Source organism: Streptomyces sp. CB02980 (genome assembly GCF_014451325.2).
Classification (GTDB): Bacteria; Actinomycetota; Actinomycetes; order Streptomycetales; family Streptomycetaceae; genus Streptomyces.
The window spans coordinates 1-113,192 of record NZ_JACSCH020000003.1 but is presented as its reverse complement, the minus strand read 5'-3'; the positions used below and the strand labels follow the sequence as shown (position 1 = coordinate 113,192).

General features: G+C 72.6%; 107 protein-coding genes and 1 tRNA gene (1 of these 108 running past the window's edge). 66 read left to right on the top strand and 42 right to left on the bottom strand.

The genetic code is table 11. The features are described 5' to 3' along the window. On the bottom strand, positions 1-594 hold the start of the coding sequence (locus E0F75_RS07410; RefSeq protein WP_187621716.1) for a sensor histidine kinase. Its footprint begins 666 nt before the window's first position; the window shows 594 of its 1,260 coding nt (coding positions 1-594); it begins with the start codon at positions 592-594; the stop codon falls past the left edge of the window. 166 nt (positions 595-760) lie between these two features. On the opposite strand from E0F75_RS07410, the gene E0F75_RS07405 reads away from it, so the two are divergent. From E0F75_RS07405 to E0F75_RS07385, 5 genes are all read left to right on the top strand, one after another. Beyond that, positions 761-934: a hypothetical protein gene (locus tag E0F75_RS07405; RefSeq protein ID WP_187621715.1), complete on the top strand. Its 174-nt coding sequence runs from the start codon at positions 761-763 to the stop codon at positions 932-934. Between the two features lie 71 nt (positions 935-1,005). Next, complete coding sequence (locus tag E0F75_RS07400; protein ID WP_187621714.1) at positions 1,006-2,208, top strand: DNA polymerase III subunit delta'; 1,203 nt, start codon at positions 1,006-1,008, stop codon at positions 2,206-2,208. A gap of 95 nt (positions 2,209-2,303) precedes the next feature. Next, positions 2,304-3,866 carry an alpha/beta hydrolase gene (locus E0F75_RS07395; protein WP_187621713.1) on the top strand — a complete coding sequence of 521 codons (1,563 nt, stop codon included), beginning with the start codon at positions 2,304-2,306 and terminating at the stop codon, positions 3,864-3,866. 85 nt (positions 3,867-3,951) lie between these two features. Then, positions 3,952-4,025: transfer RNA gene (locus E0F75_RS07390), tRNA-Thr, on the top strand. 193 nt (positions 4,026-4,218) lie between these two features. Further along, on the top strand, positions 4,219-4,914 hold the full coding sequence (locus E0F75_RS07385; protein ID WP_187621712.1) for a pyridoxamine 5'-phosphate oxidase family protein: 696 nt from the start codon (positions 4,219-4,221) through the stop codon (positions 4,912-4,914). A gap of 49 nt (positions 4,915-4,963) precedes the next feature. Here the strand turns inward: E0F75_RS07385 and E0F75_RS07380 are convergent, their stop codons facing one another. Then, positions 4,964-5,833, bottom strand: coding sequence for a sigma factor-like helix-turn-helix DNA-binding protein (locus tag E0F75_RS07380; protein ID WP_187621711.1), 870 nt, complete (start codon positions 5,831-5,833; stop codon positions 4,964-4,966). Positions 5,834-5,863: 30 nt separating this feature from the next. Next, complete coding sequence (locus tag E0F75_RS07375) at positions 5,864-6,244, bottom strand: DUF6479 family protein (RefSeq protein ID WP_187621710.1); 381 nt, start codon at positions 6,242-6,244, stop codon at positions 5,864-5,866. A gap of 151 nt (positions 6,245-6,395) precedes the next feature. Here E0F75_RS07375 and E0F75_RS07370 point away from each other — a divergent pair, with 151 nt between their 5' ends. Next, entirely contained in the window at positions 6,396-6,905 is a 510-nt protein-coding gene (locus E0F75_RS07370; protein WP_187621709.1) for a SigE family RNA polymerase sigma factor, read from the top strand. A gap of 128 nt (positions 6,906-7,033) precedes the next feature. After that, a complete protein-coding gene (locus E0F75_RS07365; RefSeq protein ID WP_187621708.1) occupies positions 7,034-8,320 on the top strand; it encodes a hypothetical protein in 1,287 nt (428 codons plus the stop codon). Between the two features lie 64 nt (positions 8,321-8,384). On the opposite strand, the gene E0F75_RS07360 is transcribed toward E0F75_RS07365, so the two are convergent. Further along, complete coding sequence (locus E0F75_RS07360) at positions 8,385-10,076, bottom strand: bifunctional 3'-5' exonuclease/DNA polymerase (protein WP_187621707.1); 1,692 nt, start codon at positions 10,074-10,076, stop codon at positions 8,385-8,387. A gap of 534 nt (positions 10,077-10,610) precedes the next feature. After that, positions 10,611-11,855: a response regulator transcription factor family protein gene (locus E0F75_RS07355; RefSeq protein ID WP_187621706.1), complete on the bottom strand. Its 1,245-nt coding sequence runs from the start codon at positions 11,853-11,855 to the stop codon at positions 10,611-10,613. Positions 11,856-11,996: 141 nt separating this feature from the next. Between E0F75_RS07355 and E0F75_RS07350 the strand changes: the two genes are divergently transcribed. Together E0F75_RS07350 and E0F75_RS07345 are read left to right on the top strand one after the other, a co-directional pair. Further along, the gene (locus E0F75_RS07350) at positions 11,997-12,938 is read left to right on the top strand and encodes an NADP-dependent oxidoreductase (RefSeq protein WP_187621705.1); all 942 of its coding nucleotides are present in this window, start codon (positions 11,997-11,999) and stop codon (positions 12,936-12,938) included. Between the two features lie 182 nt (positions 12,939-13,120). Then, a complete protein-coding gene (locus tag E0F75_RS07345; RefSeq protein WP_187621704.1) occupies positions 13,121-13,711 on the top strand; it encodes a GNAT family N-acetyltransferase in 591 nt (196 codons plus the stop codon). A gap of 122 nt (positions 13,712-13,833) precedes the next feature. Here the strand turns inward: E0F75_RS07345 and E0F75_RS07340 are convergent, their stop codons facing one another. From E0F75_RS07340 to E0F75_RS07325, 4 genes are all read right to left on the bottom strand, one after another. Continuing rightward, positions 13,834-14,133, bottom strand: coding sequence for a hypothetical protein (locus tag E0F75_RS07340; protein WP_187621703.1), 300 nt, complete (start codon positions 14,131-14,133; stop codon positions 13,834-13,836). Positions 14,134-14,322: 189 nt separating this feature from the next. After that, the gene (locus E0F75_RS07335) at positions 14,323-16,437 is read right to left on the bottom strand and encodes an ABC transporter permease (protein ID WP_187621702.1); all 2,115 of its coding nucleotides are present in this window, start codon (positions 16,435-16,437) and stop codon (positions 14,323-14,325) included. Continuing rightward, positions 16,431-17,312: an ABC transporter ATP-binding protein gene (locus E0F75_RS07330; protein WP_229312574.1), complete on the bottom strand. Its 882-nt coding sequence runs from the start codon at positions 17,310-17,312 to the stop codon at positions 16,431-16,433. The genes E0F75_RS07335 and E0F75_RS07330 overlap by 7 nt, the downstream gene beginning before the upstream one ends. A gap of 174 nt (positions 17,313-17,486) precedes the next feature. Beyond that, on the bottom strand, positions 17,487-18,305 hold the full coding sequence (locus tag E0F75_RS07325) for an NAD(P)H-binding protein (RefSeq protein ID WP_187621701.1): 819 nt from the start codon (positions 18,303-18,305) through the stop codon (positions 17,487-17,489). A gap of 91 nt (positions 18,306-18,396) precedes the next feature. Here E0F75_RS07325 and E0F75_RS07320 point away from each other — a divergent pair, with 91 nt between their 5' ends. From E0F75_RS07320 to E0F75_RS07290, 7 genes are all read left to right on the top strand, one after another. After that, a complete protein-coding gene (locus E0F75_RS07320) occupies positions 18,397-18,786 on the top strand; it encodes a helix-turn-helix domain-containing protein (protein WP_187621700.1) in 390 nt (129 codons plus the stop codon). Then, the gene (locus E0F75_RS07315; RefSeq protein WP_187621699.1) at positions 18,765-19,949 is read left to right on the top strand and encodes a DUF2786 domain-containing protein; all 1,185 of its coding nucleotides are present in this window, start codon (positions 18,765-18,767) and stop codon (positions 19,947-19,949) included. Before E0F75_RS07320 ends, E0F75_RS07315 begins: the two co-directional genes overlap by 22 nt. A gap of 527 nt (positions 19,950-20,476) precedes the next feature. Continuing rightward, a complete protein-coding gene (locus E0F75_RS07310; protein WP_187621698.1) occupies positions 20,477-22,546 on the top strand; it encodes an FUSC family protein in 2,070 nt (689 codons plus the stop codon). 144 nt (positions 22,547-22,690) lie between these two features. Beyond that, a complete protein-coding gene (locus E0F75_RS07305) occupies positions 22,691-23,314 on the top strand; it encodes a hypothetical protein (RefSeq protein WP_187621697.1) in 624 nt (207 codons plus the stop codon). Positions 23,315-23,658: 344 nt separating this feature from the next. Further along, the gene (locus E0F75_RS07300; RefSeq protein ID WP_187622140.1) at positions 23,659-24,225 is read left to right on the top strand and encodes a SigE family RNA polymerase sigma factor; all 567 of its coding nucleotides are present in this window, start codon (positions 23,659-23,661) and stop codon (positions 24,223-24,225) included. 170 nt (positions 24,226-24,395) lie between these two features. Continuing rightward, positions 24,396-25,091: a hypothetical protein gene (locus E0F75_RS07295; RefSeq protein ID WP_187621696.1), complete on the top strand. Its 696-nt coding sequence runs from the start codon at positions 24,396-24,398 to the stop codon at positions 25,089-25,091. Between the two features lie 240 nt (positions 25,092-25,331). After that, entirely contained in the window at positions 25,332-25,544 is a 213-nt protein-coding gene (locus E0F75_RS07290) for a DUF397 domain-containing protein (RefSeq protein WP_173861569.1), read from the top strand. 122 nt (positions 25,545-25,666) lie between these two features. On the opposite strand, the gene E0F75_RS07285 is transcribed toward E0F75_RS07290, so the two are convergent. Then, positions 25,667-26,164: an ATP-binding protein gene (locus tag E0F75_RS07285; protein ID WP_030324106.1), complete on the bottom strand. Its 498-nt coding sequence runs from the start codon at positions 26,162-26,164 to the stop codon at positions 25,667-25,669. A 306-nt stretch (positions 26,165-26,470) separates the two neighbouring features. Here E0F75_RS07285 and E0F75_RS07280 point away from each other — a divergent pair, with 306 nt between their 5' ends. The 7 genes from E0F75_RS07280 (at position 26,471) to E0F75_RS07250 (ending at position 33,516) form a co-directional block, all read left to right on the top strand. Further along, positions 26,471-27,343 carry a helix-turn-helix transcriptional regulator gene (locus tag E0F75_RS07280; RefSeq protein ID WP_187621695.1) on the top strand — a complete coding sequence of 291 codons (873 nt, stop codon included), beginning with the start codon at positions 26,471-26,473 and terminating at the stop codon, positions 27,341-27,343. Between the two features lie 101 nt (positions 27,344-27,444). Then, positions 27,445-28,902, top strand: a complete 1,458-nt coding sequence (locus tag E0F75_RS07275; protein ID WP_187621694.1) for an aldehyde dehydrogenase family protein — start codon at positions 27,445-27,447, stop codon at positions 28,900-28,902. 134 nt (positions 28,903-29,036) lie between these two features. Then, entirely contained in the window at positions 29,037-29,576 is a 540-nt protein-coding gene (locus E0F75_RS07270) for a DinB family protein (protein ID WP_187621693.1), read from the top strand. Between the two features lie 47 nt (positions 29,577-29,623). Beyond that, entirely contained in the window at positions 29,624-30,238 is a 615-nt protein-coding gene (locus E0F75_RS07265) for a PadR family transcriptional regulator (protein ID WP_187621692.1), read from the top strand. A gap of 119 nt (positions 30,239-30,357) precedes the next feature. Further along, the gene (locus tag E0F75_RS07260; protein ID WP_187621691.1) at positions 30,358-31,356 is read left to right on the top strand and encodes an ATP-binding cassette domain-containing protein; all 999 of its coding nucleotides are present in this window, start codon (positions 30,358-30,360) and stop codon (positions 31,354-31,356) included. Then, the gene (locus tag E0F75_RS07255) at positions 31,353-32,117 is read left to right on the top strand and encodes an ABC transporter permease (RefSeq protein ID WP_187621690.1); all 765 of its coding nucleotides are present in this window, start codon (positions 31,353-31,355) and stop codon (positions 32,115-32,117) included. Before E0F75_RS07260 ends, E0F75_RS07255 begins: the two co-directional genes overlap by 4 nt. Positions 32,118-32,409: 292 nt before the next feature. Next, positions 32,410-33,516 carry a sialidase family protein gene (locus E0F75_RS07250; RefSeq protein ID WP_229312572.1) on the top strand — a complete coding sequence of 369 codons (1,107 nt, stop codon included), beginning with the start codon at positions 32,410-32,412 and terminating at the stop codon, positions 33,514-33,516. Positions 33,517-33,612: 96 nt separating this feature from the next. Here the strand turns inward: E0F75_RS07250 and E0F75_RS07245 are convergent, their stop codons facing one another. Beyond that, positions 33,613-35,034, bottom strand: a complete 1,422-nt coding sequence (locus E0F75_RS07245) for a glutamate decarboxylase (RefSeq protein WP_187621689.1) — start codon at positions 35,032-35,034, stop codon at positions 33,613-33,615. Positions 35,035-35,081: 47 nt separating this feature from the next. After that, entirely contained in the window at positions 35,082-36,365 is a 1,284-nt protein-coding gene (locus E0F75_RS07240) for an ion channel protein (protein WP_187621688.1), read from the bottom strand. Between the two features lie 125 nt (positions 36,366-36,490). Here E0F75_RS07240 and E0F75_RS07235 point away from each other — a divergent pair, with 125 nt between their 5' ends. Further along, entirely contained in the window at positions 36,491-37,264 is a 774-nt protein-coding gene (locus E0F75_RS07235) for a MerR family transcriptional regulator (protein ID WP_187621687.1), read from the top strand. A 129-nt stretch (positions 37,265-37,393) separates the two neighbouring features. Here the strand turns inward: E0F75_RS07235 and E0F75_RS07230 are convergent, their stop codons facing one another. After that, a complete protein-coding gene (locus tag E0F75_RS07230; protein WP_187621686.1) occupies positions 37,394-37,762 on the bottom strand; it encodes a YbjQ family protein in 369 nt (122 codons plus the stop codon). Positions 37,763-37,911: 149 nt separating this feature from the next. On the opposite strand from E0F75_RS07230, the gene E0F75_RS07225 reads away from it, so the two are divergent. Further along, the gene (locus tag E0F75_RS07225) at positions 37,912-38,625 is read left to right on the top strand and encodes a DedA family protein (protein ID WP_187621685.1); all 714 of its coding nucleotides are present in this window, start codon (positions 37,912-37,914) and stop codon (positions 38,623-38,625) included. A gap of 138 nt (positions 38,626-38,763) precedes the next feature. On the opposite strand, the gene E0F75_RS07220 is transcribed toward E0F75_RS07225, so the two are convergent. Together E0F75_RS07220 and E0F75_RS07215 are read right to left on the bottom strand one after the other, a co-directional pair. Beyond that, positions 38,764-40,353 (bottom strand): threonine/serine exporter ThrE family protein, encoded by a 1,590-nt coding sequence (locus E0F75_RS07220; protein ID WP_229312571.1) that lies wholly within the window; start codon positions 40,351-40,353, stop codon positions 38,764-38,766. A 298-nt stretch (positions 40,354-40,651) separates the two neighbouring features. Continuing rightward, a complete protein-coding gene (locus E0F75_RS07215) occupies positions 40,652-41,143 on the bottom strand; it encodes an inorganic diphosphatase (RefSeq protein ID WP_024758444.1) in 492 nt (163 codons plus the stop codon). A gap of 102 nt (positions 41,144-41,245) precedes the next feature. On the opposite strand from E0F75_RS07215, the gene dacB reads away from it, so the two are divergent. The 6 genes from dacB (at position 41,246) to folE (ending at position 48,587) form a co-directional block, all read left to right on the top strand. After that, on the top strand, positions 41,246-42,649 hold the full coding sequence (gene dacB, locus E0F75_RS07210) for a D-alanyl-D-alanine carboxypeptidase/D-alanyl-D-alanine-endopeptidase (RefSeq protein ID WP_187621684.1): 1,404 nt from the start codon (positions 41,246-41,248) through the stop codon (positions 42,647-42,649). A 93-nt stretch (positions 42,650-42,742) separates the two neighbouring features. Further along, positions 42,743-43,882, top strand: coding sequence for a zinc-dependent metalloprotease (locus E0F75_RS07205; protein WP_187621683.1), 1,140 nt, complete (start codon positions 42,743-42,745; stop codon positions 43,880-43,882). Positions 43,883-44,090: 208 nt separating this feature from the next. Further along, on the top strand, positions 44,091-45,110 hold the full coding sequence (gene tilS, locus E0F75_RS07200) for a tRNA lysidine(34) synthetase TilS (RefSeq protein WP_187621682.1): 1,020 nt from the start codon (positions 44,091-44,093) through the stop codon (positions 45,108-45,110). A gap of 41 nt (positions 45,111-45,151) precedes the next feature. Next, a complete protein-coding gene (hpt, locus tag E0F75_RS07195) occupies positions 45,152-45,691 on the top strand; it encodes a hypoxanthine phosphoribosyltransferase (RefSeq protein WP_030219931.1) in 540 nt (179 codons plus the stop codon). 172 nt (positions 45,692-45,863) lie between these two features. Then, complete coding sequence (gene ftsH / locus E0F75_RS07190; protein WP_187621681.1) at positions 45,864-47,882, top strand: ATP-dependent zinc metalloprotease FtsH; 2,019 nt, start codon at positions 45,864-45,866, stop codon at positions 47,880-47,882. A 99-nt stretch (positions 47,883-47,981) separates the two neighbouring features. Then, positions 47,982-48,587, top strand: coding sequence for a GTP cyclohydrolase I FolE (folE, locus tag E0F75_RS07185; RefSeq protein ID WP_187621680.1), 606 nt, complete (start codon positions 47,982-47,984; stop codon positions 48,585-48,587). Between the two features lie 21 nt (positions 48,588-48,608). Here the strand turns inward: folE and E0F75_RS07180 are convergent, their stop codons facing one another. The 6 genes from E0F75_RS07180 to E0F75_RS07155 form a co-directional block, all read right to left on the bottom strand. Then, on the bottom strand, positions 48,609-49,091 hold the full coding sequence (locus tag E0F75_RS07180; RefSeq protein WP_187621679.1) for a DUF3180 domain-containing protein: 483 nt from the start codon (positions 49,089-49,091) through the stop codon (positions 48,609-48,611). Positions 49,092-49,154: 63 nt separating this feature from the next. Further along, a complete protein-coding gene (gene folK / locus E0F75_RS07175; RefSeq protein WP_229312570.1) occupies positions 49,155-49,754 on the bottom strand; it encodes a 2-amino-4-hydroxy-6-hydroxymethyldihydropteridine diphosphokinase in 600 nt (199 codons plus the stop codon). Further along, complete coding sequence (gene folB / locus E0F75_RS07170; RefSeq protein WP_056569486.1) at positions 49,751-50,110, bottom strand: dihydroneopterin aldolase; 360 nt, start codon at positions 50,108-50,110, stop codon at positions 49,751-49,753. The genes folK and folB overlap by 4 nt, the downstream gene beginning before the upstream one ends. Positions 50,111-50,254: 144 nt before the next feature. Next, positions 50,255-50,722: a nuclear transport factor 2 family protein gene (locus tag E0F75_RS07165; RefSeq protein ID WP_187621677.1), complete on the bottom strand. Its 468-nt coding sequence runs from the start codon at positions 50,720-50,722 to the stop codon at positions 50,255-50,257. After that, positions 50,719-51,579 (bottom strand): dihydropteroate synthase, encoded by an 861-nt coding sequence (gene folP / locus E0F75_RS07160; protein ID WP_187621676.1) that lies wholly within the window; start codon positions 51,577-51,579, stop codon positions 50,719-50,721. Before folP ends, E0F75_RS07165 begins: the two co-directional genes overlap by 4 nt. A gap of 28 nt (positions 51,580-51,607) precedes the next feature. Next, on the bottom strand, positions 51,608-53,452 hold the full coding sequence (locus E0F75_RS07155) for a phosphatidylglycerol lysyltransferase domain-containing protein (RefSeq protein ID WP_187621675.1): 1,845 nt from the start codon (positions 53,450-53,452) through the stop codon (positions 51,608-51,610). A 165-nt stretch (positions 53,453-53,617) separates the two neighbouring features. On the opposite strand from E0F75_RS07155, the gene E0F75_RS07150 reads away from it, so the two are divergent. Continuing rightward, positions 53,618-54,730: an esterase family protein gene (locus E0F75_RS07150; RefSeq protein ID WP_187621674.1), complete on the top strand. Its 1,113-nt coding sequence runs from the start codon at positions 53,618-53,620 to the stop codon at positions 54,728-54,730. A gap of 7 nt (positions 54,731-54,737) precedes the next feature. Here the strand turns inward: E0F75_RS07150 and E0F75_RS07145 are convergent, their stop codons facing one another. Then, the gene (locus E0F75_RS07145; protein WP_187621673.1) at positions 54,738-55,739 is read right to left on the bottom strand and encodes an ABC transporter ATP-binding protein; all 1,002 of its coding nucleotides are present in this window, start codon (positions 55,737-55,739) and stop codon (positions 54,738-54,740) included. A gap of 143 nt (positions 55,740-55,882) precedes the next feature. Between E0F75_RS07145 and E0F75_RS07140 the strand changes: the two genes are divergently transcribed. The 5 genes from E0F75_RS07140 to E0F75_RS07120 all read left to right on the top strand — a co-directional run bounded on the left by E0F75_RS07140 (position 55,883) and on the right by E0F75_RS07120 (position 59,996). Next, positions 55,883-56,569 carry an ABC transporter permease gene (locus tag E0F75_RS07140; RefSeq protein ID WP_187621672.1) on the top strand — a complete coding sequence of 229 codons (687 nt, stop codon included), beginning with the start codon at positions 55,883-55,885 and terminating at the stop codon, positions 56,567-56,569. A 1-nt stretch (position 56,570) separates the two neighbouring features. Continuing rightward, positions 56,571-57,272: an ABC transporter permease gene (locus E0F75_RS07135; RefSeq protein ID WP_187621671.1), complete on the top strand. Its 702-nt coding sequence runs from the start codon at positions 56,571-56,573 to the stop codon at positions 57,270-57,272. A 6-nt stretch (positions 57,273-57,278) separates the two neighbouring features. Next, positions 57,279-58,286 carry an ABC transporter substrate-binding protein gene (locus tag E0F75_RS07130; protein WP_187621670.1) on the top strand — a complete coding sequence of 336 codons (1,008 nt, stop codon included), beginning with the start codon at positions 57,279-57,281 and terminating at the stop codon, positions 58,284-58,286. Between the two features lie 130 nt (positions 58,287-58,416). Then, positions 58,417-59,511: a hypothetical protein gene (locus E0F75_RS07125; protein WP_187621669.1), complete on the top strand. Its 1,095-nt coding sequence runs from the start codon at positions 58,417-58,419 to the stop codon at positions 59,509-59,511. Then, positions 59,508-59,996, top strand: coding sequence for a GNAT family N-acetyltransferase (locus E0F75_RS07120; RefSeq protein ID WP_187621668.1), 489 nt, complete (start codon positions 59,508-59,510; stop codon positions 59,994-59,996). The genes E0F75_RS07125 and E0F75_RS07120 overlap by 4 nt, the downstream gene beginning before the upstream one ends. A 107-nt stretch (positions 59,997-60,103) precedes the next feature. Here the strand turns inward: E0F75_RS07120 and E0F75_RS07115 are convergent, their stop codons facing one another. Together E0F75_RS07115 and E0F75_RS07110 are read right to left on the bottom strand one after the other, a co-directional pair. After that, on the bottom strand, positions 60,104-61,246 hold the full coding sequence (locus tag E0F75_RS07115) for an NADH-quinone oxidoreductase subunit D (protein ID WP_187621667.1): 1,143 nt from the start codon (positions 61,244-61,246) through the stop codon (positions 60,104-60,106). A 4-nt stretch (positions 61,247-61,250) separates the two neighbouring features. After that, positions 61,251-62,363 (bottom strand): SAM-dependent methyltransferase, encoded by a 1,113-nt coding sequence (locus E0F75_RS07110; protein ID WP_187621666.1) that lies wholly within the window; start codon positions 62,361-62,363, stop codon positions 61,251-61,253. Between the two features lie 97 nt (positions 62,364-62,460). Here E0F75_RS07110 and E0F75_RS07105 point away from each other — a divergent pair, with 97 nt between their 5' ends. Genes E0F75_RS07105 through E0F75_RS07095 form a run of 3 tightly spaced genes read left to right on the top strand, consistent with a single transcriptional unit; the run spans position 62,461 to position 64,994 of the window. Next, positions 62,461-63,669 carry a sensor histidine kinase gene (locus E0F75_RS07105; protein WP_187621665.1) on the top strand — a complete coding sequence of 403 codons (1,209 nt, stop codon included), beginning with the start codon at positions 62,461-62,463 and terminating at the stop codon, positions 63,667-63,669. An 18-nt stretch (positions 63,670-63,687) separates the two neighbouring features. Continuing rightward, positions 63,688-64,365, top strand: a complete 678-nt coding sequence (locus tag E0F75_RS07100; RefSeq protein ID WP_187621664.1) for a response regulator transcription factor — start codon at positions 63,688-63,690, stop codon at positions 64,363-64,365. A 17-nt stretch (positions 64,366-64,382) separates the two neighbouring features. Continuing rightward, complete coding sequence (locus E0F75_RS07095; protein WP_187621663.1) at positions 64,383-64,994, top strand: AAA family ATPase; 612 nt, start codon at positions 64,383-64,385, stop codon at positions 64,992-64,994. A gap of 55 nt (positions 64,995-65,049) precedes the next feature. Here E0F75_RS07095 and E0F75_RS07090 read toward each other — a convergent pair whose 3' ends face one another. Continuing rightward, entirely contained in the window at positions 65,050-66,138 is a 1,089-nt protein-coding gene (locus E0F75_RS07090) for a DUF5937 family protein (protein ID WP_187621662.1), read from the bottom strand. A gap of 146 nt (positions 66,139-66,284) precedes the next feature. Between E0F75_RS07090 and E0F75_RS07085 the strand changes: the two genes are divergently transcribed. Continuing rightward, positions 66,285-66,491 (top strand): hypothetical protein, encoded by a 207-nt coding sequence (locus E0F75_RS07085; protein ID WP_187621661.1) that lies wholly within the window; start codon positions 66,285-66,287, stop codon positions 66,489-66,491. Positions 66,492-66,656: 165 nt separating this feature from the next. Here E0F75_RS07085 and E0F75_RS07080 read toward each other — a convergent pair whose 3' ends face one another. Beyond that, a complete protein-coding gene (locus E0F75_RS07080; protein ID WP_187621660.1) occupies positions 66,657-67,814 on the bottom strand; it encodes a low specificity L-threonine aldolase in 1,158 nt (385 codons plus the stop codon). A 125-nt stretch (positions 67,815-67,939) separates the two neighbouring features. Here E0F75_RS07080 and E0F75_RS07075 point away from each other — a divergent pair, with 125 nt between their 5' ends. From E0F75_RS07075 to E0F75_RS07030, 10 genes are all read left to right on the top strand, one after another. Further along, positions 67,940-68,914, top strand: a complete 975-nt coding sequence (locus tag E0F75_RS07075; RefSeq protein ID WP_187621659.1) for a Rossmann-like and DUF2520 domain-containing protein — start codon at positions 67,940-67,942, stop codon at positions 68,912-68,914. After that, on the top strand, positions 68,911-69,990 hold the full coding sequence (gene panC, locus E0F75_RS07070) for a pantoate--beta-alanine ligase (RefSeq protein ID WP_187621658.1): 1,080 nt from the start codon (positions 68,911-68,913) through the stop codon (positions 69,988-69,990). The genes E0F75_RS07075 and panC overlap by 4 nt, the downstream gene beginning before the upstream one ends. Beyond that, the gene (locus E0F75_RS07065; RefSeq protein WP_187621657.1) at positions 69,987-71,681 is read left to right on the top strand and encodes an L-aspartate oxidase; all 1,695 of its coding nucleotides are present in this window, start codon (positions 69,987-69,989) and stop codon (positions 71,679-71,681) included. The genes panC and E0F75_RS07065 overlap by 4 nt, the downstream gene beginning before the upstream one ends. After that, positions 71,682-72,704: a carboxylating nicotinate-nucleotide diphosphorylase gene (gene nadC / locus E0F75_RS07060; protein WP_187621656.1), complete on the top strand. Its 1,023-nt coding sequence runs from the start codon at positions 71,682-71,684 to the stop codon at positions 72,702-72,704. Next, positions 72,704-73,510 carry a type III pantothenate kinase gene (locus tag E0F75_RS07055; protein WP_187621655.1) on the top strand — a complete coding sequence of 269 codons (807 nt, stop codon included), beginning with the start codon at positions 72,704-72,706 and terminating at the stop codon, positions 73,508-73,510. The genes nadC and E0F75_RS07055 overlap by 1 nt, the downstream gene beginning before the upstream one ends. Before the next feature lie 463 nt (positions 73,511-73,973). Next, positions 73,974-74,552, top strand: coding sequence for a hypothetical protein (locus E0F75_RS07050; protein WP_187622137.1), 579 nt, complete (start codon positions 73,974-73,976; stop codon positions 74,550-74,552). Positions 74,553-74,566: 14 nt separating this feature from the next. Next, positions 74,567-74,749: a hypothetical protein gene (locus tag E0F75_RS07045; protein ID WP_187621654.1), complete on the top strand. Its 183-nt coding sequence runs from the start codon at positions 74,567-74,569 to the stop codon at positions 74,747-74,749. A gap of 138 nt (positions 74,750-74,887) precedes the next feature. Next, positions 74,888-75,337 carry a BlaI/MecI/CopY family transcriptional regulator gene (locus E0F75_RS07040; RefSeq protein ID WP_229312569.1) on the top strand — a complete coding sequence of 150 codons (450 nt, stop codon included), beginning with the start codon at positions 74,888-74,890 and terminating at the stop codon, positions 75,335-75,337. A 30-nt stretch (positions 75,338-75,367) separates the two neighbouring features. Beyond that, on the top strand, positions 75,368-75,913 hold the full coding sequence (locus E0F75_RS07035; protein ID WP_187621653.1) for an amino-acid N-acetyltransferase: 546 nt from the start codon (positions 75,368-75,370) through the stop codon (positions 75,911-75,913). A 187-nt stretch (positions 75,914-76,100) separates the two neighbouring features. Beyond that, positions 76,101-76,436: an Lsr2 family protein gene (locus E0F75_RS07030; RefSeq protein ID WP_030324199.1), complete on the top strand. Its 336-nt coding sequence runs from the start codon at positions 76,101-76,103 to the stop codon at positions 76,434-76,436. Here E0F75_RS07030 and E0F75_RS07025 read toward each other — a convergent pair. Then, positions 76,415-77,005 (bottom strand): SCO3374 family protein, encoded by a 591-nt coding sequence (locus tag E0F75_RS07025; RefSeq protein WP_187621652.1) that lies wholly within the window; start codon positions 77,003-77,005, stop codon positions 76,415-76,417. The two genes, E0F75_RS07030 and E0F75_RS07025, sit on opposite strands and share 22 nt — an antisense overlap. A 494-nt stretch (positions 77,006-77,499) precedes the next feature. On the opposite strand from E0F75_RS07025, the gene E0F75_RS07020 reads away from it, so the two are divergent. After that, entirely contained in the window at positions 77,500-80,022 is a 2,523-nt protein-coding gene (locus E0F75_RS07020) for an ATP-dependent Clp protease ATP-binding subunit (protein ID WP_187621651.1), read from the top strand. A gap of 70 nt (positions 80,023-80,092) precedes the next feature. On the opposite strand, the gene E0F75_RS07015 is transcribed toward E0F75_RS07020, so the two are convergent. Further along, a complete protein-coding gene (locus E0F75_RS07015; protein WP_187622136.1) occupies positions 80,093-82,948 on the bottom strand; it encodes an NACHT domain-containing protein in 2,856 nt (951 codons plus the stop codon). Positions 82,949-82,950: 2 nt separating this feature from the next. After that, entirely contained in the window at positions 82,951-83,316 is a 366-nt protein-coding gene (locus E0F75_RS07010) for a trypco2 family protein (protein ID WP_187621650.1), read from the bottom strand. A 661-nt stretch (positions 83,317-83,977) separates the two neighbouring features. Between E0F75_RS07010 and E0F75_RS07005 the strand changes: the two genes are divergently transcribed. Then, the gene (locus E0F75_RS07005; protein ID WP_187621649.1) at positions 83,978-84,685 is read left to right on the top strand and encodes a M23 family metallopeptidase; all 708 of its coding nucleotides are present in this window, start codon (positions 83,978-83,980) and stop codon (positions 84,683-84,685) included. A gap of 16 nt (positions 84,686-84,701) precedes the next feature. Here the strand turns inward: E0F75_RS07005 and E0F75_RS07000 are convergent, their stop codons facing one another. Further along, a complete protein-coding gene (locus E0F75_RS07000; RefSeq protein ID WP_187621648.1) occupies positions 84,702-85,259 on the bottom strand; it encodes a TetR/AcrR family transcriptional regulator in 558 nt (185 codons plus the stop codon). 101 nt (positions 85,260-85,360) lie between these two features. Between E0F75_RS07000 and E0F75_RS06995 the strand changes: the two genes are divergently transcribed. Beyond that, positions 85,361-86,944 carry an MDR family MFS transporter gene (locus E0F75_RS06995; protein WP_187621647.1) on the top strand — a complete coding sequence of 528 codons (1,584 nt, stop codon included), beginning with the start codon at positions 85,361-85,363 and terminating at the stop codon, positions 86,942-86,944. An 83-nt stretch (positions 86,945-87,027) separates the two neighbouring features. Here E0F75_RS06995 and cseC read toward each other — a convergent pair whose 3' ends face one another. The 6 genes from cseC to E0F75_RS06965 form a co-directional block, all read right to left on the bottom strand. After that, the gene (cseC, locus tag E0F75_RS06990; RefSeq protein WP_187621646.1) at positions 87,028-88,344 is read right to left on the bottom strand and encodes a two-component system sensor histidine kinase CseC; all 1,317 of its coding nucleotides are present in this window, start codon (positions 88,342-88,344) and stop codon (positions 87,028-87,030) included. Between the two features lie 44 nt (positions 88,345-88,388). Further along, positions 88,389-89,093, bottom strand: a complete 705-nt coding sequence (gene cseB, locus E0F75_RS06985) for a two-component system response regulator CseB (RefSeq protein WP_187621645.1) — start codon at positions 89,091-89,093, stop codon at positions 88,389-88,391. Between the two features lie 43 nt (positions 89,094-89,136). After that, complete coding sequence (locus tag E0F75_RS06980; protein WP_187621644.1) at positions 89,137-89,895, bottom strand: hypothetical protein; 759 nt, start codon at positions 89,893-89,895, stop codon at positions 89,137-89,139. Further along, a complete protein-coding gene (locus E0F75_RS06975) occupies positions 89,883-90,455 on the bottom strand; it encodes a SigE family RNA polymerase sigma factor (protein ID WP_055599255.1) in 573 nt (190 codons plus the stop codon). The genes E0F75_RS06980 and E0F75_RS06975 overlap by 13 nt, the downstream gene beginning before the upstream one ends. A 157-nt stretch (positions 90,456-90,612) precedes the next feature. Then, complete coding sequence (locus tag E0F75_RS06970; protein ID WP_229312568.1) at positions 90,613-91,611, bottom strand: A/G-specific adenine glycosylase; 999 nt, start codon at positions 91,609-91,611, stop codon at positions 90,613-90,615. Positions 91,612-91,644: 33 nt separating this feature from the next. Then, on the bottom strand, positions 91,645-92,316 hold the full coding sequence (locus E0F75_RS06965) for a phosphatase PAP2 family protein (RefSeq protein WP_187621643.1): 672 nt from the start codon (positions 92,314-92,316) through the stop codon (positions 91,645-91,647). A 247-nt stretch (positions 92,317-92,563) separates the two neighbouring features. Between E0F75_RS06965 and E0F75_RS06960 the strand changes: the two genes are divergently transcribed. After that, entirely contained in the window at positions 92,564-93,424 is an 861-nt protein-coding gene (locus E0F75_RS06960) for a hypothetical protein (RefSeq protein WP_187621642.1), read from the top strand. Positions 93,425-93,498: 74 nt separating this feature from the next. On the opposite strand, the gene disA is transcribed toward E0F75_RS06960, so the two are convergent. Then, the gene (gene disA / locus E0F75_RS06955; RefSeq protein ID WP_056569600.1) at positions 93,499-94,623 is read right to left on the bottom strand and encodes a DNA integrity scanning diadenylate cyclase DisA; all 1,125 of its coding nucleotides are present in this window, start codon (positions 94,621-94,623) and stop codon (positions 93,499-93,501) included. Between the two features lie 539 nt (positions 94,624-95,162). Continuing rightward, complete coding sequence (radA, locus tag E0F75_RS06950; protein ID WP_187621641.1) at positions 95,163-96,575, bottom strand: DNA repair protein RadA; 1,413 nt, start codon at positions 96,573-96,575, stop codon at positions 95,163-95,165. 160 nt (positions 96,576-96,735) lie between these two features. Here radA and E0F75_RS06945 point away from each other — a divergent pair, with 160 nt between their 5' ends. Next, the gene (locus E0F75_RS06945; RefSeq protein ID WP_187621640.1) at positions 96,736-98,538 is read left to right on the top strand and encodes a hypothetical protein; all 1,803 of its coding nucleotides are present in this window, start codon (positions 96,736-96,738) and stop codon (positions 98,536-98,538) included. A gap of 135 nt (positions 98,539-98,673) precedes the next feature. Here E0F75_RS06945 and E0F75_RS06940 read toward each other — a convergent pair whose 3' ends face one another. Then, the gene (locus E0F75_RS06940; protein ID WP_187621639.1) at positions 98,674-99,501 is read right to left on the bottom strand and encodes a hypothetical protein; all 828 of its coding nucleotides are present in this window, start codon (positions 99,499-99,501) and stop codon (positions 98,674-98,676) included. Between the two features lie 41 nt (positions 99,502-99,542). On the opposite strand from E0F75_RS06940, the gene E0F75_RS06935 reads away from it, so the two are divergent. The 4 genes from E0F75_RS06935 (at position 99,543) to ilvD (ending at position 104,065) form a co-directional block, all read left to right on the top strand. After that, positions 99,543-100,475, top strand: coding sequence for a Ppx/GppA phosphatase family protein (locus E0F75_RS06935; RefSeq protein WP_187621637.1), 933 nt, complete (start codon positions 99,543-99,545; stop codon positions 100,473-100,475). Between the two features lie 166 nt (positions 100,476-100,641). Beyond that, entirely contained in the window at positions 100,642-101,478 is an 837-nt protein-coding gene (locus tag E0F75_RS06930) for a sugar phosphate isomerase/epimerase (RefSeq protein ID WP_187621636.1), read from the top strand. Then, entirely contained in the window at positions 101,475-102,086 is a 612-nt protein-coding gene (locus E0F75_RS06925; protein WP_187621634.1) for a TetR family transcriptional regulator, read from the top strand. The genes E0F75_RS06930 and E0F75_RS06925 overlap by 4 nt, the downstream gene beginning before the upstream one ends. Positions 102,087-102,211: 125 nt before the next feature. Continuing rightward, positions 102,212-104,065 carry a dihydroxy-acid dehydratase gene (gene ilvD / locus E0F75_RS06920; RefSeq protein ID WP_187621632.1) on the top strand — a complete coding sequence of 618 codons (1,854 nt, stop codon included), beginning with the start codon at positions 102,212-102,214 and terminating at the stop codon, positions 104,063-104,065. 77 nt (positions 104,066-104,142) lie between these two features. On the opposite strand, the gene E0F75_RS06915 is transcribed toward ilvD, so the two are convergent. Then, positions 104,143-106,329 carry a PQQ-binding-like beta-propeller repeat protein gene (locus E0F75_RS06915; protein WP_187621630.1) on the bottom strand — a complete coding sequence of 729 codons (2,187 nt, stop codon included), beginning with the start codon at positions 106,327-106,329 and terminating at the stop codon, positions 104,143-104,145. A gap of 157 nt (positions 106,330-106,486) precedes the next feature. On the opposite strand from E0F75_RS06915, the gene E0F75_RS06910 reads away from it, so the two are divergent. From E0F75_RS06910 to proC, 5 genes are all read left to right on the top strand, one after another. Beyond that, a complete protein-coding gene (locus E0F75_RS06910) occupies positions 106,487-106,777 on the top strand; it encodes an SH3 domain-containing protein (protein ID WP_187621628.1) in 291 nt (96 codons plus the stop codon). 35 nt (positions 106,778-106,812) lie between these two features. Next, positions 106,813-107,352, top strand: coding sequence for a hypothetical protein (locus tag E0F75_RS06905; RefSeq protein WP_187621627.1), 540 nt, complete (start codon positions 106,813-106,815; stop codon positions 107,350-107,352). Between the two features lie 133 nt (positions 107,353-107,485). Further along, a complete protein-coding gene (locus tag E0F75_RS06900) occupies positions 107,486-108,343 on the top strand; it encodes an ABC transporter ATP-binding protein (RefSeq protein WP_187621625.1) in 858 nt (285 codons plus the stop codon). Further along, positions 108,340-109,077: an ABC transporter permease gene (locus E0F75_RS06895; RefSeq protein ID WP_187621623.1), complete on the top strand. Its 738-nt coding sequence runs from the start codon at positions 108,340-108,342 to the stop codon at positions 109,075-109,077. Before E0F75_RS06900 ends, E0F75_RS06895 begins: the two co-directional genes overlap by 4 nt. Positions 109,078-109,162: 85 nt before the next feature. Next, positions 109,163-109,972, top strand: coding sequence for a pyrroline-5-carboxylate reductase (gene proC, locus E0F75_RS06890; RefSeq protein ID WP_187621621.1), 810 nt, complete (start codon positions 109,163-109,165; stop codon positions 109,970-109,972). A 9-nt stretch (positions 109,973-109,981) separates the two neighbouring features. On the opposite strand, the gene E0F75_RS06885 is transcribed toward proC, so the two are convergent. Further along, a complete protein-coding gene (locus tag E0F75_RS06885; protein ID WP_187621620.1) occupies positions 109,982-110,578 on the bottom strand; it encodes a cysteine hydrolase family protein in 597 nt (198 codons plus the stop codon). An 84-nt stretch (positions 110,579-110,662) separates the two neighbouring features. Here E0F75_RS06885 and E0F75_RS06880 point away from each other — a divergent pair, with 84 nt between their 5' ends. Beyond that, positions 110,663-111,676, top strand: coding sequence for a GlxA family transcriptional regulator (locus tag E0F75_RS06880; protein ID WP_187622134.1), 1,014 nt, complete (start codon positions 110,663-110,665; stop codon positions 111,674-111,676). Here E0F75_RS06880 and trpS read toward each other — a convergent pair. Beyond that, a complete protein-coding gene (trpS, locus tag E0F75_RS06875) occupies positions 111,643-112,641 on the bottom strand; it encodes a tryptophan--tRNA ligase (protein WP_187621618.1) in 999 nt (332 codons plus the stop codon). The genes E0F75_RS06880 and trpS overlap by 34 nt on opposite strands. Between the last annotated feature and the right edge of the window lie 551 nt (positions 112,642-113,192).

Sequence of the window (113,192 nt, the reverse complement as noted above, 5' to 3'; positions counted from 1 at the left end):
CCGGCGCAGCTCGGCCCCGTGCGCGGCGATCGCGCCCGCGCGGGTGGCCGTGAGCTCCTCGACCCGGGCGGCGAGCGCGGCGGCCCGCGCGGCCGCGGGGGTCGGCGTGAGCAGCGCGCGCGACCACTCGGCCCCCAGGTCGGCGAGCCGTCCGATCAGCGGCAGGACCACCGGCCGCCGCCCCGCGAGCCCGGTCACCACGCCGTCGACCAGCAGCGCGGGCGGCCACAGCACCAGGGAGGCGAACCAGACCCCCATGCCGTACAGCAGCTGCGCGGCCGCCCAGATCAGGTCCCGCCCCGTGCCCGGATCGGTGACGGCGGTCCGCACGCGCGCGGGGAGGGGGCCTTCGAGCGGCAGATACGCCTCCGGGACGGGCGTTCCGGTCCGGGCGGCGGTCCGGCGCCGCTCCCAGCCGGCCAGCCGGCGCAGCAGCAGCACGCTCTCGGGGAGCACGCCCGCGCCGATGACGGTGACGGTCAGGAAGGCCGTGAAGAGGGCGACGCCGACCATCAGGTAGCAGAGGATCGCGATCGCGGCCCCGCTCAGGAGGTGGAGCGACGCCCGGCCGGATTCCTTGATCGCGTCGCGCATACCCGCCAGGTTATGCGGGCGGACCCGAGGAGCGCGGTGGAGCAGGCACCACCATCGGTCCGGGGGCGGGCACCGCTGTGCCGGGGCACCGGGACGGCGAAGATCGAATGCGTAGGGACCCCACCCTTTCGAGCCCCTTCGCCTCCCCCGAACCACGGAGATCCCGATGCGTGTCCTGTTCTGGCTGCTGCTCACGGCGAGCGTCCTCGGCAACGCCTATGTCAACACCGTCGCCGACCTGACCGGCGCCGCCCACGTGACGGCGAGCGTCGCCACCGGCACGGTCCTGCTCGGATCCGCCGTCGGCCTGTGGCTGACCCGCCGCGACAAGGAGGCCTGACCACCCGTCGTGCGGCGGGGGATGTCAGAGGACTGCCCCACAATGGAGGGCGTACCTGAGGAGGGGCAGACATGGCCGTATGGGACGACCTGGTCGGACAGGCGAAGGTCGAGGAGCAGCTCGCCGCGGCCGCGCGGGACGCCGACGCGCTCGTGACCGCCCATGCCGCCGGAGAGCCCGACCCCGAGGCCTCGAAGATGACCCACGCCTGGCTCTTCACCGGCCCGCCGGGGTCCGGACGGGCGACGGCGGCGCGGGCGTTCGCCGCCGCGCTGCAGTGCGTGAGCCCCGACCGCGCCCTGGGCGGGGCGCCGGGCTGCGGCTTCTGCGACGGCTGCCACACGACCCTCGTCGGCACCCACGCGGACGTGGAGATCGTCCGCACGGACCTGCTCTCCATCGGTGTGAAGGAGACCCGCGCCCTGGTCCGACGCGCCCAGCTCTCGCCGGCGGGCGGCCGCTGGCAGGTCATCGTCCTGGAGGACGCCGACCGGCTCACCGAGGGCGCGGGCAACGTCCTCCTGAAGGCCGTCGAGGAACCCGCCCCGCGCACGGTCTGGCTGCTCTGCGCGCCCTCCCTGGAGGACGTGCTGCCCACGATCCGTTCCCGCTGCCGGCACCTGACCCTGCGCACCCCGCCCGTGGAGGCCGTCGCCGACGTGCTCGTACGGCGGGACGGCATCGAGCCGGAGGTGGCGCACGCCGCCGCCCGTGCCACCCAGGGGCACATCGACCGGGCCCGGCGGCTCGCCACCGACGAGCGGGCCCGCGCGCGCCGGTCCGTCGTCCTCAAACTGCCGCTGCGGGTCGAGGACATCGGCGGCTGCCTCAAGGCCGCCCAGGAGCTGGTGGACGCGGCGGCCGAGGACGCGAAGCAGGTCGCCGAGGAGGTCGACGTCAAGGAGACCGAGGACCTGAAGGCGGCGCTCGGCGCGGCCCAGGGCGGGCGGATGCCGCGCGGCACGGCCGGGGCGATGAAGGAGCTGGAGGAGCGGCAGAAGCGGCGCAGAACGCGTACGCAGCGCGACAGCCTGGACCTCGCGCTCACCGACCTGACCGGCTTCTACCGCGACGTCCTGGCGCTCCAGCTGCGCTCCCGCACGGCCCTCGCCAACACGGACGTGCGGGACACGATCGAGCGAATCGCCCGTGACACCACGCCGGAGCGCACCCTGCGCCGCATCGAGGCGGTCCTGGCCTGCCGCCAGGCCCTCGACCGGAACGTGGCTCCGCTGCTCGCCGTGGAGGCGATGACGATGGCACTGCGGGACTAGGGATGCTTCGGCGGCGCGGGGCCGGAGGTCGTCGACAAGGCGGGGGCCGGAGTCCGATTGGACACGGTGCGTACCGCTCCGGATACGCTCCGGGAATGGACTCCAGGCGCTTGCTCCGTACGTCCGCCACGGCCCTCGCGGCCGCCGGACTGATCCTCTCCGGCTGCTCGGGCGGAAGCGACGCGGCGGCGTCCCGCACGACGGCCGCCGCCCGGCAGGCCTCGCCGTCCTCCTCGCCCTCCCCCTCGCCCGAGGCGCTGAAGAGGTTCTACGGGCAGAAGCCGACCTGGCGCGACTGCGGTGTCACGGGCTTCCAGTGCGCGACCCTGCGGGCCCCGCTGGACTACGCGAAGCCGGACGGGGAGCAGATCGACCTGGCGATCTCGCGGGTCCGGGCGACCGGCCCCGGCAAGCGGCTCGGTTCGCTCCTGGTCAACCCGGGCGGCCCCGGCGGCTCCGCCGTCGGCTACCTCCAGGGATACGCGGGCGTCGGCTACCCCGCACCCGTCCGCGCCCGCTACGACATGGTGGCCGTCGACCCGCGCGGAGTCGCGCGCAGTGAGCCGGTCGAGTGTCTGACGGGCCCCCAGATGGACACGTTCACGCAGGTCGACCAGACCCCCGACGACACCGCGGAGGTCAACGTGCTGAGCGCCGCCTTCAAGGACTTCTCGGCGGGCTGCGCGAAGAAGTCGCGGGCGATCCTGCCGCACGTCTCCACGGTCGAGACGGCCCGCGACATGGACATCCTGCGGGCGGTGCTCGGCGACGAGAAGCTCAGCTATGTGGGGGCCTCGTACGGCACGTTCCTCGGCGCCACGTACGCCGAGCTGTTCCCGGACCGGGTCGGCCGCCTCGTCCTCGACGGGGCGATGGACCCGTCGCTGCCGGCGATCGACCTCAACCGCGACCAGACCGCCGGCTTCGAGACCTCGTTCCGGGCCTTCGCCGCGGACTGCGTGACCAAGCCGGACTGTCCGCTGGGGACGGAGTCGGTCGAGGCGGCCGGCGAGGCGCTGAAGAAGTTCTTCCGCGACGTGGACGCCGAGCCGGTGCCCACCGGCGAGAGCCGGGCGCTCGGCGAGTCCCTCGCCACCACCGGGGTGATCGCGGCGATGTACGACGAGGGCGCCTGGCCCCAGCTGCGGGAGGCCCTCACGCAGGCGATCGGCGGCGAGGGCTCGGGCCTCCTGGCGCTGGCCGACAGCTACTACGAGCGGGAGGGGGACGGCACGTACGCCAACCTGATGTTCGCCAACGCGGCCGTGAACTGCCTCGACCTGCCGGCCGCCTACGGGGGCCCCGCCGACGTCTCGAAGGCCGTTCCGTCCTTCGAGAAGGCCTCCCCGATCTTCGGCAGGGGCCTCGCCTGGGCGGCCCTCAACTGCACCTCCTGGCCGACCCCGCCCACCGGCGGCCCCCACCGGATCACCGCCGAGGGCGCCGCCCCGATCCTGGTCGTCGGCACCACCCGAGACCCGGCCACCCCGTACAAGTGGGCCCAGTCCCTGGCCGGTCAGCTCTCCTCCGGCACCCTCCTCACCTACGAGGGCGACGGCCACACCGCGTACGGCCGGGGCAGCGACTGCATCGACACGGCGATCAACACGTACCTCCTCGACGGCACCCCTCCCGCCGAAGGAAAGCGCTGCTCATAGGCCCTCTCCGGGGGTGGTCGGAGCACCTCGGGAAACTGTGTAGACTTGGCGTCGCTGCTGCACCCACCATGGGTTCGGACGGCGTGCCGCCTTAGCTCAGTTGGCCAGAGCAACGCACTCGTAATGCGTAGGTCTCGGGTTCGAATCCCGAAGGCGGCTCGGAATTACCCCAGGACTCACTCGCCGTGACCTGGGGTTTTTTCATGCCCGGGGACGGGGATCGCCGTCCGCGGAAACCCTGCCACCGCCGAGGACTTCCGTTCCGACAGGTGGGCGGTGGTGGCGGGCCGGGGGTCGGAGGCCGTACAACTCCGGAAGATCTTCTGCGTCGGTCGAGGTACTTGGGGGAAGCATGAGCGGCGGCACGGACGCGGTCGGCGGGGACGAGGCGTCGGTCGTCACCGAGCGGACCCGGTTGCGGCGGATGCGGGAGCAGGGCAGTCATCGGCGGGCCGATCTGGACGCCGTGCTCGACGCCGGGTTCCTCTGTCATCTCGGCGTCCCCGTCGACGGGACGACGATGGTGGTGCCCACCGCGTACGGCGTCGAGGGCGACCGGCTGTACCTGCACGGGTCCGTCGCCAGCCGCAGTCTCGTCCAGGCGCCCGACACCACCGTCTGTGTCACCGTCACCCACGTCGACGGGCTGGTCCTGGCCCGTTCCGTCTTCGAGCACGGGGTGAACTACCGCTGCGCGATGATCTACGGCGTCCCGCGCGTCGTGACCGACCCGGACGAGAAGCTGCGTGGCCTGCGGGCGCTCACCGAACAGAGCTCCCCGGGGCAGTGGGACTACGTACGGCAGCCCAGCCGCAAGGAACTGGCCGCGACCGCCGTGCTCGCGCTCGACCTGACCGAGGCCTCGGTGAAGACCCGCAGCGGGCCGCCGGACGACGGTGATTCCGAGGACGCGGCGCTGGGACTGTGGGCCGGGGTGCTGCCCGTGGTGACCACCTTCGGGGAGCCGGTCACCGATCCCGTGCTGCCCGCCGACGTCGTGCCGCCCGCCCATGTGGCATCCCGTGCGGGGCGCGTTCTCGGGGAGTGAGCCCGGGAGCGGACCGGGGTCCGGGTGGTGACCGGGGCGCGGAGGGGGCTCAGAGCTGGAGCTTCAGGCGGCCCAGGTGGTCCGCGTCCGACAGGGCGTCGATCGCGGTGATCCGGTCCTCCAGGACGGTGAAGACGAACACGAGCCGTGGGTCGCCCTCCGCCGGCCAGGCCAGCCCCGCCGCCCCGTCCACCAGGGCCTTTCTGGCCGTGCTCACCTGGCGGGCGATCGCCTCGGCGACCGCCCCGGGGCCGTGCACGTTCGTTGCCCCGGACCGTTCGGCCGTGGCGTCGGCCCGCAGCACCACGTCGGGGTCGAGGAGGTCGTGCAGGGCGGCGGCGTCGCCGCTCCGCGCGGCCGCCAGGAAGGCCGCGACGACGTCCCGCTGGCGGGGCAGGTCCGGCTCCGGCATCTCCTCGGCCTCCCGCAGCCGGTAGCGGGCCCGGCCGGCGAGCTGGCGGGTGGCGGCCGGGGTGCGTTCCACGATCGCGGCGATCCGCTCGTACGGGACGGAGAACTCGTCGTGCAGGACGAACGCGAGCCGTTCCGGTGGTGTCAGTCCGTCGAGGGCCGTCGGCGGGGGCGGTTCCCCGGGGTCGCTCTGGTCGTTCGGCATCCCCGAGGCCCAGGGGTCCCACGGGTCCCAGGGGTGCTCGCGGTGGGTCTCGCGGGACCGGAGCCGGTCCAGGCAGGCACGGGCGACGGCCTCGGTGAGGTCGTACGGGGCCGGGACCGGGCCCGGGGCGATCGGGGGGCGCCGGGCCGGCCGGCTCCTCCGTACGTCCTCCACCGCCTCGTCCGCCTCCTCGAAGGTGCCGAGGAGGCGGTACGCGACGGCCCGCAGGTGCGGTCGGTGCTCCTCGAAGGGAGCGGTGGGGAGGGCTCCCTGGAGCGTTGCGGGGACAGCGTTCTCATCCACGGGGCGTGGCCTCCGTCGGGCAGGAAGGGTTCAGTCGCCGTGACCCGTGCCTCCACTGCCGAAGCCTCCGCTGGAGATCCCGCCCCACTTGCGCTTCTCCTCGGTCGGCGGGTCGGGTGACGCCTCCGAGCCGTCCTTGAGCTGGTACGGCATGAGCCGGTGCTCGCCGTCCGTCTGCGGCATCTCGGTCGGCCTGCGGTACCCGGACGTCTCGCCCGGCAGGCTGCCGTCGTCCGGCCGATGGGGCTGCTCGTCCGGCTTGGGCGGATTGGATTCGCGGTCGCGGACCCGGAAGCCCAGCCAGACCGCCGCGATCAGTACGGCGACGATGACAAGCCCGCCGAGCACCTGTCCGAGGCCTGACTGCCAGACTCCCGCGGCCAGGGTCTGGGCTGCGCTGAGAGTGTTCATACTCCAGGATTACCCCTTTTCCGCCCTTTTGGACGCACTCGGCGAAGACGCCTGCAGATTCCCTCGAAGACGCTGAAACATTTGCCCCTCCCCATCGCGTCAATGAGGTGTACGGCGACCACACCACGTGACCGCGAGGGAAAGGAGGGGCATGAGAAAGTCCCGCGCGGACGAGTTCCTGGAGTTCGCCGCCGCACGCACGGGCCCGCTGTTCCGCTCGGCATGCCTGCTGACCAGTGGGGACACCCACCTTGCCGAGGACCTCACCCAGGAGACGCTCGGCAGGATGTACGCCCTGTGGGGACGCATGGCCCGGATCGGGAACCCCGCCGCGTACGCCCAGACCGTGCTCGTCCGCACGTTCCTCAGCCACCAGCGGCGCCGGTCGGCCACCGAGCGGCCGCTCGGCGAGCTCCCCGACCGCGCCCCCGACAACGGCGAGGACCCGGCGCTGCGGATCGCGCTGCTCGACGCGCTGGCCGGGCTCGCCCCCAAGGACCGGGCGGTCGTGGTGCTGCGGTACTGGGAGGACCGCAGCATCGAGGAGACCGCCGACGCCCTGCACGTCAGCTCCGCCGCGGTACGCACCCGCTCCGTACGCGCCCTCGCGAAGCTGCGCGAACGACTCGGCGGCAGCATCGCCGAGTTCGCCGCGCGCTGACCGCCGCCGGCCGCGCCCGCCCCACCCCCGCCGGCCGCCCCCGCCCCCGCCCCCGCGGGGCTCTCTCCTCCACGCTTCTCCTCCACCCCAGGCTTCCTCATCCCCCGACCGGAGACGGTGAATTCGACATGCCTCAGAACGAAGGCCCCCAGCACGAAGGGTTCGAGGACCAGCTCGGCGCGATCCTGCGCCGCACCGGCGACGGCTTCGCGGCCGACGACCGGCGCGAGCTGGTCGAGGGCGGGCTGCAGCGCGGCAAGCGGCGCCTCGTCCGCCGTCGCCTCGCGATGACCGGCGGCGTCCTCGCGCTCGCCGCCGTCGGCATCGGCGGTGTGTACGGCGGCTCGCTGCTGTCGCCCGCCGCGGACGCGACGAGCACCTCCGTGGCGGCGCCGCCCAAGCCCACCGCCACCACCGACCCCGTCCCCGGGAAGCAGCTGCCGGGCGAGGCGAACATCCCCGTCAAGAACTTGGCCGCGGTCCTCACGAGCAACACCCCGGCGGGGACCTGGCAGATCGACGGCCTCGACGGCGTCGGCCAGTCGGTCACCGGCGTCTTCGACGACGGGAAGGGCAAGGCCGGCGTCAGCGTCGGCCTCTTCCGCACGGGCACCGGCGAGGCGGGCGAGGACCAGGTGGCCTGCCCGGACAAGGTCGCCGTCCCCTACGACGACTGCACCGAGGAGAAGCTGACGGGCGGCTCCCGGCTCATGATCCTCCAGGGGTACGAGTACCCCGACAAGCGTGAGGAGACCAAGCAGTGGCGTGCGGTCCTGCTCACCAAGGACGGCTTCCTGGTCGACGTGAGCGAGTACAACGCCGCCGCCGAGAAGGGCGCTCCGGTCAGCCGGGAGAACCCGCCCTTCACCCCCGCCCAGCTCAAGACCCTCGTCACGGCCCCCGCCTGGGGCCGCCTGGCCGCGCAGCTGCCCGAGAACGTGGACATGTCCGGCGGCCAGGGCGCGGCCCAGCCTCCGGCCGAGCCCAGCGCCACCGACGTGATGAACACCCTGAGCGCGCTCGTGCCCAAGGACCTCACGGTCGTCAACAAGGGCGGGCAGTCGGGGTACGGCTATGTGGTCGTCAACGACGGCAAGGGCAAGAGCCTCGTCCAGATCAACGTCCAGCCGAACATGTCGGACGTGGCCGGCGAGCTCTTCGGCAGCGGGGACGTCACCACGCTCCCCGACGGCCGCAGGGTCAAGCTCACCCAGCAGCCGGGTGAGAAGGGCGGCGAGGGCGTCGTCTGGTGGACCGTCGACACCATCACCCCGGAGGGCTTCCGGGTCGTCGTGTCCGCCTTCAACGCCGGCACCCAGCACGAGGCGGCCACCCGCGCCGAGCCCGCGCTGACGATGCAGCAGCTGAGGTCGATCGCGCTGAGCATGAGGTGGCAGAAGCTGCCGCTGAAGTAGGCGGCCGGACACGTGAGGGCCCCGCACGCGCATGTGTGCGGGGCCATCCGTCTTTCCCCCATGGCTACTTCGCGTCCGCGTACCGCTCCACCGTGGCCACCGTGAACGGGAACCGCACCGGCGTTTCCCCGAACGCGATCCGGCCCGCCTCGTCCCCCGCCGCCCGGATCGCCACCGTGACCGCCTCCGCCTCCTCCGCGGGGCAGTGCACGATCACCTCGTCGTGCTGGAAGAACACCAGCTCCGCCCGCATCCCGGAGAGCGCGCGCCGCAGAGCCGCCAGCATCAGCAGCGCCCAGTCGGCAGCGCTGCCCTGCACCACGAAGTTACGGGTGAACCGGCCCCGCGCCCGCGCGTTCCCGGAGGCGTAGCCGGGGGTGAACTCCCCCTCCTCCGCAGCCGGTTCGCCGCCCTCCTGTGGCAGGCCCGCCTCCTCGTCCTCGCCCGAGCCCACCGCCCGCGGGCTGGTCCGGCCCAGCCAGGTCCGTACGAGCCGGCCCTCCTCGCCCGCCTTCGCCGCCTCGTCGACATAGGCCACCGCGCGCGGGAAGCGGCGCCGCAGCGCCGCCAGGTTCTTCAGGCCGTCGCCGCTGGTCTGCCCGTAGATCGCGCCCAGGAGCGCGATCTTCGCGTGGTCGCGGTCGCCGGAGAAGGCCCGGTCCGAGAGCCGGGTGTAGAGGTCGTCGGGGTGCCCCGCGACCTCCATCAGACCCGGGTCCCGGGAGATCGCGGCGAGCACGCGCGGCTCCATCTGGTCGGCGTCGGCCACGACGAGACGCCAGCCCTCGTCCGCGACCACCGCGCGCCGGATCACCTTCGGGATCTGCAGGGCCCCGCCGCCGTTGGTCGTCCAGCGTCCGCTGACCGTGCCCCCGGGCAGGTACTCCGGCCGGAAACGGCCGTCCCGCACCCAGTCCTGGAGCCACGACCAGCCGTGCGCCGTCCAGATCCGGTACAGCTTCTTGTACGCGATCAGCGGCTTCACCGCCGGGTGGTCGAGCTCCTCCAGCTCCCAGCGGCGGGTCGATTTCAGCCGCACCCCGGCCTGCGCGAAGGCCTTCACCACATCGGCGGGCAGATCCGGCCGGACCCGGCGACCGAAGGCCGCCGACACCTCGTCCGCGAGCTCCGCGAGGCGGCGGGGCTCGCCCCCGCCCGGGTACCGCTCGCCGAGCAGCTCGTGCAGCAGGTCCCGGTGCACGTCCGCCCGCCAGGGCAGGCCCGCCCGGTGCATCTCGGCGGCCACCAGCATCCCCGCCGACTCGGCGGCCGTGAGCAGCCGCATCCTGCCCGGGTGCTCCGCCCGGTCGTGGCGGCGCAGCTGCTCCGCGTAGACCGCGAGGAACCCGTCGAAGGGGACGGAGACGACGGGGCGCGGCTCGAAGAGCGAGTCCTGCGAACCGGGCTCGGCGCCGCGCTGCGGGGGATCTGGCGGCACCGGCGCGTTCCGCAGGCGCGCCCACGCCGCCGCCGCGGAGCGGGGCTCGCCGAGCCGCCCCTCGTGGCCCAGGAGCAGCTGCTCGGCGTCCTCCACGTCGTAGCACCGCTCGACCCGTACGCCGCCGGCCAGCAGGCGGGGGTACACCTCGGCCGTCGACCGCCACACCCAGCGGGCGACCTCGGGCCTGGCCCGTACGGCCGCGACCAGGTCCGGCTCGCGCCGCACGTCTCCGGCGGGCAGGCCGTCGGGGCCGAGGGGGACGAGCAGCGCGCCGTCTCCCTCGGCTTCGGCTGCGAGTGCCCACCGCTCGGTCATGGGTGCGAGTCTGACACCCGCCACTGACACCGCCCCGGAACCGGCGCGCCGCCCTCCCCAGGACCTCGGCCTCCACCACGGCATTCGCCCCGCCCTCCGCGTCGCGGGCGCGCGCCGCCCCGCCCCCACCCCGTTGTGGGCATTCGTTCCGCTGGGGCGGAACGGGTGGGCACAACGGAACGGCGCCCTTTGCCGGGCCCAGGCTCCCTGCACCTACGGCGCCCACGAGGCCGGGGTCCTGTCCAGGGCGCCCACCTGGTGGACCGGGCCCAGGGGCGGCTGAGCGCCGTGGTCGGGTTGTGCCCACCCGTTCCGCCCTTGCGGAACAGTTGCCCACAACCGAGGGAGCGGGGGCGGGGGCACGCGCCCGCGTGGAGGCGGCGGGTCGGCGGGGCATCGTGCCGCACGCGCCTGCGTGGAGGCGACAACGGGTAGGCGCGCCCCGCGCCGCACGGCCACCTGCGCCGCACGCGCCTGCGTGGAGGCGGTGGGTCGGCGCGGCACCGCGCCGCACGGCCACCCCCGCCGCAGGCCCTACGCCGCCGCGTGGAACAGGGCCGCCGCCTCGCCCCGGGAGTCGACGCCCAGCTTGTTCAGGATGTTGGCGACATGGAACTTCACCGTCGACTCGCTGATGTGCAGCTCCTCCGCGATGCGCCGGTTGCGGTGACCGAGGGCCAGGTGGCGCAGGACCTCCACCTCCCGCTCGCCGAGGCCGGTCAGCGGGTGCGCCGCCTCGACCGGCGCGGCCGGCGCCGCCAGCGGGATCACCGCCGTGATCGTCGTGCCCCAGCCCGGCACCGCGTCCATGTCGAGCCGGCCGCCGAGCACGTCGAGCCGGTCCTTGATCGTGCCCGCGCCCAGGTCGCAGGGGGCCAGCGCGCCCGCCCCGTCGTCCCGTACCGAGACCCGCAGCTCGTGTTCGGTCAGCTGCCAGCCGACGTGGATGCGGCGCACCGAGTCCTGTTCGAGCACGATCAGGAGCAGCGACCGGACGATCGCCCGCGCGCTGTGCGCCACGTCCGCCGCGAGCGAGCGGTCCGAGTCGGGCGCGCCCAGGTCGAGCCTGACCTGGCTGTGCCGCAGCATCGGCCGGAGTTCGGCGGCGAGCCGCTCGAAGGCGTCCTGGGCCGGTTCCTCCGCGAGCGCCCGGTCCCGCCGCTGCGCCGCCCGCATCTCGATCAGCGCCGACGCGGCCAGGTCGGTCGCCGTCGCCCGGGCCGTCGTGTCGTCCAGGGCCCGGCTGCGCAGCACCCCGAGGACCCCGGAGAGGGCCGCGGAGTGCGTGGCGGTCAGCTCGGCGATCACCCGCGCCCGGGTGTCGGCCGCCGCCCGCGACCGGGCCAGGGCCCCCGGCAGGGCCTCCGTCGCGAAGCGGTCGAAGTGGCCGGCCACCAGGTCCCACAGGGCCTGTGCCACGGCGAGTTCGGCCTCGCCCGCCGGGACGGCGCCGTCCTCCCGTACGAGCACGAGCACCGCCCCGCGCCGGGTCGCGTGGCTGGTGACGGCGACGACCTCGCGCTCCCGGCCGCCGATCGTCGCCACGCCCTGCCAGGGGCTCCCGGGCACGCCGGCCGTGAGCAGCGGGGCCAGTTCGGAGGCGGTGAGCAGCTCCGTACCGCCGAGGGCCTTGAAGGGGGAGTGGGCGCAGTGCGTGGAGAGTTCGGCCGCGTCCACGTGCGGGACGAGCGGGGCGAGGGCGGCGGAGACCTTGGGGAGGATCTCCCCGAGGGGCTGCCGGATGATCTCGTACGCGGTGCTCAGCGTGTGCGCGTCCATGCGAGGGAGCGTACGCGGGGAGGGGTGGGGAGCGGCCGGTCTTTCGGCCAGGTCGGACTGGCCGTTGGGAGGGCGGGGCGGGGGTGGCCGTGGCAGCAGGCTGGGACCCGTCGAAGTGAACGGGCGGCTGTGGAGGCTGAGATGGAAGCGATCGTGTACGAGGAGTTCGGCGGTCCCGAGGTGCTGCGTCACGCGGCGGGTGTCGCCGTACCGGAGCCCGGTCCCGGCGAGGTCCGCGTCAAGGTGGCGGCCGTCGGGGTCAACCCGGTGGACTGGAAGCGCCGTTACGGCTGGGTCGAGGAGTTCTACCCGACGACCTTCCCCGCCGTCCCCGGCCTGGAGTTCGCCGGCACCGTCGACGGGCTCGGCGAGGGCGTCACCGGCCTGACGGTCGGCGACGAGGTCCTCGGCTGGACGAAGACCGGCGCCTACGCCGAGTACGCGATCGCCGGCATCGTCGCGCCGAAGCCGGCCGGGCTGTCCTGGGAGGCCGCCGCGAGCCTTCCGGTGGCCGGCGAGACGGCGCAGCGGGTCCTCGACCTGCTCGGCGTACGGGCGGGCGAGACGCTCTTCCTGCACGGTGCGGCGGGGGTCGTCGGCTCGGTGGGCGTCCAGCTCGCCGTGGCCGCCGGGGTCACCGTGATCGGCAGCGCGTCCGAGTCCAACCACGCCTACCTGCGTGAACTCGGCGCGATCCCGGTGGCGTACGGGGAGGGCCTGGCCGACCGGGTGCGGGCCGCCGCCCCGGACGGCGTCGACGCGGTCTTCGACGCGGCCGGGCACGGGGTGCTGCCGGTCGCGATCGAGCTCCTCGGCGGGGGCGAGCCCGGCGGGGAGGAGGCCGCGAAGGAGCGGATCGTGACGATCGCGGACGTGGAGGCGGAGAAGTACGGGATCGTGTTCTCCGGCGTCCTGGGTGACCCCGACGCCGTACGGGCCGGACTCATCGCCCACGCGCGCGGGGCGGCGGCCGGGACCCTCGCGGTCCGGCTCGCCGACACGCTCCCCCTGAAGGAGGCGGCGCGCGCCCAGGAGCTGAGCGAATCGGGGCACGTGCGCGGGAAGTTGATCCTGCTCCCGTAGCCCGTAGCCCGTAGCCCGTAGCCCGTAGCCCGTAGCTCCCGTAGCCCCGTAGCCCCGCAGCTCCGCTGACTCCCGTAACTCTGCTGACTCCCGTGACTCCCGTGACTCCTGGCGCGCGGGTGCGGGAGAGTGAGCCGATCCCTCCGCCGTGAGTGGCGGTCCCGGCCCGGAAGGCGACGAAGATGTACGCGATACCCCTGGGAGGCGACGGCGCGGAGCTGCGCCCGCTCGAACCGTGGCAGGCGGAGGAGTTCCTGGCGCACATGGACCGGGGACGCGAGTTCATCGGCGCGCGCAACGGCCTTCCCGACGTCGTCACCGACCTGGCGTCCAGCCGGGCCTTCCTCCGGCTCTATGCGGAGAAGGTGGCCGCCGACTCGGGCCGCATCCACGGCATCTGGTCCGACGGCACCCTCGTCGGCGCGGTGATCCTCCGGCAGCTGGACACGGAGAACGGCAGGGCCGAGGCGGGCTGCTGGCTGGAGCCGGCGGGCGTCGGCAAGGGCCTGGTGACCCGGGCGGCCCGGACGCTCATCGACTGGGCGATCGAGGTGCGCGGGATCCACCGGGTGGAGTGGGTGGTGTCCTCCGACAACGAGCCGAGCATCGCGGTGGCCCGCCGCCTCGGCATGAGCAAGGACGCCGTCCTGAGGGGCAGTTACCCCTACCGGGGCCGGCGCCACGACGAGGAGGTCTGGTCGGTGCTCGCCCCGGAGTGGAGGGCGGCGAAGTCCGCGTCCGCGGGGGCGGGGGCAGAGGAGAGCGGGGCCTGAGTCGGGCCCGGGTCGGGGGCCGGGGCGGCACGGGGGTGCGCCCCGGTCCGCCCCGGTCGGTCCCGGTCCCGTCCCGGTCCGCCCCGGTCCCGTCCAGGTCTGTCCAGGGCCTGCCCTCCGGATCATCCGGAGGAGGGCTTGGCGCGGCAGGGGGGCTCCTCCGGGGCCGGATGAGGGACGAAGACGCTCAGTCGGTACGTCGTCGGGTGCGTCGATCGTCCGCAGAGCATGTCCAGCCGGACCGCGTCCGGGTCGAGGCCGGGCTCCTCGGTCCGTAGCCTCCGGATTTCCGCCTGCCACTCCGACTCGTCGTTCGTCGCGTAGCGGAGCTCCCAGCGCCCGGCGTCCGGGCCGAAACGGTCCGCCTCTCGCGAGAGGTCCGCGAGCTCCCGCTGTCTCCTCCGCTTCCGCTGCCCCGGCACAGGAGCGATGATCGCCGTCCCCCGGAGCGCGCCGCAAGGCGCTTCGCACGGGTGGACGGGCGCTGGACGGGCGTGGACGTGCGAGCGCGGGCATGGACGGGCGGAGGTGGACGGGGCCGGACGTGCGTGGACGGGGCGGTGACCCGGCTCCGACCCCGGTCACCGCCCCGTCCGTCCCACCATCGCCGCTCAGCGCGTCAGGCGCCACGCGGGGAGGGCCGACGCGGTGATCGCGACCGCCGCGCACACGCCCGCCGCCGCGCCGACCGTGGTCCACGGGAGGGCCAGGGCCACCGGGGCCGAGAGGGCGGCGAGGCCCGCTCCCAGGGCGCCGAGGACCAGCGCGGTCACCGCGAGGCCGAGCAGGGTGCCGATCGCCACGGCGAGGGTCGCCTCGCCCGTCACCACCCGCAGGATCTGGGACCGGGTGGCCCCGGCGAGCCGGAGGGAGGCCAGTTCTCCGCCGCGTACGGAGGTCGCCATGAGCAGGGTGTTGGCGAGGCCGATCACCGTGTAGACGAGGGCGATGCCGAGGACCAGGACCATGCCGAGCCGGGCCTGCGGGCTGCCGCTCGGCGCGTGCTCGGCGTCGGCCCACGCGTCGGCCGTCCTGACGGTGCCGCCGCTCGTCTCCAGGGCCCGCACCGTGGCCGTACCGCCACCGCGTGCGTCGATCCGGTCGGGGACGGAGCCGGGGGCGTTCGCCCGGGTGACGTACGGGCCGTTGTCGCCGGTCCCGAGGGCGAGGACGGCCGCGACCCGGAGCCGTACCGGACCGGTCCCGTCCGCCCGCCAGACCTCGACGGTCTCGCCCACCCGGCGCCGCTCGAACTCCTCGTTGACGACGATCGACCGGTCGTCGAGGTCCCGAGGATCGCCGGCCACCACGGGCAGCCGGGCGAGCTCGGCGAAGGCCGTCGGATCGGTGACCGCCCGCGCCCCGTACTTCACGACGGCCGCGTCCCCGTCCCGTACGAAGACCGAGGTCGGCCCCGTGGGGGAGACGACGGCCCCGGCGGGCGCCGTCACCGGCCGCAGGGCCGGGCCTGTCACGACGTACTCCGCGACCGTCTGCTCGCGCCCCTCGGCGCCCTTCGCGCGCGTGACGCTCGTCGCCGAGCCGAAGAGTGTCCCGGCGAGCGCCACGGTCACGAGGACGGGGGCGGCGACGGCGGCCGTACGGCGGACCGAGGCGGCGCTGTTCTCCCGTACCAGCGTCCCCACGGCCCCCCGCAGCCTCAGGAGCCGGGCCACCGGCCGGACCAGGAGCGGAGAGAGCAGGGCGATGCCGGTGATCAGCAGCATCGGGAGGGTCGTGTACGTCTTCCGCTTGAGCAGCGCGGACGGGTCCGTGGCGTACGTCCAGACGAGGAGCCCCAGGCCGGCCAGGAGCAGTCCCGTACCGAGCAGGGCCCGGCCGAGAGGCAGGGCGTCGGCGTCGACGTCCGCCTCGCGGAGCGCGGCCGTCGGACCGACCTTCCCGGCCCGCCGGGACGCGGCGACCGCCCCGGCCAGGGCGACCGTCACACCCGTCCAGAACGCGGCGTGGAAGGGCCAGGCCGGGCCGCCGACCGTGAACCACGCGGGCGCGAGGCCGCCGTCGACGAGGGTCCGGGCGAGCAGCGGCGCGCCGGCCGCGCCGAGCGCGCACCCGGCGGCGGAGGCCAGGACGCCGAGGGCCGCGGCCTCGGCGAGGAGGAGCCGGCGGATCTGTCCGGGGGTGGCTCCGGCGGTCCTGAGCAGCCCGAACTCGCGGCGGCGCAGGGCGACGGCGAAGGCGAAGGTGGAGGCGACGACGAAGACGGAGACGAAGGCGGTGACGCCGCCGGAGGTGCCGAGGAGGGCGTTGACGCCGACGAGCGCCTCGGCGTCACGGTCGTGGTCGGGGTCGGCGCGCCGCCGTTCGTCGCCGGTGAGGACCTGGGCACGATCGCCGACGAGGGCGCGGACCTCGGCGGCGGGGGCGTCGACGCCGACGGCGTCGGGGCCGCCGGAGGGGGTGACGGTCCAGCGGGCCTTCAGCTCGCGGAGCAATTTGTTGTCCACAGGCTGTGGACGGTCGAGCCGCTGCGCCACGGACACGGTCTCGGGTCCGCGCCGTACGTCCAGTGTCAGCCGGTCCTGACCCTGCACCACGACGGGCGAGGAGGCGAACCGCTGCGGAGAACGCTCGGGCGCGTGAAGGGTCACGGACAGCCCGAGGCCCATGGTGGCGAGCAGTCCCACGCCGAGCGCGAGGGCGACGAACCCGCCGAGGAAGGAGGCCCAGCGGGCCCGGAGTCCGGAGAGGACGACGGTCAGCACGAGGCGCTCCCGGTGGGGGAGGCGGTGGTGCGGGCCGGACCCGGCTCCGCGACCGGCGCGACGGTCTCCCGCGCGGTCATCCGCGGTGCCACCGTCTCCAGCGCGGTCATCCGCGCCGCGACCGCCTCCACCGTCGGGGCCGGAAGCTCGCCCGCCACCCGCCCGTCGACCAGGAAGACCACCCGGTCCGCGCGGGCCGCCGCCACCGGGTCGTGGGTGACCATGACGATCGTCTGACCGTCCCGGTCGACCAGCTCCCGCAGCATGTCGAGCACCTCGCGGCTCGTCGTCGAGTCGAGCGCGCCGGTCGGCTCGTCGCCGAAGAGAACGGCCGGGCGCGTGATCAACGCCCGCGCGATCGCCACCCGTTGCTGCTGTCCACCCGACAACTCGCCCGGCCTGCGCCGTTCCCGCCCCGCGAGCCCGACGCGGGCCAGCGCGTCCCGGACCTCGGTACGGGACGGGCGGCGGCCGGCGAGCCGGAGGGGCAGGGCGACGTTCTGCGCGGCCGTGAGGGCGGGCAGCAGGTTGAAGGACTGGAAGACGAAACCGATCCGGTCCCGCCGCAGCAGGGTCAGCCGCCGCTCGCTCAGCCCTTCGAGGGCGACCCCGCCGACCTCCACCTGCCCGGAGGTCGGCCGGTCGAGCCCGGCCGCGCACTGGAGCAGCGTGGACTTGCCGGAGCCCGAGGGGCCCATGACGGCGGTGAAGGTCCCGGCGCGGAAGTCGAGGTCGACGCCGTCGAGGGCGCGGACGTCCCGGTGGTGACGGGTGAGCCGGCGGAGCCGTACGGCGGCGGTGGAAGCCGTGGTGGAGGTCGTGGTGGAAGCCGTGGTGGAGGTGGCCGCGGGGGTGTGCGAGAGCGTCGGGGTCATGACTCAAGCGAACCGTTCTCGCGGCCGCCGATCACGACCACTGGCGGGCGTTCAGGGGGTATGCCTGGCCCTACCTCCGAGCCGGGGGCCGGCCCTGCCGTACGCATGCCGGTCCGGCGTCCGAGCCGCGTCTAGCCCTCCCGTGCGCATGCAGGTCCCGCGTCCGAGCCGCGTCTAGCCCTGCCGTACGGCCTTCACGAACACGTCGAGCGCGTCGAGCGGTTCGCGGCCGCCCAGCAGCGTGCGCAGGTCGCTCTCCACCCCCGTACCGTCCATGAAGCCGTGGGCGATCGCCGAGTACGTGCTCGCCAGCATCGGCACCTGGAACGGCACCGCCCCGGACGCGGCGATCGCAGCGCGGGCGTCGGCGAGCGTGCCGGGGGCGTACGTGGCGCCGAGGGCCTCCGCGAGGTCGGCGCCGCCGAGGGCGCGCTCGCCGACGAGCTCGTACACCCGGTTCCGGTGGGCGGCCGGGTCCGTCGCGACCGAGACGGCGATGTCGGCGAGGTCCGCGCGGGCGACGGCGGCGAGGCGGCCCTCGCCCAGCGGGCCCGTGATCCGGTTCTCGGCGTCGGGCGTGGCGATCCAGGTCAGGAACTCGGCGTAGAGGCCGTTGCGGAGGATCGTCCAGTCGAGGCCGGCGGAGCTCCGCAGCCGCCGCTCGGTCCAGCGGTGGGCGAGCGCGTACGTGAGGTGGTCGCCGTCGCCGGAGAGGCTGGTGTAGACGACGTGGCGGACGCCCGCCGCCTCCGCGGCCGATATCGCGGCCTCGTGCCGGGCCACGACCGTGTCGTCCTCCCCGTAACCGGCGGAGACGAGCAGCAGCGTCTCCACCCCGGCGAAGGCCTCCGGCAGTGTCTCGGGCGCGTCGAAGTCGAGGCGACGGGTGCCGGGCAGCCCCGCGCGCGTACCGAGGACGACGTCCTCGCGACCGGCGAGCCGTTCGGCGACGAGCGAGCCGAGAGCGCCGGAGACACCGGTGACGAGCAGCATGTTTCCCCCTGGGGCCCTGGGGCCGCGGTGACGATGTGATGGCTGAGACCATCGTGGGGGGACGGAGAAGATCGCGGAAGGAGGCACATCGATGTCCGAGGGGCACACGGAGGTAACCACCGAACCCTTGGTGAGCTGCGCGGAGGAGTGCGGAGTACGGGACGTCCAGGACCGGCTCGGCGACAAGTGGACCGTGCACGTGGTCGTCGAACTCGCGGCGGGACCGCGACGGTTCAGGGAACTCCAGCGGCTCGTCACCGGGATCTCGCAGCGGATGCTGACCCTGACGCTGCGCCGCCTCGAACGCGACGGGCTCGTCTCGCGGACGGTGTACCCGACGACGCCGCCGCAGGTCGAGTACGCGCTGACGGAGACGGGGCACAGCATGACCCACCTGATCAAGCAGCTCATCGACTGGTCGCTCGACCACCGCTCGGTGATCGCCCGGTCGCGCGAGGCATGGGACACGAGGACGGCGTGAGCACCAGCGACACCGGCAGCACCAGCGGCACCGGCAGTACCGGCAGCACGGTCGACAGGGCCTTCGAGGCGCTGTACGCGCGTGACGACGGGTCCCTCGACACGGCGGCGTCGCTGCTGGCCGCCGACCGGGGCGCCGACACGGAACTGAGCCGGCGCGGCGAGGAGTTCGTGCGGACCCTGTGGGGGCGGGGCTGGCAGCCCGCGGACCTCGTACGCATCGCGCGCCGCGACCTCTCCGACGCGCACCTCCGGGTCCTGACCGGCCTGGTCCTGACCGAGACGGCCCGCTACGAGGCGCTGCCGCACCGCTGGCGTGGCCAGCTCGACGAGCTGGACGCGTCGCCCGGCCGGCCGACGGACCGCTTCTCGTACGCGACGACGGTCCTGGAGCTGTACCGGCTCCTGGTGCGGCTGCCGAGGCTCGACGCGGTCGGCCCGGTGCCGGGGGAGGCGCTGCCGCCGGCGACGGCCGGGGAGCCGCGGATGCTGACCCGGATCCGGGCGCTGCTCGCGAAGGCGGAGGCGACGGGGTATCCGGAGGAGGCGGAGGCGCTCACGGCCAAGGCGCAGGAGCTGATGGCGCGGCACAGCCTGGACGAGGCGACGCTCGCGGCGGGGGCGCCGTCGCCGGAGACGCCGGGAGCGATCCGGATCGGGGTGGAGCCGCCGTACGAACAGGCGAAGGCGATCCTGCTCGACGCGGTCGCGACGGCGAACCACTGCCGGGCGGTGTGGAACGAGACGTACGGCTTCTCGACGGTGGTCGGCTTCGAGGCGGATCTCGACCCGGTGGAGCTGCTGTACACATCGCTGCTCGTGCAGGGGACGGCGGCGATGACGCGGGCGGAGGCGGAGCAGCGGGCGGGTGGCCGCAAGCGCACGAAGTCGTTCCGGCAGTCGTTCCTGCTGGCGTACGCGAACCGGCTCGGCGCGCGTCTCGCGGCGACGTCCCGCCGCGTGGCGTCCGAGGCCCCGACCCTCCTCCCGGCCCTCGCCTCCCGGGACCTGGCGGTCACCACCCGCACGGACGAACTCTTCCCGGAAACCCGCGCCACGCGCGTGCGTGCGGCCTGGGACGAGGAGGGCTGGACGCACGGTGCCTCGGCGGCGGACCGGGCGGGCCTCGGGGCGGGGCGCCGGGGGGTCGAGGGCCGGGGCTGAGCGGACGGTGCCGCGCGGCCCGACTGCGCCGCCGGGGCCGCGCGCGGCTGCGCCGACGGGGCCGCGGGGCGGGGCTGCGGGGCCGCGGCTGCGGGGCGAGTGGCCCTGGGCCGCGCCGCACCGGCCGGGCCGCGCGCTGGTGCGCGGCCCGGGGTGGCGCCGCGCCCCACCCACCTCACTCGGCTCGCGTCGGTGGGGCAGCCTGGGGTTGGCCTGGGGTTGGCCACACCCCCACTCGGCGCGCGAGGGTGCGCGTGGCCCGGAGTCGCGCCGCGCCCCACCCACCCCACTCGGGGCGCACCGACGCGCACCGGTGCGGGCGGCCTGGAGTCGCGCCGCTCCGGCTCGGCGCGCGCCGGTGCGGGCGGCCCGGGACGGCGCCGCACGCCCACCTACCCCGCTCGGCATGCGCCGGTGCGCGTGGCCCGGGGTCGGCCGGACCCCCCACCCGCCCCCGGCAGGGTTTCGGGAAGGGGCGGGGTGGGGGAAAAGTCCTGTTCTGGGGTGATCGCGGATACGCTCGGGGCATGAGCTGGCTCCGGGCGTTGAAGGAGACCGCCCGCTCCGGGCTCACCGTCGAGCGGCGGCGGCTCGACCCCGTCATCGCCGCCCGCGCCGCCCTCGGCCTCGCCCTTGTCGTGGGCTTCTCGCTCGCCGTCTTCGGCCCCGCCGTCGCCGCCTCCTCCGCCTTCGGCGCCTTCCAGGCGGCCATCGCCACCTTCCAGCGTTCCTGGCGCCCCCGCCCCACCCTCGCCCTCGCGTCCGGCGCCAGCCTCGCCGTCTCGACCTTCCTCGGCTATCTCACGGTCTCCCACGAGGCGCTCTTCCTCGCCCTGCTGCTCCTCTGGACGTTCCTCTCGGGGCTCGCCTGGGCCGCCGGCCCCACCGCCGGCATCATCGCGTCCTCCAACGTGGCGATCATGCTGGTGACCGTCACCCTCCCCACCTCCATCGCCACCGCCGCCGGCCACGCCGCCATGATCTTCGCGGGCGGTGTCGTCCAGGCCGGCCTGGTCGTCCTGCTCCCGGTCCGCCCCTGGGGCGCCCAGCGCGACGCCCTCGCGGACGCGCTCGCCGCGGAGGCGGACTACGCCCGCCGCCTGCGCCACGACCCGGTCGCACCGTTCGACCCCCTGCCCCTCATGACCGCCCGCAGCGCGGCCGCCGTGACACCCGGCCAGGCCCGCCGCCGCCCGGCGGAGCTCCACGGCGCCCGCGGCCTCGCCGAGCGCATCCGCCCGGTCCTCGCCTCCCTCGCCGACCCGGCCGTCGGCGTCCCGGAGGAAGGCCCCGCACGCGCGCGCGTGCGGGAGATGCTCGGGGCGGCGGGCTCCGTTCTGGACGCCGCCGCGCACGCGATCCGGCACGGCGAACCGGTCGCCCTCCCCGCTCCCGCCGTCGCCGCCCTCCACGCCCCCGAGACGCTCTCGCTCCTGCACGGCCCGCCGCGCCGCGCCGCCATCCGTCTCGTGGCGCTGCTCGGCGACGTCGTCGAGACGGCCGAGCCGAGGACGGAGACCTCGGGCCACGGCGCCACGCCCCGAGAGCGCCCCACCCTCGTCCGCCTCACCCCGATCGTCGTCGCGAAGGCGCGTGCCGAGCTGCGCCGGGACTCGCCGATCCTGCGTCACGCGGTCCGCGTCTCGGCGGTCACGGCCGCCGGCTACCTGCTGGGCACGGTGCTCCCGCTCGGCCACGGCTACTGGGCGCCGATGGCCTCGGTGATGGTGATGCGTCCGGACTTCTCGCAGACGTACGCGCGCTCGGTGGCCCGCTTCGGCGGCACCCTCGTCGGAGTGGCCCTCGCGACGGCGGTCGTCCAGTGGGCCCACCCGGGCGTGTATCTGTCGGCGGGCCTTGCCGTGGTGTGCGCCTTCGCGAATTACCTGCTGATGCGCACGGGGTACGCGGCCGGCCAGGTCTTCGTCGCCGCGTACGTCGTGTTCCTGCTCGGCATGGAGGGCGCGGGGGTCACCCAGACCGTGCGGGACCGGGTGACGCTGACCCTGGTCGGCGGGCTGCTCGCGATGCTCGGGTACGCCGTCTACCCGGCCTGGGAGACGCCCCGGCTGCGCGGCCGGCTCGCGGACTGGCTCGCGTCGGTCGGCCGGTACGCGGCGGTCGTCACCGCGCGGTACGCCGATCCGCGTGGGCCCGGCAGCCCCGACGTACGGGAGGCGCTTCTGGACACCCGCGCGGCCCGCGTCGCCTGGCAGGAGGCCGTGGAGCGGGCGACGCACGAGCCCGTGCGGCACCGGGGCCTCTCGCACGCGGCGGCCGAACAGGCCGACCACGCGCTCGCGGAGTTCGGTCGGGTGGCGATGCTCATGGAGGCGCACCTGCCGGAACCCGGCGCCCCGCCCGTGGCGGCCGCCGCGACCCTCGCGGAGTCGCTGCGGCGCGCGACGGAACGGGGCGCCAAGCACGTTCGGGAGCGCAAGGTGCCGCAGTGGGACGAGCTGCGCGAGACGGTCGACGCCTGGTCCGACGACCCACCGGACCACTTCCTGCTGCACAAGGGCGCGGTCCTCCTCCTGGAGGCCCTGGACGAGGTCACGACGGCCCTGACGGACTCCACGCGGGCGCGTGCGGGGTAGGCGCCGTCACTGCTCGGCAGGGACGCCGTCCCGTACGAATTTCGCGAGCGTGTCATCCGGCACGGGGCCGGGCGGAGTTGGTAGGGGGAGAGGGGCGCGGACGCACGCGGTCCTCCACCGACATCCCATCCCAGGAGCACCCGCATGAAGAAGTACTGGCTGGCGGCGGCCGGCGTCGTGGCCGCCGTGGCGATCGCGGCACCGTCGGCCGTAGGAGCGCCCACCGAGACCTCCACCACCTCAACGACCTCCACCTCCATCGCGACCGGAACCGCAGTCCGGGCCGAGCCCGCGAAGGTCACCCCGGCCAAGGCCGCCGTGCCCGCCCCGAAGCCGGTCCGAACCGTCCGCCCCGGCCAGCGCGTGGACGTCGGCGGGGGCTTCACCGTGTGGCTGACCCGCGACGGCAAGCACTGGGCGGGCCCGGACGGTTACGAGAACTTCCGCAGCGTCGTCGACGGCAACATCGACCGCTCCGAGCCCGGTGTGAGCCACCAGAGCGAGGGCGACGCGACGGGCGTCTTCCACTCCGGCCTCTACTACGGGACCCGCAAGGCGGGCCGCGTCGAACTGAGCGACGACGAGGGCCACAAGACCGTCGCCACCCTCATCGCCCTGCCCGGCCGCCCCGACTGGGGTGTCTGGTACGCCCACACCGTGCCCACGGACGGGAACGGCGGCAGCAGCCTCGGCGTCACTCTCTACGACCGCGCGGGCAAGCTCCTGGTCGAGCTCCCGGGCTTCGACTTCCCGGCCGGCCGCGGCTGACCGTGGCAGAAACGTGGCGGGGCCCGGCACGGGGCGGGCCCCGCCGCCTCACCCACTCTGCTCCAGGGCTCCATCGACCCACCGTCCACCGACCGATCGCGAGGTCCGACACCGTGCCGCACGAGTCCGTCACCGAGGTCGCCGAGGTCGCCGAGCTCCCCCAGGTCGCCGAGGTCAAGGCGGGCGCCGGGGCCACCGTGTCGACCAGGACCACCAGGGCCACCGTGTCGACCAGGACCACCAGGGCTGCCGGGACGACCAGGACCGCCGGGACCGACGGGACGACCAGGACCACCGGGGCCACCGGGACGACCAGGACCGCCGACACCACCGGGATGACTGGGATGACCGGGGTGACCGCGACCAGAACGACCGCGGCCTCCGAGGACGACGGCTTCACCGAGTTCGCCGTCGCCGCCTGGCCGCGTCTGGTGCGTACGGCCCAGCTCCTGACCGGGGACTTCCACGAGGCCGAGGACCTGGTGCAGACGACGCTCACCAAGGTGTACGCGCGGTGGCGGCGGGTTCCGCGCGGGGAGATCGACCTCTATGTGCGCCGGGCGCTGATCAACAACAACCTCAGCCGGGTCCGCCGGAAGCGGGTCGTCCATCTCCTGACGCCGGTCCTGCCGGAGTCGCTGCGTCACACCTCCGCGGGTCATGCGGAGGCGGTAGAGCAACGCACCGCGCTCCTGGCCGCGTTAGCGGATCTGACCGTCCGCCAGCGCGCGGTCATGGTGCTCCGCTACTGGGAGGATCTGACCGAGCTGGAGATCGCGAGCGTGCTCAACTGCTCGATCGGCACGGTCAAGACCCACGCCCGGCGCGGTCTGGCCGCGCTGCGTGCCCACCCGGGGCTCGTCACCGTCCCCGCCGCGCCTCTCCCCGCCCCCACCGGAGCCCGACGATGACCCCCGCAAGCCCGACGACACCCCCCGATCCCCGGCCCGATCCAGATCCCCGGCCCGATCTCGATCCCCAACCCGACCCGCAACCCGATCCCGATCCCCGCCCTCGGCCGCACCGCGGTTCCGGGCCCCGTCCCGAATCCGAGCCCCGTCCCGAATCCGACCTGCGCGCGGTGTTCGCACGGGCCGCCTCCGACGTCACCCCGGGTCCGCTCCCGCTGGAGGCCGTCCGGCGTGCGGGCCGGGCGCGCCGGCGGCGCCGTACGACCGCGCTGTCGGCCCTCTCGGTGCTCGCGGTCGCGACGTCCGTGGTGGCCGTCGTCGTCGTCCTGACTCCCGTACGCCCGTCCCCTTCGGCCCCGGGACCGGCCCCCGTCGCCGTCCCGCCGACCGTCGTACCGACCTCGGCGCCGCCCGTCCGCACGAGCGAGGCGCCGCCGGACCCGACCCCGATCAGGGTCGTGGCATCCGGCGAGCGGGTGAACGCCGGGAAGGGCTGGAAGGTCTGGCTGACGGCGGAGGGCAAGCACTGGGTCGGGCCGGACGGCATGGAGAACGCCCGCAGCGTCACCGACGGCAACATCGACGTGATGGCGCCGGGCGTGAGCCATCAGAGCGAGGGGAACCCGAAGGGTGCCTTCCACTCGGGGCTCTACTACGGGACCCGCTCGGCGGGCCGTGTCGAGCTGAAGAACGCCGAGGGCCGCAAGGTCGTCGCCACTCTGCTCGAACTGCCGGGCAGGCCGGGCTGGGGCGTCTGGTACGCGCACACCGGGCCGGGGATGGGCGAGGTCGGCACGGCGCTGTACGACCGGGCGGGCGAACTTCTCTCCGAGCTGCCTCTGATCCCCAGGAGCGAGCCCTCCTGAGCGGGGGCGGCGCCTTCCTGGCCGTCCGGTCGAAGATCGGGACCCGTAGGGTGAGGGGTGGACGCGGCGCCGTACTCGCTGGTAGCACGCTCTGTCGCGTAGCCGCTACGCCACCCCCCGTGCACGTGCATCTGCTCATGCATTGGCATATGAACACAGCTATGATCCGAGGAAGTTGACACCTGCACCAAGCAACTCGGGGAGCTACCAGTGCATCATGCGCATCGCGCGTACAACGGCATGGCGGCCACGGAGCTGCGGGGCGTCGTGTGGCAGAAGAGCAGGCACAGCAACTCCCAGGGATCCTGCGTGGAGTTCGCCAAACTGCCGGGGGGAAACGTTGCCGTACGGAACTCGCGTCACCCCGAAGGCCCCGCCCTCGTCTACACGCCCGCGGAGATAGAGGCGCTCCTCCTCGGCGTCAAGGACGGCGAGTTCGACCATCTGGTGTGAGCGCGAGCGGGTGCGTGCACCGCGGGCCGCTGACCACGGGCCACGGACATGTCGAAGAAGGGCCCCGGCCGACACGGCCGGGGCCCTTCCTTCGTCATCCGTACGTACGGTGTGCGGCGCGGCTACTCCGGACCGATCCGGAACAGCGCCCACACCACCTTGCCCCGCAGCGTGCCGGCGAGCGGATGCCACCCCCAGCTGTCGCTGAACGAGTCCACCAGGAACAGTCCGCGTCCCGACTCGGCGGCGAAGTCCTCCTCGCCGCCGCGTGCCTCCGGGCTCTCCCGGCTGGGGTCGCGCACAGCGCACACCAGGCGCGAGGACCAGCGCATCAAATGCAGGCGAACCGGTGGGTTCTGGCCTTCTTCCTGGGGCGCGTCGGCGGGCACCGCATGGCGCAGCGCGTTGGTGACGAGCTCGGAGACGACCAGGGCCACGTCGTCGAAGCGCTCGGTCAGCTCCCAGCGGTCGAGCGTCGCGCTGGTGAACTTCCGGGCCCCGCGCACGGCTTCGTACCGCGCGGGCAGCGCGCACGAGGCGGAGGTGGAGACGGCGCCGGGATCGATCGGCGGAAGGCCCTGCCGTAACGGCTCGAGCACGGTCGATCCATTCGTCCCCATGCGAGGCACTCCCGGGAATCGCGACTGTGGTGCGACAACACGACAACACGAACGAGTACGCGGCTGCGCGGGGTCCATGGTTCCGAATGCGACCACTGGATGCAAGGGCAGATGCACGTGCACGCGCCGGACCTGTCCGTCCCCGTGCCTAATCTGTGCATAAGTCGTCCGCCGCAGGAGGGGAACTTTCCGCGACTGCCCGGAACTCGCCGTCCTTCCGTAATCGAATGTGTACGCGCTGAAGCGTTTGGTGGCAGAATCCGGGGCTCGACGGGGGCTCGACACCGTAAGGGGAGGCTGGGAGCCGTGACCGCAGGCGAATCGGGCGGAGCGAGCGGGAGTGTGGTGCGGCGCATCCTGCTGGGCTCACAGCTGAGGCGGTTGCGCGAGTCGCGCGGGATCACCCGCGAGGCGGCCGGCTACTCGATCCGCGCGTCCGAATCCAAGATCAGCCGTATGGAGTTGGGACGGGTGAGCTTCAAGGCCAGGGACGTCGAGGATCTGCTCACGCTGTACGGGGTCGGGGACGAGGCCGAGCGCGGCTCACTCCTCGGGCTCGCCCGCGAGGCCAACGTCGCCGGCTGGTGGCACAGCTTCGGCGACGTCCTGCCGGGCTGGTTCCAGACGTACATCGGCCTGGAGGGCGCCGCCTCCCTCATCCGCGTCTACGAAGTGCAGTTCGTCCACGGACTGTTGCAGACCGAGGCGTACGCCCAGGCCGTCGTCACCCGGGGCATGCCCGGCGCCCCCGCCGCCGAGATCGACCGCCGCGTCGCGCTCCGCCTCGAACGGCAGAAGGTCCTCGTCTCCGAGCGCGCCCCGCAGTTCCACGCCGTCCTCGACGAGGCCGCGCTGCGCCGCCCCTACGGCGACCGGTCCGTCATGCGGGGCCAGTTGAGGCATCTGATCGAGATCTCCGAGCACCCGGGCGTCACGCTCCAGATCATGCCCTTCAGCTTCGGCGGGCACGCCGGCGAGAGCGGCGCCTTCACGATGCTGAGCTTCCCCGAGTCCGACCTCTCCGACATCGTCTACCTGGAACAACTCACCAGCGCCCTCTACCTCGACAAGCGCGAGGAGGTCGCCCAGTACCAGCGCGTGATGGAGCGACTGCAGAAGGAAGGACCGGATCCGGCCGAAAGCCGGGACCTTCTTCGAGGACTCCTCCAACTCACCTGACACATCAGTACGATGACGTGACATCAGTTCCGACGTTTCGGCGTTTCGACGTCACTTCTGTCATCCGTGCGGAAGTAGAGCGGGTAGAGGGGTCTCGATCCATGTCGCACTTCACCGACCTGGCCCACCAGTACATCGACGGCGAGTGGAAGCCCGGCAGCGGCTCGTGGGACATCATCGACTTCAACCCGTACACGGGGGAGAAGCTCGCGTCGATCACGGTCGCCACCGCCGGTGAGGTCGACCGCGCGTACCGCGCCGCGGAGCGCGCCCAGGCCGAGTGGGCCGAGACCAACCCGTACACCCGCCGGCTCGTCTTCGAGCGTGCGCTGCGGATCGTCGAGGACCGCGAGGAGGAGATCGCCGAGACGATCGTCGCCGAGCTCGGCGGCACCCGTCTCAAGGCGGCCTTCGAGCTGCACCTCGCCAAGGAGTTCCTGCGCGAGGCGGTGCAGCTGGCGCTGCGCCCCGAGGGGCGCATCCTGCCGTCCCCGGTCGACGGCAAGGAGAACCGCGTCTACCGCGTCCCGGTCGGCGTCGTCGGTGTCATCTCCCCCTTCAACTTCCCCTTCCTCCTGTCGATCAAGTCGGTCGCGCCCGCGCTGGCCCTCGGCAACGCCGTCGTCCTCAAGCCGCACCAGAACACCCCGATCTGCGGTGGCACCCTCGTCGCCAAGGTCCTGGAGGAGGCCGGTCTGCCGGCCGGTCTGCTGAACGTCGTCGTCACCGACATCGCCGAGATCGGCGACGCGCTCCTGACCCACCCCGTGCCGAAGGTCATCTCCTTCACCGGCTCCGACAAGGTCGGCCGCCACGTCGCCACGGTCTGCGCACAGAACTTCAAGCACGCCATCCTCGAACTCGGCGGCAACAGCGCCCTGATCGTGCTCGACGACGCCGACGTGGACTACGCGGTCGACGCGGCCGTCTTCAGCCGCTTCGTACACCAGGGCCAGGTCTGCATGGCCGCCAACCGGATCCTGGTGGACCGGACGGTGGAGGAGGAGTTCACCGAGAAGTTCGTGGCGAAGGTGAAGACCCTGCGCGTCGGCGACCCCGCCGACCCCGCCACCCACATCGGTCCGCTCATCAACTCCCAGCAGGCGGAGGCCGTCTCCTCGCTCGTCGACCAGACGGTCGAGGCCGGGGCCACGGCGCTCCTGCACGGCACGGTCGACGGCAACCTCGTCTCCCCGTCCGTCCTCACCGGCTTCGCCCCGGACGCCCCGATCCTGGGGCAGGAGATCTTCGGCCCGGTCGCCCTGATCGTCCCGTTCGACGGCGAGGAGGAGGCCGTACGGATCGCCAACGACACCCCGTACGGACTCAGCGGCGCCGTCCACACGGGGAACATCGAGCGGGGTGTACGGGTCGCCAAGCGCATCCACACCGGCATGATCCACATCAATGACGGCACCGTGCACGACGAGCCGATCGTGCCCTTCGGCGGTGAGAAGCACTCGGGCGTCGGGCGGCTGAACGGCGAGGCGATGGTCGAGAGCTTCACCACCCAGAAGTGGATCTCGATCCAGCACGGCCGGAGCCGTTTCCCCTTCTGAATCCCCTTCCGGGTCTGCTGATTTCCCCTTGCGGACAGTACCTGTCCGCAAGGGTCCGTAACGTGATGGGTGTCGGGAAGGGGCGCAAAGCCTCCCCGGCACCCATCTGCGTAGGCATACGGAAGGCGGACATCATGGTGGCTCTGGTTCCCACGGAGGCTCACGGCGACGAGCGCGGCGCCCTCCTCAACTTCGTCGAGGCCCAGCGCGCCGCGATCCGCCGCTCGGTCCTCGGTCTCACCGAGGAGCAGGCGGCGAGTCGCCCCAGCGCCAGCGAGCTCAGCCTCTCCGGGCTGCTCAAGCACGTCGCCGAGGTCGAGCTGAACTGGCTCCGGCTTGCCCAGCAACAGCCGAACGAGCGGCAGCGCTCCCAGGAGACCTGGGGCGAGGGCTTCCGGCTCGTGGACGAGGAGACGATCCCCGAGATCGTGGAGTTCTGGGCGGGCGTGGCGAAGGAGACCGAGGAGTACATCCGCTCGGTGCCGAGCCTGGACGACACCTTCCCGCTGCCCAAGGCGCCCTGGTTCCCCGAGGACGGGCGGGTCTCGGTCCGCTGGATGCTGCTCCACCTGGTGCAGGAGGCCGGCCGGCACGCCGGGCACGCGGACGTCATCCGCGAGTCCCTGGACGGCAAGGGCTCCTTCGACCTGATCGCGGCGGAGCAGGGGCGGTGACCCCACGCGCGCGTACCCTGGTCAAGATTGACTAGGAGGTACGCGGGATGTCGGCGATCCGTCTTCTCGTCCTGGGCGCGGTGAAGCAGCACGGCCGCGCCCACGGCTATCAGGTCCGCAACGACCTGGAGTTCTGGGGCGCGCACGAGTGGTCCCACGCCAAGCCCGGCTCGATCTATCACGCGCTGAAGCAGATGGCGAAGCAGGGGCTGCTGCACGCGCACGAGGTGGCACCGAGCGCGGTGGGCGGGCCGCCGCGCGTCGAGTACGAGCTGACGGAGCGCGGCCTCGAGGAGTACTACGCCCTGCTGCGTGAGGCGCTGACCACGTACGACCAGAAGATGGACGTCCTGTCGGCGGGCATCGGCTTCATCGTGGACCTGCCCCGGGCGGAGGCCGCGGAGCTGCTGCGGCAGCGGGTGCGGGCGCTCGACGAGTGGCGGTCCGCGGTCACGAAGTACTACACGCCGGAAGGCGGGCCCGGTCAGCTCGGGCACATCGGCGAGATCATGCACATGTGGGTCCACTCGGCGGACGCCGGCAAGGAGTGGACGCTCGGCCTGATCGAGCGGATCGAGGCCGGGGCGTATGTGTTCGCGGGTGAGGGCGAGCCCTTCGTGGGCGTGCTCGCGGAGGGTGAGGAGAACCCCTTTGCGACCTGATCGGGCACTGCTGAAGCGAACACACTAATCAAGTTTGACTAAGCCTTCGGAAGGGCATACCTTGCTCCGTCGGTGGTGACTGGTCAAATTTGACTACGACGATTTCTGGAGGAATCGACATGGCAGCGACTGGGGACGCGATCCTCGTGGAGGGCGCGCGCAAGCGGTACGGCGAGAAGGACGCCCTGGCCGGCCTCGACCTCACGGTCCGGCGCGGCACGGTCCACGGCCTGCTCGGGCCCAACGGCGCGGGCAAGACGACGACCGTACGGATCCTGGCCACCCTGCTCCGCCACGACGAGGGCCTGGTGCGAGTGGCGGGGCACGACGTACGGACCGAGGCCCGGGAGGTACGGCGGCGGATCGGGCTGCTCGGGCAGCACGCGGCCCTCGACGAGGAGCTGGGCGGCCGGCAGAACCTGGAGATGTTCGGCCGGCTCCACCACCTGGGCGCACGGCGCGCTGGCGCGCGGGCCGACGAGCTCCTGGAGCGCTTCGGCCTCACCGACACCGGCCGCAAGCCGGTCAAGCAGTTCAGCGGCGGGATGCGGCGGCGGCTCGACCTGGCGGCCTCGCTGATCACGGAGCCCGAGGTGCTCTTCCTCGACGAGCCGACGACGGGACTCGACCCACGCGGGCGTGGCGAGGTCTGGGAGTCGGTGCGCTCGCTCGTCGGCGGAGGCACCACGGTGCTGCTGACCACGCAGTACCTGGAGGAGGCCGACCAGCTCGCCGACCGGATCTCGGTCGTGGACGGGGGGCGGGTCGTGGCCGACGGCACGGCCGACGAGCTCAAGGCACGGGTCGGCGTGGACCGCATCGACGTGGTCGTACGGGACGGGGCGCGGCTCGACGAGGCGGCCGGTCTGCTGCCCGTGCCGCGGGCCGAGGTGAGCGTGGACGCCGACCGGCGGCTGCTCAGCGCGCCGGTGGCGGACCGGATGGCCTCGCTCGCCGAGACCGTGCGGGTGCTGGCGGCGGCCGGGATCGAGGCGGAGGACATCGCCCTGCGGCGGCCGACGCTGGACGAGGTCTTCCTGCATCTGACGGATGCGTCGGGCACATCGGGTGCGTCGGACGCGTCGGGTGCGCGTCAGGAGAGCGAGGTGGCGGCATGAGTGCGGCGTACGTGGTGAGCGACTGCTGGACGATGACCCGCCGGGAGCTGGCGCACTGGGCGCGACAGCCGGTGCAGGTCCTGGTCGGGCTCGTGTTCCCGGTGATGATGCTGCTGATGTTCGGCTACCTGGTCGGCGGCGGGCGGAGCGTCGACGGCGACTACGTCGACTTCCTGGTGCCCGGGATGCTCACGCTGACCATGGTGTTCGGGCTCGAAGGCACCATGACGGCGGTGACGCAGGACCTGAACAAGGGCGTGATCGACCGGTTCCGGGCGATGCCGATGACCGACGGCGCGGTGCTCGTGGGGCGGGCGGCCGCCGACATGCTCCAGTCGGCGGTGGGGCTGTTCGTGATGGTCGGCGTCGGGTACGCGATCGGCTGGCGGGCCGACGGCGGACTGGGGAGCACCCTGGGGGCACTGGGGCTGCTGCTCCTGCTGCGGTTCGCGATGCTGTGGATCGGGATCTTCCTCGCGCTGGTCGCGGGGCGGGCCGAGCTGGTGCAGGCGGTGCAGATCCTGGTCTGGCCCGTCGGCTTCCTCTCCAACGCCTTCGCCTCGCCGGACTCGATGCCGGGCTGGCTCGGCACGTTCGTGGAGTGGAACCCGATGTCGGCGACCGCGACGGCGGTCCGTGACCTCTTCGGGAATCCGGGCGGCGAGCCGGGGCACGTCTGGGCGGCGGTGGTGTGGCCGCTGGTGCTGCTCGCGGTGTTCTTCCCGCTGGCGGTAAGGAAGTTCGGGAGGCTCGGGAAGTAGCCGGGAATCGGCGGCGCGAAGGTGGGAACCCGAGGGCGGTGAGCGGTGTATTGAAAGCAGCGGTTCACCGCGGACCGCCCGAGGGAGGACAGGGGGACGTGCGATGCGCAGGCCCGTGGGAGGAGTGGCCGGCGCCGTCGTGGCGCTGGTGCTGGTGGTGTTGAGCGGGTGTACGGGGTCGAAGTCGGCTGTGGAGGCGGGGGGTTCGGGGAGTCCAGGGCGTCCGGGGGACTCGGGTGGCCCGAGTGCTTCGGGAGGTCCGGGTGCTTCGGGAGGGGGCGGCAAGGGGCCGGTGGCGCGTCCGGATCCGGGGCTGTTCGGGGCGCCGCCCCGGATCCCTTCGGGGCCGGGGCTGCCCGGCTGGGCGCACAGTCTGGGCTTCGCGCGGGACGGCAGCGGGTTCGCCCTGCTCGCCTCGTGTGTGAGCGACCCGGCGGCCCCGGCGAACGGCTTCTGCCGGCAGTACGTGGCCGTGAGGGACGCCGGGGCGAAGGAATGGGTGCTGCGCCGGTCCCCGCTGCCGCGGGTGACGGGGACGGACGGCATATCGGCGAACCTGGTTCCCCTCGGCCCCGGCAGGGCGCTCGTCGAGGAGGGCGGCGCCGAGCCGGGCGCGCGGACCTGGTTCACCAAGGACGGCGGGCGCAACTGGCGGGAGGGCGACCGGCGTACGGTCGGGACGACCCCGGAGATACCCGAGGGGGCGGTGCTCGGCACCGACTGCGCCGCGCCCTCCGCGGCCCTGCCGGACGACTGCGATCGGCAGCGTCTCGTGGTGATCTCGCCGCAGGACGGTCGGCGCCGGGCGCTGGCCCGGGTGCCCCTCCTGGGGGCGCATCCCCGGCCCCAGGAGCAGCCGGAGCCCGACGGGTCCTGGTGGGTCTCGGGCACGGACCCGCTGTCGGGGCGGGCGGCGGTCGCCGTCTCCCGGGACGGGGGGCGTGGCTGGACGGTCAGCCGGCTGCCGAGCCCCGTCGCGACCCCCGGGTGGCACACGGCGGTGGCGGTGGGCAGGGACGCGGTGTACGCGGCGGAGATGGGGGAGCTGGTGGGCGGTGAGCCCGTCAAGAACCCGATGCGGGCGCTGCACCGTTCGGTGGACGGCGGGAGGACCTGGCAGCGGATGTGGACGACGGGGCCGAGCGAACAGCCCCGCACCCTGCTCGGCCTGCCGGTCCCGGGACCCGGTGGCCGGGTGGGGATCGGCGCGGAGCTCTCGGGGTACGAGAGCGTGGACGGCGGTCGTACGTTCGTCCGGCGCGACGACGGGACGCACTACACCCGCCGCACCCCGCTGGGCCTGCTGCGTGAGGGGTCGCGCTGCGCGTACGCGCTGACCGTGGACGGGGTGCGCTGGTCGGAGTTCCGGCTGGCCTGCGACGACCCGGTCGGCGACTGACCGGGCGGGGCGCCGCAGGCGCCTTGGGGCCGTCTGCGGCAGATCACGGGCGGACGGGCGCTAGGGCCGGTCCGACCCTGATCCGCCGGACACCCCCTAGTGGTGGAAGGAGGTCGCCGCGCTCGTGTCCCGGGTGAACGGCTGGGACTGGCTCCGCAGTTCGGGCAGCAGCCGGATGAGATCCTCGATGAGGAGTCCGGCGAGGTCGGCGGAGAAGCCGTTGCGGCAGACCACGCGCAGCACGGACAGGTCCTCGCGGTTGGCGGGGAAGGTGTAGGCGGGGACCAGCCAGCCCTGTTCGCGCAGCCGCCGGGAGACGTCGAAGACGTTGAAGGAGGTGACGTCGGGGGCGGTGGTGAAGGCGAAGACGGGCAGTTCGTTGCCGTGGGTGAGGAGCTGGAAGTCGCCCATGGCCTCGATCCGTTCGGCCAGGCCGCGGGCGATGTCCCGGGAGGTCTGCTGCACCGCCCGGTAGCCCTCCCGGCCGAGCCTGAGGAAGGTGTAGTACTGCGCGACGACCTGGGCGCCCGGCCTGGAGAAGTTGAGGGCGAAGGTGGGCATGTCGCCGCCCAGGTAGTTGACGCGGAAGACGAGCTCCTCGGGGAGTTCGGCGGGGGAGCGCCACAGGGCCCAGCCGACGCCCGGGTAGACCAGGCCGTACTTGTGACCGGAGGTGTTGATGGAGGAGACACGGGGAAGCCGGAAGTCCCAGATCAGGTCCTCGTCGACGAAGGGGGCGACCATGGCGCCGGATGCGCCGTCGACGTGGACGGGGATGTCGAGACCGGTGCGTTCCTGGAGGGCGTCCAGGGCGGCGCAGATCTCGGCGACGGGTTCGTAGGAGCCGTCGAAGGTCGAGCCGAGGACGGCGACGACGCCGATGGTGTTCTCGTCGCAGAGCGCGGCGGCGGTCTCGGCGTCGAGGTGGAAGCGGTCGCCCTCCATGGGGACGAGCCGGGCCTCGACCTCCCAGAAGTTGCAGAACTTCTCCCAGCAGACCTGGACGTTGACGCCCATGACCAGGTTGGGGCGGGCGGTGCCGGGGTAGCGGTCGGCGTTCCGCTTGGTCCAGCGGCGCTTGAGGGCCATGCCGGCGAGCATGCAGGCCTCGCTGGACCCGGTGGTGGAGCAGCCGACGGCGGTGGCCGGGTCCGGGGCGTGCCACAGCTGGGCGAGCATGGCGACGCAGCGGCGCTCCAGTTCGGCGGTGCGCGGGTACTCGTCCTTGTCGATCATGTTCTTGTCGCGGCACTCGGCCATCAGGACGCCCGCCTGGGGCTCCATCCAGGTGGTGACGAAGGTGGCGAGGTTGAGCCGGGAGTTGCCGTCGAGCATCAGCTCGTCGTGGACGAGCTGATAGGCGCTCGCCGGGGGAAGCGGTCCCTCGGGCAGCCGGTGGTGCGGCGGGGCCTCGGTCATGCCGCCGACCGGGTTGGCGGCCTCCCCGAAGAACGGATTGAGGGCGAGCCGGCGGGTGGGCTCGGCGGGGGAGGCGGCGGGACCGTGGTGGAGCGGCATGGGGACTCCTTCTGTCCGGTGGGGAGGTTCTCCCGAGGGGGCGGGGATCAGTGCAGGGACTTGCCCTGGGCGTCGAGTTCGAGCTGGGGGCGGCCGGTGACGATCAGCCAGGCGGGGAGGGAGGCCAGGCAGAGCAGGGCGAGCATCGAGGGCGAGGCGGCGAGGACGGCGCCGACGAACAGGCTGATCCAGCCCTGCCGGGTGGTGGCGAGCAGGACGCCGAGGACGGCGGAGGAGACGGCGACCGCCGGGTGGACCTCGGGGACGAGGGCCTGGGCGAGCAGTCCGAACGCGGCGCCGATGAAGACGGCGGGGAAGATCCGGCCGCCCCGGAAGCCGCAGGAGGCGGCGACGAGGAGGGCGAGGACTTTGATCACGGCCAGCTTGGCCAGTTCGCCGGAGGACCAGCTGCCGATCGAGGAGGCTAGCTCCTTGACCTCGTCCAGGCCTTTGAAGAGGGTCAGCTGCCCTCCGACGGCGCCCAGGAGGCCGAGGACGAGGCCGCCGACGGGCAGCATCACCATGGGGTGGCGCAGGCGCTGGAAGGCGGAGTGGACGTAGGGGAAGAGATAGCACGCGGCGAGGCCGAAGACGGCCGCGGCGGAGGCGATCATCAGGGCGGCGAGCAGGTCGCCCCAGCCGGGGTCGGTGAGGGGCGGGAGACCCATGTCGAAGGTGGGCTCGGCCAGCAGCTGGGTGGTCATGGACCCGGCGCCGGCGGCGACGAGCGGGGCGAAGAGCCGGTCCCAGAGCGAGCCGCGACCCGGTTGGCCGACGAGGGCCTCGGAGATGACGAGGGCGGCGGCCACCGGGGTGCCGAAGAGGGCGCCGATGGTGGCGGCCGAGGCGAGGGCGACCCAGAAGGCACCTGGAACGGTGGGGGCGGCCTTGCGGCCCAGCCAGTAGGCGAGGGCGATGTTGGCCTCGATGATCGGGTTCTCGGGGCCGAGGCTGACCCCGCCGGCGAGCGTGAGCGTGCTCGCGAGCAGCAGGCTCGGTACGACCCCGGGGGCGAGCGGCGCGCCGCCGAGGCCCAGGGCGGCCGGATCGGGCCCGGCGTGTCCGGGGACCTTCCAGATGACGAGGCCCACGGCGATGCCTGCCGCCGTGAGCATGCTGATGATCCAGAGGGAGGAGTAGTCGCCGATGCCGAGGGCGTCCGGCAGGTCGTTCCAGAGGACGTCCTGGAGTTCCTCCGAGAGGGCCTCGATCCCGAGGAACAGCAGGCTCGCCGCGACGCCGACCACGAGCGCGGGCAGCACCTGGGGGAGCAGGACCCGTAGCGGGCTCGTGTCGGCGGGGGGAGGAGGCGGAGCATGATCGGTGGCCACCGACCCACCATAAGTGAGCAAATGCCGCACAACATCCCGAAATTCGGGTCGAACGGACTTGCACCTCACGTCGCGTCAGGCCGGAGGCTGACACGCGTACCGACAGAGAAGGGGGCGGACGGCCGATGGGCTACTCCGTAGGACAGGTATCCGGCTTCGCCGGGGTCACGGTGCGCACCCTGCACCACTACGACGCGATCGGGCTGCTCTCCCCGAGCGGCCGCAGCACGGCGGGACACCGCCGCTACGACGACGCGGACCTCGACCGGCTCCAGCGGATCCTGTTCTACCGGGAGCTCGGCTTCCCCCTCGAAGAGGTCGCCGTCCTCCTCGACGACCCGCACGCCGACCCGCGGGAGCACCTGCGGCGGCAGCACGCGCTGCTGACCGGGCGGATCGGCGAGCTCCAGAGGATGGCGGCGGCCGTCGAGCACGCCATGGAGGCGAAGCGGATGGGCATCAACCTCACTCCCGAGGAGAAGTTCGAGGTCTTCGGGGACAAGGACCCCGAGCGGTACGCGGAGGAGACCGCGCGCCGCTGGGGCGGCACTCACTCCCACGATCTGGCCCAGGCCCGGGCCGCCTCGTACACGAAGGAGGACTGGCAGCGGATGAAGGGCGAGGTGGACGCCTGGGGCGCCGCCTACGCCGACCTCATGGAGCGGGGCCTGGCCCCCGGGTCCGAGGAGGCGATGGACCTCGCCGAGGCCCACCGCCGCCACATCACCACCTGGTTCTTCGAGTGCCACCCGAAGACCCATGAGGGGCTCGCCGGGATGTACCTCGCCGACGAGAACTTCCACGCCTTCTACGACTCGATCCACGCGGGCCTGCCCGAGCACCTCCACGCCGCCGTCCGGGCGAACGCGCGACGCCTGGGCACTGACCCGGGGGCCTGACGCAGGGGGCCAGGGGGCCCGGGGGCCGACCCCGGGCCGGCCGGTCCGGGGGCCCGACCCCGACGCCCGGGCCCCCAGGGGCCCGACCCCGACGCCGGGGCCGGCCGGCCCCAGGACCCCGCCGCGGGATCAGGCGAGTGGTGCGATCACCACCGCCGTGCCGTACGCGCACACCTCCGTGCCCACGTCCGCCGCGTCCGTCACGTCGAAGCGGAACATCAGCACGGCGTTCGCGCCGCGCGCCCGAGCCTGCTCCACCAGGCGTTCCATCGCCTGGTTCCGGGTCTGCACGAGGGTCTTCGTCAGACCCTTCAGCTCCCCGCCGACCATCGACTTGAGGCCCGCGCCGATCTGGCTGCCCAGATGGCGGGAGCGGACGGTGAGTCCGAAGACCTCACCGATCACCTGCCGGATCTCGAAGCCCGGCACGTCGTTCGTCGTCACGACCAGTACGTCGGGGTGCGACCCCTGGCCGCCTCCGTACTCCTCGATGCCCATCGGCATCACCTCCTGGCCCACAGCCTCGGGGGAACGGGCCCTCTTCGCATCCCGTGGGCCCCGGGTGGAACCGGTCGGGTTCGGCTCACGTTGATAGCTTGGGGCCAGCCGTCCCCCATGCCCCCACCGACCGCAGGAGCCCGGAACCCGTGAACACGCTTGCCCTCGGACCGAGCTGGCTGGACCCGGACCATTTGATTCAGACCTTTGGTCCGATCGGTGTCCTGGTCATCGTCTTCGCCGAGTCCGGACTCCTCATCGGGTTCTTCCTGCCCGGCGACTCACTGCTCTTCACCACAGGCCTGCTGATCACGACCGGCAAGCTGGACATGCCGCTGTGGCTGATGTGCACGCTGATCGTGGCCGCGGCGGTCCTCGGCGACCAGGTCGGATACCTCTTCGGCCGCAAGGTCGGCCCGTCTCTCTTCAAGCGCCCCGACTCGAAGCTCTTCAAGCAGGAGAACGTCGAGAAGGCGCACGAGTTCTTCGAGAAGCACGGCCCGAAGTCGCTGATCCTGGCCCGCTTCGTCCCCATCGTGCGGACGTTCACGCCGATCATCGCCGGCGTCAGCCGCATGAACTACCGCCTGTTCATCACGTTCAACATCATCGGCGGCGTCCTGTGGGGCGCGGGTGTGACCATCCTCGGCGCCCTTCTCGGCAAGATCGATTTCGTGCACCAGCACATCGAGATGATCCTCGTCGGGATCGTCCTGATCTCCGTCGTGCCGATCGTGATCGAGGTTCTGAGGTCGCGCTCCCAGTCGAAGAAGGAGCAGGCCAGGGGTGACCACGGCACCCCCGGTGACCACGACGCCCCCGGCACCCCCAACCCGCCCCGCGGCCGGCACGCGAAGCGCTGACCCCGGACCCGCCTGAAGCGTCGGAAGGGCCCCGCACACCGTGCGGGGCCCTTTCCGTGTCCCGGCCCGGTCCGACGCGGAACCGGCGCGGTCCGAACGCGGAACCGGCTCGGTCCGAACGGCAGGCCCTGGAACCCCCTAGAAGCCCCTGGTCCGCTTGGCCGCACGACGGGCCGCGGCGGCACCGGGCGCCTGCATGAAGAGGCGGGCCAGCTCGCCTCCCAGGTTCACCCCGATCGCGATCGCCAGGGCCAGGGCCGCCGCCTTCGCCAGCGAGGCGAAGCCCTGGTCCAGGTTGTTCTGGGCGATCGCGAGCACCCCGAAGTACGTCGCCGAACCGGGCAGCAGCGGGCCGATCGCCGCCGTCACGTACGGCAGCGACGAGGTGTGCTCGTAACGGGCGATCAGCTGCCCGAAGAGGCCCACGAGACCCGCCGCCACCGCCGTCGCCATGACCGTCGACCCCTCCGCGGTCACCGCTATCGACGCGTAGATCACCCACGCCACCCCGCCGTTCAGCGTCGCGAAGAGCACCGTCGCCCGCGACTGCTGCAACAGGATCGCGAAGGTCGCGCACAGCACCATCGACGCCAGGATCTGCGTCACCGGCCGCTCCACCGCCCGCAGCGCCCCCTCCGGGTTCAGCTGCGCGTCGAACTGCACGGCGATGTACAGCACCGACAGCACGCCCACCACGATCGCGACGAAGAAGTACGCGACCTCCAGGAGTCGGGCCGAGGCCGTGATGTAGAAGCCGGTCAGACCGTCCTGCACCGCCGCCACGAGCGCCCGCCCCGGGATCAGCGCGAACAGACCACCGGTGATCACCGCCGAAGGCCGCAGATCCGCGTGCAGCATCGTCAGGAGCACCCCCATCGCCGCCGGCGGCATCGCCGCCACCAGGAACTGGTAGAACTCCGGCATCCCGCGCCCGGCGAACAGCCACGCCAGCCGGTCGCCGAGCACCGCGCCCAGCGCCGCCACGAAGAACACCGTCGGACCGCCGCCCAGAAGCACCGAGGCCGCGCCGGCGAGCACACCCGCCGCCGCCGTCAGGACCCAGCCGGGATACGGGTGCCGGTTGCGCCGTATCTCCGCGAGCCGCCCGTACGCCTCCTCGGGCGTCACCTCGTGCGCCCGCGCGTTGATGTCGGCGAGCAGCGTGTACACCGCCGCGAGCCGCGTGTAGTCCGTGCCCCGGCGCCGTACCGTCCGGTTCGCCGTGATCGGATCGTCCACCAGCGACGGCTGGTACGTGACGGACAACAGGGTGAACGTCACCGTCGGCTCGACCCGGTCCAGACCGTACGAGCGGGAGATCGCGAACATCGCCGCCTCGACGTCCTCCGCGCCCTCCCCGCCCGCGAGCAGCAGCTCGCCGATACGCAGGGTCAGGTCGAGCACGCGCGGCACCGAGGGACCGCTCTCGTCCTCCTTGCGCGGCGCCTCGGGCACCGGCCGCTCACCCACCGGCAGCCGCAGCATGGTCCGCATCCGGTCCTGCCACGGCGCGTTCTGCGGGAGCCGTACCAGGGGCACCCCGTACGCCGGGGTGAAGGCGGGTGGCGAGTGCTGCGCCGAGGCCGCCGAATACGCGGCGGGCGGCACGAACGCCGAACCCTCCTGCTCGGCCGGCGGCTCCGCCGTCAGCCCCGGAGGAAGGGCGAACTCGGAGGTCGGGTGCTCCTCCTCCGGCGGCGCGGGCTGCTCCACCCCGACCGGCGGCACGAAAGCGCTCCGCGCCTCGTCCGACAGCGGCTTCCGATCCTCCGGAGTGCCCTCCGGGGAGTCTTCCGGAGTGTCCTCCGGAGAGTTGTCGGGGTCCGTCGGAGAGCCCTCGGGGACTCCTGTCGGACCGTGCTCCCGACCGCCCTCCGGATCGTCCTTCGAGCCGTCCGGCTCCGCCACCACTCTGTCCGCCTCACTCCCCGGGAACCGTGAGTTCCAGTATGAGCGTGCGACGGATGTGCGAAAGGCGGTGCACCCAACGGGTGCACCGCCTTCACACGCTCAGAACAGAACCGGCTCAGTGGCCGCCCTGCTCCTTGGCGCGCGCGTACGACTTCTCGATCTCTTCCTCGGCCTCGGCGCGACCGACCCAGTCGGCGCCCTCGACCGACTTGCCCGGCTCCAGGTCCTTGTAGACCTCGAAGAAGTGCTGGATCTCCAGGCGGTCGAACTCCGCGACGTGGTGGATGTCCCGCAGGTGCTCCATGCGCGGGTCCGTGGCCGGGACGCACAGCAGCTTGTCGTCGCCGCCCGCCTCGTCCGTCATGCGGAACATGCCGATCGCGCGGCACTTGATCAGGCAGCCCGGGAAGGTGGGCTCGTCGAGGATGACGAGCGCGTCCAGCGGGTCGCCGTCCTCACCGAGGGTGTTCTCGACGTACCCGTAGTCGGTCGGGTAGGCCGTCGACGTGAACAGACGACGGTCCAGGCGGATGCGACCCGTCTCGTGGTCGACCTCGTACTTGTTACGCGATCCCTTCGGGATCTCGATGAGAACGTCGAACTCCACGGGTGGCTCCTCCTGAATCAACACAAGTGAATGCTCGCGACGACGCGCGGTGATTAAGTGTCCCTCACGCACGTGTGTGATCGCGAAAGGGGCTGGTCAGCAATGCCCGAGCCGAGGATGTGGCAGCTCACGGCGGGCTCCGCCGCCCTCGGACTGGCCCTGGCCGCCGTGGCGGTGACCGCGGCCGGTCCGTGGGACTCGGGTCAGCGTACGGCGGAGCGGGCCCGCGCCGCCGCCCCGGCGGCGGGTGGCGCGCGTCACGCCCCGCCCCCCGCGCCCGCCCCGCCGAAGCGCCCCGCGCCCGCCCCGAGCGCCCCCGGCGTCCTCACCGCCCTGCACGCCCCGGCCCCCGCCGGCCGCCCCGCGGACCTCGCGGCCCTCCTCGTACCGCTCCTCGCCGACCCCGGGCTCGGCCCGCTGCGCACGGCCTCCGTCGTCGACACCGCCACCGGCAGGCAGCTGTACGGAGAGGGCGCCGGTACCCCCATGACCCCCGCGTCCACCGTCAAGATCGCCACCGCGGCGGCCGCGCTCTCCGCCCTCGGCCCCGACCACCGCATCGCCACCACCGTCACCGCCGCCCCCGACGGCCGGACCGTCACCCTCACCGGCGGCGGCGACCCCACGCTCGACCCGGCCCGCCTCAAGGCCCTCGCGACCGACACCGCCCGCGCCCTCACCGCGCGCGGCCACACCTCCGTACGCCTCACGTACGACACGAACCTCTACCGGGGCCCCTCGATCCACCCCATCGGGCCCAACGAGAACCTCGCCCCCGTCGTCGCCCTCATGACCGACGAAGGACGACTCGACGACAGCGAGAGCGGCCCCGCACCCCGCACCGGCGACCCCGCGGGCGACACCGCAGCCGCCTTCGCCGGCCACCTCGCCGCAGCCGGCGTCAAGGTCACCGGCGACCCGGCCCCCGGCCGCACCCCGAAGGCCGCCCCCCTCGCCCGTACGTACTCCGCCCCCCTCGCCGACCTCGTCGAGCGCACCCTCACCCACAGCGACAACGACCTCGCCGAAGCCCTCGCCCGGCAGACCGCCCTCGCCCGCAAGAAGCCCGCGAGCTTCGACGGCGCCGCCAAGGCCGTCCGCGAGGAACTCGCCCGCCTCGGCCTCCCCGTCGCCGGTGCCCGCTTCGCCGACGGCAGCGGACTCGACCGCCGCGACCGCGTCTCCGCCGCCCTCCTCACCGGACTCCTCACCCGAGCGGCCGACCCCGCCCGCCCCGCCCTGCGCCCGCTCCTCACCGGGCTGCCCGTCGGCGGCTTCACCGGCACCCTCGCCGGCCGCTTCGACACCGCGCCCGCCACCGAGGGCGCCGGACTCGTCCGCGCCAAGACCGGCACCCTGACGGGCGTCAACACCCTCGCCGGGACCGTCGTCACCGCCGACGGACGCCTCCTCGCCTTCGCGTTCCTCGCCGGCAGCACCCTCTCCCCGTACGAGGCACAGCCCGCCCTCGACCGTCTCTCCGCCGCCCTCGCCACACAGGACTGACCACCGCCCACCCCGGCACGGACACCGCCCCGACCCGCACGGAAGCCGTCCCGAACCCACCCCGAACAGCCTTCGAGACCGTACGGTTGACGCATGACGAGCATCGGTGGCGCAGGCACATCCGGGATGGTCGACTGGAACCTCGCGGTCGCGACCGCGACCCGCCTCGTGCGGCCCGGACCCGAAGTCAGCCGCGACGAGGCCCGCGAGGTCGTCGCCGAACTCCGCAAGCACGCCAAAGCCTCGGAGGAACACGTCCGGGCCTACACCCGGATGATCCCCGAGGGCACGGAGCCTCACGACACGCCCGTCCTCGTCGTCGACCGGGCCGGCTGGATCAAGGCCAACGTCGCCGGCTTCCGCGAGCTCCTCACCCCGCTCCTCGGCAAGATGCAGGACCGCCGCTCCACCACCCCCGGCAACGCCGTCCTCGGCGCCGTCGGCGGCAAGGTCACCGGCGTCGAACTCGGCATGCTGCTGTCGTTCCTCTCCTCCCGCATCCTCGGCCAGTACGAGACCTTCGCCCCCGCCACCCGCGACTTCCCCGCCGGCGCCAACGGCGGCGGACGCCTCCTCCTCGTCGCGCCCAACATCGTCCACGTCGAACGCGAACTCGAAGTCTCCCCCCACGACTTCCGGCTCTGGGTCTGCCTCCACGAGGAGACCCACCGCACCCAGTTCACCGCCGTCCCCTGGCTCCGCGACCACCTCCAGGGCGAAATCCAGTCGTTCCTCGCCGCCACCGACGTCGACCCCGGCACCGTCGTCGAACGCCTCCGCGAAGCCGCCCAGACCCTCGTCGGCGGCCGCCCCGAAGGCGAGGAGGGCGAACCCGCCCCCTCCTTCGTCGAACTCGTCCAGACCCCCGAACAGCGCGAGATCCTCGGCCGCCTCACCGCCGTCATGTCCCTCCTCGAAGGCCACGCCGACTACGTCATGGACGGCGTCGGACCCCAGGTCGTGCCCTCCGTCGCCGAGATCCGCGAGAAGTTCCAGCAGCGCCGTGCCCGCGGGGCCTCCCGCCTCGACCTCGCCCTGCGCAAGCTCCTCGGCCTCGACGCCAAGCTCCGCCAGTACCGCGACGGCGAGCGCTTCGTCCGCGCCGTCGTCGACCAGGTCGGCATGGACGGTTTCAACCGCGTCTGGACCTCGCCCAACACGCTCCCCACCAAGGCCGAGATCGCCGCCCCCGCCGACTGGATCGCGAGGGTGCACCGTAAGGCAGACTCCTGAGACAGGTGCGGCACACGGCACAGGAACACGTCGGAACACCCCACCAATCACCCATCCGAGGGACCCTGGGCATGGGGTGAGGCGTGCAATGCTCGGGTAACGGCCGGGTTTCTGTCACCATCGACGCACTCTGAGTGACCGAAACCCCCTTTCCGACCGTTAAGACTCCGACCGAGGCACCCCACCCCATTCACGAAGGGCACCGGACATGGGTCCCCATCCTGCGGTCGCGGCGATACGCCTGGCGGTCCGCCGCGTACTCCACGACGTTCTCACCGAGCACCAGACCGACCCCGCCCCCGCACGCGACGCACACACCCCCCTCGTGCTCGTCGCCTGCTCCGGAGGCGCCGACTCCATGGCGCTCGCCTCCGCCCTCGCCTTCGAGGCCCGCAAGCTTCCCGTGCGCGCCGGCGGCATCACCGTCGACCACGGGCTCCAGGACGGCTCCGACACCCGCGCGGGCGAGGTCGTCGCACGCATGACCGCCCTCGGCCTCACCCCCTCCGAGGCCGTCACCGTCACCGTCGGCCGCGAAGGAGGACCCGAGGCCGCCGCACGCGACGCGCGGTACGCGGCCCTCGACGCCACCGCCCAACGCCACGGAGCCGCCGCGATCCTCCTCGGCCACACCCGCGACGACCAAGCGGAAACCGTCCTGCTCGGGCTCGCCCGCGGCTCCGGCATCCGCTCGCTCTCCGGCATGGCCGCGATCTCCGGCGCCTCCGGCCGCTACCGGCGCCCCTTCCTCCAGCTCGACCGCCAGACCGTCCGCAAGGCCTGCGTCGCACAGGAACTCGCCGTCTGGGACGACCCCCACAACAGCGACCCCGCCTACACCCGCTCCAGGCTCCGCCACGAGGGCCTCCCCGCCCTCGAGAAGGCCCTCGGCAAGGGCGTCATCGAAGCCCTCGCCCGAACGGCCCAGCTCTCCCGCGACGACGCCGACGCCCTCGACACCTGGGCCGCCGACGCCGAGACCCGCGTACGCGACGAGGCGGGCGCCCTGGAGTGCGCCAAGCTCCACGGCCTGCCCCCCGCCGTACGCCGCCGCGTACTGCGCCGCGCCGTCATCGCCGAGGGCGCACCCGCCGGCTCCCTCTTCGCCCGCCACATCGAAGAAGTCGACCGGCTCATCACCGGCTGGCGCGGCCAAGGGGCCATCAACCTGCCCGGCCGCGTCGAAGCCCGCCGCCAGGGTGGCAGACTGGTCATCCGGCAAGGCTGACGCACGCTGCAACGAAAGTGACCCGGGTGAACGAGAAGGACATGGGCACCGACCTCCAGTCGGTGCTCATCACCAAGGAAGAGATCGACGCCAAGCTGGCAGAGCTGGCCGCGAAGATCGACGCGGAATACGCGGGCAAGGACCTGCTCATCGTCGGCGTCCTCAAGGGCGCGGTGATGGTGATGGCGGATCTGGCTCGCGCCCTTTCCACCCCCGTCACCATGGACTGGATGGCCGTGTCCTCCTACGGCGCCGGCACCCAGTCCTCGGGCGTCGTCAGAATCCTCAAGGACCTCGACACCGACATCAAGGGCAAGCACGTCCTGATCGTCGAGGACATCATCGACTCGGGCCTGACCCTGTCCTGGCTCCTGTCGAACCTCGGCTCGCGCGAGCCCGCCTCCCTGGAGGTCTGCACGCTGCTGCGCAAGCCCGAGGCCGCGAAGGTCGCGATCGACGTCAAGTGGATCGGTTTCGACATCCCCAACGAGTTCGTCGTGGGCTACGGCCTCGACTACGCCGAGAAGTACCGGAACCTTCCGTTCGTCGGCACGCTCGCCCCGCACGTCTACGGCGGCTGAACACCCGCGCCGTACGGGGAACCCGCACCGCCCTCCCTCCGTTGAACCACGGGAAGGCGGTCGCGGGCGACGATGCTGAGGTACCGTCCGAAGAACAGCTTTTTCACACAGCAGCTCTCACAGCAGCATTTTCCTACGGGCAGGAGGGACGGGGCGTTCTCGCTCCGTATGGATGGACGTGAAGCGATACTTCCGTGGGCCGGTCATGTGGATCGTGCTGGCCGTCCTCGCCGTGGTCGTGCTGATGCAGGTCGTCGGCTCGTCCGAGGGCTACAAGACGGTGGACACCGGCAAGGTCGTCCAGGCGATCGACAAGAACCAGGTCAAGCAGGCAAAGATCACCACCGGTGACGAGCAGATCGTCAAGATCGAGCTCGTCGACGGCCAGAAGATCGACAACAGCAGCAAGGTCCAGGCCAGCTACATCGGCACCCAGGGCGCCGACCTGGCCGACAAGCTGCAGGAGAAGTTCGAGGCCGGGCAGATCGAGAAGGGCTACACCGTCTCCCCGACGAAGCAGTCGCCCTTCGTCTCGATCCTGCTCTCCCTCCTCCCCTTCGTCCTCATCGTGGTCGTCTTCCTCTTCCTGATGAACCAGATGCAGGGCGGCGGCTCCCGCGTCATGCAGTTCGGCAAGTCCAAGGCGAAGCTCATCACCAAGGACACGCCGAAGACCACCTTCGCCGACGTCGCGGGCTCGGACGAGGCCGTCGAGGAACTCCACGAGATCAAGGAGTTCCTCCAGGAGCCGGCCAAGTTCCAGGCCGTCGGCGCCAAGATCCCCAAGGGCGTCCTGCTCTACGGCCCGCCCGGAACCGGCAAGACGCTCCTCGCGCGCGCCGTCGCCGGCGAGGCCGGGGTGCCGTTCTACTCGATCTCCGGCTCCGACTTCGTCGAGATGTTCGTCGGTGTCGGTGCCTCCCGGGTCCGTGACCTCTTCGAGCAGGCCAAGGCCAACGCGCCCGCCATCGTCTTCGTCGACGAGATCGACGCCGTCGGACGCCACCGCGGCGCCGGCCTCGGCGGCGGTCACGACGAGCGCGAGCAGACGCTCAACCAGCTCCTCGTCGAGATGGACGGCTTCGACGTGAAGGGCGGCGTCATCCTGATCGCCGCCACGAACCGGCCCGACATCCTCGACCCCGCCCTCCTGCGCCCCGGACGCTTCGACCGGCAGATCGCCGTCGACCGCCCGGACATGCTGGGCCGTCTGGAGATCCTCAAGGTCCACCAGAAGGGCAAGCCGGTCGCACCGGACGTCGACCTCGGCGCCGTCGCCCGACGCACCCCCGGCTTCACCGGCGCGGACCTCTCCAACGTCCTCAACGAGGCGGCGCTCCTCACCGCTCGTGGCGATCAGAAGCTGATCGACAACGCGGCGCTGGACGAGGCGATCGACCGAGTGGTCGCGGGCCCGCAGAAGCGGACCCGGATCATGTCGGACAAGGAGAAGAAGATCACCGCGTACCACGAGGGCGGCCACGCCCTCGTCGCGGCGGCCCTGCCGAACTCCGACCCCGTCCACAAGATCACCATCCTGTCCCGCGGCCGCGCCCTGGGCTACACGATGGTCCTGCCGGAAGAGGACAAGTACTCCACCACCCGTAACGAGATGCTCGACCAGCTGGGATACATGCTGGGCGGGCGCGCGGCCGAGGAGCTCGTCTTCCACGACCCGACCACGGGCGCGGCGAACGACATCGAGAAGGCCACGGCCACGGCTCGCGCCATGGTCACGCAGTACGGCATGACCGAGCGTCTGGGCGCGATCAAGTTCGGTGGCGACAACACCGAGCCGTTCCTCGGGCGCGAGATGTCGCACCCGCGGGACTACTCGGAAGAGGTCGCGGCGCTGGTCGACGAAGAGGTCAAGAAGCTCATCGAGACCGCGCACAACGAGGCCTGGGAGATCCTCGTCGAGAACCGCGACGTCCTCGACAACCTGGTCCTCGCCCTCCTGGAGAAGGAGACGCTGGGCAAGGAGGAGATCGCCGAGATCTTCACCCCCATCGTCAAGCGCCCGGCCCGCCCGGCCTGGACCGGCTCCTCCCGCCGTACCCCGTCCACGCGTCCGCCGGTGCTCTCCCCCAAGGAGCTGGCCCTGACGAACAGCGCGAACGGCTCGGCGGCCCCCGCGGTCGACACCACGAAGGGCATCGAGATCGCCCCGGTGGACACCCCGGAGGACTGACCGTCCGGCACCCCGGAATGGCTGCCGCGCCCCCACAGGTTTTAGCCTGTGGGGGCGCGGCATTTCGCGCACATCAGTCAGACGGAACGAGGCACAGAGATGACCGACCCGGTGACGCTGGACGGCGAGGGCACGATCGGCGATTTCGACGAGAAGCGCGCCGAGGCGGCCGTACGCGAGCTCCTCATCGCGGTCGGCGAGGACCCGGACCGCGAGGGACTGCGGGAGACGCCGGGGCGGGTGGCGCGGGCGTACAAGGAGATCTTCGCGGGCCTGTGGCAGACGCCCGAGGAGGTCCTGACGACCACGTTCGACCTCGGTCACGACGAGATGGTGCTGGTCAAGGACATTGAGGTGTACTCGACATGTGAGCATCACCTCGTACCGTTCCGCGGCGTGGCGCACGTCGGGTACATCCCGTCGACGACGGGGAAGATAACCGGCCTGTCGAAGCTGGCCCGGCTCGTCGACGTCTACGCCCGCCGCCCTCAGGTGCAGGAACGGCTCACCACGCAGGTGGCGGACTCGCTGATGGACATCCTGGAGCCGCGCGGCGTCATCGTGGTCTTCGAGTGCGAGCACATGTGCATGTCGATGCGCGGCATCCGCAAGCCGGGCGCCAAGACGATCACCTCGGCCGTGCGCGGCCAGCTGCGTGACCCCGCGACCCGCGCCGAGGCGATGAGCCTCATCATGGCGCGCTGAGGCGCCACGACGGGACCGGTCTCAGACCCGGGCCTTGCCCGGGCCCTCGTCGTTGTCCTCCGGGAGCTTGCAGACGCGCTCCAGGAAGAGGGCGGCCGCGATGACGGCGATGCCCGCCGCTACCGAGAAGGCCGCGTAGAGGGCCTGGTCGCGGCGGGCCGGGACGTCGAGGGAGCCGAGGAGGAAGACGCCCGTGCCGCCGTACATGCCGGCGACGAGGGCGGCCACCAGGGCGCTCGCCTGGCCGAAGACCACCGCGCGGGCCGCCATCAGGGGTTCGACGCCCTTGGCGCCGGGGCGGCGCTCGCGCTGGGCCTTGAGGCGGGCGCGGATGGAGAGGGCGGTCGCGGTGAGGACGGCCGCGATCACGGCGAGGACGATGGGCGCGGCGATCGGCACGCTGGGCAGGGTGCCGACCGCGTCCCAGAGCCGTGCGGCGCCCCAGGAGATGATGCCGGCCGCGAGGAACAGTCCGGCGAGCACCTTCAGCCGCAGTTGTTTCACCGGGTGTCCTTCTCCTGGTCGTCGGTCGTGCTCCGCTGTGCGGTCTGCCACGAAGCGTAACGACTACTCGGGCAGACGGAGTTCCAGGTCGGCGCGGCGGGCGATGCCTTCGTCGCCGAGGGTGGCGAGGAGCGCGGCGACGGCGCCGTGGCCGGGGAGCTGGGCCTCGGGGTCCACGTCGTGCCAGGGGGCGAGGACGAAGGCGCGCTGGTGGGCGCGGGGGTGCGGGAGGGTGAGGACGGGGTCCTCGGAGACGACGTCCGCGTAGGCGACGATGTCGACGTCGATGGTGCGGGCGCCCCAGCGCTCCTCGCGGACGCGGTGGAAGGCCTCCTCGACGGCGTGGGCCCGCTCCAGGAGGGAGGAGGGCGGCAGCGTCGTCTTCACGAGCGCGACGGCGTTGAAGTAGGAGGGCTGGGTGTCGGGCTCGACGCCCCAGGGCTCCGTCTCGTACACGGGGGAGACGGCCTTGACCCGGAGGCCCGGGGTGTCCGCGAGGGCGTCGACGGCCCCCTGGAGGGTCTCCAGGCGGTTGCCGAGGTTGGCGCCGAGGGCCACGACGGCCCAGCGGGGGTTGGACAGCGTGGTGTCGGCGGCGTCGACGGTCGCGACGACGGAGGCCGGTACGGGCTGGACGGTGGGGTCGCTCTGCGTCGGCTTCATCGTCGGCTCCGGGTGATCGTGATGGTCACGTCGTCGAACGGCACGGTGATGGGCGCGTCCGGTTTGTGGACGACGACCTCCACCTCTTGTACCCCGGCGTGGCTGAGGCATTGCTGGGCGATGCGCTCGGCGAGCGTTTCGATGAGGTCGACGGGTTCTCCCTGGACGACGTCGACGACCTCTTCGGCGACGATCCCGTAGTGCACGGTCTTCGTCAGGTCGTCGTCGGCGGCCGCCGGGCGGGTGTCCAGGCCGAGGACCAGGTCCACGATGAAGGTCTGGCCCTCCTCGCGCTCCTTGGGGAAGACGCCGTGGTGGCCCCGGGCCTTGAGGCCGCGCAGCGCGACACGATCCACGCGAATCACTCCTGCTGTCGTAGTTCGGTGGCCACGCAGCCGGGTGCGGACGGCCGGGTGTCCAGCATCGAATCTACCTGCGGGGACCGACAGAGCTTGCCCGTGGGGGCCGTCGGCGGGTCCGCGGGGCGGGTGGCGGAGGTGTTACGGGGTGTCGCCGCCGGGCTCCTCGTCCGCTGTTTCCTCGGTGTCCGTGAGGACCGGGGAGGCGTGGTGGGACCAGATCCTCCAGCCGTCGGGTGTGTGGCGGAACACATTGGTGGCGACGACGAGCTGTCCGACGAGGGGTCCCAGTTCGGCGCCGTCCTCGGCGGGGCCGCCGCTGAGGATGTTCTCGGTGCAGGTGACGACGGCGGTCCGGCCGGCGAGGGAGATCTTGAGGTCGGTGAGGAAGAACTGGATGTACTCGGTGTTCGCCATGATCAGCGCGTACGAGCGGAGCACCTCACCGCGTCCGGTGAGGACGGGCCAGCCGGGGTGGACGCAGGTGATGGGGGTGGCTCCGTCGTCGAGCCAGAGCGCCGAGACGCCTTCGAAGTCGCCGGTCTCCATCGCCTCGTAGAAGGCGGTGTTGGCGGCTTCGACGGCCGCCTCGTCGGCGCTGCGGCTCACGCGGCTCCCTCGACGGCGCGGGCGACCCGTACGGCGTCGGCGGTGGCCCGGACCTCGTGGACGCGGACGGCCCACGCGCCCGCGTGGGCGGCGAGGGCGGAGACGGCGGCGGTGGCGGCGTCGCGTTCGCGCGCGGGCGGCGGCGAGGCGCCCTCGCGGGCGAGGACGTGGCCGAGGAATCGCTTGCGGGAGGCGGCGACGAGGAGGGGGCGGCCGAGGGCGCGGAGTTCGGGGAGGTGGGCGACGAGGGCGAGGTCGTGGGGGGCGAGCTTGGCGAAGCCGAGGCCCGGGTCGACGACGATGCGCTCGGGGTCGATGCCGCCGTCGATGACGGCTTCGAGGCGGGTGCGGAGTTCGCCGACGACCTCGGTGACGACGTCGTCGTACACGGCGAGGCTGTTCATGTCCTGGCTGAATCCGCGCCAGTGCATGACGACGAAGGGGACCTCGGCGGCGGCGACGGCGGGGACCATGCCGGGGTCGGCGAGGCCGCCGCTCACGTCGTTGACGAGGAGGGCGCCGGCTTCGACGGCGCGGGCGGCGACGCGGGCGCGCATGGTGTCGACGGAGACGGTGACGCCTTCGGCGGCGAGGCCGCGGACGACGGGGACGACGCGGCGGAGTTCCTCCTCCTCGTCGACGCGGCTGGCGCCGGGCCGGGTGGACTCGCCGCCGACGTCGACGAGGTCGGCGCCCTCGGCGACGAGGTCGAGGCCGTGTTTGACGGCGGCCGTGGTGTCGAACCAGCGGCCGCCGTCGGAGAAGGAGTCGGGGGTCACGTTGACCACGCCCATGACCGCGCAGCGGTCCCACTCCGGCAGGCCCCGGGCCGTACCCCGGTCGATCGTCGTACTCATGCGTCCAGCGTAGGGCCCAGGGGTGGCATCAGGCCGCCCGGACCTCGCGCTCGGCGGGGGCGGGGACGATGTGGGCGCAGGGGCGCGGGGCCGGGGCGGGACGCCTGCGGGTGAAGGGGCGGGGCAGCGCGAGGTTCACGAAGCCTTCGGCCTGCATGGCGGCGAAGCCGATGCGGGGGAGGTCGCGGCTCTTGCGGTAGACGACGAAGCGGGGTTCCCAGCGGGGCCGGAACTTGGCGTTGAACTTGTACAGCGACTCGATCTGGAACCAGCGGGAGAGGAAGACGAGGAGTCCGCGCCAGACGCGCAGGACGGGTCCGGCGCCGATCTTCTCGCCGCGGGCGAGGGCCGAGCGGAACATGGCGAAGTTGAGGGACACGCGCGCGATGCCGAGGCCGGGGGAGGCCTGGAGGGCGGCGACGATGAGGAGCTCGTTCATGCCGGGGTCGGCGGAGCGGTCGCGGCGCATGAGTTCCAGGGACATGCCGTCCGGGCCCCAGGGGACGAAGTGGATGATCGCCTTGAGGTCGCCGTAGACGGAGTCGGGGTCGTCGCCCGCGTCGGTCTTGTGGGCGGTCGCTATCACGGCGTCGCCGTCGCCGGGGGTGCCGATGCGGCCGAGGGCCATGGAGAAGCCGCGTTCGGTGTCGGTGCCGCGCCAGTCGGCGGCGGCGCGGCGGACCTGTTCGAGTTCGGCGTCGTCGAGGTCACGGACGCGGCGGACCCGGGTGGTGTAGCCGTTGCGCTCGATGCGCTTGACCATCTGGCGGACGTTGCGCATGGCCCGTCCGGAGAGGGAGAAATCCGCGACGTCGACGACCGCCTCGTCGCCGAGTTCGAGGGCGTCGAGGCCGGTCTCGCGGGTCCAGACCTGGCCGCCGGTCTCGGAGCAGCCCATGACGGCGGGGGTCCAGGAGTGGGCCTTGGCCTCGTCCATGAAGCGTTCGATGGCGCCGGGCCAGGCCTCGACGTCGCCGATGGGGTCGCCGCTGGCGAGCATGACGCCGGAGACGACGCGGTAGCAGACGGCGGCCTTTCCGCTGGGGGAGAAGACGACGCCCTTGTCGCGGCGGAGCGCGAAGTGTCCGAGGGAGTCGCGGCCGCCGTGCTGGTCGAGGAGGGCGCGGAGCCGGACCTCGTCCTCGTCGGTGAGGCGGGCGGCGGGGTGCTCGGGGCGGAAGGCGAGGTAGATGGTGGTGAGGGCGGTGAGCATGCCGAGGGCGCCGAGGGAGTAGCCGACGGTCCAGTCGACGCCGTTGCTGTAGCCGACGGGGCCTTCGACGCCGAAGAGTCCGTACAGGACGTGTTCGAGGCGGTCGGCGAGGCTGGGGCTGCCGATGACGCGGCGCGGGTGGGCGCTGACGATGACGAGGCCGAGGGCGATGGATCCGGCGCCCATGACGACGAAGTTGGCGAGTGCGCGCCAGCGGCTGCGCGGGTCGGGCAGGGAGGCGAACTCGCCGCGGTGGCGCAGGAGGAGCGTGAGGAGTACGAGGGAGAGGAGGGCGCCGAGGACGGAGTGGCGCCAGACGAACTGGGCTGCGGCGCCGAGGGGGAGCAGGACGACGGCGGCGCGCCAGGCGCGGCGCTTGTGCCGCTTGAGGCCGTGGGCGAGGAGCAGCAGGAGGACGCCGGCGCTCAGGGAGAGAGCGGCGGAGAGGGGGCCGAGGGTGCCGGGGAGGACCTCCGCCACGGCGTGCATCCGGCTTGCGCGGAAGCGGGGGAAGACGCCGGCGGCGATGTCGATGAGGCCGATCAGGGTGCAGGCGGTGCCGACGAGCGCGGGGACCTTCTCGGGGCGGGGGCCGCGGAGAATCCGGCGTACTCGAACCGGAACCAATCCTGATTTGTCCCCATCTACTGTGACAGACATGGCTTCCCGTGCTTCCCGTGGTCCTGCGAAGGGTCCTTGACTCCGGTCGGGCCCTGCGGCGCGTTCGGCGGGCCGTTCCGGCTGGTGCGCCTTCTAGGACGGAGCCGTGCGGAATCGGGTTCATCGGTCCACAGGAAATTCTCAGAAAGAAGGCTCGGTCGCCCCATGGGTCTCACCAGCAACAAAGTCCTCGTGGTGGCGGTCGTGCTGGCCGTGGCGCTGTTCCTCGCCACGGTCTGGCTCTGGCCGCGGCTCGCGCGTCGCGGCTGGCGGGCGGTGGTGGGGCGGATCGGGCTGCTGCTGATGACGCAATTGGCGCTGTTCGCCGCGGTGGGCCTGGGGGCGAACCGTTCCTTCCTCTTCTACGGCTCGTGGGCCGACCTGCTCGGGCAGGAGCAGGACATGGGTGTGGTCGTCGACCACGCGGCCGGTTCGAAGGACATCAAGGTGGTGGGGAGACAGGGGCTCGACGTGCCGGGCGGCGGCCGTCCGACGACCGCCGGCCAGATACAGAAGGTCGTCGTGGCGGGGGAGCGGTCCGGGATCGTCTCGCCGGCCTATGTGTACCTGCCGCCGGAGTACTTCCAGGCGAAGTACGCCAAGCGCACCTTCCCGGCCACGGTGGTGCTGACGGGGTATCCCGGCACGGCGGAGAACCTGATCAAAGGGCTGAGGTACCCGAAGACTGCCTACCTCCAGGCGAAGGAGGGCAGGATGCAGCCGATGATCCTCGTGATGCTCCGCCCGACGGTGGCGCCGCCGCGGGACACCGAGTGCGTGGACATTCCGGGTGGCCCGCAGACGGAGACCTTCTTCGCCGAGGACCTGCCGAAGGCGGTCTCGGAGACGTACCGGGTGGGCACGAAGCCCCGTAACTGGGGCTTCATGGGGATCTCCACCGGCGGGTACTGCGCGTTGAAGATCGCCCTGCACCACCCCGACCGGTTCGCCGCCGGGGCGGGACTGTCCGCGTACTACCGGGCGGCGGAGGACGTGACGACCGGCGACCTCTTCCACGGGGACGACAGCCTGCGCAAGCGGGGCGACCTGCTGTGGAGCCTGGACCACCGGCCGCAGGGCCCGTCGTCGTTCCTGGTGTCGACGTCGAAGCGGGGTGAGGGCAACCGGCGGGCGACGCTCGACTTCATCAAGAAGGTGAAGAGCCCGGCGAAGGTCTCGTCGATCACGCTGAAGAGCGGCGGCCACAACTTCAACACGTGGAACCGCGAGATCCCGCCGGGGCTGGTCTGGATGAGCGGCAAGCTCAGCGCGACCTGAGCCCCGCTCAGGAAGTCTGGGCCGAGACCGACGCCCGGCGCAGGGCGCGGTGGACGCCCTCCGGGGTGAGGACGCCGAGCGGCCGGCCGTCGTCGCCGGTGACCGTGAGCCGGCCCGTGTCGTGCTGGAGGAGCACGGCGAGGGCGTCCTTGAGCGAGGTCCCGAGCGGGACGGGGTCGGGGGCGCCGTCCCGGCTCCCGGTCTTGTCCGTCACCACGGGACCTCGCGCCGGTACGGGGTCGAGGTCGGCCTCCGTGACGGGCGTGACCGCGAGCCGCTTCAGGCCGCGGTCGCTGCCGACGAAGTCCGCGACGTACGGGGTGGCGGGGGCGCCGAGGACGGTCGCGGGCGCGTCGAACTGCTCGATGCGGCCCTGTCCGTAGACCGCCATGCGGTCGCCCATGCGGACGGCCTCCTCGATGTCGTGGGTGACGAGGAGGACGGTCTTGCGGACGGTGGCCTGGAGGGCGAGGAACTCGTTCTGGAGGCGTTCGCGGACCACCGGGTCGACGGCGCCGAACGGTTCGTCCATGAGGAGGACCGGCGGGTCCGCGGCGAGGGCGCGGGCCACGCCGACGCGCTGGCGCTGACCGCCGGAGAGCTGCGCGGGGTACCGGGAGCCGTAGACGGCGGGGTCGAGGCCGACGAGGTCGAGGAGTTCGGCCGCACGCGCGCGTGCCGCCGCCTTCTTCCAGCCGAGGAGGGCGGGGACGGTCGCGGTGTTGTCGAGGACCGTGCGGTGGGGGAAGAGCCCGACCTGCTGGATGACGTAGCCGATCTTGCGGCGCAGGGCGACGGGGTCGACGCCGGCGATGTCCTCACCGTCGACGAGGACATGGCCGGAGGTCGGCTCGACCAGCCGGTTCACCATCATCATCGTGGTCGTCTTGCCGCAGCCGGACGGCCCGACCAGGGTGACGAGTTCGCCCTCCGCCACCTCGAACGAGAGGTCGTCGACGGCGGTGGTGCCGTCCGGGTACCGCTTGGTCACGTGCTCGAACCGGATCATGGGTCCCCATTCTGGCCCCTGGACGCCGGGGGTGTGTGAAGGGCGTGTTGCCGCATTGTGGCGGGTCTCGGGGATTGTCGGTGGCGGGGGTTAGGGTCGTCAGACATGCGTTCGGAAGATCGACGAGCCGGGGGGAGGGACGGATGAGCGCACCGAACTGTCTGGTCACGAACGACTGGATCTGCGGTGAGTATCTGCGCACCCGCTCCCAGGAGTTGACCGACGCCACGCTCCAGCATGTGGGAATCACGGTCGTGTCCGTGCTGATCGCGCTCGCCGTCGCGGTGCCGCTCGCCCTGCTCGTCCGGGCCAGGCCCCGCTTCGCGGGCCCCGTCCTCGGACTGACCACCCTGCTCTACACGGTGCCGTCGCTCGCCATGTTCTCCCTGCTGCTGCCCCTCTTCGGGCTCTCGTCGGCGCTCGTGGTCACCGGCCTCGTGCTGTACGCGCTGACGATCCTCGTACGGAACACGCTGGCGGGACTCGCCGCCGTGCCCGCCGAGACCAGGGAGGCCGCCCGGGGCATGGGGTACGGCTCGATGCGCCTCCTGTGGCAGGTCGAGCTGCCGCTGGCGCTCCCGGTTCTGATGGCGGGGATACGGATGGCGACCGTCTCCACGATCGCGCTGACGACGGTCGGTTCGGTCGTCGGCCGCGGCGGTCTCGGCAATCTCATCGAGGACGCGCTGCCCACCTTCTTCAAGGCGCAGATGCTCGCCGCCTCGGTGCTGTGCGTGCTGCTCGCCGTCGCCGCCGACCTGTTGCTCCTGGGACTCCAGCGGCTGCTCACGCCGTGGACCCGGATACGGACCGCGCCGGGAGGTGGGTGAGATGGGCATAGTGACGGATGCCTGGGGCTGGCTCACCACCGGCGCGCACTGGACGGGCGAGGAGGGCATCGGACAGCGGCTCGCCGAGCACGTGTACGTGAGCGGGGCGGCGCTGCTGATCGCCGCGGCGCTCGCGCTGCCGCTGGGCCTCTGGCTCGGCCACCTCGGCCGGGGCGGGGCCCTCGCGGTGAACGTGTCGAACGTGGGGCGGGCGATCCCCGTCTTCGCGGTCCTCGCCCTGTTCATGGTGTCCCCCCTGCGGAACGCCGGATATGTGCCGACCGTCGTGGCCCTCGTGCTGTTCGCGATACCCCCGCTCCTCACCAACGCGTACGTGGGGATGCGGGAGGTGGACCAGGCCGCGGTACGGGCCGCGCGGGGCATGGGGATGACCGGCGGGCAGCTGTTCCGGCAGGTCGAACTGCCGCTGGCCCGCCCGGTGGTGATGACCGGGGTGCGCTCGGCGGCGGTCCAGGTGGTGGCCACGGCGACGGTCGCGGCGATGGTCGGCCAGGGTGGCCTGGGCCGGATCATCACGGCCGGCTTCGCCACGTACGACACGGCGCAGGTCGTCGCGGGCGCGGTCCTGGTGGCCCTGCTCGCCCTCCTGGTGGAGGGCGTCCTGGTGGGCGCGGACCGGCTGCTCTTTCCACGCTTCGAGCAACGGCTCGACCAACGATTCGATCAACTGAGCAAACGCTGACTGGGGATGGGTGATCTCGTGAACAGGGTCTCGCGTATCGCGGGCGCGGTGCTGGGGACGGCGGCGCTGACCGTCGCGCTGGCCGCGTGCGGCGGTGACAGCCTGGAGGAGGGCAAGAAGAAGGGCTCGGGAAGCTCCGGGGACGCCGGGAACTCCGGCGGCGCGAAGAAGGGCTCGCTGGTCGTCGGCGCGGCGGCCTTCACCGAGGCCAAGGTGCTCGCCGAGCTGTACGCCCAGGCGCTGCGGGACGCCGGATACTCCGTATCCATCACCACCGTGAAGAATCGCGAGCTGTACGAGCCCTCGCTGGAGAAGGGCGAGATCGACGTCGTCCCCGAATACGCGGCGACCATCGCGGAATTCCTCAACGCGAAGGTGAACGGTCCGAAGGCGCCCGAGGACAAGCCGGTCGCCTCCGGTGACGCGACGGCCACGGTCGAGGCGCTGCGGAAGCTCGCCGAACCGCGCGGCCTGAAGGTTCTCGCGGTCGGTGAGGCGGTCGATCAGAACGCGTTCGCGGTGACGAAGGAATTCGCCGAGAAGAACAAGCTGAAGACGCTTTCCGATCTCGGCGGTTCGAAGCTGAAGGTGAAGATCGCCGCCGGCGACGAATGCGCGGTGCGGCCGTTCTGCGCGCCCGGCCTGAAGAAGACGTACGGGATCGACGTGACCGGGATCGACCCCAAGGGCGTCGGCACCCCGCAGGCCAAGCAGGCGGTGAAGGACGGGGTGGACCAGCTGGTCCTGACGACCACCACGGACGCCACCGTCGACAGCTACGGCCTGGTCTTCCTCGAGGACGACAAGAAGCTGCAGAACGCCGACAACGTGCTGCCCGTGGTGAACGCCGAGGACGCCGGTTCCCCCGAGATAGCCGCCGCCCTGGACAAGATCACCAAGGTGCTGACCACAGCGGATCTCGCCGAACTCAACCGCAAGGTCGACGCCGAGCGCGCGAAGCCGGAGGACGTCGCCAAGGCGTATCTGGAGACGAAGGGGCTGCTCAACAAGTAGGCGTCGAGTGAGGGGCGTCGGCCCGAAACGGAACCGGAACGGTGGATATCCACTTCTGGTGACGAGAAGTGGCCAAGAGATTGCCGGGCCGACACCCCACACGGCGCCTACGCACGGTAAATTTCAGGCCATGCCACGTGGACGCCACCGCCATTCCCCGCCTCTGCACAAGCTGCTGCCGCCCTCCGCGGTCGCCGGCGCCGCGGTCGTGTGTGCCGCGGCCGCCTGGCTGCCCGGTGACCTGATCGTCGTACGGCTGCTCGCGGCCGCCGCGGCGGCCGCCGCCGTCACCGGTGCCGTCCTCATGCGCAGTTGGGACCGGGGCGCAGGACTGCGGGTCGCCGAGCTCGACCGGGCCCGCACCGCCGACCAGTGGAAGGCCGAGGAGCGGGTCGCCGAGCTGGAGTCCGACGTCGAAGAGGCCCGCGCGCTTCGCTCGCGGCTCGACGCGAAGCTCCGAGCCAAGCGGGTGGAGCTGGCCGGGCTCCGTGGCGAGCACGCCGATCTGCTCCGCCGGTACGCCACGGCCGAGACCGAGCGGGCCAGTGCGCTGGAAGGCGCCCGTGTCCTGGCGCTGGAGTCGGCGACCGGTACGGCCGGCGACGCCAAGGCGCTGCCTGCCGGGGGCTCCACGCCCACGCCCGAGGCATACCGTCGCGCGGCCCAGGCGCTGCGCGACCTCCCGCGCAACGCCGCGGCCCAGCAGGCCCGCCGCACCACCGAGGCCGCCCGCGCGCGCGACCTCGCCGAGCGGGCCCGTGAGACGGAGGAGCCGCAGGGGAAGCACGCGGCGGCCGCCGGAACCGAGCACAGCCGACCGGCCGCCCCCGCCCTCGCACTTCCGCCCGCGTCCACGAAGGTCCCTGCGGTCCCGACGGCGTCCGCGATCGTCCCGTACGCGGCCCGCAGGCCCGTCCTGCGCCCCGAGGGCAACTTCGACTTCTTCGGTACGCAGAAGGCGGCGGCCGCGATCGAGGCGGTGCAGCACACGGACCTCGCCGACGTCGTGGGCGAAGAGGTCCTGGAGGAGGTCATGGCGACGCAGGCGGCGCTCGGCGCCCCGCTGCTCACCCCTGTCAGCCCCACGGGGACGCCGGGGAACCCGCTGGCGCCGGCGCAGACGAAGGCGCAGGTGCAGGCGGTGGGCCAGGTCATCGACCTGACGGCGCACGACGAGACCGAGCAGCTCGATGTGGCCGAACTGCGCGGTGCGGTGAACTCGTGACGTACCGCCTCACCGACTTCCCGGCCGGTGAGGTCGCCGGGCACCGTGACGAACTGCTCGCCCTGAGTGCCCAGGCCTTCTGCGGTGCTCCCTGGCACGAGCCGCCGCTCGGTGCCGTGCGCACCGTGGACCGGCTGCTCGACTCGGCCGCGCGGCGGGACGACTTCACCGCGGTGGTCGCGCTCGACGCCGACGGGGCCCTGCTCGGGTTCGCGGCCGGCTGGACCGACACCGTCCTGACCGGCGGTGAGACCGCCTTCGAACTCGCCGAGCTCGTTGTCGTCCCCGGTCACCAGGGACGTGGCATCGGCCGCGGTCTCCACGACGCCCTGCTCGCGGCCGGGACGCCCCGGCCGGCCCTGCTCATGACCCTCGACGTACCGGAACTGACGGACCGGTACGCGCGCTGGGGCTGGGCGGTGGTGGACCGGCGCCGCCCCGGCAAGGAGGAGCGGGAGTACGTCGTCATGCGCCGGGAGCGCTGACACCGGCCGGGCCCCGGTTGAGGGGCACAGCCCCGGCCCCGGGCCAGGGACAACCGCCCCAAGCCCCAAGCCCCAAGCCCCGGGTCAGGGGCGCAGTCAGGTCCTCGCTACTTGTCGATGTCGCCGACGACGAAGAACAGCGAGCCCAGGATCGCCACCATGTCCGCGACAAGCGTCCCCGGCAGCAGTTCCACCAGCGCCTGGATGTTGTTGAACGACGCCGAGCGCAGCTTCAGCCGGTACGGGGTCTTCTCGCCCTTGGACACCAGGTAGTAGCCGTTCACACCGAGCGGATTCTCGGTCCACGCGTACGTGTGTCCCTCCGGCGCCTTGAGCACCTTCGGCAGCCGCTGGTTGATCGGCCCCGGCGCCAGCTCCGCCATCCGGTCCAGGCACGCGTCCGCGAGGTCCAGGGAGTTGTGCGTCTGCTCCAGCAGGCACTCGAACCGGGCCAGGCAGTCGCCCTCCTCGCGGACCACGACCCGCAGGGTGTCCTGGAGCTCCCCGTAGGCCAGGTACGGCTCGTCGCGGCGCAGGTCGAAGTCGACGCCCGAGGCGCGGGCGATGGGCCCCGACACCCCGTACGCGTGGACCGCCGCCGGGGACAGCACGCCGACCCCCCGCGTACGGCCCCGGAAGATCTCGTTGCCGAGGACGAGCCGGTCGTACACGTCCATCCGCGAGCGGACGTCGGCGACCGCCTGGCGGGCCCGGCCCAGCCAGCCGGCGGGCAGGTCCTCCTTGAGGCCCCCGACCCGGTTGAACATGTAGTGCATCCGGCCGCCGGAGACCTCCTCCATCACGGCCTGGAGCTCCTCCCGCTCCCGGAAGGCGTGGAAGACCGGGGTGATACCGCCCAGTTCGAGGGGGTACGAGCCGAGGAACATCAAATGGTTGAGGACCCGGTTCAGCTCGGCGAGGAGCGTGCGGGTCCACACCGCGCGCTCGGGGACCTCCATGCCCAGCATCCGCTCGACGGCCATGACCACGCCGAGCTCGTTCGAGAAGGCGGAGAGCCAGTCGTGTCGGTTGGCCAGCATGATGATCTGCCGGTAGTCCCGCGCCTCGAAGAGCTTCTCGGCGCCGCGGTGCATATAGCCGATCACCGGCTCGGCCTGCCGCACGACCTCGCCGTCGAGTACGAGCCGCAGCCGGAGCACACCGTGGGTCGAGGGATGCTGCGGCCCGATGTTCAGCACCATGTCGGTGCTCTCCGCCGCGCCGCCGATGCCGACCGTCGTCTCCGTCATGCGGTCAGTATCCCCCCTCCCCCGGAGGCCTCGTAGCCCCGCCCGGGACCCGCCGGGTCAGCCAGAGGAAGTCGCCGAGACCGCCGCGGGCGGTGAGCTCGGCGGCCTCCCCGGCGGAGGAGAGGGCACGGACGTACGCGACGGGGTCGGTCGAGGCGAGGGCGAGCGGCGGTCGCCCGCCGGACACCCCGAGCCGCCCGAGCGCCTCCCGTTGTGTGACCAGCTCGGCCACGCGCGGCCCGTCCTCGCCGCTGCCGCCGGCATCGCCACCGCCACCGTCGCCGACCGCCGCCGCGCACGCGTCCAGCGCCACATGCGCCGTCAGGTCGCAGCTGCCGTCCGGCACCGGCGGGACCTCGCGGCCCGCCCGGAAGCCGGTCAGCGAGCCGAAGGGCGGTCGGGCGTCCCGTACGTGCGCGTAGTCCACGGCCACCGCGCGGCCCGCCGACAGCGAGGCCACCGCCGACGCCCAGGCCTCGTCGCGCGGCCGGCCGATCTCGGCCCGCGCGCCCGGCTCCCGCAGCGGCCACCAGCGGGCCAGCCACTCCGCGTCCGCGCCGGAGACGGGATCGCCGAGCCGTTCCGTGCCGTCCGGGCGGACCTCGACGTACCGGGCCGTGCCCTCGGCGTCCGCCTCGGCGACGTCCACCGGCACGTTGTCGAGCCACTCGTTCGCGAAGACGAGCCCCCGCACGCCCCGGGGCAGCCGGTCGGTCCACTCGATCCGGGGATCGAGCCCGGCGGGCCGGTCCGCGCGCTCGACGGCGTACGCCCGGACCGTCAGGCCACCCGGGATGTCGCTTGTGACGTCGCCCGTGGCGTCACCCGTGATGCGGCCCGTGGCGCCGTCGCCGCTCCCGATCGCGGTGAGTACTCCCGTGAGCAGCTCCCCCCGCCCCGCGCCCACGTCGACGAGGTCGACCTCGGACGTTCCCAGCTCCTGCGCGACCTCGGCGAGCAGCCGGGCCACCGCCGCCGCGAAGAGCGGGGAGGCGTGCACCGAGGTGCGGAAGTGTCCCGCCGGCCCCTCGGGTCGCAGATAGAAGCCCCCCGGGCCGTACAGCGCCCGTTCCGTGGCCTGCCGCCACCCCTGCCACTGACACGTCTCATCCGTCACGCGCCCCAGTCTCCACCTCGGGGAGTACGGGTCCCGCGCCAAGGATCGACCCCACGGTTGATCCCTGCACCTATCTCCCTTCCCTACTCTGGGTGACGTGCAGCGCCTTTACGACTTCATCCGCAGACACCCGACGGGCGTCGACACCTTCTGGGCGGTCGTCCTCCTGGGGTTCTCCATGCTGTGGGTGGTGTCGGCCGGCCAGGGCACGGTGGAGGGCCATCCCGTTGGGTACGCCCTCGTCGCCGTGCTCTTCTCCCTGGTCGTGGCCCTGAGGCGCCGCGCCCCGGAGAAGATGCTGGTCCTCTCGGTCGGCCTCGGGCTGGGGCAGCTCGCCTTCGGCCTGACGCCGTTCATGGCCGACTTCGCCATGCTCGTGATCATCTACACCGTCGCCGCGCACGACGGACCCCGCTGGGCGTCCCGGCTCGCGCTGGCCGGCGGACTCTGCGCCGCCACGCTCTCCCAGCTGAGATGGCCCATGGAAGGGACCGAGTCCGCTGCGGCCAAGGTCTTTTTCACGGTCATCATGACCGTCCCGTTCGCACTCGCCTGGGTCCTCGGCGACTCGCTCCGCACCCGCCGCGCCTACTTCGCGCAGCTTGAGGAGCGGGCCTCCCGCCTGGAGCGGGAGCGCGAGGCGCAGGCCAAGGTCGCGGTCGCCGCCGAGCGGGCCCGGATCGCCCGCGAGCTGCACGACGTCGTCGCGCACAACGTGTCGGTGATGGTGGTGCAGGCCGACGGCGCCGCGTACGTCATGGACTCCTCCCCGGAGACCGCCAAGCAGGCCCTGGACACCATCTCCACCACCGGCCGGCAGGCGCTCGCCGAGATGCGCAGGCTGCTCGGCATCCTGCGGACCGGTGAGCACCAGGAGGCCGGGGAGTACGTGCCGCAGCCCGACGTGAAGCAGATCGAGGACCTGGTCGAGCAGGTGCGGGGGGCCGGTCTGACCGTGGACTTCGCGATCGAGGGGAGCCCGCGCCCGCTGCCCAGCGGCGTCGAGCTCACCGCGTACCGGATCGTGCAGGAGGCCCTCACCAACTCGCGCAAGCACGGCGGTCCTGACGTCGGGGCCAGCGTCCGGCTGGTGTACTTCGACGACGGCCTCGGACTGCTCGTCGAGGACGACGGCCGGGGAGCGCCGCAGGAGATGTACGAGGACGGGGGTGCCGACGGCCGGGGCCACGGTCTGATCGGCATGCGGGAGCGGGTCGGCATGGTCGGCGGCACGCTGGACGCGGGCCCGCGTCCCGGTGGAGGCTTCCGGATCAGCGCCCTGCTCCCTCTCAAGTCCGCTCACTGACGACCCCGAAGGAATCTGATGTCCATCCGCGTGATGCTTGTCGACGACCAGGTGCTGCTGCGCACCGGTTTCCGTATGGTGCTGGCCGCCCAGCCGGACATGGAGGTCGTGGCGGAGGCGGGCGACGGGGTCGAGGCGCTTGAGGTGCTGCGTTCGACGGCGGTCGACGTCGTGCTGATGGATGTGCGCATGCCCAAGCTCGACGGGGTGGAGACGACCCGGCGGATCTGCTCCCAGCCGGACGCGCCGAAGGTGCTGATCCTGACCACCTTCGACCTCGACGAGTACGCGTTCTCGGGGCTGAAGGCGGGCGCGAGCGGCTTCATGCTGAAGGACGTGCCGCCGGCGGAGCTGCTCGGCGCGATCCGCTCGGTCCACAGCGGTGACGCGGTGGTGGCGCCCTCGACCACCCGGCGGCTCCTCGACCGTTTCTCGCCGATGCTGCCGTCGTCGGGCAAGGAGCCCGAGCGCAAGGAGCTGGGACGGCTCACCGACCGGGAGCGCGAGGTGATGATGCTGGTCGCGCAGGGCCTGTCGAACGGCGAGATCGCCGCCCGGCTCGTCCTCTCCGAGGCGACGGTGAAGACCCATGTGGGCCGCATCCTGACCAAGCTGGGTCTGCGCGACCGGGTCCAGGTCGTCGTCCTCGCGTACGAGACGGGCCTGGTCCGGGCGGGCGGCGGCGCGGCGAACTGAGCGAGGAGGGCGCCTCGATGCTGCTGTGGATCAACGGTCCCTTCGGCGGGGGCAAGACGCAGACCGCGTACGAGCTCCGGCGCCGGCTGCCGGGCGGCGTGGTGTGCGACCCGGAGCACATCGGCTTCGGGCTGCACCGGACGCTGCCGCCCGCGCTCAGAGGTGACTTCCAGGACCTGCGGGCCTGGCGGCAGGGCGTGCACGAGGTGCTGGACCTGGCGCTGCGGGAGTACGGGCACGGGCCCGTGATCGTGCCGATGACGCTCACCGACCCGGCGTACTTCGCCGAGATCGTCGGCAGGCTGCGCGCGGACCACGGCGCGGACCGGGTGTGTCACGTCGCGCTGCTCGCCGAGCGGGAGACGGTCCTGGGGCGGCTGGTGGAGCGGGGCCTCGGGCGGGGACTGAAGCGGGAGAGCTTCGCCGTGGCCAAGCTGGACGAGTGCCTGGAGCGCTTGGCGGCCCCCGAGTTCGCCCACCACCTCCGTACGGACCGGCTGACGGTCCCGGAGGCGGCCGACCGGGTCGCGGAGCTGGCCGGACTGCGGCCCGAGCCGAACACGGACGGGTCGTTGCGGCACCGGCTGCGGCGGCTCCGGGTGGGCCTCTCCCACATCCGCTTCGACTGAGGCCTGCCGGGCCCCGGTCGACGGCCCGGCAGGCACATCGGGCCGGGACCGGGTCCTACCGCAGCACGCTCTCCAGGAAGTCGCTGCCGAGGCGGGCGACGACGGAGAAGTCGAGCTGGTGCAGCACGTACCGGCCGCGGCGCTGTGTGGTGAGCAGGCCCGCCTTCTTCAGGACGGTGAGGTGGCGGGAGACCTCGGGCGCGGTGATGCCGTACGCGTCGGCCAGCTCGCTCGTGGAGTACGAGCCGCGCGCCAGGTTGCGGCACAGCCGCATCCGCATCGGGTGGGCGATGGCCTCCAGGCGCAGCTTGACCGTCTCGACGGGCTCGGCGCCGCCGACGTCACGGGTGGCGGCCGGGTACTGGATCACCGGCTGCCAGCCGGGGGCGCTCGTGGCGAAGAGGTGAGGCCAGCCGAACGCCGTCGGCACCAGCGTCACGGCGGCGCCCTGCGCCTCCGTCCGGCCGTGCACCAGCTTGTCGACGACGATCCGGGTGCCGTGCGGTCCGTCCTCCAGGGCGAGCGCGGGCGAGGCGGCCGTCAGGGCCTCGGCCAGGCCCTTGCGGCGCAGCAGCTCGGTCTTGTGGCGGGCGTCGGCGGCGAGCTGGACGCGGACCCGGCGCCAGGTGTCGGCGAAGAACGCGTCGTCGCAGTCCTCCAGGAGCCGGCGGATCCACGCGCGCGTGGCGGTCGGCTCGGCCAGCATCCGCTCCACGAAGGCCGCCTGGCGCGGCCCGCGCGCGGAGGCCAGGTCGAGGGCGCGGCGGCGGGACTGCTCGTCGACCAGCGGGGACGGGATGCCCTCGGAGTAGCGGCTGCTGCAGGAGATCTCCAGGGCCGCGCCGACGTACTTCTCGTCGTCCAGGCGGTCGAGGTCGTCCAGCTCCTCGGCGAGGGTCTCGCGCGGCCTCGCGGGCAGCAGGAAGTCGGAGCGGGTGGACCGCCACATGAAGTCGGCCTCGTGCAGCCGGTCCGCGAGCTCGGGCTTCATGGCGGCGGAGGTGGCGGTCGTCCAGGCGTGCAGCCGGGCGTGATGGGCGGGCTCGGCGAGGGCGTGCAGGGCGTTGCCGAGCTCCGCCAGCGGCGAGGGGCAGAAGGTGATCCGCTCGTGCGGAAGTCCGGTGATGTCGATGGTCACGCTCACCCCCCTATGGTGCGGGGTCGGGCGGCGGCGCTGTCGCGTCGTTTGACGAGGGCCGTCAATCGACGCCCTGTGCGGTTCCGGGCGCCATTTGACGACCCTCGTCAAACGACGGGCCGACGCTCCGGGGCGCGGCGCACGGTGAGGACATGAACGTGACGCATCAGTACCTCTTCGACACGTACCGCGCCGCCCGGCTCGGTGAGCCGATGCCGCCGGCGCCCGGCACCCATGACGTCGCCGTCCTGCGGTCGGTCCGCGACCGGCGTCGCTTCGAGCGGGTCCTGGCGGGACGCCCGGCGCGGGGCGGTCTCGGGGCCGCCCTGCGCCGCCGGCTGCGCCCGCGCACGCCCTGAGCTCGGGGCACGCCCTGAACCCCGCGCCCCTCCTCAAGCCCGCGCACGCCCTGATCCCCGGGCACCCCTGAAGCCCGGCGAACTCCTGAGGCCCGCGTACCCCTGAGGCCCGCGTACCCCCGTGCCCGCGTGCCCCCGTGCCCCCGTGCCCCGTGCCCCCGTGCCTCAGCCCAGCCGGGACAAGAACTCCCGTACCGCCGCCTTCACGTCCTCCGGCGTCCACTCCAGGCCCGGTCCCGCCACCGTCAGCTCCGTCACGGCGACCCCGGGCGGGCCGCCCGCGCCCGGGGTGAACCAGCGGCGGAAGAGGACCGTGCCGGTGGCCTCGGTCTGGGCGAGGGCCGCCGCCGTCAGCCTCTCGGCGTCGTACGGCAGCCAGACCTGGAACTGGTGGGTGTGCGGGGTCTCGGGGCGGACCCGGAACCACCCGGTGTCCGCCTCCGTGAGCGCCTCCCGGACCGCGTCGGCCACCACGCGCGCGTGGGCCACGTACGAGGGCAGCCGGGGCAGCTCCTCGTCCAGGCCGCGGAGCGCGGAGAGGGCCGCCGGGTACTGCTGGAAGACCTGGCCCCCGTACCGGTGCCGCCACACCCTCGCCTCGGCCATGACGTCCTCGGGTCCGGCGAGCACGGCGCCGGAATGCCCGCCGAGCGACTTGTAGAACGAGAGATAGACGCTGTCGGCGAGCCCCGCGATCTCCGCGAGCGGACGGCCGAAATGCGTCGTGCACTCCCAGAGCCGCGCCCCGTCGAAATGGACCACGGCGTCGCGCTCGCGGGCCGCCTCCACCACCGCGGTCAGCTCCTCCCAGGACGGCAGCACGAAGCCGGCGTCCCGCAGCGGCAGCTCCAGCATCAGCGTCCCGAAGGGCTCCGGATGGTCCCGTACCTCCTCGGCCGTCGGCAGCCGGGGCGCGTCGGTCGGATGGACGGTACGGAGCCCGGAGACGGCCCCGAACGCGCCGCTCTCGTGGACCTCGGGGTGGGCGAGCGGGTGGAGGGCGACGACGGGGCTGCCGGTCCGCCCGGCCCAGCAGCGCAGGGCCACCTGCTGCGCCATCGTGCCGGTGGGGAAGAAGACGGCGGCGGGGAGGCCGAGCTCCTCGGCGACGCGCCGTTCCAGGTCCTCGACGAGCCCGTCCCCGTAGATGTCGAGCGGCCCCTCGCCGTGGCCGGAGGACTCGGCCCAGTCGGCGAGTTCACGCAGCCGCGTGCCCACCGTGCCGTCCACCTGGGGGCGCCACAGCGTGCGGTCGGCGCCGCCCCAGACCTTCGCCCGGTAGAGCCGGGCCGCTTCCTCGTCCACAGGGTCCACAGGATTCATGCACCGATCATCACACCACCGCCCACACCCTGTGGACAGCCACGGAGCACCACGAAACGCTGGCGTAGCATGACCAGAAATCGTCCGGTACCCGCCGAGGACTGGAACGGAAGGCCGTCCCCACCGTGAACGCATCAGCAGCGCCAGAGCCCCGAGCCGAGGACCGACCCGCCCGGCTCACCGTAGGAGTCGTCGGCGCCGGCCGCGTGGGCCCCGCCCTCGCCGCCGCCCTCCGGCTCGCCGGACACCGCCCCGTCGCCGTCTCGGCGGTCTCCGACGCCTCCCGGCGCCGCGCCGCGGATTTCCTGCCCGACGTCCCCGTCGTGGAGCCCGCGCGCGTCCTCGCCCTGGCCGACCTGGTCCTGCTGACCGTGCCCGACGACGCGCTGCCCGGTCTGGTCGAGGGCCTCGCCGACACCGGAGCCGTACGGCCGGGACAGCTGATCGTGCACACCTCCGGGCGGTACGGGGCCCGGGTCCTGGACCCCGTACGGCGCGCGGGCGCCCTGCCGCTCGCGCTGCACCCCGCGATGACCTTCACCGGCACCCCCGTCGACGTCCAGCGGCTGGCCGGCTGCTCCTTCGGGGTCACCGCGCCGGAGGAGCTGCGGCTGGCGGCCGAGGCCCTGGTGATCGAGATGGGCGGCGAGCCCGAGTGGATCGCCGAGGACGCCCGCCCGCTCTACCACGCGGCCCTGGCACTCGGCGCGAACCACCTGGTCACCCTGGTGGCCCAGTCGATGGAGCTGCTGCACAAGGCCGGGGTCGCCGCCCCTGACCGGATGCTGGGCCCGCTCCTCGGCGCCGCCCTGGACAACGCGCTGCGGTCCGGTGACGCGGCCCTCACCGGCCCCGTCGCGCGCGGTGACGCCGGCACGGTCGCCGCCCACGTCGCCGAGCTGCGCAAGCACGCGCCCGGCACCGTCGCCGGCTACCTGGCGATGGCCCGCACGACCGCCGACCGCGCGCTCGCGCACGGCCTGCTCAAGCCCGAGCTGGCCGAGGACCTGCTGGGCGTGCTCGCCGACCCCCCGGCGGGCGCGACCGGCACCACCGGAGCCGCCGGAGCGGCCGACGGGCCGCAAGGAGACGACCGATGAGCCTGTTCGCCCGTGACCGCGCCGCGAGCGGCCGGCCAGTCACCCACCAGCCGGCCGAGCTCCTGCGCACGGCCGAGGACCTCCACGACGCCGTGGCCCATTTCGGGGCCCCCGGCGGGAACGCCGTGGTCATGACCATGGGCGCCCTCCACGAAGGCCATGCCTCCCTGGTCAGGGCCGCGCGCGAGCGCGTCGGCGACAAGGGCTTCGTCGTCGTCACGGTCTTCGTCAACCCGCTCCAGTTCGGCGCCGGCGAGGACCTCGACCGCTACCCCCGCACCCTCGACGCCGACCTGGAGGTGGCCTTCGAGGCGGGCGCGAGCGCCGTCTTCGCGCCCTCCGTCGACGAGGTGTATCCGGGCGGAGAGCCCCAGGTCCGGATCACCGCGGGCCCCATGGGCGAGCTCCTCGAAGGCGCCTCCCGGCCCGGCCACTTCGACGGGATGCTGACCGTCGTCGCCAAGCTGCTCCATCTCACCGCCCCCGACCTGGCCTTCTTCGGCCAGAAGGACGCCCAGCAGCTGGCCCTGATCCGCCGGATGGTCCGCGACCTGAACTTCCCGGTCGAGATCGTCGGCGTGCCGACGGTCCGCGAGACGGACGGCCTCGCCCTCTCCAGCCGCAACCGCTACCTGTCGGCCGACGAGCGCCGCACCGCCCTCGCGCTGTCCGGCGCGCTGTTCGCCGCCCGTGACCGGCTCGCCGCCCAGGAGGCGCTGCGCGCGCGTGCCGCGGCGCTGCCCGGCACCCAGGACCGCGCCGAGGCCCTCTCCAGGCTCGGCGAGGCACGGGCCGCCGCCGACGCCCACGCGGTCGCGCAGGCCGCCGAGGGCTGCGCCGAGGCCGTACGCGCCGCGGCCCGCACGGTGCTCGACGACGCGTCGAGGGCCGAGCCGCCGCTCGTCCTCGACTACCTGGCCCTCGTCGACCCGGCCGACTTCACCGAGGTCGCCCACGACCACGACGGGGAGGCGATCCTCGCCGTCGCCGCGCGCGTGGGCGCCACGCGGCTGATCGACAACGTCCCCCTCCTTCTCGGAGCCACCATGTCCACCATGTTCGGAGCCACCCAGTGACCGGAATACGGCTGCACGCCCCCGCCCCCGGCTGGGACATCGACGCCGACGTCGTAGTGGTCGGCTCCGGCGTCGCCGGCCTCACCGCCGCCCTGCGCTGCACCGCCGCCGGGCTCCGTACGGTCGTCGTCACCAAGGCACGCCTCGACGACGGCTCCACGCGCTGGGCCCAGGGCGGCATCGCCGCCGCCCTCGGCGAGGGCGACACCCCCGAGCAGCACCTCGACGACACCCTGGTCGCCGGCGCCGGGCTCTGCGACGAGCGGGCCGTCCACGCCCTCGTCACCGAGGGCCCCGACGCCGTCCGCCGGCTGATCGCGACCGGCGCCGACTTCGACAAGACCGCCGACGGCGAGATCGCGCTGACCCGCGAGGGCGGCCACCACCGCCGCCGCATCGCGCACGCGGGCGGGGACGCGACCGGCGCCGAGATCTCCCGCGCGCTGGTCGAGGCGATACGGGACCGGGGCGTGCGCACCATCGAGCACGCCCTCGTCCTGGACCTCCTGACCGACGCCGAGGGCCGTACGGCGGGCGTGACCCTGCACGTGATGGGCGAGGGCCAGCACGACGGCGTCGGCGCCGTCCACGCGCCCGCGGTGGTCCTCGCCACCGGAGGCATGGGCCAGGTCTTCTCCGCCACCACCAACCCGGCGGTCTCCACCGGCGACGGCGTCGCGCTCGCGCTCCGTGCCGGGGCCGAGGTCTCCGACCTGGAGTTCGTCCAGTTCCACCCCACGGTGCTCTTCCTCGGCGCGGGCTCCGAGGGCCAGCAGCCGCTGGTCTCCGAGGCGGTACGGGGCGAGGGCGCCCACCTGGTCGACGCCGACGGGGTCCGCTTCATGCTCGGGCAGCACGAGCTGGCCGAGCTGGCGCCCCGGGACATCGTCGCCAAGGCGATCACGCGCCGCATGCAGGAGCACGGCACCGAGAACATGTACCTCGACGCCCGCCACTTCGGCGCCGCGATGTGGGAGGAGCGCTTCCCCACGATCCTCGCGGCCTGCCGCTCGCACGGCATCGACCCGATCACGGAGCCCATCCCGGTCGCCCCGGCCGCCCACTACGCCTCCGGCGGCGTCCGCACCGACCTGCGGGGCCGGACGACCGTCCCGGGCCTGTACGCGTGCGGTGAGGTGGCCTGCACGGGCGTCCACGGCGCCAACCGGCTCGCCTCGAACTCGCTCCTCGAAGGCCTGGTCTTCGCCGAGCGGATCGCCGACGACATCATCGCCGCCGCCCCGCGCACGCCGGGCGTCCCGGTGCCGCACGCGACCCCGGTGACCCTGCCGCTGCCCGTGGCCGGCGCCCGGACCCGTATCCAGCGGATCATGACGGCCGGCGCCGGCGTGCTGCGCTCCGAGGCCAGCCTGCGGGAGGCCGCCGAGGCCCTCGACGCGCTGCACAGCGACGCCCTCGCGGGCGGCACCGACGACACCAAGGCAGGCGAGCCGGGCGTGGACTCCTGGGAGACCACCAACCTGCTCTGCGTCTCCCGGGTCCTGGTCGCCGCCGCCCGCCGCCGCGAGGAGACCCGCGGCTGCCACTGGCGCGAGGACCACCCGGACCGCGACGACACGGACTGGCGCCGGCACCTCGTCGTACGCCTCACCCCGGAGCGGACCCTCGACGTCCGGACGACCGGCACGCATGACTTTCCCCCCACCTCCGAAGCCCCAAGGGAGCCGTAAGTGACCACGCCCGAGGAAGCCCGTCCGAAGCCCGTGGACGTCCCTCTCATCCAGATCAACTCGGTCTCCTCCGACGAGGAGGCCGGTGGCTGCGGCGACGGCTGTGGCTGCGGCGGCGGCGAGGAGTTCGAGTGCGGGCTCGACCCCGCGCTCGCCGAGCTCCTCGCGGACGCCGGCCTCGACCCCGTACAGGTCGAGGACATCGCCCACCTCGCGATCGCCGAGGACCTCGACGGCGGCGTCGACGTGACGACCGTGGCGACCGTCCCCGAGGACGCCGTCGCCACCGCCGACTTCACCGCCCGCGAGGCCGGTGTCGTGGCCGGTCTGCGCGTGGCCGAGGCCGTGCTCTCGATCGTCTGCGACGACGAGTTCGAGGTCGAGCGGCACGTCGAGGACGGCGAGCGCGTCGAGGCCGGGCAGGTGCTCCTCAGCGTCACCGCGCGCACCCGCGACCTGCTCACCGGCGAGCGCAGCGCGCTCAACATCCTGTGCCGTCTCTCCGGCATCGCCACCGCCACGCGCGCGTGGGCGGACGCCCTGGAGGGCACGAAGGCCAAGGTCCGCGACACCCGCAAGACGACGCCGGGGCTGCGCGCCCTGGAGAAGTACGCGGTCCGCTGCGGCGGCGGCGTCAACCACCGCATGTCGCTCTCCGACGCGGCCCTGGTGAAGGACAACCACGTGGTGGCGGCCGGCGGCGTGGCCGAGGCCTTCAAGGCCGTGCGCGAGCTGTTCCCCGAGCTGCCCATCGAGGTCGAGGTCGACACGATGCACCAGGTCCGCGAGGTCCTGGACGCGGGCGCCGACCTGATCCTGCTCGACAACTTCACCCCGGCGGAGACCGAGGAGGCCGTCGCCCTCGTCGCGGGCCGCGCCGTCCTGGAGTCCTCGGGCCGGCTGACCCTGGAGAACGCGGCCGCGTACGCCGCGACCGGCGTGGACTACCTGGCGGTCGGCGGCCTCACCCACTCCTCCCCGATCCTCGACATCGGCCTCGACCTGCGCGAGGTGCGGGCCTGATGCTGCTCACCATCGACGTCGGCAACACGCACACGGTCCTCGGTCTCTTCGACGGTGACGAGATCGTCGAGCACTGGCGGATCTCCACCGATCCGAGCCGCACCGCCGACGAGATGGCGGTCCTGCTCCAGGGCCTCATGGGCATGCACCCGCTGCTCGGCGTCGAGCTGAGCGACGGCATCGAGGGGATCGCCATCTGCGCGACGGTCCCCTCGGTGCTGCACGAGCTGCGCGAGGTCACGCGGCGGTACTACGGGGACGTTCCGGCGGTCCTGGTGGAGCCCGGCGTCAAGACGGGCGTCCCGGTCCTCACGGACAACCCCAAGGAGGTCGGCGCGGACCGCGTGATCAACGCGGTCGCCGCCGTCGAGCTCTACGGCGGCCCGGCGATCGTCGTCGACTTCGGTACGGCGACGACGTACGACGCGATCACCGCGCGCGGGGAGTACGCGGGCGGGGCGATCGCGCCGGGCATCGAGATCTCGGTCGAGGCGCTCGGGGTCAAGGGGGCCATGCTCCGCAAGATCGAGCTGGCCCGGCCGCGCAGCGTCATCGGCAAGAACACGGTCGAGGCGATGCAGTCCGGCATCGTCTACGGCTACGCGGGCCAGGTCGACGGCGTCGTCGCCCGCATGAAGCGGGAGCTCGTCGGCCCCGGCGGCGACCCGTCGGACGTGACGGTGATCGCGACCGGCGGCCTGGCGCCGATGGTCCTCGCCGACTCCAAGGAGATCGACGAGCACGAGCCCTGGCTGACCCTGATCGGCCTGCGCCTGGTGTACGAGCGGAACGTCTCCCGCATGTGAGAGCCGGGGGCGGCCCCGCCGACCCCGGTCTCCGGCCCCGCCGGCCCCTGCTCCCGGTCTCCGGCCCCGCCGGCCCCTGCTCCCGGTCTCCGGCCCCGCCGGCCCCTGCTCCCGGTCTCCGGCCCTGCCGGCCCCTGCTCCCGGTCTCCGGCCCTGCCGGCGCCTGTTCCCGGTCTCCGGCCCCGCCGGCGCCCGCTCCCGCTCCCGTGCCCTGGCCCGCTGGCATTCCGGCCCCGGTCCCGACTCCCGTGCCGTTGGCCCGTTGGCCCGTTGGCCCGTTGGCCGCTGGCCCGCTGGCCCGCTGCCCCCGGCCCCAGCTCCCGTGCCCTGGCCCGCCCGCTGGCCCCCGGCCCCGGCTCCCGCTCCGGCCGCCATCGGCGCGCCGGGATGATCGCTAAGAGAAAATTGTCCGATTAGCGCGTATCGTCGGCCCATGCCCACGCCATACGGATCCCGCGGCGGCATGGCGTTCAGCGCGGACGAGCTGCGTGTGCTCCGCCGTGCCCTCGCCGTCGCCCTCCACCCCGCCCCCCTCCAGGACGAGGACGTCCAGGACGCGCTGCTCCTGGCCGAATCCGTGGACGAGGCCGTGCGCGAGGCCGGCCGACTGCGCGCCTTCCTCCTCGACGACCTGACCCGCTACCGCGAGGCGCTGCCCGGGTCGCTCGGCGGCTATCTGGAGCTCCTCCAGGACGCCCTCGCCGCCGGGTACGACCCCGCGGCCGACGACCTCGCCGCGCTGCGCGCGCTGCGCCGCAATCCCGCGGCCGCCGCACTGCTCGCCCGCTGCCAGACCCTCGCCGAGCGCTCGGTACGGGCGCGCCTGGCCCGGGTCTCCCAGGCCACCACCACCCCCGCGGCCGCCACCTCGGCCCCCAGGGCCCGGCTGCTCGCCCTCCCCGGCGGGCGCGCGGCGGCCGGCGAGCCCAAGCCGACGCCGCCGCCTCCGGCCGAGCGTCCGGTGCCCAAGCCGTCCGAGGTCTTCCCGCCACGCCGGAGGCCCGTACCCCCGCCCCCGCCCGAGGAGCGGGTCGCCGGATAGCTAGTCTGGGCGCCATGGACTACGTATCCGCGCTCGTGCCGCCCATCGTGATGGCCGTCTTCTTCTTCGCTGTCGTCGCCATCATCATCAAGAGCCAGGGCGGGCCGAACAAGGCCAAGGAAGACGCGATCGTGGACGCCGCGATCGCCCGCGCCGAGGCTGTGCGTCAGTCGGCGGACAACGGCAGCAGGGACTGAGGTCCGACACGGACCACGGACCACAACGGACCACCGCGGTACCCGGGACGTACGACCCTTCGAGGTCGTACGTCCTTTTTGTTGCGTTTCCTTCCCTCAATGGCCCGTTATTGACTCTTTGCGCACTAAAGTGACGTTGTGCCCCGTCCATTGGGAGAGCTCGAAGACGCCGTCATGACGCGCGTCTGGCAATGGAACCGTCCGGTGACCGTCCGGGAAGTTCTCGAGGACCTTCAGCAGGAACGGTCCATCGCCTACACCACCGTCATGACGGTCATGGACAATCTCCATCAGAAGGGCTGGGTCCGCAGAGAAGTCGAAGGCCGTGCCTATCGATATACGGCCGTCTCCACCCGCGCCGCATACGCGGCCGCGCTGATGAACGAGGGATGGGCCCAGAGCGACAACCCCGCCGCCGCCCTCGTCGCCTTCTTCGGGATGATGTCGCAGGACCAGCGCGAGGCCCTGAACGACGCCATCCGTATCGTCCAGCGCGACAACCCGCTTCCCGACCCCGCCCCCGCCGCGCCCGAAGAGGGAACCGGGAGGGCCGGAGGAACCGGGGGAACCGGGGCCCAGGAGCGATAACCGCGCCCCGGGGGCGATAGCGTCCCCCCCATGTCGCCGTCCGCTTCCCCGGCCGCCTCCGCGGCCTCCGCCAAAGCCGTCACCGTACGCAGGGCGCGTACCGGAGATGTCGCCGCGGTCCGCCGTCTCGTCGATCCCTTCGTCCAGCGCGGGATCCTGCTCGACAAGGCGACCGTCACCCTTTACGAGGCCATCCAGGAGTTCTGGGTGGCGGAACGCGACGAGGACGCCACCGTCGTCGGCTGCGGCGCTCTCCATGTGATGTGGGAAGACCTCGCGGAAGTCCGTACTCTCGCCGTCGATCCCGACTTCAAGGGCGCCGGCGTAGGACATCAGGTGCTGGACAAGTTGTTGCACACGGCCCGATGGCTCGGGGTGCGGCGGGTATTCTGCCTGACCTTCGAAGTCGACTTCTTCGCGAAGCACGGCTTCGTCGAGATCGGCGAGACCCCGGTCGACGGAGATGTCTACAGCGAGCTCCTCCGTTCCTATGACGAGGGAGTCGCCGAGTTCCTCGGTCTCGAACGAGTGAAGCCGAACACCTTGGGCAACAGCCGGATGCTTCTGCACCTGTGACACGGAACGCCGGGGAACCCCGTGGAACGCCGGACGGAAGCCCGCGGGGAACCCCGACGGAACCCTATGTCCGAATCGCGCACGTTTCCCGCGTTGCCAGGGTTCTGAACCTCTGCCAGGGGTTTGTGTTTTTCCGGGAAAAGCGGTTTCCTTTCCGCGTACTGCATTTTCGATGAAAGGAAATCCGGTGGCACAGAAGGTTCAGGTCCTTCTTGTCGACGACCTCGACGGCGTCGAGGCGGACGAGACCGTGACGTTCGCGCTGGACGGCAAGACCTACGAGATCGACCTCACCACCGCCAACGCGGAAAAGCTCCGTGGCCTGCTCGAGCCGTACACCACGAGTGGCCGTCGTACCGGTGGTCGCACCACCGGTGGACGCGGCAAGGGCCGCGCCGTGGCGACGGGTAGCCAGGACACCGCGAAGATCCGCGCGTGGGCCAAGGAGAACGGCATGAACGTGAACGACCGCGGTCGCGTTCCCGCCGACATCAAGGCTGCCTACGAGGACGCGAACCGCTGAGGCGACAGCTGCTGAGCCACCGGCCCCCGGGCCCGGGCACTCAGCAGCCGCACCCGGTGGCACTCCGCGGCGGCGGCGGCCACGAGGCGCACCAGGCACGGGGCGGTCCCATCGCCCCACGGCGCGGACCGCAGCGCCGGCAGCGAGGACTCGACCTCGCGGCCCGGTGCCGGGGCCCGCAGCCACACGGCGGCGCCCGGCGCGCCGGATCCGCCCCGCCCCGGGGGAAGGGGCGCGGTCATCCGGCCGTCGGTGCCCAGCGCGGCGAGATCCAGCGAGATCCCGCCCCACTCGAGCCAGTCGAGCAGTCCCGGCAGCTCCTCCGCGCTCCCCGCGGCCACGAGCAACCGCATCCGGCGCCCCAGCAGAGCCACCGGACCCGTCGCCGGACCCATCCTGCGCAGTACACCGCGGCCGGCGGCGGCGGGCAGCTCCAGGACGTCGAAGCGCAGCCCCGTGACCAGCTGCACCGGCGGGCCGACCACCGTCGCCCAGCCGAGCTCGTGCTCGTACCACCGTGCGAGACCGCCGTCGATCGGCGTACGGGGAAGCGGGACGGTGAAGGGCATGCCCGGGGAACTCCCGGAGAGGTGCGTTGGTTACGCCCGAGAGGGCGCGACGGCCGCCCGGCTCCCCGTTCCCGGTGACGCACGGTCCCCCTCCGAACGCACAAGGTGTCCGTGATGGGGCGTACGAGTGCATTCGGCAGCGCAAGGGTGTTCGCTGGTAGCGGAGGGAACCGGGGTGCGCCGCATGGAGTGTCCGTCCTTACGGGTAAGACATTCCTAGTGGAGAGGGGCGACTCGCGGGCTTCGGCGTCTCACGTTCGCCATCGGCGTACTGATGGCGCGGGTAACTACTTGGCCTGCGGGAACATCGTCTCGCACCATCGGGTTGGAGCATTTGTCGGCTGTTCGGCAGCAGGTCTCCCCGCGGAAGGTGGGGTGATCCGGACGGATGTCGGCAGTTGGAATGAGCGGTCCCCGCTTGCGGGACTAAGCTGCGGAAGGACAGGGAGGGGATCGACCCCTAACTGACTGACCGCTCTGAGGAGCGATTAACGATGTTCGAGAGGTTCACCGACCGCGCGCGGCGGGTTGTCGTCCTGGCTCAGGAAGAAGCCCGGATGCTCAACCACAACTACATCGGCACCGAGCACATCCTTCTGGGCCTTATCCACGAGGGTGAGGGTGTCGCCGCTAAGGCCCTGGAGAGCCTCGGGATTTCGCTCGAGGCGGTCCGCCAGCAGGTGGAGGAGATCATCGGGCAGGGGCAGCAGGCCCCGTCCGGGCACATCCCCTTCACCCCTCGCGCCAAGAAGGTCCTGGAGCTCTCGCTCCGTGAGGCCCTCCAGCTCGGCCACAACTACATCGGCACCGAGCACATCCTGCTCGGCCTGATCCGCGAGGGCGAGGGCGTCGCCGCCCAGGTCCTCGTGAAGCTGGGCGCCGACCTCAACCGGGTGCGGCAGCAGGTCATCCAGCTGCTCTCCGGCTACCAGGGCAAGGAAGCCGCCACGGCCGGCGGTCCTGCCGAGGGCACCCCCTCGACGTCCCTGGTCCTCGACCAGTTCGGGCGCAACCTCACCCAGGCGGCCCGCGAATCCAAGCTCGACCCGGTCATCGGGCGCGAGAAGGAGATCGAGCGGGTCATGCAGGTGCTGTCCCGCCGCACCAAGAACAACCCGGTCCTCATCGGCGAGCCCGGCGTCGGCAAGACCGCCGTCGTCGAGGGCCTGGCGCAGGCCATCGTCAAGGGCGAGGTGCCCGAGACCCTCAAGGACAAGCACCTCTACACCCTCGACCTCGGCGCGCTGGTCGCCGGCTCCCGCTACCGCGGTGACTTCGAGGAGCGCCTGAAGAAGGTCCTCAAGGAGATCCGCACCCGCGGCGACATCATCCTGTTCATCGACGAGCTCCACACCCTCGTGGGTGCGGGTGCCGCCGAGGGCGCGATCGACGCCGCCAGCATCCTCAAGCCGATGCTGGCCCGCGGTGAGCTCCAGACCATCGGTGCGACCACGCTGGACGAGTACCGGAAGTACCTGGAGAAGGACGCGGCCCTCGAGCGCCGCTTCCAGCCCATCCAGGTCGCCGAGCCGTCGCTGCCGCACACCATCGAGATCCTCAAGGGTCTGCGCGACCGGTACGAGGCCCACCACCGGGTCTCCATCACCGACGAGGCCCTCGTCCAGGCCGCGACCCTGGCCGACCGGTACATCTCGGACCGCTTCCTCCCGGACAAGGCGATCGACCTGATCGACGAGGCCGGCTCCCGGATGCGCATCCGCCGGATGACCGCGCCGCCGGACCTCCGCGAGTTCGACGAGAAGATCGCCGGCGTCCGCCGCGACAAGGAGTCCGCGATCGACTCGCAGGACTTCGAGAAGGCCGCCTCGCTCCGTGACAAGGAGAAGCAGCTCCTCGCCGCGAAGGCCAAGCGCGAGAAGGAGTGGAAGGCCGGCGACATGGACGTCGTGGCCGAGGTCGACGGCGATCTGATCGCCGAGGTCCTCGCGACCGCCACGGGCATCCCGGTCTTCAAGCTGACCGAGGAGGAGTCCAGCCGCCTGCTCCGCATGGAGGACGAGCTCCACAAGCGCGTCATCGGGCAGAAGGACGCCGTCATCGGCCTCTCGCGGGCCATCCGCCGTACGCGTGCCGGTCTGAAGGACCCGAAGCGCCCCGGTGGCTCGTTCATCTTCGCCGGTCCGTCCGGTGTCGGTAAGACCGAGCTTTCGAAGGCGCTCGCCGAATTCCTCTTCGGCGACGAGGACGCGATGATCTCCCTCGACATGTCGGAGTTCAGCGAGAAGCACACGGTTTCGCGTCTCTTCGGTTCGCCGCCCGGATACGTCGGCTACGAAGAGGGCGGCCAGCTCACCGAGAAGGTGCGCCGCAAGCCGTTCTCCGTCGTCCTCTTCGACGAGGTCGAGAAGGCCCACCCCGATATCTTCAATTCCCTTCTCCAGATCCTGGAGGACGGTCGCCTGACCGACTCCCAGGGCCGGGTCGTGGACTTCAAGAACACGGTCATCATCATGACCACCAACCTCGGGACCAGGGACATCTCGAAGGGCTTCAACCTGGGCTTCGCCGCCCAGGGCGACACGAAGTCCAACTACGAGCGGATGAAGGCCAAGGTCAGCGACGAGCTGAAGCAGCACTTCCGCCCGGAGTTCCTCAACCGTGTGGACGACATCATCGTCTTCCCGCAGCTGACGCAGGACGACATCCTCCAGATCGTCGACCTGATGATCGGCCGCGTCGACGAGCGCCTCAAGGACCGGGACATGGGCATCGAGCTCTCCCAGTCCGCGAAGGAGCTGCTCGCCAAGAAGGGCTACGACCCCGTGATGGGCGCCCGGCCGCTGCGCCGGACGATCCAGCGCGAGATCGAGGACTCGCTCTCGGAGAAGATCCTCTTCGGCGAGCTGCGCCCCGGTCACATCGTGGTCGTGGACACGGAGGGCGAGGGCGACGAGCGCACCTTCACCTTCCGCGGCGAGGAGAAGACGGCTCTGCCGGACGCCCCGCCGATCGAGGCGACGGGCGGCACGGGCCCGAACCTGTCCAAGGACGCGTAAGGCTCACCGCCTGAGCACAAGGGGCGGCCCCGGAACCTACTGGTTCCGGGGCCGCCCCTTTGCGCGTTCCTCAGAGGGTCCGGAGGTCGAGGTCGGGCCGCGAGGCCCGCAGGGTCGCCAGGTCGAGCGCGCCAGGCCGGCCGGTCGGGACGGCCGGGAGGCTGAGGATCCGCAGCCCCGGCATGGCGACGAGGGCGCGCACGTCGTTGGGCCGCAGGGCAAGTTCCTGGAGCTGGATGACCTCGAGGCCCTCCAGCTCGGTGAGCGGGAGCAGACTGGTCACGCCGGGGCAGTCCTTGACGGTGAGGCTCCGGGGCCTCACCGAGCAGTCCCGGAGCCATTCCACGCCGTCCAGAACCGTGCTGCTGAAGATCTCGACCCGGTCGGGACGCACACAGTCGATGGCCCGGGCGAGATCCTCGCCGGTGAAGTCGCCGAAGAAGCCCACGTGTGCGACGCGGCCGAGCAGGTCCAGGTGGGCGAGTTCCGCCCGGGTCGAGACGGGCAGAGGGGTCGTGGCGAAGTCGAGGTGGGCCAGGACCTCGCGTGCGTAGTCCGCGAGGGGGAAGGAACGCCAGTGGAAGGCCAGCCGGTAGTCAAACTGCGAAGGGACGAAACCGCGGGCGTACGGGACGGCCTCCGCGCCTCCGACCGCGCAGATCACCTCGATCACGTTCTCGTCGAACCGGCCGTCCGGGTGGGGGCCGGGCAGCAGCGGCAGCACGTACGGGCCGAGCCGGGCCAGCTCGGACACCTGCTCCGGACTCCGTGGCGGCAGCACCGACGCCACCCCGTCCCGTACGCGGTCGCGAACGGGTTCGGACAGCCACGCCGCGTGCTGGGCGCACAGCGCCGCCAGCACGTACAGCGTGGTTCTCAGGTCCCGGTCCGAGGTGGTCGAGCCCGCCGCCGCGAGCAGACCCTCGACGAGGACGGGCAGCTCACGGCGCGAGCAGTGGCCGGCCGCGAGCAGGAGGACGTCGTGCCACTGCTCCTCCCACGCGTGGCGCAGGAGCTCCGCCACGAGGTCGTCCTCCACGCACTCCTTCGCCGCGAGGAAGTCCTGGAACGTGCGGTGTGCGAACTGGAAGACGTCGTCCGTCCGCTCCTGGAGCAGGCCGCTGCGGTTGAGCAGGTGGGTGAGGATCTCTTCGGGTGTCCCCTGTGCGGCGACCTGCGGCATCCCTGGCAGTGCGCGGTTCAGCCGGTGCAGCGCCTGTTCCCGGGTGAACTCCGTCTGGCCGGTCCGGACCAGCCAGGCCGCCAGCCGCTGGAGGAGCTGCCGGTGCTCCTCCACCGACATCCGGATGCCGTCGGGGGCGTCGATCCGGCGCCGGTCGTCGCGGGCGCCGAGGAGCATCTGCAGGGCGGAGTCGTACAGCGCCCAGCGGGTCTCCGGCAGGAAGCCGTCCCGTAACCGGTGGAGCGCGCAGATGACCGCGCAGAGGAGCGGGGTGCGGGCCAGGTCGGAGAGCGTCGGGTTGTGCCGGAACTGCTGGAGCAGATCCTGTTCGAGGCCGGTCAGCGCCTCAGGGTCCTCGCCGTCGAGGCGGGCGGCATCGTGCCAGGCGGTGACGAAGGCCTGGATGTCCTGGTCGCGCATGGGCAGGAGGGTCAGCTCCTCGAAGCCTTCGCCGGCCAGCCACTCGGGCCCCACGGCGAGCGGCCGCACGGTCGCCACGCAGCGGGTCAGGGGGAAGCGGGCGAGGAGCCCCGAGAGCCAGGCGTGTGCCGCCTCCCGGTCCTCCGGGGACACCTCGTCGAGGCCGTCGACCAGCAGCAGTGCCCGTCCGCCGGACAGGACCCGACCGGCCCAGCCGTCGGGCGGGGAGTCGACCATCAGGCCGGCCGTTCCGGGGAGCTCGGCCGGCGAGGGGAACCTGGAGCCGCGACCCCGGAGTGTCCGGAGCGGGACGACCAGGGGGACGAGGCCGTTCAGCTCGGCGAGTTGCGGGCCGAGGGTCCCGGCGGCCGCGTGGGCGGCGAGCCACCAGACCAGGGTGGTCTTGCCGGCGCCCGCGTCACCGCGGAGGAGGACACGGGGGCGGGAGGCGAGGAGTTCGTCGACACGGCGGGGGCGGGGGACGGGCGTCGTGTCATGGTCCTTCGACGCGGCCTCCAGGGACAGATATGCGGTGTCCAGGTCCCACTCGGCCGCGCGTCTGCCGAGCTCGTCGAGGCCGAAGACTCGCGTGCGGCGGTAGGCGGCGCCGATGGCCTCCCCGTACTCCTGCTCGTACGGGGAGTCGGCCGAGCTGTGCCGGGTGAGGGCGGTGAGCGAGGGGAAGCCCCGACCGGTGGCCTGCGTGAAGGCCACGAGGAAGTGGGCGTCGGCGGCGATGGCGCGCAGGGGAACGCACTCGACCCGCCGGTGGCCGCGACCGCGCGGGATCTCCCGGACGATGCCGAGCAGCCCGTCGCCCGCGACGACGGGCCCGCCCGAGAGACCGGCGAGGGGCGAGCTCCCGTCGGCGGGTTCGGTGGCCGGGGGCGCGTCGAGCTCGACGACCATCGTGCGCCGGACGAGTCCGGCGACGGGGAGGAGCGTGCCCCGGTACTGATCGCTCTCGACGTGCCCGTTGCCGTACCGCTGCACCCGCGGGTAGCCGAGGATCTCGCAGTCGGGCACGGGCCGGTCGGTGGCGAGCAGGCTGATTCTGGCCCGGTACTGGTCGCCGCGGGGCAGGACCAGGCTCTCCGGCGCCTCGAGCAGTGCGGCGTCGAGCCGCTGGTCCGACCAGATCACCTGGCAGAGGACGCGCTCGGCACGGCCGGGCACGGCCACCCAGGCCGTGTAGGCGTTCCCCAGTACATGCGCGCAGGTGAGGACGGTGTCGGCGGTGAGCAGGACACCGCTGCCCTGCTGTCCGTGCTGCTCGGAGTGGACGACGACGGGGAGGCGTACGGAGGGGCTCGGCAGGGGCATCGTCAACGCGCGGGCCCGTCGGCGGAGCCGGACTCGGAGCCGTGGTCGAAGGTGTCGCCGAACGCGGAGGTGTCCCCGGCGTCGTCGTTGCCGACGAGCCAGGGTCCGTTCGTCGTGGCGTTCCGCGGCTTGAGGGTGAAGGAGACGCGGTGGGTGTCGCCCCGGGTGCGGGAGGCGTCGGTGCTGGCCTCGACGACCCAGGCCTTGACCTTGGCCCCGCCCTTCACCTCCTTGCGGAGCTCGATCGTGAACTCCATCTCGATGTCGCCCACTTCGAAGGTGACGGGCTTGCCGGTGGCGCGGCCGGCCGCCTCGACGAGTTGATCGCGTACGGACTCGATGGCGTCGGCGAGCTCGATGTCGGTCATGACGGTGAACGTAGCGGGGGAGGGGGAGGGCGGTCAGCCCATATGCGGATTTCGATGGCGGACGACGCCGGCGAGCCGGGCGCCAGGGGCCAGGATCCACCCCTGGATCGCCGCTGACCTGCAGTTTTACCAGGATCGGACCGATCGCGGCCGAGGTGGGGCGCGTGTCGATGAGTGCCGGCCCCATGGGTGTCCCCCCGTGCGTCCCCGAAGCGGTCGGCGTGGTGCGGGACGGCCTTCCGGACGGCTCGGTTGCGTGACCCAGGTCCCATTGGCGGCCGGTGCCTGGTGACAAGGCGCACAGGGGTTTTGAGGGGTACTAACCGGAATAGTGGCGACCTTTGGTGTCGATTCGGGACGTTCAGGAGTGAACCGCCAGGACTTTGGTCCCCGAGGGTCCCGAACCGGACGCCAGACGGCGTTTTGCGCGGTTCCGGTCTCCGTGACATGCGGATAAACCGGTTCTCTTGTGCCGGTATGTCCGATTTCGAAGGCGGCCCCGAGGGGCGTCAAGAGCTGAACTTCCCCGGAGATCGCTACGACCCGATGTCGTAGATGGGGTGTTTTGGGATGGCTGGGGGTCCGGGTTACCAAGGATGAGCAAGCCCGACGCAGAGCACCGTTCGCGTCGGGTCCCGTACTTCCCGGAGGTTTCCCCCGTATGTCGAAGCGCATGAACCCCGCCGCCCGTGTCACCGTCGTCGCTCTTGCCGCCGCCGGCCTGGGGGCGACGATGGTGACCGGAGCTGGGTCCGCCTTCGCCGCCGAGGGCAAGGCCGTCACCGCGCCGGTCGCGGTCACCACGTCCGCCGCCGTCGCCGCTCAGGCCGACGCCCAGGCGCACGTCGCCGCCCAGGTGAAGGCCGCCGCCGCGAAGGCCACGGCCGTCAAGAAGGCCGCCGCGGTCAAGAAGGCCGTCACCGTGAAGCCGGTCGCCGCCAAGAAGGCCCCGTCCTGGGTCAAGCCGGTCGCCGCGTACACGCTGACCGCCAGCTACAACCAGGGCGGCGCCATGTGGGCCCACAAGCACTCCGGCCAGGACTTCGCCGTTCCGGTCGGCACCCCGGTCAAGGCCGCGGGCACCGGCACCGTCGTGAAGGCCGGCCCGAACGGCGGCGGCGACGGCCCCGCGTACGGCAACGCGATCGTCGTCAAGCACGCCAACGGCACGTACTCGCAGTACGCCCACCTGTCGAAGATCAAGGTGCACATCGGCCAGAAGGTCCTCGCCGGTCAGCAGATCGCCCTCTCGGGCAACACCGGCAACTCCTCCGGCCCCCACCTGCACTTCGAGATCCGTACGACCCCGAACTACGGCTCCGCCGTGAACCCGGCCGCCTTCCTGCGGTCCCACGGCGTCTCCATCTGAGCCGTACGAACAGACCTCATGAGGCCCGGTGGGCCTGATTGAGCAGATCGAGGGCGACCTCGAGGGTGGCCCTGTGCTTCTCCTCGGGGTCGCCCTCGAGGTTCTGCATGAAGAACGTGCCCGCGTGCAGCGTGAAGATCGCGCTGACGCAGCGCACCTGGTCCACCATCGCGAAGTCCGGCTCCTGGATCAGCCCGGTCAGCGCGAGCATCCGCTCCTTGAAGGTGAGGCCGACGCTCAGCTCGCGGACCGTCGCCTGGTTCTCCTGCATGAAGCGGAAGAGCGGGGCCGCCGCGCGCAGTGCCTCCTGGTAGCGGCGCAGCACCTCCTGCCGGGTCTCCAGGGTCCGGGGCTGCTCCTGGGCCCAGGTGATCAGGTCGTCCATGGGCCGGGTCAGGTCCTCGAAGATCCCGATGAGGATGTCTTCCTTGGTCTTGAAGTGGTAGTAGAGCGCCGCCTTCGTGACGTCGAGGCGTTCCGCGATCTCGCGCAGTGAGGTCTTCTCGTAGCCCTGCTCGGCGAAGAGATCGAGGGCCTCGTCCTGGATGCGCTGGCGGGTGTTGCCTCGGGCCATGACTGCCCTCCATTTTCCAAAGAACTTACTTGACGACCGGCAAGTTACGGGTCTACCGTCCCCAGTGTAGTAACTAGCCGGGCGGCAAGTAAGGGATGAAGATGACGACGCAAGCCACAGCGACACCGGCACAGGGGGAGACGGGACCGCAGCCGCGCAGCGTCCGCGTCGTCCTGCTCGCCCTGATGATCGCGATGCTCCTCGCGATGCTGGACAACATGATCATCGGCACCGCGATGCCGACCATCGTCGGCGAGCTCGGCGGCCTGGAGCACCTCTCCTGGGTCGTCACCGCCTACACCCTGGCCACCGCCGCCTCGACCCCCCTGTGGGGCAAGGTCGGCGACATGTTCGGCCGCAAGGGCGTCTTCCTCACCTCGATCGTGATCTTCCTGATCGGTTCGGCGCTCAGCGGCATGGCCCAGGACATGGGCCAGCTCATCGGCTTCCGTACGATCCAGGGCCTCGGCGCCGGCGGCCTCATGGTCGGTGTGATGGCGATCATCGGCGACCTCATCCCGCCCCGCGAGCGGGGCAAGTACCAGGGCATGATGGCCGGAGTGATGGCCCTCGCCATGATCGGCGGACCGCTGGTCGGCGGCACCATCACCGACCACTGGGGCTGGCGCTGGTCCTTCTACATCAACCTGCCGCTCGGCGCCGTCGCCCTCGCCATGGTCACCACCGTTCTGCACCTGCCGAAGAAGAAGCGCGCCACGGGCACCCGGATCGACTTCCTCGGCGCCGCACTGCTGACCGTCGGCATCACCGCGATCGTCCTGGTCACCACCTGGGGCGGTACGGAGTACGCCTGGGGCTCGGCCACCATCGTCGGCCTGGCGGTCGGCGGAGCGCTCTCGCTCGCCGCCTTCCTCCGGGTGGAGACCCGCGCGAGCGACCCGATCATGCCGCTGCACATCTTCCGCAGCCGCAACTTCACGCTGATGTCCCTGATCGGCTTCATCACCGGCTTCGTGATGTTCGGCGCGGTCCTCTACCTGCCGATCTTCCAGCAGTCCGTCCAGGGCGCCTCGGCAACCAACTCCGGCCTGCTCCTCCTGCCGATGCTGCTGGCGATGATGGTCGTCTCGCTGGTCGTCGGCCGCCTCACCACCAGCACCGGCAAGTACAAGATCTTCCCGATCGCGGGCGGCGCGCTCATGACCGTCGGTCTCTTCCTGCTCTCCACGATGGACACCGACACCTCGCGGCTGATCTCCGGTGTCTACATGGCGGTCCTCGGCGCCGGCATGGGCTTCCTGATGCAGATCACCATGCTGGTCGCCCAGAACAGCGTCGAGATGAAGGACATGGGCGTCGCCTCGTCCTCCACCACCCTCTTCCGGACGCTCGGCTCCTCCTTCGGCGTCGCGATCATGGGCGCGCTCTTCACGAGCCGCGTCCAGGACGAGATGGCGGCGGGCGGCGGATCCGGCCTCGCCGAGGGGACGGCCCAGCTCGACGCGGCCGGCCTGGCCAAGCTGCCGGAGGCGCTCCGGGAGGCCTACCAGCACGCGGTCGCGACGGGCACGCACGGGGCCTTCCTGGTCGCCGCCGCGGTCGCCGTCCTCGGCCTGGGCCTCGCCTTCTTCGTCAAGGAGGTGGCGCTCCGCGGCGCCGGTCCGGCGACGGCCCCGAAGGCCGCCGAGGGCGACGGCGAGGTGAAGGTCGCCGAGACGGTCTGATCACCCCGTGAGAGGTGCGTGCGTACGGCGGTGGGGCCGGTCCCGTGTCAGGGCCGGCCCCACCGCCGTAGCAGTACGAAGGCTCAGTCGGCCGGCCGCAGGATCGGGAAGCTGCCCGTGTTCGTCGGCGCGTGGTCCGGCAGCCACAGCACCGCGATCGCCCCGCCCACTCCGTTCGGCGCCGCCTCGGAGGCCACGTTCCGGAAGGTCAGCCGCGCGCCCAGGACCCGCGCCTGGCCGGACGCGATCGTCAGGCCCAGGCCGTGGCCCTGGCCCGCGCGGTCGCTCGTCCCCGTACGGAACCGGCTCGGGCCCTCCTTGAGCAGCGCCTCGGGGAAACCGGGACCGTGGTCGCGGACCCGCACGACGCGGCCCTCGACGGTGACCTCCACCGGCGGCTTGCCGTGCTTGGCGGCGTTCGCGAGGAGGTTGCCGAGGACGCGCTCCAGGCGCCGCGGGTCGGTGTTCACCCAGGAGTCGTGGACGACCCGGACGACCACCTCGGGATCGAGCGCCCGCACCCGCCGTTCCACGAACTCCCCGAGCGCGATCTCCTGGAGCTCCGCCCGCTCCGACGCACTGTCGAGCCGGGCCACCTCCAGCACGTCCTCGACCAGCGTCCGCATCGCCTGCGCCCGGTCCCGTACGAGCTCGGTCGGACGCCCCGGCGGCAGCAGCTCGGCCGCCGTGAGCAGCCCGGTCACCGGGGTGCGCAGCTCGTGCGCGATGTCCGCGGTGACCCGGCGCTCGGCCTCGATCCGCTCGTTGAGGGCGTCGGTGAGGGCGTCGACCGCCCACGCCAGGTCGTCGGTCTCGTCCCGTACGACCCCGCCGACGGCCTCCCTGACCCGGACGTCCGTGTTCCCCTGGGCGACCCGTCCGGCCGCGACGGCGGCCTTCCGCAGCCGCCGTGAGAGCTGGCCGCCGATGAGCACGCCGAGGGCGCAGCCGCCGAAGACCACCGAGACCGAGCCGATGACGAGGGCACGGTCCAGATCGTTCATGATCGTCGCGCTGCGGTCGGCGAAGGGGATGTGCAGCGAGAGCACGTCGCCGTTGGCGAGCGGCACCGCCGCCCACACGTCGGGCGGCCCGCCGTGCCGGTGCTCCTGCACGTACGTACCGCGCCGCTTGTCCCGCATCAGCTGGTCGAGCTGGCTGGGCAGCGACGGGTCGTTGATCTTGGTGCCGAAGCGCGGCTCCTTCGGCTTCGACGTCTCGTACATCCGCTGCGCGAAGAGCAACCGCTCCATCTGCACCTCGCGCGCGTTGTCGAGCATCGAGATCCGGGCGGCGTTGTGCACGACGATGCTCAGGGTGACCGCGATCAGCGCGCCGACCGCCGCGATGGCCACGGCGATCTTCCAGCGGACGCCGGTACGGAGGGGGAACGGCTTCACCGGTACGTGCCCGTCTCGGGGGGTGTCGTGTGGATCATGCCGCCCTAGCTCTTGAGCTTGTAGCCGAAGCCGCGGACCGTCTCGATCCTGTCCTGGCCGATCTTGGCGCGCAGCCGCTGGACGTGGACGTCCACGACCCGGGTGTCGCCGCCCCAGCCGTAGTCCCAGACCCGCTCCAGGAGCTTGTCCCGGGACAGCACGGTGCCCGGCGCCGACGAGAACTCCAGGAGCAGCCGCATCTCGGTCGGCGTGAGCCCGACCGGGGTCCCGCCCTTGCGGACCTCCATGCCGTCGGTGTCGACCTCCAGATCGCCGAAGGCGAGGAGTCCGCCGCCGTCCGGCCCCTCCTCCCCGCGTTCGCCGGCGCCGGGACCGCCCGCGTGCCCGAAGCGGCGGAGGACGGCGCGGATCCGGGCCATGAGCACGGAGCCGTCGAAGGGCTTGGTGACGTAGTCGTCGGCCCCGGCCTCCAGACCGAGGACGACGTCGATCGAGTCGGCGCGCGCCGACAGCATGATCACCGGCACCGTCGACTCGTCGCGGATCCGGCGGCAGAGGCTGACCCCGTCCATGCCCGGCAGCATCACGTCGAGCAGGGCGATGTCCGGCCGCTGCGCCCGGAAGGCGTCCAGGCCGGAGAGTCCGTCGGGCATGGCGGTGACCCGGAAGCCGTCCCGCTCGAGGGCGAGCTGGGTGGCCTCCCGGATGACGTCGTCGTCCTCGACGAACAGGACATGGGTTTCGGCCATCGTGCGTGCCCTTCGGATCTCTCTGCGGGTGGGGGTGTACGGCTCAGTTGGCGGGGGGCTCGCTCGGCGCGGGCTCGACGACCTCGCCGTCGCCGACGGCCCGGCTGTAGTCGTTGTGCACCCAGTCGTGCTGGGTGAACCTGTTCCCCGACCAGCGGTACGTGATCACGTCCTCGCCCGAGGGGTACGCGACCGGGTCGCCCTTCGCGTACACCTGCTTGGTGACGACGAGCTCGCCCCGGTCGATCGTGGCGTAGACGGCGGCGTCCTCCGCCATGAACACGTTCTCGTACTTGTCGCTCTGCCGGCGGTAGACGTACGTGCCGATGCCGACGGCATCACCACAGGTCATCACGTTGACGACGACGTCGGGCGCGGGCGCGTTCGTGAGGTTCCCGTACGAGGCGTCCACCGGGTACGCGTCCGCGACGCAGGGCTTCAGATCGGTCTTGAACCGCTCCTCGATCTTCGGATCGGCCTTCAGCAGCTCGATCGGATCGACCCGCTCGGCGGACCGGAGGTCGCCGTCGGCCGAGGGCGAGGGGGTGGGCGCCGCCGCGGCCACGTCCCTGGTGGCGGCCGCGCCCTCGTCCCGGGAGCCGGTGCCGCCGGTGGAGCAGGCGGCCATGGACAGCCCGACGGCGACGAGCCCGGCCGTCGCCGTGATGCTCGCCGCCTTGGCGGTACGGCGCCGGCGGCGCCGCCCGGTTCCGTACCGGTCGTCGCCGCCGGGGCCGCCACCGCTGTCGATGCCGCCTTCGCCGTCGTGTCTTCTGTCGGCTTCGCCGTCTAGGCCGCGCACCGCTCCCGCCCCCGCTCGTCGCCTCGTACGGTCGTCCGCTCTCCGGTCCGCCCCAGGGCGCGGGCGTCGAGATCACGGCTCTCCAGCTCCTGGCGGAGCCGGGCGAGCGCCCGGTGGAGCGTCGACTTCACCGTACCGGTCGACATGCCGAGCGCCGCCGCCGTCTCCTCGGTGCTCATCTGTTCCCAGTGCCGCAGGACGACGACGCTGCGCTGCTTCGGCGCGAGGACCTTCAGGATGTCCATGAGGAGGGCCCGGTCGGCGTGCTGCTCGGTCGGGTCGTCGACGCAGGCGTCGGGCAGCTGCTCGGTGGGCACCTCTTCGAGCTTGCGGGAGCGCCACCACTCGGTCCGGGTGTTGATCATGACCCGGCGGAGGTAGGCGTCGGCCAGGGACTTGTCGGCGATGCCGTCCCAGCGGCCGTACGTACGGGCGAGGGCCGTCTGCAGGAGGTCCTGGGCGTCGACGGGGTCGGCCACGAGACGACGTGCGCTGCGCAGCAGCGCGTCCTGCCGCGTGCGTACGTACTCCTCGAAATCGAGCACCTCGCCATGCCTCATCCGAACCGCCTCCGAACCCCGTGACCTGCTTCGTTCCTCGTGTCGTCGATGACGCTACGGAGCGGTTGTCACGGGGCTGTGCGGGGCAGCCGTCGGTGGACGCACGGCTACCCATCGGTTGTGTAACAGCGGGATGAGGGGCGGGCGGGCGTCCGGCTCAGGCCACGGGCAGCCGGTAGCGCCCGTCGTCCAGCGGTTCGACCAGGCCGTCGGCGACCAGGCCGTCCAGGGCCCTGGCCCGCTGCACCGGCTCGTCCCAGACCTTGTCCAGGACCGCCTGTGCCACCGGTTCGGTCGACTCCCGCAGCACCGCCAGGAGCCGGCCCCGGACCTGCCGGTCGGTCCCGGCGTACGTCTGGCCGCGGCGCGGCGGGCCGTCGTGCGCGGGCTTCCCCGAGAGCCGCCAGGCGCACTGCCCGGAGATCGGGCAGCGCCCGCAGTCCTCGTTCCTCGCCGTGCAGACGAGCGCGCCCAGTTCCATCGAGGCGGCGGCCCAGCGGGAGGCCGTCGCCTCGTCCGCCGGCAGCAGCGCGCGGGCGAGCCGCCGCTCCGCGGCCGTCGTCGCGTTCGGCGGGTACTGGACACCTGTCGCCGCCCGCGCGAAGACCCGGCGCACATTGGTGTCCAGGACGGCGTGCCGCTGCCCGTACGCGAAGGAGGCCACCGCGGCCGCCGTGTACTCGCCGATGCCGGGCAGCGCGAGCAGCTGCCCGTGATCGCTCGGTACGTCGCCGCCGTGCCGTTCCTTTATGGCCACGGCCGCCGCGTGCAGCCGCAGGGCCCGGCGCGGATAACCGAGCCGGCCCCAGGCGCGGACCGCCTCACCGGGGGCGTCGGCGGCCAGATCGGCGGGGCGCGGCCAGCGCGCGAGCCACTGCTCGTACACCGGTAGCACCCGGACGACGGGCGTCTGCTGGAGCATGAACTCGCTGACCATGACACCCCAGGCCCCGGCCTCGGGGTGGCGCCAGGGCAGGTCGCGGGCGTGCCGGTCGAACCAGGCGAGGACGGGCCCGTGCAGCTCGGCGGGGGGCGTGGGGAGGGCGGGGGCCTCGAAGGCCGCGGAGGCCGCGAGGGCCTCGGCGTCATCCAGGGCCCCCGGAGCTTCGGCGGCGGCGGAGGCGGCAGGCGTGAGAGGAGCGTCGATGGAAGTCATGGCACCTCCGATCCTGGCACGTCCCCGACGCGATCAGTACGCGCCGTGGCGGGCGCGCGGGGGGTCCTCGGCGCGCGCGGGGGCGTGAGCCCGGGGTCCGCGCCCCGCGCACCACACCACGGCCGAGCTCCGGCTCGACCGGGCCGTCTCCACCAGGGCGCCCACCGGCCGCACCGCCGCCCGCATGACGAGGAAGGCGAACAGACCGCCGAGGAGCAGACCGACGGTCACGTCGTGCGGGTAGTGCACGCCGACGAAGACCCGGGAGAACGCCATGAGCAGCGCCATCGGCACGGTCAGCCAGACGATCCCGCGCCAGGAGAGGGCGAGCGCGATCGCGGCCGCGCCGGCGATGGCCGAGTGGTTGCTGGGGAAGGACCAGTCGCCGTACGGCGGGCAGGTGATGAGCGAGTCGGGCGCCCCGAGGACGGCACGGCACGGACGGTCCTCGTCGACCAGCGACTTCAGCGACTCGCTCACCACGTACCCGAAGGCCGTGGCGAGCGGGGCGAGCAGCGCGAGCGCCATCGCCCGGCTCGAACCTTCGCGGGAGCGCCACCAGCCGGCCAGGAACAGCGCGCCGAACAACAGCAGTCCGGCCTCGGTCCAGACCTCGGCGAGCCACTGGAACCAGTGGGGGGTCGCGTGGGCGAAGTCGGCGACATCGAGATAGAGCCGGTCGGAGAGGTCGAGGAGGGTGTTCATGGTGAAAGACGCTAACCGGAATCCGGAGTCCGTCGCCCCGGGCCAACGGCCAGAACGACCCCCGACGAAAGTGGGGGTTCTCGCGATTCGCTCCGGTTCCCGCCGGTTTCGGGCGGGGGCGCGCGAGCTCCGGAGCACCGTTCCGGAAAAGTTCCCGGAACCGACGGATGTGATCATCGGCAAAACTTGATGTCTCGGGCGGCGGGTGGGGCGGGAGTTGGCCCGGATCTCTCGTAAGGTTCGGGTCGTGGGATCTTTGCGCAATCCGGTCGGGCCGCTTCCCTCCACCATCTACTGGCGACGGAGGGCGGTGGCGGCGTGCCTGGTGGCGCTTCTCGCGCTCCTCGCCGTCTGGGCCGTCACCTCCGGTGACGGGGGTGGGAAGAAGACGAACGACGGGTCCAACGGCGCCTCTCCCACCCCTCCCTCCATCACCCCGGGCCCCTCGGGCACCGGGGAGGCGATCAGCCAACAGCCCGGCGGACGCGACGAGTCGGGCGACTCCGGCGACAGTGGTGACACCACCGGCGGCGACGGCGGCCCGGGCGGCTCCGGTACGGATCCGGGATCGGGCACCGATGCAGGTACGGACGCGGGTACGGCCGCCGGAACCGACGGCGGCGGCAAGAACGGCGACACCGACGGCGCGGGCGGCGACGGAGGCGCGGGCACCGGAGCGGGGCAGCAGGTCCCGGCCGGTTCCCCGCTCCCGAACTGCCCTGCCGGAGCGCTGCAGTTGACGCTCCGCAGCGCCAAGGTCAGCTACGAGACGGGGGAGAGGCCCCGCTTCCACCTCGTCGCCAAGAACACCTCGAAGGCCGCCTGCAAGGCCGACTTCGGGCCCCGCGCCGCGGTTCTGACGATCAGTGACAAGCAGGACGACGAGGTCTGGTCCTCCGCGGACTGCCCGAGCCCCGGGAACCCGATCCTGCTGCGCGTCCCCGCGGGCGCCACCGTCACCCACACCGTGGAGTGGGACCGCGGGCGCAGCGCCCCGCAGTGCGCCACCGCCCCGGCGGGCCAGGCCCATCCCGGCACCTACCTCGTGGAGGCGACGATGCCGGGCACGAAGGTGCTCCCGGCCTCGTTCACGCTCGCCAAGGACTGATCGGCCGGGAGGAAGGCCTTCGATCCTTGAGTGGTACGTCCTGGACGTACCGCTCAAGGATCGAGGAGCACGTCCTAGACGTACCGCTCGAGGATCGAGGACTCCGCCAGCCGGGACAGGCCCTCGCGCACGCTGCGGGCGCGGGCCTCGCCGACGCCGTCCACGGTCTGGAGGTCGTCCACACTGGCGGCGAGCAGCTTCTGCAGCCCGCCGAAGTGCTCCACGAGCCGCTCGATGATCGCGCCCGGCAGCCGCGGCACCTTGGCGAGGAGCCGGTATCCACGCGGCGAGACGGCCGAGTCGAGGGTCTCGGGCGAGCCGCTGTAGCCCAGTGCCCGCGCCACGACCGGCAGTTCGAGCAGCTCGGTGTGGGTCAGCGCGTCCAGCTCGGTGAGCGCCTCCGCGACCGTCCGCGAGCGCTTGGCCGTCGGCTCCGGCACGTAGTCCCGGATGACCAGCTCGCGCTCCGGCTCCACGCCCGCGATCAACTCGTCCAGCTGGAGCGAGAGGAGCCGCCCGTCCGTGCCGAGCTCGACCACGTACTCGGCGATCTCGGTGGCGATCCGGCGGACCATCTCGAGCCGCTGTGCGACGGCGGTGACGTCCCGGACCGTGACCAGGTCCTCGATCTCCAGCGCGGAGAGCGTGCCGGCCACCTCGTCGAGCCGGAGCTTGTACCGCTCCAGGGTCGCGAGCGCCTGGTTGGCGCGGGACAGGATGGTGCCCGACTCCTCCAGGACCCGGCGCTCACCGTCCACGTACAGCGCGATCAGCCGCATCGACTGGGAGACGGAGACGACCGGGAAGTTGCACTGCTTCGAGACCCGGTCCGCCGTGCGGTGCCGGGTGCCGGTCTCCTCGGTGGGGATGGAGGCGTCCGGAACGAGCTGCACGCCCGCGCGGTGGATCTTGGTGATGTCCTTGTCGAGGACGAGCGCGCCGTCGAGCTTGCACAGCTCACGCAGGCGCGTGGCGGCGAACTCGACATCCAGCACGAAACCGCCGGTGCACATCGAATCGACCGTCTTGTCGAGGCCGAGCACGATGAGACCGCCCGTGTTGCCGCGGAGGATCCGCTCCAGGCCGTCACGCAGCGCGGTGCCCGGCGCGACGGCGCTCAGGGCGGCGCGCATCAGCGCTTCGTTGCCGGAGCCCGCGCCGGACTTTCCAGGAGCTGCTGCCCCGTCCTTGGCTGCCACTGCACTCCTCCGGCTCGTACGGATGGGCGAGACCAGGGCAAAGTCTAGCGACACCACCCCGCCGCCCTCCGCCCCCGACCGATCACGGTGGTCCGAAAGGCGTCCCCGCCCCGACACGGACCTAACCCTCCGCGTCTTTGCGAAGCGTACGGAGCGAACCGTCCGCACGGTGTGAACATTCGGCGTCGACCGCTCCGGGTCCCTCCGGCCGGGTCATCCGACGACGGGTCGAGCCGCCCGTCCAAGCCTCCCGGGGACGGGGCGAACCGGCCGTCCGAGCCTTCCCGGGGACGGGTCGAGCCGCCCGTCCGAGCCGCCGCGGGGAGCCGCCCGTCGAGCCGCCGCAGGGCGGGTCGAACCGGCCGGGCCGGCACTGTCCCGGGTGGACCGGCCGCTCCTTTCGCGGGTGGACCGGCCGCCCTTTCCCAGGCGGATCGGCTGCTCCGTTTCCCGCGCGAGTCGGCTGCCGCGCCCGACGCGGGCTGCCCGCTCAAGCCCGCCCGGCCCGCACTCCCGGCGCGGCGAGTGCGAGCCCCCCGCTACTTCTCCGTCTTCTCCGCCCCCTCGGGGGCCTTCGCGCGTCGGCTGCGCGGGAGCACCCGCAGCGCGTCGCCCATGTCCGCGACCTCCGTCACCTTCATGCCGGGCGGCACCTTGCCCGGGTCCGAGGGGACCAGCGCGTGCGTGAAGCCCAGCCGGTGCGCCTCGGCGAGCCGGCGCTGGACGCCGGTCACCCGCCGGACCTCGCCGGCGAGGCCGACCTCGCCGATCGCCACCAGGTTCTTCGGCAGCGGGGTGTCGCTCGCCGCGGAGGCGAGCGCGAGCGCGATCGCCAGGTCGGCGGCGGGCTCGGTGAGCCTCACGCCTCCCACGGTCGCGCTGTAGATGTCCCGCTTGCCCAGCGCGCTGATCCGGCCGCGCTGCTCCAGGACCGCCAGCATCATCGAGACCCGGGAGGTCTCCAGGCCGGAGACGGTCCGGCGCGGCGACGGGATCTGGCTGTCCACGGTCAGCGACTGGACCTCGGCGACCAGCGGACGGCGGCCCTCCAGGGTGACCGTCAGACAGGTGCCCGGCACGGCCACGTCACGCCGGGTCAGGAAGAGCCCGGAAGGGTCGGCCAGGCCCGTGATGCCCTCGTCGTGGAGTTCGAAGCAGCCGACCTCGTCGGTCGCCCCGTACCGGTTCTTCACGCCCCGGACCAGCCGCAGGCGCGCGTGCCGGTCGCCCTCGAAGCTCAGCACGACGTCGACCAGGTGCTCCAGGAGCCGGGGGCCGGCGATCGCCCCGTCCTTGGTGACATGGCCGACGAGGAGCGTGGACATGCCGCGGTCCTTGGAGGCCCGGATGAGCGCGCCGGCGACCTCGCGGACCTGGGCCATGCCGCCGGGCGCGCCGTCGATCTCGGGGGAGGCGACGGTCTGCACCGAGTCCATGATCAGCAGCGAGGGCTTCACGGCGTCGAGGTGTCCGAGGACGGCCGACAGGTCGGTCTCGGCGGCGAGGTACAGGTGGTCGCTGAGGGCGTTGATCCGGTCGGCGCGCAGCCGGACCTGACTCGCGGACTCCTCGCCGGTGACGTAGAGCGTGCGGTGCTCGTCGCTGGCCGCCTTGGCCGCCACGTCGAGGAGGAGCGTGGACTTGCCGACGCCCGGCTCGCCCGCGAGCAGCACGACGGCTCCGGGCACCAGACCGCCGCCGAGGACCCGGTCCAGCTCGTCGACGCCGGTGGAGCGGGCGGTCGCCTGCCGGCCGTCGACCTGCCCGATGGGCACGGCTGCGGTGGAGACCCGGCCGGCCGCGGTCGTCCGGACGGCGGGCGCGCCGTACTCCTCGACCGTCCCCCAGGCCTGGCACTCGGGGCAGCGGCCGAGCCACTTGGCCGTCTGCCAGCCGCACTCGGTGCAGCGGTAGGACGGCCGGTCCTTGGTCGATTTCGTACGGGCAGCCATGTCGCCACCGTAGCGGCACCCACCGACAGCCGACGCCGAGTCTCCACAGGCCCCCGGAATGTCAGATTCCTGTCCCCTTTCGAGCGATACCTTCACCCGTAAGAATGAGAACAACACAACTGGTACGAAAAGCGCCCCCTGTGCTGCCTACGGTCGACCGGTGACGAGCAGCAGGCTGGATTCCCCCGCACGCACCACCGGCGCACACCGGGCGCACCGCGCCGAGGACCGGGGACCGCGCACGCTCGGCCGGAGGCCCCCCGCCCGTTACGAGGCCGCCCTCGACGGTCTCTTCACGTACTGCCTCTCCGTGCTCTGCGACCACGACACGGCCACCGCCGTCCTCGGCGACCTCCTCGCCGTCGCCGAGCGCCACCACGGCCGCTGCCCCTCGGACGAGGACGGCCGTACGGCCTGGCTGTACGCCCTCGCCCGCTGGGCGTGCCTGCGCAGCCTCGGCGAGCAGCGCCGCAAACGCCAGGGCGCCCACACGGGGCGTCCCGCCGTCACCGCCCCCGAGCCGCCCCGGGTCCCCGAGGAGACCGCCGAGCGGCGCCGCGCCGAACTCGCCCGGCTCGCCTGGCCCGAGGCCGCCGGCACCACACCCGAGCAGCGCGAGGCCCTGGAGCTGGCCGTACGGCACGGTCTCAGCCACCGTCAGGTCGCCGCCGTGCTCTCCCTCGACCCGCCCGCCGCCCGCGAGCTCCTCGCCACCGCCGGCTGCGAGGTCGAACGCACCCGCGCCGCCCTCGCCGTCGTCGAGACCGGCAGCTGCCCCACCGTGGCCCGGCTCACCGGCGACCACCAGGTGCTGCTCTCGGCCGCCCTGCGCGCGGAACTCGTCCGGCACGTCGACGACTGCCCCCGCTGCCGGAAGGCCGCCGAGCGCGTGGGTGCCGCCGGCCCCTGGCCCGGCGCCGGAGCGCTGCCGCAGGCCCGGCTGCCGCTCGTCGAGGCGCCCCGGGCCGCCGCGTACATGGCGATGCTGCACGTCCCCCGCGCGCGTGCCGGCGCCCCGCGCTTCTCGCCGACCGGCTTCCCGATGGACCCGAAGGACCATGTGGCCCGCCGCGACCGGCTGCGGGCCCGCGCGGTGACGACCACCGTCGTCGCTGCCGTGGTCGCCGCGCCCGTCCTCGCCCTGTGGACCTCCTACCGGGGCACCCCGGTCGCCGACACGAGCGCCCACGACGGATCACGGATCAGCGCGCGCGAGGCGGACGAACCGGACGGCCCCGACAGCCGCCCGTACGACCACTACGAGAACGCGGGCAACGCCCGCACCACCCCCGAGCCGCGCTTCACCCGGGGCAGCCGCGCCCCCGACGTCTCCGTCGAGGTGCTCAGCCCCGGCGGTCCCACCGGCCCCGCGGGCCCCGGCGCACCGGGAGAGCCCGCCGCCGGCTGGATCACGGTCTCCGCGCGCGGCCACGGCGATCTGACGCTGCTCACGCTCACCGCCTCCGGCGGTTCCCCCGTCGACTGGTCGCTGTGGACGGACGCGCCCTGGCTGTACGTGAGCCGGGCCTCCGGCACCCTCCGCCCGGGCGAGACGATCACGGTCACCGTCCGCGTCGACCACGGCCGTGAACCGCGGGGCGCGTGGAGCGCCCGGATCGGGGTGAACCCCTCCGGCGCGGTGGTCAGGATCGACGGACGCGGACAGACCGCGCCGCCGCCGGTCGTCGTCGACCCGGTGACACCCCCGCCGACGACGACCGAGCCCACCACGCCGCCGACGAGCCCGCCCACGACGGAGCCGACCACGCCGCCGCCGACGACGGAGGAACCGCCCCCGACGACCGAGCCGACCGAGCCGCCGACGAGCCCGCCGACCACGGAGCCGACCACCCCGCCGCCGACCACGGAGGAACCGCCGCCGACGACGACGGACCCGGGCCCGTCGGAACCGACCACCCCGCCCCCGACGACGGAGGAACCACCCCCGCCGCCGTCGTCCTGAGCCCCGACCGGGTTTCGGACGCGAGGCGAGCCGGGCGGGGACGTCCAGCGGGGCGCGAGGCGAGCCCGCGCCGGATGTGAACCCCGGCCCGGCGCTAGCGCTGCGGGTCGGCCGGATGTGAACCCCGGCCCGGCGCTAGCGCTGCGGGTCGGCCGGGTGCGGAGCCACCAGCGGCAGCTGTGAGGAGAGCCGCGCCTCGCACAGCCCGACCAGGACCTCGTACGCCTCCTTGCCCATCATCTCGGTGAGCTCGGGCCGGTACGTGACGTAGACCGGCTCACCGGCCCCGTGCGCCGACGTCGCCGACGTGCACCACCAGTGCAGGTCGTGACCGCCCGGACCCCAGCCCCGCCGGTCGTACTCACCGATCGACACCTGGAGGACCTTCGTGTCGTCGGGCCGTTCGATCCAGTCGTACGTGCGCCGCACCGGCAGCTGCCAGCAGACGTCCGGCTTGGTCTCCAGCGGCTCCTTGCCCTCCTTCAGGGCCAGGATGTGCAGCGAGCAGCCCGCGCCGCCCGCGAACCCCGGACGGTTCTGGAAGATGCAGGAGCCCTCCCAGCGGCGGGTCTGCCGGTCGCCGTCCTCGTCGAGCTGGGTCCAGCCCGAGTCCGTACCGACGTCGTGGAACTGCCACAGCTCCGGCGTGAGGCGTGCCACGTGCGTCGCGACCCGCTTCTCGTCGTCCTCGTCGGAGAAGTGCGCGCCCAGCGTGCAGCAGCCGTCGTCGGCCCGGCCCGCCTGGATCCCCTGGCAGCCGCTGCCGAAGACGCACGACCAGCGCGAGGTGAGCCAGGTCAGGTCGCAGCGGAAGATCTGCTCCTCGTCGGACGGGTCGGGAAACTCGACCCACGCGCGCGCGAAGTCGAGGCCCTTCTCGTCCGGCTCCACGCTCTTACCCTGCTTCTTGGCGCTTTTGACCGCACTGTCTTTGCCCGGTTTCGCCTTTTTCGTCTTTGGCACAAGTCCAAGCGTATGCGGGTCGGCGCAGTAGCGTTCCGCCCATGAGACTCGGAGTCCTCGACGTCGGTTCGAACACAGTGCACTTCCTGGTGGTGGACGCCCACCCCGGCGCCCGGCCGCTGCCCGCCCATTCCCACAAGGCGGAGCTCCGGCTCGCCGAACTTCTCGACGAACGGGGTGCGATCGCGCCCTTCGGCGTCGAGCGGCTCATCGCGACCGTCCGGGACGCGCTGCTCGCCGCCGAGGACAAGGGCTGCGAGGAGGTGCTCCCGTTCGCGACCTCCGCGGTCCGCGAGGCGACCAACGCGGACGCCGTCCTCGCGCGCGTGAAGGACGAGACGGGCGTCGACCTCCAGGTCCTCACCGGTGAGGAGGAGGCCCGGCTCACTTTCCTCGCGGCCCGCCGCTGGTTCGGCTGGTCCGCGGGCAAGCTGCTCCTCCTCGACATCGGGGGCGGCTCCCTCGAAGTCGCGTACGGCATCGACGAGGACCCCGACACGGCGGTCTCCCTGCCGCTCGGCGCGGGCCGGCTGACCGCCGGCTGGCTGCCGGGCGACCCGGCCGACTCCACCGACGTGAAGGCGCTCCGCCGCCATGTGCGCGCGCAGATCGCCCGTACGGTCGGCGAGTTCAGCCGCGCCGGGCGGCCCGACCACGTCGTGGCCACCTCCAAGACCTTCAAGCAGCTGGCGAGGATCGCCGGCGCCCCCGGCTCGGGGGACGGCCTCTACGTCCAGCGGATCCTGACCCGCGCGTCCCTGGAGGAGTGGGTCCCGCGCCTCGCCGGCATGACCGTTCCCGAGCGCGCCGCGCTGCCGGGCGTCTCGGAGGGCCGCGCCGGACAGCTCCTCGCGGGCGCGATGGTGGCGGAGGGCGCGATGGACCTCCTCGGCGTGGAGGAGCTGGAGATCTGTCCGTGGGCCCTGCGCGAGGGCGTCATCCTGCGCCGCCTGGACCACCTGCCGGAGCAGTAGGACGTACGGGGAAGGGGGCGTACGGGGCAGGGACCTACAGGGCAGGGACGTGCGGGGGAGCGCCCCCACCGCGCGCCGTCCGTACCCCCGCTCACGCGCGCGTGCCCCGCCCCGGCGTGACCGGAACCACCCCCCGGCCCCCCGACGGGCCCCGTACCCTGTCTCCGTGGCAGAACCAGTGGTGCGCATCCCGGATGCGAAGGTCGCCCTGTCGACGGCCTCGGTCTATCCGGAGTCGACGGCGACGGCCTTCGAGATCGCCGCGCGCCTCGGTTACGACGGTGTCGAGGTCATGGTGTGGACCGATCCGGTCAGCCAGGACGTCGAGGCACTGCGCCGGCTCTCCGACTACCACCAGGTCCCGATCCTGGCCGTGCACGCCCCCTGCCTCCTGATCACCCAGCGCGTCTGGTCCACCGATCCGTGGGTCAAGCTCCAGCGGGCCCAGGCCGCGGCCGAGCGCCTCGGCGCGTCGACGGTCGTCGTGCACCCGCCGTTCCGCTGGCAGCGCCAGTACGCCAAGGACTTCGTCACCGGCATCTGGCGGATGGCGGACGAGACCGACGTGCGGTTCGCCGTCGAGAACATGTACCCGTGGCGGTACAAGGACCGCGAGATGCTCGCGTACGCCCCCGAGTGGGACGTCACCAAGGACGACTACCGGCACTTCACCGTCGACCTCTCGCACACCGCGACCGCCCGCACCGACGCCCTCGCGATGATCGACCGCATGGGCGACCGGCTCGGCCACGTCCACCTCGCCGACGGCAAGGGCTCCGCCAAGGACGAGCACCTGGTCCCGGGGCGCGGCACGCAGCCCTGCGCCGAGCTCCTTGAGCGCCTCGCGCACACCGGCTTCGACGGCCATGTCGTCATCGAGGTCAACACCCGCCGCGCGATGTCAGCCGCCGAACGCGAGGCCGACCTCGCCGAGGCCCTGGCCTTCACCCGGCTCCACCTCGCCTCCGCGGCCACCCGCCCGTCCCGGGTTCCGCGCCCGTGACCGAACCGGCCCCCCGCAGGCGCGGCCGCCCGTCCCGTACCGAGGAGGAGAGCGGACCGGGCGCGCGGGAACGGATCCTGGAGGCGGCCCGCGCCCAGTTCGCGGAGCGGGGCTACGACAAGACCTCGGTACGCGGCATCGCCAAGGCGGCCGGCGTCGACGCGGCCCTCGTCCACCACTACTTCGGTACGAAGGACGAGGTCTTCGCGGCGGCGATCGAGGTCTCCTTCGAGCCCGCGGCGGTCGTCCCGGCGATCGTCGGCGGCCCGCGCGAGACCATCGGGGAACGGCTCGCCCGGTTCTTCATCGGCGTCTGGGAGAACCCGGTCAGCCGCGCCCCGCTCCTCGCGATCGTCCGCTCCGCGCTCACCCACGAGGCGGCGGCCAAGGTGCTCAGGACCTTCGTGCTGCGGCGGCTCCTGGAGCGGATCGCGGACGAGCTCGACGTACCGGACCCCAAGTTCCGCGCGGAGCTTGCCGCCTCCCACATGATCGGGATCGCGATCCTGCGGTACGTGATCCAGGTCGAGCCGATGGCCTCGGTGGACCCGGAGGAGATCGTGGCCATGGTGGCCCCGACCCTCCAGCGCTACCTGACCGAGGCCTGACCCCCACCGGGCGGCCGTTGACCGAAAGCTGAACAGCCAGTCCGCCATGCGGACGCGCTGTCCAGATCTTGGTCCATCGGCGTACGCTCGAAAGCAAGCACCCCCATCACGAGGAGCGAGCGACGATGCCCGAGCTGAGGTCCCGCACAGTCACCCACGGCCGCAACATGGCGGGCGCACGCGCCCTTATGCGCGCCTCCGGTGTACCCGGCGCGGACATCGGCCGGAAGCCGATCATCGCGGTCGCCAACTCCTTCACGGAGTTCGTCCCGGGCCACACCCACCTGCAGCCCGTCGGCCGGATCGTCTCCGAGGCCATCACGGCCGCCGGTGCCATCCCGCGCGAGTTCAACACGATCGCCGTCGACGACGGCATCGCCATGGGCCACGGCGGCATGCTCTACTCGCTGCCCTCCCGAGACCTGATCGCGGACAGCGTGGAGTACATGGTCGAGGCGCACTGCGCCGACGCCCTGATCTGCATCTCCAACTGCGACAAGATCACCCCCGGCATGCTGATGGCCGCCCTGCGCCTCAACATCCCGACGGTCTTCGTCTCCGGCGGCCCGATGGAGTCCGGCCGGGCGACCCTGGTCGACGGCACGGTCCGCACGCTCGACCTGGTCGACGCGATGTCCGACGCCGTGAACCCGAAGATCTCGGACGAGGACATGCTCCGGATCGAGGAGAACGCCTGCCCGACCTGCGGGTCCTGTTCCGGCATGTTCACCGCCAACTCGATGAACTGCCTGACCGAGGCCATCGGCCTCTCCCTCCCCGGCAACGGATCGGTCCTCGCCACCCACACCGCCCGCAAGGCGCTGTACGAGAACGCCGCCCGCACGGTCGTCGACATCACCCGGCGCTACTACGGCGAGGACGACGACTCCGTCCTGCCGCGCTCGATCGCGACCCGCGCGGCCTTCGAGAACGCCATGGCCCTCGACATCGCCATGGGCGGCTCGACCAACACGATCCTGCACCTGCTCGCCGCCGCCCAGGAGGCCGAGCTCGACTACGGCCTGGCCGACATGGACGAGGTCTCGCGCCGCGTGCCGTGCCTGGCCAAGGTCGCCCCGAACGTCGCCAAGGACCGCACGTACTACATGGAGGACGTGCACCGGGCGGGCGGCATCCCGGCCATCCTCGGTGAGCTCTACCGCGCCGGTCTCCTCAACGAGGACGTCCACTCCGTCCACTCCCGCTCCATCAAGGAGTGGCTGGACGCCTGGGACGTGCGCGGCGGCTCCCCGTCCGACGAGGCCGTCGAGATGTGGCACGCGGCCCCCGGCTGCGTCCGCTCGGCGACCGCCTTCTCGCAGTCCGAGCGCTGGGAGGCGCTCGACGTGGACGCGGCCGGCGGCTGCATCCGCGACGCGGCCCACGCGTACTCGAAGGACGGCGGCCTCGCCGTTCTGCGCGGCAACCTCGCCGCCGACGGCTGCGTCGTGAAGACGGCCGGCGTCGACGAGTCGATCTGGACCTTCGAGGGCCCGGCCGTGGTCTGCGAGTCGCAGGACGAGGCCGTCGAGAAGATCCTGAACAAGCAGGTCACGGACGGCGACGTGGTCGTCATCCGCTACGAGGGCCCGCGCGGCGGCCCCGGTATGCAGGAGATGCTGTACCCGACCTCCTTCCTCAAGGGCCGGGGCCTGGGCAAGACCTGCGCGCTGGTCACCGACGGACGCTTCTCGGGCGGTACGTCCGGCCTGTCCATCGGCCACGCGTCGCCGGAGGCGGCCTCGGGCGGCACGATCGCCCTCGTCGAGGACGGCGACCGGATCCGTATCGACATCCCGAACCGCTCGATCGAGCTCCTCGTCGACGAGGCCACCCTGGCCGCCCGCCGTGAGGCGCTGAACGGCGTGTACGAGCCGAAGAACCGGCAGCGCAAGGTGTCGGCGGCGCTGCGCGCGTACGCGGCGATGGCGACGAGCGCCGACAAGGGCGCGGTCCGGGACGTGTCGAAGCTCGGCTGAACCCGGCGCGGTAGGACCTGAGACGGCGGGGAGCGGGCGGCGACGCCCGCTCCCCGCCGTCCTTCCTCAGCCGCGGTTCACCAGGAGGCGGGGTCGCGCGCGTCCACCGCGAACACCGAGCCGTCCGGGGCCGTGCCGAACACCCGGTCACCGGCGACCACCGGCGACGGCACCAGGGGCGCGTACTCGAGCCGGCCGTTGAGCAGCCGCGGCCTGGTCTGGCCGATCAGCGCCCCGCGTACGGTGTCGACGGCGAGCAGCCGCCCGTCCTGGACGGAGAAGTAGAGCCGGTCGCCGGGGCCCGTGACCGGCGTGGACACGTTCCCCGCGCCCGTCTCCAGCTCCCACAGCACCCGCCCCTTGGGCGCCGCGGTGTCGAAGGCGGTCAGGTGTCCGTCGGCGCCGAGGATGTGGACGACGGCGCCGCGCACGGCGACGCCCCGGACGTCGATCCGGTGGGGCAGGGGCAGCTCGCGCACGGAGCCGCTGCCGGGGTCGAGCACGATCAGCCGGTCGAAGAGCGAGTCCTGGTAGCGGGAGGCGAGGAGCAGCGCGCCGTCGCCGGTGCGGCCCAGCGGGTCGAGGTCGCCCGGCATGTTCCGCTGCCAGGCCTGCTCGCCGGTCCTGGGGTGGATCTCGGCCACGCGCGTGTGCGTCCCGTCGGCCGAGGTCTCGGAGACGGCGAGGAGACCGGACGGGGCGTCGTACGGTCCCGGGCGCGGGACCTCGAAGCCGGCCAGGCCGTGCCGCCAGAGTTCCTTCCCGTCGCGGCTGCCGACGGCTCGTACCCCGCCCCGCCCGTCGGTCAGGACGACGGCGGAGCCGGCCGGAACGTACCGCTCGGGGGGCTTCGCCGGTCCGGCGGTCCAGCCGGGGGCGCCGTCGGCGGCCGCGTGTGCCCGCAGCGGGTCCGCCGGGGCAGCCGCGCCGACCAGACCGTCGGCAAGGAGGAAGGGCGCGACCGGGGACTCCGCCTCGACGGGCCCGGTGCGCGACCAGGCGACCTTCCCCGTGACGGGGTCGAGCCGGGCGAGGCCGATGCCGCGGGCCGCGCAGTACAGCGCGCCCCCGCCGTGGGTGCACGCGGGCGCGGCGGTGGGGCCGTGCATCTGGAGGGTGGTGTGCCAGCCGGTGAAGGCGGTGGCCACCTCGTCGGGGCGGGCGGCGCGCTCGGATCCGCCGCCGGCCGGCGGACTCATGGCCGCGTACAGACCGGCCCCGGTGAGCGCGAGCGTGGCGGCGACGGCGAGCGTGAGACGCGGCCTGAGCCGCACCCGGCCGAGGCGCGGGCCGCGGCGGGGCGGGGCCGGCGCGGTGGCCCGTACGGGCGTGTCCGCGTCCCACGCGGGCGCGGGGCCGGGCTCGCCGTGGGCACGCTCCTCGCCGTACGGCAGCGCGGGCCGGCGCCGCTGCGCCGGTATGAAGGCCTCCGCCGCGTACGAGGGAGGCAGCAGCGCCGACATGATCTGGGCCGGAGTCGGGCGCTCGCCGGGCTCCTTGGCGAGGCAGCGCGCGACGAGCGGCGCCAGCTCCGCCGGCACACCCGACAGATCGGGCTCGTCGTGGACGACCTGGTACGCCACGATGTACGGGCTGTCGGAGTCGAACGGGCCGTGCCCGGTGGCCGCGTGGACGAGGACCGCGCCGAGCGCGAAGACGTCCGCGGCGGGCCCGACCTCCCGCGGCCGCTGGAACTGCTCGGGCGCCATGAACGGCGGCGAGCCGATGAGCTTGCCCGTCTCGGTGTGCAGATCGCTGTCGACGGGCCGCGAGATGCCGAAGTCGATGACCTTGGGGCCGGTGTCGGTGAGCAGGACGTTGCTGGGCTTGAGGTCGCGGTGGACGACACCGGCTCGGTGGATGTCGCGCAGGGCCTCGGCGAGCCCGGCGGTGAGCCGGCGCAGTTCGGCCGGGGCCAGCGGGCCGTTCCGCTTCACCTGGTCGGCGAGGGTGGGCCCGGGGACGTAGAGGGTGGCCATCCAGGGGCGTACGGCATCGGGGTCGGCGTCGACGACCGGCGCGGTGAAGGCCCCGCTGACCCGGCGGGCGGCCGCGACCTCCTGGCGGAAACGCGCCCTGAACTCGGGGTCCTCCGCATACCGTGCGTGCACGACCTTGACCGCGAGCCGCAGCCCGGAGGCGGAGGCCGCGAGGTGCACGACGCCCATGCCGCCGGCGCCCAGGCATGCCTGGAGGCGGTAGTCGCCCGCGTACTCGGGCTGCTCCGCATTCCGGTCTGCACCGGTATTGCGCAACGGCGGCATCGCCCACCCCCGTGTGGTTCCCCGTCACTCGCGCGCACCCGCGCGAACCCGACGGAGCCTAGTCCATGGCCCCCACGAAGTCGGTGGGGCTTGCTAGCCTGCGCGTCGCGGAGAGTGAAACTCGGCGGAGCGCTTTTGCGCCAAGGGGGAGAACACCATGAACACGGACGAGAACAAGACGACGACGACGGCGAGCACGGCCACCCGCTACGCGGTCGCGCCCGGCTACCGGGTCAATGTGCGCTCGGGCCCGAGCACCCAGTACCCGATCGTCCGGGCGCTGCCGCTCGGCGTCACGGTGGCGATCTCCTGCCAGAAGTACGGCGAGTGGATCAACGGCCCGTACGGCACCACGAGGATCTGGGACAACATCGCGCCGGGCGAGTACATCTCCGACGCGTACGTCCGCACGGGCAGCGACGGGTTCGTCGCACCGCGCTGCGCCTGAGGCCCTCGTCCGTCGCCCCGGGGATAATCGACATTGTGAGCGACGACGAGCAGACCCCCAGCACCACCGGTGGCGCGACCGGCGGCCCGACCGGCGGGACTCCTGCCGGGCCTCAGCCCGAAGAGATCCGTTTCTTCGGCACGACCTGGGTCGACCACAGCGGCAATTACACGCTGCGCCGCATCGGCCTGGCCGTCGGCTCGCTGGCCGCCGCCGTCGCGGCCTGCTTCGTGCTGCGCTTCGCGTACCAGGGCCTGGAGATCGCGGACGTCGGCGGCATCGTCAACATGCTGGTCGTCCTCATGTTCGCGGTCTGCAGCGCCATCGCCTTCCGCAAGACCTGGGAGGGCTTCGTCCGCAGGCCCACCGACCCGGCCCGCGAGGAGTCGCTGCGCAGCCTGAAGGCGATCGGCTTCATCGGCTCGCTCCTCGCCTACTGCGCCCGCTGCTTCGTCGAGGCCCCGGGCGAGAAGCTCCGCCGCGCCGAGTACGACACGGCCCGCGCCCAGTACGAGAAGCGCCGCGGCACCCGTACGGGCAACCCGGCCGCCCGCAAGAAGCCCAAGCGCAAGTAGTCAGCCGGCGACAGCCCCCGCGAGATCCCTTCTCGCGGGGGCTTCGTCGTTCCCTCCCGGGGCCCACCACGACCGAACGCCGGAGCCCGCCGGGTGCTTGACGGCCAGGACCGCCGGGAGGACTATTCATCGCATGATGAATTACCCGGCGGGTGAGGCCGCCGACCAGGCCGCAGCCAGGTCCGACACCACCGTCGCCACGCCCGGTTCACCCCCGGCCCACCCGCCCGCCGCAGCGATCGCCGCGCACGGACTCACCACCGTCCGAGGCGAGCGCACCGTCCTGCGCGGCCTCGACTTCACCGTCCAGGCCGGCCGCATCACCGGCCTCCTCGGCCCCTCGGGCTGCGGAAAGACCACCCTGATGCGCGCGATCGTCGGCACCCAGGCCAAGGTCGGCGGCACCCTCCAGGTCCTCGGCCTCCTCGCCGGCGACCCCACCCTCCGCTCCCGCATCGGCTACGTCACCCAGGCCCCCTCCGTCTACGACGACCTCACCGTCCGCCAGAACCTCGACTACTTCGCCGCCGTCCTGTTCCCCGGCCGCGCCCACCGCCGGGAACGCCGCGCCACCGTCGACCGGGCCATCGACGACGTCGACCTCGCCACGCACGCCGACTCCCTCGCCGGCCGGCTCTCCGGCGGCCAGCGCAGCCGCGTCTCCCTCGCCGTCGCCCTCCTCGGCACCCCGGAACTCCTCGTCCTCGACGAACCCACCGTCGGCCTCGACCCCGTCCTCCGCCGCGACCTGTGGAACCTCTTCCACCAGATCGCCGCCGACCGCGGCACGACCCTCCTCGTCTCCTCCCACGTGATGGACGAGGCCGAACGCTGCCACCGCCTCCTCCTCATGCGCGAGGGCGAGATCCTCGCCGACGACACCCCCGAGGCCCTCCGCCGCCGCAACGACACCGCCACCGTCGAAGAAGCCTTCCTCCGCCTCGTCGACGCCGCCGCCGCCCGAGCCGCCCACGAGGAGCCCCGGTCATGAGCCCCGCCCGCACCCTCGCCACCGCCGCCCGCGTCCTGCGTCAGCTGCGCCACGACCCGCGCTCGATCGCCCTGATGCTCCTCGTGCCCTGCGTGATGCTCTTCCTGCTGAGGTTCGTCTTCGACGGAAGCCCGGGCACCTTCGACAACATCGGCGCCTCACTGCTCGGCATCTTCCCGCTCATCACCATGTTCCTGGTGACCTCCATCGCGACCCTCCGCGAACGCACCTCCGGCACCCTCGAACGCCTCCTCGCCATGCCCCTCGGCAAGGCCGACCTCATCGCCGGCTACGCCCTCGCCTTCGGACTCCTCGCCGTCGTCCAGTCCGCCCTCGCCACCGGCCTCGCCGTCTGGTTCCTCGGCCTCGACGTCATCGGCTCCCCCTGGCTCCTCCTCCTGGTCGCCCTCCTCGACGCCCTCCTCGGCACCGCCCTCGGCCTCTTCGTCTCCGCCTTCGCCGCCTCCGAGTTCCAGGCAGTCCAGTTCATGCCGGCCGTGATCTTCCCCCAGCTGCTCCTCTGCGGACTCTTCACCCCACGCGACCGCATGGCCCCCGCCCTCGAAGCGATCTCCGACGTCCTGCCCATGTCGTACGCCGTCGACGGCATGAACCAGGTCCTCCGACACCCCGACGTCACCGGCGACTTCGTCCGCGACGCCCTCGTCGTCGCGGGTTGCGCCCTCCTCGTCCTCGGCCTCGGCGCAGCCACCCTCCGCCGCCGCACCGCGTGACCGCCCCTCGGACACCCGCACACCACCCGGCCCGCCGGTGCGAGGATGACCACACGTACCCCCCTCCGGCGAGGTGAACAGAGCCATGACCCAGACCGTCGCAGTCCTCGGCACCGGCAAGATCGGTGAAGCGCTCCTCAGCGGCATGATCCGCGCCGGCTGGCGCCCCGCGAACCTCCTGGTCACCGCCCGCCGCTCCGAACGCGCCGAGGAGCTCCACGCCCGCTACGGCGTCGAGACCGTCACCAACGCCGAGGCCGCCAAGCGCGCCGACACCCTCATCCTGGCCGTCAAGCCCCAGGACATGGGCCGCCTCCTCGACGAGCTGGCCCCCCACGTCGCCGCCGACCGCCTGATCATCAGCGCCGCCGCCGGTATCCCCACCTCCTTCATCGAGGACCGCCTCACCACCGGCACCCCCGTCGTCCGCGTCATGCCCAACACCCCCGTCCTGGTCGACGAAGGCATGTCCGTCATCTCGGCCGGCAGCCACGCCACCCCCGCGCACCTCGCCCACACCGAGGAGATCTTCGGCGGCGTCGGCAAGACCCTCCGCGTCCCCGAGTCCCAGCAGGACGCGGCCACCGCCCTCTCCGGCTCCGGCCCGGCGTACTTCTACTTCCTCGTCGAGGCCATGACCGACGCCGGCATCCTCCTCGGCCTGCCCCGCGCCCAGGCCCACGACCTGATCGTCCAGGCCGCCATCGGCGCCGCCGTGATGCTCCGCGACAGCGGCGAACACCCCGTCAAGCTCCGCGAGGCCGTCACCTCCCCGGCCGGCACCACCATCAGCGCCATCCGAGAGCTCGAGAACCACGGCGTCCGCGCCGCCCTCATCGCCGCCCTCGAAGCCGCCCGCGACCGCAGCCGCGAACTCGCCTCCGGCAACAGCTGACCCCCGAGGTCACCGGACCCCGACGGACGCCCCCTTCACCACCTCCTCCGTCGTCACGACCTTCGCGAACCGTCCCCCGTGCAGGGACACGGCCGTCGCCTGCGACAGCTCGTCCGCGCTCCGGGACCAGCCGAACGGCCCCTCCAGATCGAACGTGTGCATCGCGTCCAGCGGGAACACCACCTCGTACCCGAGGTTCCCGCCCATCCGCGCCGTGGTCTCGTTGCACATGTTCGTCTGGATCCCGACGATCACGATCTGCCCGATCTCCCGCCCGGACAGCCACGCGTCCAGCGACGGCTCCCCGTAGAAGGCGGAGTTCACGCTCTTCGTCACCAGCAGCTCAGGACCACTGCCCTTCCCGCGCCGCTCCTCGACGAAGTCCTTGAACGCGTTCCCCTCGTACCCGACCCGCAGCGGCGAGCGCGAGCCCTCCACCGAGTCGTGCCGCACGAACACGACCGGCCGCCCCGTCTCCTGCCACAGGTCGATCAGAGCCGCGATGTTCTCCTCGGCGGCCGGGTTGTTCCGCTTCCCCCAGAACTCCTCCTCGAAGCCCTTCTGTACGTCGATGACAACCAGCGCTGTGTTCTCCGTGATCTCCATGCCCACGATCCTGCCGCCGGCCGAGGCCCTCTCCCAGAGGGGTGAATGACAGCGATCGATGATTTACTGCCACTCATGCCGCCCATGCCGCAGACCCCCGCGCCCCGCCCCCAGCGCATCGCGCTCCTCTCCTTCCCGGGCATCCGCGCCTTCGACGTCTCCGTCATCACCGAGGTCTGGGGCAGCGACCGCACCCTCCGCGGCGTCCCTCCCTTCGAACTCCGCAGGGCAGCCACCGACCCGGACACCCCCATCCCACTGCGCGGCGGTCTCTCCCTCACCCCCGACCGCCCGCTCACCTGGCTCGACGACCTCACCCCCACCGACCTGGTCCTCGTCCCCGGCATCGAGGACCCCGACACCGACGTCCCGACCCCGGTGCTCGACGCCCTCCGCCGCGCCCACACCGCGGGCACCCCGGTCGCCTCGCTCTGCGCCGGCGCGTTCGTCCTCGCCCGCGCCGGACTCCTCGACGGCCGCCGCGCCGTCACCCACTGGCACCTGGCCACGACGCTCGCCGACCGCCACCCCGCGATCCAGGTCGAACCCGACGCCCTCTTCGTCGAGGACACCGGCGTCTGGACCTCCGCCGGCACCGCCGCCGGTATCGACCTCTGCCTCCACCTCGTCCGCACCGCCCACGGAGCCGAAGCAGCCGCCGCCATCGCCCGCGCCATGGTCACCGCCCCCTTCCGCACCGGCACCCAGGCCCAGTTCATCGAGCACCCCACCCCCCGCGCCGACCGCGACGCCGACGCCCTCGCCGACATCCGCGCCCACGCCCTCGCCCACCTCGACGAGCCCCACACCGTCGCGACCCTGGCCGCCCGCGCCGGCATGTCGCCCCGCTCCTTCGCCCGCCACTTCCAGGCCACCACCGGAACCACCCCCCTGCACTGGCTCATCACCCAGCGCGTCGCCGCCGCCCAGAAACTCCTCGAACTCACCGACCACCCCCTCCCCGAGGTGGCCCGCCGCGCGGGCTTCGGCAGCGAGGTCACGATGCGCCAGCACTTCGCCTCGCACCTCGCCACCAGCCCACGCGACTACCGCAACGCGTTCCGTCACCCGGCGGGCAACAGCCCGATCGCCCGATAGGACCGGTCCACCAGGGGCCGCGCCGTCTCCCGGGCCCGCAGGGCCCCGTCCCGTAGCACCTGATCCACAAATCCGGGGTCCGCCGCGAGCTCGGCATGCCGCTCCCGCAGGGGCCTCAGCAGCTCGACGACCGCGTCCGCCGTGTCGTTCTTCAACGATCCGTACGTTTCATATACACCGGCCAGCGCCTCGGGGTTCCCACCCGTCGCGGCGGCCATCAGATCGAGGAGATTCGCCACGCCGGGCCTGCCCTCCCGGTCGTACTCCACATCCCGCCCGCTGTCGGTCACGGCCCGCATGATCTTCCGCCGCACGGTCTCCGCGTCGTCGAGGAGATAGACGATCCCGGCCCCGTTCGCGTGCGACTTCCCCATCTTCGACGTGGGGTCCTGAAGGTCCATGACCCGCGCCGCCACCTCGGGCCGCGTCGCCCGCGGCACCGTGAACGTGTGGCCGTACCGCTGGTTGAACCGCACCGCCAGATCCCGGGTGAGCTCCACGTGCTGCATCTGGTCCTCACCCACCGGCACCTCGTCGGCCCCGTAGGCCAGGATGTCCGCCGCCATCAGCACCGGATACGTCAGCAGCGACAGCCGCACGCTCTGGCCGGCGGCCCGCGCCCGGACGCTCTTCTCCTTGTACTGGATCATCCGCCGCAGCTCGCCGTCCGTGGCGGTGCACTCGAGCAGATACGACAGCCGCGCGTGCTCGTCCACATGACTCTGTACGAACAAGGTGCACCGTTTCGGATCGAGCCCCGCCGCCAGCAACAGCGTGGCCGCCTGCCGACTGAGCCGCCGCACCCGCGCCGGATCGTGCTCCACGGTCAGCGCGTGCAGATCGACGACGCTGAACAGCGCCTCCGCCCGGTGCTGATCGACCTCGACCCACCGTCGTACGGCCCCGAGGTAGTTGCCCAGCGTCAGGTGCCCGGTCGGCTTGACCCCGCTGAAGATCCTCGTCATCGCGTTCGTTCTCCCTCTTCTCCTGAGCGCCGACCCGACGGCCGGTTCCCGGAGGGGGATACACGAACGGCCGCCGAGTCGGCGGCCGCTTGCTGCATGCGCGAGTGGTGGGCCGCCGTCAGGCGGCCCACCACTGGGTGGTGTGCGCACGCGTAGTCATACGCAGAGGCTACGCCCGAGGACCCGGGTTGACACGGGATTGACGGATCCGTAAGGTTCTCCGAGTTGTCCGACGTGAGCACCGACCCCGGTCGGCCCCGGACAGCCAATCCGCAAGATCCACAGAAGCTGATGGTGCTTTGCCGTGCCGTTCTGCTTTCCGTGCGTTTTTGCGAATTGAGGAATCCGCGTTCGAAACCCGAGCGCAGCCCCCGATTAGCGTCGGAGGCAGGGAATCCGCTAAAGTCTCACTCGTCGGAACGGCCCAACAGCCGGAAAGACAAATCCCGCTGACTGGGAATCAGACGCCGAAAGGATCTGATAGAGTCGGAAACGCAAGACCGAAGGGAAGCCCGGAGGAAAGCCCGAGAGGGTGAGTACAAAGGAAGCGT

Coding starts and splice junctions, on each gene's coding strand:
- E0F75_RS07285 (WP_030324106.1), bottom strand. CDS start 26,164: ATGGGGACGAATGGATCGACCGTGCTCGAGCCGTTACGGCAGGGCCTT.
- E0F75_RS06895 (WP_187621623.1), top strand. CDS start 108,340: ATGAGCCCCGCCCGCACCCTCGCCACCGCCGCCCGCGTCCTGCGTCAG.
- E0F75_RS06975 (WP_055599255.1), bottom strand. CDS start 90,455: ATGAGGCATGGCGAGGTGCTCGATTTCGAGGAGTACGTACGCACGCGG.
- E0F75_RS07320 (WP_187621700.1), top strand. CDS start 18,397: ATGTCCGAGGGGCACACGGAGGTAACCACCGAACCCTTGGTGAGCTGC.
- panC (WP_187621658.1), top strand. CDS start 68,911: ATGAGCCTGTTCGCCCGTGACCGCGCCGCGAGCGGCCGGCCAGTCACC.
- E0F75_RS06900 (WP_187621625.1), top strand. CDS start 107,486: ATGATGAATTACCCGGCGGGTGAGGCCGCCGACCAGGCCGCAGCCAGG.
- E0F75_RS07000 (WP_187621648.1), bottom strand. CDS start 85,259: ATGGCCCGAGGCAACACCCGCCAGCGCATCCAGGACGAGGCCCTCGAT.
- E0F75_RS07360 (WP_187621707.1), bottom strand. CDS start 10,076: ATGACCGAGCGGTGGGCACTCGCAGCCGAAGCCGAGGGAGACGGCGCG.
- proC (WP_187621621.1), top strand. CDS start 109,163: ATGACCCAGACCGTCGCAGTCCTCGGCACCGGCAAGATCGGTGAAGCG.
- E0F75_RS07400 (WP_187621714.1), top strand. CDS start 1,006: ATGGCCGTATGGGACGACCTGGTCGGACAGGCGAAGGTCGAGGAGCAG.
- E0F75_RS07265 (WP_187621692.1), top strand. CDS start 29,624: ATGTCGGCGATCCGTCTTCTCGTCCTGGGCGCGGTGAAGCAGCACGGC.
- E0F75_RS07145 (WP_187621673.1), bottom strand. CDS start 55,739: ATGATCCGGTTCGAGCACGTGACCAAGCGGTACCCGGACGGCACCACC.
- radA (WP_187621641.1), bottom strand. CDS start 96,575: ATGGCTGCCCGTACGAAATCGACCAAGGACCGGCCGTCCTACCGCTGC.
- E0F75_RS07150 (WP_187621674.1), top strand. CDS start 53,618: ATGGGTCTCACCAGCAACAAAGTCCTCGTGGTGGCGGTCGTGCTGGCC.
- E0F75_RS06995 (WP_187621647.1), top strand. CDS start 85,361: ATGACGACGCAAGCCACAGCGACACCGGCACAGGGGGAGACGGGACCG.
- E0F75_RS07245 (WP_187621689.1), bottom strand. CDS start 35,034: ATGCCGCTCCACCACGGTCCCGCCGCCTCCCCCGCCGAGCCCACCCGC.
- E0F75_RS07035 (WP_187621653.1), top strand. CDS start 75,368: ATGTCGCCGTCCGCTTCCCCGGCCGCCTCCGCGGCCTCCGCCAAAGCC.
- cseB (WP_187621645.1), bottom strand. CDS start 89,093: ATGGCCGAAACCCATGTCCTGTTCGTCGAGGACGACGACGTCATCCGG.
- E0F75_RS07315 (WP_187621699.1), top strand. CDS start 18,765: ATGGGACACGAGGACGGCGTGAGCACCAGCGACACCGGCAGCACCAGC.
- folP (WP_187621676.1), bottom strand. CDS start 51,579: ATGAGTACGACGATCGACCGGGGTACGGCCCGGGGCCTGCCGGAGTGG.
- E0F75_RS07080 (WP_187621660.1), bottom strand. CDS start 67,814: ATGAATCCTGTGGACCCTGTGGACGAGGAAGCGGCCCGGCTCTACCGG.
- E0F75_RS07370 (WP_187621709.1), top strand. CDS start 6,396: ATGAGAAAGTCCCGCGCGGACGAGTTCCTGGAGTTCGCCGCCGCACGC.
- E0F75_RS07140 (WP_187621672.1), top strand. CDS start 55,883: ATGAGCGCACCGAACTGTCTGGTCACGAACGACTGGATCTGCGGTGAG.
- E0F75_RS06935 (WP_187621637.1), top strand. CDS start 99,543: ATGAGACTCGGAGTCCTCGACGTCGGTTCGAACACAGTGCACTTCCTG.
- E0F75_RS07275 (WP_187621694.1), top strand. CDS start 27,445: ATGTCGCACTTCACCGACCTGGCCCACCAGTACATCGACGGCGAGTGG.
- E0F75_RS07305 (WP_187621697.1), top strand. CDS start 22,691: ATGAAGAAGTACTGGCTGGCGGCGGCCGGCGTCGTGGCCGCCGTGGCG.
- E0F75_RS06880 (WP_187622134.1), top strand. CDS start 110,663: ATGCCGCAGACCCCCGCGCCCCGCCCCCAGCGCATCGCGCTCCTCTCC.
- E0F75_RS07115 (WP_187621667.1), bottom strand. CDS start 61,246: ATGACGGAGACGACGGTCGGCATCGGCGGCGCGGCGGAGAGCACCGAC.
- E0F75_RS07205 (WP_187621683.1), top strand. CDS start 42,743: ATGACGAGCATCGGTGGCGCAGGCACATCCGGGATGGTCGACTGGAAC.
- E0F75_RS07385 (WP_187621712.1), top strand. CDS start 4,219: ATGAGCGGCGGCACGGACGCGGTCGGCGGGGACGAGGCGTCGGTCGTC.
- E0F75_RS07255 (WP_187621690.1), top strand. CDS start 31,353: ATGAGTGCGGCGTACGTGGTGAGCGACTGCTGGACGATGACCCGCCGG.
- tilS (WP_187621682.1), top strand. CDS start 44,091: ATGGGTCCCCATCCTGCGGTCGCGGCGATACGCCTGGCGGTCCGCCGC.
- trpS (WP_187621618.1), bottom strand. CDS start 112,641: ATGACGAGGATCTTCAGCGGGGTCAAGCCGACCGGGCACCTGACGCTG.
- E0F75_RS07235 (WP_187621687.1), top strand. CDS start 36,491: ATGGGCTACTCCGTAGGACAGGTATCCGGCTTCGCCGGGGTCACGGTG.
- ftsH (WP_187621681.1), top strand. CDS start 45,864: ATGGACGTGAAGCGATACTTCCGTGGGCCGGTCATGTGGATCGTGCTG.
- E0F75_RS07375 (WP_187621710.1), bottom strand. CDS start 6,244: ATGAACACTCTCAGCGCAGCCCAGACCCTGGCCGCGGGAGTCTGGCAG.
- E0F75_RS07350 (WP_187621705.1), top strand. CDS start 11,997: ATGGAAGCGATCGTGTACGAGGAGTTCGGCGGTCCCGAGGTGCTGCGT.
- E0F75_RS07330 (WP_229312574.1), bottom strand. CDS start 17,312: ATGACCCCGACGCTCTCGCACACCCCCGCGGCCACCTCCACCACGGCT.
- E0F75_RS07100 (WP_187621664.1), top strand. CDS start 63,688: ATGTCCATCCGCGTGATGCTTGTCGACGACCAGGTGCTGCTGCGCACC.
- E0F75_RS07025 (WP_187621652.1), bottom strand. CDS start 77,005: ATGCCCTTCACCGTCCCGCTTCCCCGTACGCCGATCGACGGCGGTCTC.
- E0F75_RS07095 (WP_187621663.1), top strand. CDS start 64,383: ATGCTGCTGTGGATCAACGGTCCCTTCGGCGGGGGCAAGACGCAGACC.
- E0F75_RS07365 (WP_187621708.1), top strand. CDS start 7,034: ATGCCTCAGAACGAAGGCCCCCAGCACGAAGGGTTCGAGGACCAGCTC.
- E0F75_RS07125 (WP_187621669.1), top strand. CDS start 58,417: ATGCCACGTGGACGCCACCGCCATTCCCCGCCTCTGCACAAGCTGCTG.
- folE (WP_187621680.1), top strand. CDS start 47,982: ATGACCGACCCGGTGACGCTGGACGGCGAGGGCACGATCGGCGATTTC.
- hpt (WP_030219931.1), top strand. CDS start 45,152: ATGGGCACCGACCTCCAGTCGGTGCTCATCACCAAGGAAGAGATCGAC.
- E0F75_RS07230 (WP_187621686.1), bottom strand. CDS start 37,762: ATGGGCATCGAGGAGTACGGAGGCGGCCAGGGGTCGCACCCCGACGTA.
- E0F75_RS07260 (WP_187621691.1), top strand. CDS start 30,358: ATGGCAGCGACTGGGGACGCGATCCTCGTGGAGGGCGCGCGCAAGCGG.
- dacB (WP_187621684.1), top strand. CDS start 41,246: ATGCCCGAGCCGAGGATGTGGCAGCTCACGGCGGGCTCCGCCGCCCTC.
- E0F75_RS07130 (WP_187621670.1), top strand. CDS start 57,279: ATGGGTGATCTCGTGAACAGGGTCTCGCGTATCGCGGGCGCGGTGCTG.
- E0F75_RS07135 (WP_187621671.1), top strand. CDS start 56,571: ATGGGCATAGTGACGGATGCCTGGGGCTGGCTCACCACCGGCGCGCAC.
- E0F75_RS07015 (WP_187622136.1), bottom strand. CDS start 82,948: ATGCCCCTGCCGAGCCCCTCCGTACGCCTCCCCGTCGTCGTCCACTCC.
- E0F75_RS07155 (WP_187621675.1), bottom strand. CDS start 53,452: ATGTCTGTCACAGTAGATGGGGACAAATCAGGATTGGTTCCGGTTCGA.
- E0F75_RS07325 (WP_187621701.1), bottom strand. CDS start 18,305: ATGCTGCTCGTCACCGGTGTCTCCGGCGCTCTCGGCTCGCTCGTCGCC.
- E0F75_RS07300 (WP_187622140.1), top strand. CDS start 23,659: ATGACCGGGGTGACCGCGACCAGAACGACCGCGGCCTCCGAGGACGAC.
- E0F75_RS07405 (WP_187621715.1), top strand. CDS start 761: ATGCGTGTCCTGTTCTGGCTGCTGCTCACGGCGAGCGTCCTCGGCAAC.
- E0F75_RS07050 (WP_187622137.1), top strand. CDS start 73,974: ATGGCGTTCAGCGCGGACGAGCTGCGTGTGCTCCGCCGTGCCCTCGCC.
- E0F75_RS07020 (WP_187621651.1), top strand. CDS start 77,500: ATGTTCGAGAGGTTCACCGACCGCGCGCGGCGGGTTGTCGTCCTGGCT.
- E0F75_RS07055 (WP_187621655.1), top strand. CDS start 72,704: ATGCTGCTCACCATCGACGTCGGCAACACGCACACGGTCCTCGGTCTC.
- E0F75_RS06965 (WP_187621643.1), bottom strand. CDS start 92,316: ATGAACACCCTCCTCGACCTCTCCGACCGGCTCTATCTCGATGTCGCC.
- E0F75_RS07010 (WP_187621650.1), bottom strand. CDS start 83,316: ATGACCGACATCGAGCTCGCCGACGCCATCGAGTCCGTACGCGATCAA.
- E0F75_RS07395 (WP_187621713.1), top strand. CDS start 2,304: ATGGACTCCAGGCGCTTGCTCCGTACGTCCGCCACGGCCCTCGCGGCC.
- E0F75_RS07005 (WP_187621649.1), top strand. CDS start 83,978: ATGTCGAAGCGCATGAACCCCGCCGCCCGTGTCACCGTCGTCGCTCTT.
- E0F75_RS06885 (WP_187621620.1), bottom strand. CDS start 110,578: ATGGAGATCACGGAGAACACAGCGCTGGTTGTCATCGACGTACAGAAG.
- E0F75_RS06970 (WP_229312568.1), bottom strand. CDS start 91,611: ATGACTTCCATCGACGCTCCTCTCACGCCTGCCGCCTCCGCCGCCGCC.
- E0F75_RS06910 (WP_187621628.1), top strand. CDS start 106,487: ATGAACACGGACGAGAACAAGACGACGACGACGGCGAGCACGGCCACC.
- E0F75_RS06915 (WP_187621630.1), bottom strand. CDS start 106,329: ATGCCGCCGTTGCGCAATACCGGTGCAGACCGGAATGCGGAGCAGCCC.
- E0F75_RS07310 (WP_187621698.1), top strand. CDS start 20,477: ATGAGCTGGCTCCGGGCGTTGAAGGAGACCGCCCGCTCCGGGCTCACC.
- E0F75_RS07270 (WP_187621693.1), top strand. CDS start 29,037: ATGGTGGCTCTGGTTCCCACGGAGGCTCACGGCGACGAGCGCGGCGCC.
- folK (WP_229312570.1), bottom strand. CDS start 49,754: ATGAAGCCGACGCAGAGCGACCCCACCGTCCAGCCCGTACCGGCCTCC.
- E0F75_RS07355 (WP_187621706.1), bottom strand. CDS start 11,855: ATGGACGCGCACACGCTGAGCACCGCGTACGAGATCATCCGGCAGCCC.
- E0F75_RS07290 (WP_173861569.1), top strand. CDS start 25,332: ATGGCGGCCACGGAGCTGCGGGGCGTCGTGTGGCAGAAGAGCAGGCAC.
- ilvD (WP_187621632.1), top strand. CDS start 102,212: ATGCCCGAGCTGAGGTCCCGCACAGTCACCCACGGCCGCAACATGGCG.
- E0F75_RS07345 (WP_187621704.1), top strand. CDS start 13,121: ATGTACGCGATACCCCTGGGAGGCGACGGCGCGGAGCTGCGCCCGCTC.
- E0F75_RS07085 (WP_187621661.1), top strand. CDS start 66,285: ATGAACGTGACGCATCAGTACCTCTTCGACACGTACCGCGCCGCCCGG.
- E0F75_RS07045 (WP_187621654.1), top strand. CDS start 74,567: ATGGACTACGTATCCGCGCTCGTGCCGCCCATCGTGATGGCCGTCTTC.